Genomic DNA, 112,840 nt, shown 5'->3' with positions numbered 1-112,840 from the left:
CAGGTACTGGCTGTCGGTCACCACCCGCACCTGACAAGGCCGCTTGAGTGCCTTCAGGCCTTCCAAGAGGCCGGTGAGTTCCATGCGGTTGTTGGTGGTGCCCCCGGCGTGGCCGCACAGCTCGGTGGTGTGCTCACCGTACTTGAGTAAGGTGGCCCAGCCGCCGTGCCCGGCCTGGGTGTCGCAGGCTCCGTCACTGTAAAGCGTCACGGCGTTGCCGGCCACCGGAACGTTGGGCTGAATGCAGGCCTGGAGTGGCAATTGGTCGCGGACGGCTTGGGCCTGCTTGGCCGCCGCTTTTTGAACCGGAGAGCGGGCAGAAGAAAACTTGCGGGTCATCAGGGGCGTGAGTCTAGCAGGTGGGCGCAGGGGGAGCGGCAAAACAGCGGGTGGCGACACCATAAAGAGCAAGGGGCAGCAAAACAAAACTGTAAGCGGCGGCGGCAGATAAAGGAGGCGCTTGCCCCGCCCTGCTAGGCAGCACGCCGCTTCAGCTTTCATACTGTGGGGGATGAATCCCAAGCTAAAAACCCTATTCGAGCTGCTCAAAGACGCGGTGAGCGCTTTTAACCAAGACAACGCGCCGCGCCTGGCCGCCGCTCTGGCTTACTACGCCATTTCTTCGGTTGGGCCGATTTTGTTCCTGATCGTCACGGTGGCCGGGATCGTCTTTCAAGGCCAAGACCGCGCCGCCATTACCCAGCAGCTTACCGACGTGGTGCAAAATGCTCTGGGCAGCAGCGGCGACCCGGAAACGTCCAAGAATATCTCTCAGTTTGTGGGATCGTTCGTTAAGAATATCAGCGACCAATTTGACAATCCCAGTGCCAACACCCTGGCAATTTTCACCGGCCTCGCCACTTTATTTCTCACGTCCACCGGCTTGTTCTTGCAACTTCAAGGCGCACTCAATGCCTTGTGGGACGTCAAGCCCGCGCCGGGAATTCTTGGCATGATCCGCACCCGCTTGATCGGCTTTTTAATGGTGCTGGTGTTCGGGGCGTTGGTGGTGGTGTTCATTGCGGGCAACACCTACCTGACCGCCCTCACCAAGCAGATCGGCGACACGGTGGGGCAAGGAGCCAACTTTGCGCGGCTGGGCACCGGCTTGCTGGCGATGGTGTTTTTTACGCCGGTCTTTGCCGCCACTTTCAAATGGCTGCCTGCCGTGAATCTCAAGTGGCGGCAGGTCTGGACCGGCGGGGCCATCACGGCGGTGCTGTTCGTGCTGTCGCAGGCGGCGATTGGGGTGTATTTTGCCCGCGCCACCCCCGGCAGCGTTTACGGCGCGGCCAGCACCTTGTTCGTGGTGCTGCTGTGGATTTACTTTTCCAGCATGGTGATCTTTTTTGGCGCGGAAGTCACTTGGGTTTACAGCCAGCGCCCCGGCGAAAAAGAACAACTCGCGGGCGTACAGGGCAGGGCCAGCACCGCCAAAGCCGCCGCACTGGGCTTGCATGAGCGCCGCCCGATACATCCGCCGCACCACGCGCCGCGTCCGCCGCTGCCGCTCAGGCCGCCGCCGCTGGGCCGTGCAGCGGGCAGCGCGGCGCTGTCGGTGCTGGCCCTGCCTTCGGTGCTGGTGCTGGGGCTGCTGCGGCTTACCGGGCTGCTTGGGTCAGGCAGGGAACCGGTCAGAACTTTATCCACCCGTCAAAAAGCGCGGGCGCAGCAAGTCTGGAACCAGAACGGTCTCGAGAAAAACCCGCCCGCCGCTGACGAGCCAACTTCTTCTGGGCGCTAAATCCTGCCCGCTGAGCATTCAGCAAGCCTTTATCTGCCGCGCCCCGAGGGTTGCAGCGGTTTACTTTGGAGCATGACCCGGACTCCGCGCTCTAAGACTTCACTGACCACCCATTTGCTGCGCCGCTTCGGTTTGATCGAGCTGTCTTCTCAGCCCTCGCCCGCGTACCGGGGAGCGCTGCTGGGCCTGGCTGGCAGCTTGGTCGGCACGCTGGCGATGGGTCAATACTGGACGAAAATCGCTCCGCTGGTGCAGCCGCCCCAAGCCGGCGCGGACAAACAAAAGCCGCAACCCGACCAAAGCGTCATTTCGCCGCTGGGCCAGCAACACCAAAACGGCGAAAGCCCGACGGCGGCGCTGGGCCGCTTTGCTTACGAGCTGATTGCCCACAAAACCCCCAGCCGAGATGCCCGCGCTTCTCTGAGTGAAGCGGTGCATTGGGGGATGGGCGCGGGCAGCGGCGCACTCTACGGCGCACTGACCGCCCAGCGCGGCGCGAACCCCCTCAGTGGCAGCTTGTTCGGCGCGGCACTGTGGATCGCCGTAGACGAGACTTTGGTGCCGTTTCTCGGCTTGCAAGACGGCCCGGCCAGCAGCGATGTGCGCGGACATCTCAACCGCCTCGGCGCACATCTCAGTTACGGCGCAGCGCTGGGCTTGAGCATCTGGGCGCTCGGCAAAGTGCTGCCGGACTGAGCGGCAGACAAGCGGTGTGGCGCTGGCGACGCTTTACATTTACGGTGTGACGTCAACTTCGCTCTACACTGCGTGTGATGATTCGTTTGCTGCTGGCGGTACTGGGCCTTGTTCTCGCCGCGCTCCTGAGCTTGACGGCGCTGTGGTTGCTGGGCGAGTTGGTATCGGGACTCGGCCAAGTCCTGACCACCACCGCTTCGCTGCTGCTCGGTGTGCTGCGTTTCGCGCTGACGGCCGGCGTTTTGGGTGGGCTCGCTTATATTCTGACCAGTGCTTGGGGACGCCCGCACCGATAAGTGAGTAAAGAGTGAGATTTAACCCAAATAGAAATGAAGTTTTGCTAAGGTATCCTATTCCCATTCCGCCAACGCGCTTTCGACTTAGAACGTAGTGTTGGTTAGGATTGTTAAATTTACGTTTAGAGGTGAATAAGATGCATAGAAAGATGATCGTTTTGCTGTCGTGCGGCTTGATGGCTGCTTCTGCCGCGTCTGCGGGCGGAGCCGGAGCCAAGCCCACCACCAAACCCACCGCGATGCCCGCTGCCAAGTGCATGAGCATTGCCGATACAGTGGCCAACAACGCCCAGTTCAGCACCCTGCTGGTCGCGCTGCAAGCCGCAGGCTTGGTGGACACCCTCAAGAGCGGGCAGTACACGGTGTTTGCGCCCACCGACGCGGCGTTCAATAAACTCCCCAGCGACGTGCTGTCGGGCGTTCTCAATGACCCGGCGCTGCTCAAGTCGGTGCTGCTTTACCACGTGGTGCCGGGCAAGGTGAATGCCAAACAGGTCATGAACCTCAAGAGCATCAAAACCGCGCAGGGCGCTACCCTCAGCGTCCAGATGATGGGCAGCAAAGTGATGGTCAACGGCGCGAATGTGGTGCAGGCTGACGTGCCCGCTTGCAACGGCGTGATTCATGTGGTGGACACCGTGTTGCTGCCGCCGATGACGGCTATGAAGCCCGCCGCGCCAGCAGTGGCGGCGACTCCGGCCCCAGCGCCCGCAGCCACAGACGACACCATGACCAGCGATAACGGCATGGCAGACGACGCCGCGTCCACGGATACTGGAATGTCGGATGCTGCTGCTCCTGCAGATGCGATGCCCGCTGAGATGGCTCAGGCTCCCGCAGCCGCGACGCCCAGCTCTATCCCCGCCACGCCGCTGACCATGCCTATGCCTGTAGACAGCGGCGAGATGAGCGTGGACACCACCGTCGCCACGGATACGGCGGCTACTGACACTGCTGCTGCTGATACGGCGGCTGCCACCACTGAGACCGCTGCGGCGGATACGGCCACGGCTGATACAACTATGGCTGATACGACCACGGTCGACACGGCGGCGGACGCCACCATGTCCGACACCAGCATGGGCGACAACACCATTTATGATGTGATTGTCAATGACGACCGCTTCGGCACCCTGCGCTCCTTGCTGAGTGACGCAGACCTCACCGAAACGCTGATGGGCGGCACCTACACCTTGTTTGCGCCCACCGACGAGGCCTTTGCTAAAGTCGATCCCGATACCTTGGCCAAAATCGCCTCGGATCCGGAGCTCCTTAAGCAAGTCCTGCTCTACCACGTGGTTGCAGGCAACCTGACCGGCGAACAAGTGACCGGCTCCACTCAACTTGCCAGCGCTGAAGGCCAGAGCCTCAACGTGACCAAAGACGGCAACAACGTCAAGATCAACGACGCCACCGTTACGGCTGTGGATATGAAAGCTAGCAACGGCGTGGTGCATGTCATTGACAGTGTCCTGATTCCGCCTGACTTGAAACTTCCCTAAACTTGAATGCATTGAGCGGCGATACCTCTTCTAGGGTATCGCCGCTTTACTTATTCAAGTGACGAATGCGGAGGGGCAGTTTTACTCGTCAATCATTTTGGTGGTGTGACCAAGAAGTGGATGTCTTACGCTTGGCCAAATGAGATCAGTCTCTGAAGAGCCCTGAAACCTATGGCGTTTTAATTCCAGCCGGGTCGCTCTCTAGTTTTGGAGCTTAAACCATGAGCAAACTTGATGTCTGATTTTTTTCCGTTTTCCCTCCTTGTAATCGGAGCGCATCCAGATGACTGCGAATTTGGTGCCGGTGGACTTGCGGCGCTGTGCCGCCGAGCCGGACACCAAGTCACGTTCGTCTCCATGACCAACGGCGACGCTGGGCACCACCGTGAAGGCGGCGGCCCACTGGCGCAGCGACGACTTGCCGAAACGCGTGCCGTTGCCGAACTGATGCAGCTTGATTACCTTGTGCTCGATCATCACGACGGCGAACTCGAACCCAACCTTGCCAACCGTTGGGAGCTGGTGGACATCATCCGGCTCATTGCCCCCGACTTGATCTTGACCCACCGGCTGGGCGATTACCACCCCGACCACCGCGCTACGGCACAATTGGTCTTGGACGCCTCGTATTTGACCAAAGTTCCTAACATCCGGGCGCTTACACCCGCACTCCGGCAAAAACCGGTGATCGGCTACCTGTACGACGATTTTCAGCGGCCCATACCCTTTAAGCCGGATCTGGTCATCGACATCGGCTCAGTGATTGAGCAAAAACTTCAGATGCTGGACGCCCACGCTTCACAGGTCTACGAATGGTTGCCCTTCGCGTCGGGCCAAGTCGAGCCCGTCTTGCCAGATGCGGCGGCCCGGCAGTCCTGGCTTCAAAGCACCTATTTAGAGACCGATCAGCGCCTGGCTGAGCGCCTGAGACCGCAACTGGCGACCCGTTACGGTGAAGCTCACGCGGCTCGGGTGCGCTTTGCTGAAGCGTTTGAGATTTCAGAGTACGGTCAGCCCTGGTCAAAAGAGTTGGAGGCCAAGCTCGGCTCGGTGCTGCTACCGAGTGCTCCGCTGTACAAAGCGTCGTCTGACAGCCACAGTGACAGTATCTAGGGCAGAAATAGAAACGAGAAGACCTGTGCTAGCGCGGGCTTTTTTTCGTCGATATTGTCTTGGAGCCAGAGATCAGATTCGAACTGACGACCTACTGATTACGAATCGCCAGTCCATCTCTCATTTGCTTTCTGCTTCTCTTAGAGATATTCCCTCTAGGACGGTGTTTTTGGCTGTACTCGTGTCGATGTTTCCCACTGCTTTTCCTTCCTGTCTATTTGCTTATTACGCACGCTATAAGTTGTTCACAGGCCTATGCTCAGGCTGTGGATAGCTCTCATTTGATAGATGACACGCCATCTCTATAATCTGTTCTAGAAGACCAACAATCTTTTCACAAAGACTTCAACGAGCACAAATGCTGCCCAGATCATATGTACGACAGTGAATGGCTTGCGCTGTCTCATACTTGCGCCGATCAAAGACGTGCCCATCAACCCACTGATGAGGCTGTGGCCCAGCAAGTCATGATCTGTACCACTTGAATGCCATTCTACTATCGCTTTAATCAAGCAAGCTAAACCCAGTAACACGAATGGCAGACGCTTCATTCCCCGTGCGATAGGCCTGCTCATCCTTTTCTCCCATGCCTAACTTTTTGATTCTGGCACGATTACAATCTTCAGGCCCAGTTTTTTCAGGATCGTAGACCAGAGGCTGACGCCCCTCACCGGGCGGTTTTTGCTTGCTTTATCCTTGATCCATACCCCGCGCCTAGCTTATCAACACCATCATCGGCGAGATCATTGAAGACCTCGGCTGGTTCAACGCTGCCAGTCAGGCCCGCACCGCGCACGCTTACCATCTTCGTGCCTAAACACTCATTTTGAGAGATGACTCGCATTCTCGGTTCATCTGAGCGTTATAAAACTGGGGATGTCAAAATTTACAATTGGACTGGTTGGTGCTTCGCTCCTCCTTTCGGCCTGTGGTGGTGGCGGCGGTAGCCCTGGCGGTGGTGGAAATCCCGGCGGAGGCTCCGGCGGAGGTTCTGGGCCGAACGCAGGAGCGGGAACGACTATAACTCGCGCCCAGCTGGCTGGCTGTGCCAATTTGTCAGGCTCCAGTGATCCGGCAGCTTCCCGTTGTCTCGCTGGTACACTAGTTGGCAAGACGGCAGGCGGTGATGTGTGTAAATTGATTATCAAATCTGATAACAGTTATGATTACTCTACTGCAAAATTGAATTATTCATACAGTTACAATAATCAAGATAGAACCTATTTCGATAAAGACTCACAGTTTCCGCTGCTTATTTGGAGTGTGACTTCCAACGCAGAGAGTTACAGAAGTCTAGAATTTAAATATGGTTTTAACAGCACCTATGATATTCAGGTTGATGCTGAGAAAGATGGAGTAAAATCGACTTGTACGGCTACAATTTAGTTTTTACCTCAAACGGAATTAAGAAAATTCGCAATATATAAATAAAAATGTCAGAATCTTATAAAAGATTCTGGCGTTTGTCCTTATACTGCTACCCTGAGGCACGAATCATCTCCCACTCGGTGCCCGACAAATTTTGAGGGGGCATTGAAACTTATCGTCCAGTACAACAAAACAGAATGCGTCTCCATCTGCTGGTTCAATATGAAATCCGCTTGAATCATAAAGCTGCCTTCTTTGCGGAAGCCAGCCTAGAATATGCTATCGCTCTTAAGATGGACTGCATCGTCTATACAGATTTGCTTGTCGGCTTGAACTCCCGCTAATGACGAGAACCATTCAGAGCAACTATAAAGTTAGTACAACAAAAAAGGCCTCCGCCACTAGCATCAGCGAGGGCGGGGGCGTTGGTGTTGACTTACGTCAGGATGCTTGTTCCAGATTCAGCGCCAGCCGCCGCGAGAGCACCTCGTCTTCGGAGAGAGGCCACTCCTAACCATAAGCAGCGGCCACCGCCTGGTCGAGCCGTTCGTGGCCGCGGGCCAACTCCTGCGCGAACGGTTCGACCTCGGTGCCCAATATCTGCATCGGATACGCCAGTGGAGGCAGATCAAAGTCCCCCGCTCCATATTCGAAGGCCGTCAGTTCATCTGAGAACCAGACGCCCGGCTAGTGGTAAATCGGGAAGGTGAAGCTGCCACTGGCCGGGTCAGAGACGCCCACAGCCCACTTGACCAGCGGGTTCCATTGGTCGCCGTACTGCTGACCCACCGTCAGCACACTCTGGGAGAATTGATTCTTGTTCTTGCCCCGTTTGTACTTGACCGTCAGCAAGTTCTTGCCCGGCTTCAGAAACGGCGTCAAATCCGCGTTGCCGTTGGCGGTCAGCGTCGTGACGGCCTGACCGTTGAGTGTCACCTTAAATTCGGCGAGCTGGTTACTGTTGAACTTCGCGCTCACGCTGACTGGCCCCGCTTTGGGAGACGAATCAGGGGTCGCCACAAAGGCGTACTCGGTGCGGCCTGCCGTGGACCCCTTACCCACCTCTTGCTTGTAAAGGGTGCGCCATTTCCCGTTCTCGCCCGCACCGAGCGTCAGCTCGCTCTTACTGAACTGATTGGTGTTCTTGCCGGGGGTGGACTCGATGGTCAGGGTGTTCTTGCCCGCTTTGACCAGTGGCGTCAGATCCACGGTGCTGGAGTCGTTGTTGATCAGCGTGACCGTTCGCCCATTCAGGGAAAGGCGGAACAAGTTGGGCTGCGAGCTGTTGTAGGTCGTCTTGACCACGTACTGTGTGGCCTGGGCCGGGGCGCTGAGCAGCAGGCCAAGTGCCAGGGTTCTCAAGAAACGGGTCTGTAAAAACCGGTGTGATCTATGCATGCTCGGTGTCCTCCTTGGGCTGTACTGTTCTCCTGACCATGCACTACACGACTGAGAGGGGCGTGAATGTGCTGGGTTGACGTCAATCTGGCCAAGCGCACGGCGCAGGTCAGGGAAACAGTCAGTGACGCCGGAGGTAGCGGCAAGCTGAGAACTGGCACGCCCAAAACCCAGAACTCACGCCGCACCGTCCACATCTCGCCGGACGCTGTGAAGCTGTTGCAAGAGCAGTAAGCCCACCAAGCGCTGATGGCAAAGGTGATGGGGGAGAAGTGGCAACCCTCGGGCCAGGTGTTCACCAACATCCACGGCGGCACCCCAGTCCCCAACAACCTGCGCCGCGACATGGCCCGCATCTGCACCGCTGCTGGAATCCGTACACTGAGTATTCATGGCCTGCGCCACACCTACGCTTCGCTCAGCCTGCGCCATGGTGTTCCGGCTGAGGTGGTGAGCAAGCAGCTCGGCCACGCTACCGTCGCCTTCACGCTGAGTATTTACCGGACGGTCTACCAATCCGAGAAAGCGGCGTGGGCAGTCAACCTGAATGACTGGCTGGAATCTCCGGTTACGCACGCGTTATGCACATGACCCGATTTTGAGCGACTGTCTGGAGAGTCTAGAAACGAAAAACCCGCACTAGGCGGGCTTTTTTCTTGGAGCCAGAGGTCAGATTCGAACTGACGACCTACTGATTACGAATCAGTTGCTCTACCCCTGAGCTACACTGGCGGGCTGCCGAGATCAACGAGTGACACAGACAAGCTCAGGGAGTATAGAAGAAAGGGCCGACGAGTGTCAATTCCAGCGGAGCTGCGAGCGGGTTTGCCAGTACGCTTCGGCGGGTTCACGCAGCGTCTCCAGCGCTGAGAATTCGGCTTCGATTAGCTGCAATGCACTGAGGTTGCTTTCAAGCTGCGCCCGTGTACTCGCGCCGCTCAGCACCACCTCTGCCCAGGGACGCGCCAAAGCGGCGGCCAGTGCCAGCGCGTCAGGCGTAAAAGCTTGCTGCTCGGCGAGGTCGCGCAGTGCGGGCGGCGCTGGTGCGGCCAGCCTCCCGTTGGCCAGCGCTTCTTTGATCACCACCCGCCAGCCCGCCGCCTTGGCTTCGCTGAGGGCGTCTTCGGCAGAGCGCTCCAGCACGTTCCAAGTGGCCTGCACCGCGCCGAATGGCCCGCCCAGCGCCAAAGCGGCCCGCAAAGTCTGGGCTTGTTGCGGCCCACTGACCGATAAGCCCACCGTGACGCCCCGCTCACCGAGCTGCGCCAAACGGTCAAGCAAGGCTGCGTCCTTCAGGGCCGGACTGTCCGGCGTGACGCTGTGAATGAAGTACAAATCTGGCGGCCCGCCCAGCGCCGCCAGGGTTTCCGGCCACTGCTGCTCAAAAGTGGTGAGCGAATGGTCTTTGATTTCGTGCTGTGCGGCGTCCATGCGCCACTCGCCCACATAGCGGTAGCCCCATTTGGAGCCGATCAGCAACTCCCCGCGCCGATCCGGATGCGCCGCCAGCCACTCGCCCAAAAAGACCTCGGCCAGGCCATACGAGCGGGCCGCGTCGAAATACCGCAGGCCCGCTTCCCAGGCGGCGTCGAGCAGGGTGTGGGTGCGCCGCCGCAGATCGTCTACGCTGCGGCCCCCTGCAAAGTCAGCCGCGTGGCCCACGTTGATGTAAGCGGGCCTGCCCACTGCTGCCAAGCCATACCCGAGGACGGCGCTCACAGCCCTGCCCCGATCACTGCGTCTGCTTCAATTTCGACCAGATGCTGTGGGTCAATCAGCGCGGCGACCTGCACCATGCTGGCGGCGGGGCGAATAGCGCCGAATACTTCGCCGTGAACGCGCCCCACTTCCGCCCAGCGCGAAATGTCGGTGAGGTAAATGCGGGTTCGCACCACGTCACTTAAGCTTGCTCCGGCTTGTTCGAGGGCCGAGCGAATGATCTCCAAGATGACGCGGGTTTGGCCCGCCGGGTCGCCAAGATGCACCACTTGGCCGCCCACAGTGGCCGTCGTGCCCGCCACGCTGACGTGATGACCGACCCGCACCGCCCGTGAGTAGCCCACCACGTCTTCCCAGGGGGAAGTGCCCCGAATGTTTTGCCGCATGAAGGTAGTCTGGCGCAAAAAGAAGGGCAAGGCAAAAATGAGACTGAGCGCAGTGCCTAGCCACAGCAAAAGAGCGGAAGCCTTAGCCTCCGCCCTTCTTTAATCTGAACTTAAATGCTGACGCTGTGGTTAGCGGGGCGTAACGGTGCGGCCACCGCCTGCTGCGCTGCGTGCGCCAGTGATGGCCAGCAACAAGGTCAGGCCAGCGGCCAGCAGCCAGCCCCAACCGGCGGTGTTGGCGGCGCTGCGTGCGATCCGCTCGGTGGCGGCGGCGGTGGCAGCGGCCTGCTTCTCGGCGGCGGTGATGCCGTCATTGATTGAGGTCTGCACTTCGGCGGCCTGCGCTTGGCTCAGGCCCTGACGCTGCAAACGGGTCACGAACTGATCGCCGGTCAAGGCTTTTTTGATGGCGTCGGTGCGCTTGGTCACGAAGTCGCCGACGTTATTGACGCTGGTCAAGTCGCCCAGGTCGTTGGCGGCGCGGCTCACGATACCCGTGACCACGTTGCCAGCGGCGCTGACCTGCTGCTGGTTGAGGTCGGGGCTGGCCTGCGCGATCAGGTTTTCCACGTCCGACTGGCTGAAGTTGCCGATAATGTTTTGGCCCTGAGGTGTTTGGGCGGCTTGATTGGCGGCGTTGGTGGCGGAGCTGGCCAGTCCCGGCACAGCGCTGGCCAAGCTGCCGAGGGCGCTGGTCGCCGCGCCGGTGGCGGAGCTGAGCGCGTTGTAGCCGAGCAAGCTGCCCAGCAAGACCAACAAGCTGCCGGTGACCAGGCCGGTCAGGGTGGCGTCATCTTTGGTCATGGCGGCGATGCCGGGTGTGCCGTCAACGGTAGACGGAGCGCTGGCCCGCACGGCGACCAAGCCTGCTGCGTAAGCCGCGATCAGGACGCTGATGGCCAGCCAAATGACGGCGGCAATGCCCACGCCCGACAAGGTGATGCCGGTGACTGCGGTAATGGCTGTGCCGAGGGCGATGAGGGTCAGCTGAACCACCAAGCCCACCACCAAACCAGCAAAGATGCCGCGCCAGCTCAAACGATGCGAAAGAAAATCCCGATTGGTCATGTGTATCTCCTTAAAAATTCAGTCCAATTCATTCAAAAGAGAACTGAGGTTGAGTTGCCGAAATTTCGCTTCGCCTTTGTGAGATGAAAGGCATTTCATAAGACAACCGCCTGCCGGTGACGCGTTTGGCCGCCGTACAGTCAGACCAACCGTAACGGTTCTGACACACTTTGGAAACCCATCCAATACCAATCTTTCTTTCATCTTTGGAGACAAGAGTCCCTCCATTCAAGAAAAAATGAAGATGATTTTTTGCTGTACAACACCATATTTGAGTCGTTGGATGTTTGAGGAATCACCTCTTTTTCTGAGATTTTTTGGGAAATCATTCAACAGTTTCTTTAGGTCAAGTCAGCAACGTATGAAGACTCAAAGTAAGCTGTCTTGCAACGGCTTTGGTTCAGTAACGGCAATGCCCTGCGCAATCAGCGCTTGGCGCAGCATTGGGATATTTTTGAGGGCGTGGCCTTTTGTAGTGTTCTCAAAAAATACGTAGAGTTCGTCCACCTCGCCGTCCACAAAAGCGACTTTGGCGGCCCATTCGTCCATTTCAGCTTGGGTATAGCGGTAATCGTGGCGCTCAGCGGCGCTCTCCCCGCTCCACCAATTGCCGCTGTTGCGCCCGTGCAGCCGCAAGTAGGCCACGTCCGCCGTGACGTGCAGGCTCGGCTCCGGCACGCCCGCGACCGGCGGATAATCGGGGCTGACCCAGATCAAGCCAAATTCGCGCAGGCCCTCGCGCACCTCGGGTTTGTCCCAGCTCTGGTGGCGAAATTCCACGGCCAGCTCGTGTCCGGCAAAGCGCTCGGCCAGCGCCTGCAGGTATTTGCGGTTCTGCGGCGTGCGGTGAAAGCGGTAGGGAAACTGAGCCAGATACGGCCCCATGATGCCCGCTTCACGCAGCGGCTCGGGGCTTTGCAGCATCCGGTCAAAGTCGCTGTCTTGGGGCGTTTGGTCGTGGGTAAAAACCTTGTTGAGCTTGACGGCCATGCGGGTGCGGCCCGCCGAGCGCTTGGCCATGCCCTCGAAAGCCTTGAGGCCGGGAATGCCGTAAAAGCTGGAGTTGAGTTCTACGGCGTCGAAGTGCTGAGCATAAATACTCAGGAAATCGGTCTGCTTGGTGCCGGGTGGGTAGAGCAAGTCCTCGCCGATCCAATCTTCGTTGGTGTAGCCGCCAGTGCCGATATAAACTTTCATGCTTTCAGTCTGCGGCAGGTGGGCGGGCGGCGTGTGCCACACGGCTTGTGGAAAAAATAAGGAACGCCAATACGGTAGCAGCGCCCACCTAAATAAGTTGGTGGGCGCTGCTGTTGGTGCTGCTGCTTCGCGTTTAGCTGAACTTGCTCAAGTCCAAAATAAAGTCGTAGGCGCAGCTGCCCTGCTCGTTGCGGATCAACAAATCCACTTTGGCGTTGGCGTTCAGGCCCGCTTTGAGCGGCTCGAAGTAATACACCAACGTTCCGGCCTGCTTCCCGTCGGCTCCAGCTTTCCAGTCGTTGACGAAGCTGAAGCGAGTGGGCGCGAGCAGTTTGCCGTCCGGCCCTTTGAGACGTACCTGATAGGCGCTGCGCTGCTGCAAATCGCTCAGCCCCCTGACCGAGACGTCAATTCTGAGCTGACCGTCAGGCAGAGAGGGCGAAGAGCCTGGAGCGGGGGTGGCAGCGGGCGCAGGCAACTTGGCTCCGTAATCGTTGGTGCCGTCCGGCAAGACGCCCACTCCAAAGCTGCTCAGGGCGCTGGCGGAGGTCATGTTTTTGAAGTTATCACGGGCGTCCTGGGCCGCAAACAAGAGCTGGTCGGCCTGACCGCTGAGCGTCAAGCTGCCCACCCGGCTGCCCTGAGCAAAATCGGTGGGGTTGGCCAGCCAACTGCTCAGGCAAGTGTCGCCGCCGTCGTACACCTTGACGCTGCCGTCGGGCGCTTTGAATTTGCCGCCGTCCACGCTCAGGTCAAGGGTGTAAAAGGTGGGCACAGTGGCGCGGCGGCCATACGCGCTGTCGATCACGGTTTTGGCGCTTTGGTCTTCGAGCTTGGGCACCCAAGCCAGCGCGGGGCCAGAAGTGAGGGCGGTGAGCAGAACCAGACCGAGAGACGTTTTACGCATGGATTACCTCGTTGAGCTGTTGAGTCAAGTGGAGTTTTGGGGAAGAGTGTCTGAACTAACTATCTATTTAGTGCTTCAAAATGACGCAGAACTGACCTCAAGGGAGCGGGTTTGAGACTTGCGCTCTAGTCCTTGAGATAAGCCAAGCGGCACGCCTGACCCGCCGATCTGAAGGCCGCTGCGCCTGCCGCGTCGAGTACCGCGTCGGTGATGTAGCTGCTCTTCGGCGCGAACTTGGTGGCCTGCACCCTGACGGCCCGAATGCGGGTGACATTCTTAAATTGGCTGATCTGGCCCTCGGCAGTCAGGTAGGTGTGCAAGTTGCCTTCGTTGACGAGCTGTGAACTGACGCCTTTAATCAGCTCGGCGTCGGGCCAGAGTTGATTGCCGTTCTGGTCGAAGACAAAACTGGTCTGCGCCCGCTCAAAGCGTTTATCCAGGCCGCGCACGTCAACCGCAACGGTGCAGAGCAGGGCTTTGTTCTCATTGCCCGCGCCGTCGCCGCCTGCGCCGCTGGCCCGCCCGCCGCCGCTGGCGATGCCGTCGGTTTGGCCCGCTGAAGGCCCGCCGTAGGTATCGGGGTTGCCTCCAACTTGCCTGCCTTCGGCGTCACCGGCAGGCTGCGGAGCGCCGACCCGCCCGCCGCCGCCCGCTGGACGGCCTGCCACTTCACCGACAGCGGGGCTGCCACCTGCGCCGCTTCCGGTGCTGCCGCCTGCCGATTCGCGGGGCGCAGCAGGAGCGGCGGCGCTCACGCCATTGCTGCCAGGCGTGCCGCGTGCGGGCGCGGTGCTGTCCGCGCCGGGGGTGTTGGCCGCCGCAGCGCCGCTGCCGCCTGCTGGGGTTGCCGCTTCGCCGCTGGCGGCATTTTGCGCTCCCGAACTGCTGCCAACGCCAGGCCGGGCCGTGATCGGACTCGCGCCGCTCTGTGCTCCGCTGTTGCTGCCGCCGGTGGGCCGGGTGGCTTCGGGCGTGGCGGTGCTGCCTGCCGCATTACTGGCATTCCCACTCGGGCGCACGGCCGTCTCTGGGGCCGGACTGGCCGAGGCTTGGCCGCCGCTGCTTCCGCGTGCGGGCGCTGGCGCTTGGCTGGGCGTTTCGCTGGGCCGGGTGGCCACCGGACTGGTATTGCGGGCCGGCGCAGCGGGAATGTCGCTGGCAGAAATCTGCGGGCGCGGTGAGACGGGCGCGGCGGGAGCGGGCGCAGCCGTCGCTGCTCGGCCTGCCCTCGGCGCGGCCTGAGCAATCTCGTTGGTGGTGGGCGCATTGCTGGCGGCGCTCTCACTTCGGCGGGCGGGCGCTGCCGCTTGCGTGCCAGGGTCGCCCGCCGCGCCGCCGCCGCGTGCCGCTTCGGTTTGCTGGGTGGGGGCGGCGGCGTCCTCGCGTCTGGGCAGAGAAGTGATCGGGGCGGGATCGGGAGCGGGTGCAGCGGCGGCCGTCGGCGTGGGCGGCGCGGGCGCGTCGGGCGCTGCGGCGTTGGGCTGCACCTCGCGGCTGGTGGGCGCGACTGACGTGGGCGTTTCTACCTGCGCCGCCTGATTTTGAACAGGTGCGGGTGTGGGGCTGGGCGTTGGAGACGGCGTCGGCTGATCGCTCGGCGTGCGCGAAGGCTCGGTGAGAGTGGCCTGCGGCGTTGGCGTCTGCGCTGGCCTCGATTCCGGCGTCGGCTGGGTGGTGGGTACGTCGCTGGGCGGCGTCAGTGTCGCTTGTGGAGTGGGGGTCGCTTGCGGTGTAGGGGTGGCCTGCGGCGTGGGAGTAGGGGAGGGCGTCGGCGTCGGGTTGGTCGTTGGCGTCTGGGTGGGCGCGGTGCGGGCCGTCTCGGTGGGAACTTTGGGCTGCTCTTGTGGCTGCGTGGTGGGTGTGGGCGTCGTTTGCGCTGTTGGCGTTTTGGGCGCGGCCGTTTCCGGCGTGGCTGACTTCTGGGGCGTAGGTTTGGGCGGCGTGGCAACCGGAGGCTTAACCACTGGAGGCGTTACTGCGGTTGGTCTGGGCACGGGTACGACTGGTTTGGGCGGCTGCACCACCACGGGCTTGGGCGGCTCGGGTTTCAGCGTTTGGGTCTTGAGCGGCGTCTTGGGGGTGGGCTGAACCACCGTTTTGGGCGGCGTTTTGATTGTCGCGGGCGGCGTGACGGGTTGCGTGGGCGTCAGGACTTCGGGAGCCAGCGTCACCACTTCCAGCGGAGCGCGGCTCAAGTCCGGCGGAGTCAGCGAGCGGGTGGGGGCTGGGGGGCGCAGCGCCAAAATGCCCAGCAGCAAGGCCGCGTGAACAATGAGAGTGACGCCCAGCGCCCGCGCCCGGTCAGCGTTGTCAGGTGGCAACACTCGAACGGTCAAGGCCGACTCCTTTGGTGCAAAACTGGCGACGAAGTCCGGAAAAGTGCGGCAGTCTTCACGGCGCTTATTTGCTCCCGGTCTTGGTGCCGAGGGCCAGGCGCTCGCCGCCGGCTTTCTTGATCACGTCCATCACCTGCACCACGCCGCCGTAATTGCCTTTTTCATCGGCCCGCAGGCCTACTGTGCCGCCCGACACCTGAAGCAGGGGCTTTAACTGAGCGCCCAACTTGGTCAGGGTGGTTTCTTTGCCGTTGAGGTACAGCTTGCCGGATCGCTCCAAGCTGACCACCGGCAATTCGGGGGTTTGCTGCACCGTCTGCGAAGCGCGGGGCAAGTCCAGCGGCAAAGCGTTTTGGCGGGCATTCAGGTTGCTGGTCAAAAAGAAGAAAATCAGCAGCAGCAGCACAATGTCTACCATCGGCGCAAAATCAAAAGTCAGCGGCTGCTCTTCCCGGAAGCGGCGTCTCATAAGGCTTCCGGTGAGGGCTGGGCCTTCTGTGTTTTAGGAGTTGTTGCAGTGGCCGGAATCCGCTTCATGGAGTTTTGCTGCCCTCGAAGGTAAATTCCAGCGGAGCAATCGGCGCGGCTTGGGCGTTGGTCTGGGCCGCCGGACGGGCGGGAGCGGCCCGCACGGGCGCAGTGGGCACCACCACGCTCAACCAAGCCGGAAGTTCCTCGCGCACCCGCTCGGCCCCCGCCGCGATTCGGTCGGCGCGGGAGCGCAGGGCGTTGCGAGCCACGTACGCCACAATCGCCACGATCAGGCCGCCTGCCGTATTGATCAGCGCTTCGCTGATGCCGGTGGCGAGCTGCGAAGGCGTGGGCGCGGTGGTCTGCGAAAAGACGATAAACGAGCGCACCATTCCGATCACGGTGCCGAGTAGCCCGATCAGCGGCGCGATCTGGGCCACCGTGCCCAGCGCACTGATGCCCGCGTACAACCGGGCGTCTTCTTGCAAGATGGCTCCGTTCATGGCGGCCTGCGCGGCGTCAATGCCCCGGTCGGCTCTGGCGAGTCCAGCCCGCAGGACATTGGCGGTGGGGGTCTGCAAACCCGAATAATCAATTTCGGCCAGTGCCGCCGCTCCGCCCGACTCGGCAGTCACGGCCCGCGTGCGCTCGATCAGGGCCGCAGAAGCAGAATCCTGACCCAGTCTGGAGAGTTCTAAGACCCGCAGCGTCGTCAGGTAGATGGTGTAGATCGACAGCGCCAACAACACCCACAGCAGCGGCCCAGCGGCCTGAATCAGGGAAAGGACATTCACCCTTTACCTCTTAGCATAGCCGTCTATGGCAAGCGTGAAAAATGCCTCGGCCTTCTCATCTTGGAGCTTCCCGAATCCGCACTAAACCACTCGACTTTAGGGGTGCTGAGCCGTTAGAATGAGGCAGTAAGTAGGAATGATTCCTAAAAGCAGCCCCACATCCCAAGGAGAGTTATGACCGAAGATACCACCAGTCCGCACCAGAACGCCCCGCATCAAATCGAGATCCGCAACCTGCACGCTTGCGTCGGGGACTTGCAAATCCTCAAGGGCATCGACCTGATCGTTCCGCGCGGCGAGCTGCACGCCGTGATGGGGCCGAACGGCAACGGCAAGAGCACCCTCGCCAAAGTCATCGTCGGTGACCCCGAGTACACCGTCACTGAAGGCGAAATCCTGGTCGACGGCCAGAACATTCTGGAGATGGAACCCGACGAACGCGCCCGTCTCGGCCTCTTTTTGGCCTTCCAGTATCCGGTCGAAATTCCGGGCGTGACCATCGCCAATTTCTTGCGCCTCGCCATGCAGGCCCGCAAAGCCGAGGGCGAGGAAGTCAGCTTCAGCGAGTTTTACAACAAGTTGCTGGCCGCCCTCAAAACGCTGGAATGGGACGAGAGCATCGTGGAGCGCTACCTCAACGCGGGCTTTTCGGGCGGCGAGAAAAAGCGCAACGAAATTTTGCAGATGCTGATGCTCGACCCCACCTACATCATCATGGACGAAACCGACTCGGGCCTCGACGTGGACGCCCTCAAGATCGTGGCCAGAGGCGTCAACTCGATGCGCGGCGAAAATCTCGGCGGCCTGATCATTACCCACTACCAGCGCCTGCTCGATTACATCGTCCCCGACAAAGTCCACATCATCGTGAACGGCAAAGTGGTGCAGTCGGGCGGCCCCGAACTCGCCAAGAAGCTGGATTCGCAGGGCTACGAGTGGGTCAAGGAATTGGCCACAGCCTGAGCCGTTTCGCCTCGCTGCCCGCACCATCTATAAACTCTAAGGAGTTCAAATGACCATTAATCCCGCAGTCAATGACATCAACACCGACTATGAGTACGGTTGGAGCAATCCTGAGAAGTACGCCTTCAAAGCGCCCAAGGGTCTGAGCCGCGAAGTCGTCGAAATGATCAGCAAGACCAAAGACGAACCCCAGTGGATGCTGGACTTCCGCCTCAAAGCATTGGACATCTTCTACAGCAAGCCGATGCCGACTTGGGGCGCGGATTTGAGCGGCCTCAACCTCGATGAAATTTATTACTACATCAAACCCGAAGGCTTCAACAGCCGCTCGTGGGACGATGTACCCGAGGACGTGAAAAAGACCTTCGAGCGATTGGGCATTCCCGAAGCCGAGCGGGCTATGCTGGCCGGTGTGGGCGCACAGTACGAATCGGAAATGGTGTACCACAACCTCAAAGAAGAATGGGAAAAGTTAGGCGTGGTCTTTTTAAGCATTGAAGACGGCCTCAAAGAATACCCTGAGCTCTTCCGTGAGCATTTCGCCACCATTATTCCGCCGGAAGACAACAAGTTCGCGGCCATCAACTCTGCGGTTTGGAGTGGCGGCAGCTTTGTCTATGTCCCCAAAGGCGTCAAAGTGGACATCCCACTGCAAACCTACTTCCGCATCAATGCCGAGAGCAGCGGTCAGTTTGAGCGCACGCTGATTATCATTGATGAAGGCGCTCAGGCCCATTACATCGAGGGCTGCACTGCGCCTGCTTACAATGCCGACAGCTTCCACTCGGGCGTCATTGAAATCGTGGTCAAGGAAGGCGCACGCTTCCGCTACAGCACCATTCAAAACTGGTCGCACAACGTTTACAACCTTGTCACGCAGCGGGCCGCCGTGTACGGCAACGGCGTGATGGAGTGGGTCGACGGCAACCTCGGCAGCAAAGTCACCATGAAGTACCCGGCTTGCTACCTCCTGGAAGAAGGCGCACGCGGCGAGATCTTGAGCATTGCGATGGCGGGACGCGGCCAGCACCAAGATGCGGGCGGCAAGATCGTCCACTTTGCGCCCAACACCAGCGGCACGATTGTCAGCAAGTCGATCAGCAAAGATTCGGGCCGCTCTTCTTACCGTGGCTTGGTCAAGATTTATGAAGGCGCGAAGGGCAGCAAAACCAACGTGGAGTGCGACGCCCTCTTGCTCGACGAGGAAGCCCGCACCGACACCTATCCTTACATCGAGATTGAGGAAAAGGACGCCCGTGTGGGTCACGAAGCCACCGTCTCCAAAATCAATGACGAGCAGATTCTTTACCTGCAAAGTCGCGGCCTCAGCAAAGACCAGGCGGCGGGCCTCATCGTGCGCGGCTTTATTGAGCCGATTGCTAAGGAATTGCCACTTGAGTACGCCGTAGAGTTGAACCGGTTGATTGAATTGGAAATGGAAGGCAGCGTCGGATAATTGAAACCAGCACTGACCCTACTTGCCAAAATTATCTTTGGATTTGTTTTTCTAGTATGGTCGGTGCTTGCTATTACTTTTGATCCGAACATCTTGAAGCGCACTTTCTTTAGGCTTACCTATCAGGTCTATGCTCTTCAAGATATTGGCGAAAGTTACCCAAGACGTGAAGTGGCTTTGCAAGTCAAAGATACTGAGAATCCGAGTGCTGATGCCAGAAGGTGTATCGAAGCTTTTGAAATTTTCTCATTAGATGATGGACAGACGGCAACTTGCCGAGTCTTTGTCAATCGTGCTTCTTATGAGAGATTCAAAGCAGGAAATTCGACCCGTGATTTGGCGAGTGCCGTTCAAGGCGCTTATGGCTTGGCTAAAACTGCTGAAGTCTTCATGAACGAGGGCTTGATCTGTTCGTAGTTCGGTTTCTATCGTCAAATTAAATCGTCGGGACGGCGGCTGAGTTTCTAGGAATCTCGGACGGAGCTTCACCGAAAGAGAGAAGATAAAATTGAAACTCAACCACATCAACCTAGGCGTTACTGACGTTCCCGCCGCTGTCGAGATCTTTGAGCGTTTCTTTGGTCTTAAGCAGGCCGAAGGAATGCCCAGAAACGACAACATGACTTTCCTGCATGACGATGACGGCTCACTCATTTCTGTCTTCAAAAGCAAAGACGTGAGTTACCCTAAAGTCTTTCATATCGGTTTTTTGCAAGACACGCCGGAGCAAGTGCGGGCCGTTCACGCTCAACTCACAGCAGGCGGCCATCAGGTTCAAGCTCCTTACGAAAATCATGGGCGGCTGACGTTTTACTTCAATACTCCGGTTGGCTTTATTATTGAAGTCGAATCGTTCATGGGTTGATCTGATCCTTATCTTTAAGCTGTTCAAAAAATTAGACATTTTGACCGGACTCCCAATCTCGACACAGTGGACTGGCAAAAGGAGAACCCCACCGCATGACCAATTCCCCATTCTCTGACCAACTCGCTGCCCACACCGGCCCCGACTGGCTCAATGCCAAGCGCAAGGCCAGCTTCGACCTTTTCGACACGCTCGAAGTGCCTCACAGCGGCGTGGAAGCCTGGAAGTACACCCAAGTCACCATCGACTTCGCCAAGCTGCGCCCGCATCCCAAGCGCGACATGGTCGCCGATCTCTCGGCCTTGCCCGCCAGCGTGCGCGAACGCCTGAGCAGCACCGACGTGGGCGCATTCTTGGTGATGGACGGCCCCGACGTGGTGTACCGCACAGAGTTGCCCGCCGAGCTGAGCGCCAAAGGCGTGATCTTCACCGATCTCAAAACGGCGGTGGAGCAGTACCCCGACAAAGTTCAGCAGTACCTCTACAGTGTGGTTCCCGCCGAAGTGCCGGACGATACCACCATCGCCGCGCCCGGTACCACACCCAGCAAATCACCCGATCCCAGCGAGGGCAAGTTCAGCGCTCTGGCGGCGGCCCTGTGGACCAACGGCGCGTTCGTGTACGTGCCGCGTGGCGTAGAAGTCGAGCTTCCGCTCGGGTCGTTTCGCGTGATGAGCGAGGCCGGCACCTACACCGCCACCCGCACCCTGGTGGTGGCCGAAGAAAACGCCCAAGTGACATTCATTGACGAGCAAGACAGTGAAGACTTGCCCGGCACCTACGCCATCGGCGCGGTGGAACTGGTGGTCAAAGACGGCGCTCGCCTGCGCTACGTCAGCATTCAGAACTGGGGCAAGGGCGTCACCCACATTCAGCGCCAGCGCGGCGACGTGGGCCGTGATTCCACCCTCAACAGCCTCGTGGTCACGATGGGCGGCACCCTCAGCCGCACCGAAATGCAGAGCCACCTGCGCGGGCAAGGCTCAAGCAGCGAAATGCTGGCGCTCTACTTTGCCAACGAAGACCAGCATTTCGATCACTACACCCTCCAGCACCACGCCGCTCCCAACGCTTACTCCGATTTGCTCTACAAAGGCGTCAGCGACGATCAAAGCGTGGGCGTGTTCAGCGGCATGATCAAAGTGGACTTGGGCGCACAAAAAACCGACGCGTACCAAAAGCACCGCACCATGATGCTCAGCAGCGAAGCCCAAAACTTCAGCGTGCCGCAGCTGGAAATCAACGCCAACGATGTGCGCTGCTCGCACGGCTCGACCACCGGCCCAGTGGATCAGGAGCAGCTTTTCTTTTTGCGCTCACGCGGCATCAACAAAGAGCTGGCCGAAAAAATGCTGGTCACCGCTTTCTTGGAAGATGTGCTGGGGCGCGTGCCACTGCAAAGCGTCGTCAAGTACATCGAAGGCATCATTGCCAAAAAGGTCGGCGCAGCCTAAACTACAACTGAACGCTTGGACAGTCAGCCTCCGGTGTGGAGCTGGCTGTTTTTTTGCTTGTAGGTATCAGGGGAAAAGATGGACTGCTGATGGGTAAAACAAGATTAGAGGCATTTTCGGACGGCGTGCTGGCCATTATCATCACGATCATGGTGCTGGAACTCAAACCTCCGGAAGGCCACGAACTGAGCGATTTATTCAGGGACTGGCCCAAGTTTTTGGCTTATGTGGTGAGTTTTATTTACGTCGGCATCTACTGGAACAACCACCACCACATGCTGCACACCGTTAAGCGCATCAATGGTAATGTGATGTGGGCCAATCTCCATCTCCTGTTCTGGCTTTCGTTGCTGCCCTTCATGACTGCCTGGGCGGGAGAGACTCACTTTTCAGCCGTTCCAATGAGCATTTACGCTCTTGATTTGCTTATCTGTGGCCTTGCTTATGTCATTTTACAATACCGAATTATCAATGCTGACTCTAGCAATGGACTTTTGCTGAGAGCCATTGGCAACGACAGCAAAGGGAAAATTTCGACAGCGTTATATTTGATTGCCGTCGTAGTGCCTTTTTTTGGATTCTTCGGTACTGTTTTGTCAGGAATAATCATTATCGGGAATACTCTGCTGTGGGTCATTCCAGATCGCAGAATTGAACGGGTCCTCGCTGAGGAAGAAGCCAAGCCGATGACCTGAGAATTCACGAAAAAGGCCCTCAGAAGAGTTGACTTCTGAGGGCCTTTGCTTTGATCAGGTTTACTGCAAGCGCTTCATGATGTCTTGCAGGCTCTGCGAATCGGCCCAGTCCATTCCGGCCTGTACGTAAGTCATGGCCGTTTCCTTATCGCCGCGCTGTAGGGCGATGTAAGCCAGTTTGGCGGCGCTGAGCGAGGCCCACTGCTTTTCGGTGTCGCTCAGGTCATTGAGGTTTGACCAAGCGTTGTAGGCGTTGATCCACCACTGGGTCTTAGTGTAAAGCTGCGCCAAGTAAGCTCCGTACGCACGGTCGGTGCTCATGGTGGAAGCGATGTAAGCCTGATCTACCGCTCCTTTCCAAAGGGTACGGTCATAGAAGGCGGCGGGATAAGCCACGTCAGCCTGCACCGCGAGTTCGCTGGCGCGGTTGAAGTGGTCGCTGGCCGTCATGGTCATCGAATCCGACATGGCCGGATCAGCTGGAGCGGTGTCTTGTGCGCTGGCCAATCCTGCCAGAGCAAACGCTGTCAAAATGAGAATCTTTTTCATATCAACACGCATCTTAAGACGCTAATGTGCAGGACGTCTACGACTTAACCCGCTCTTGAGCCTTGCTTTAAGAGAATGTAAAGGAGAATCCATTTTGCCGCTCGCTTCATTTGCCCAACGTTCACTGTTTTTCTCGCTTCTGTGCGCCTCTTTCTCAGCAGGCTTTGCTCAAACACCTTCCGCAGGCGCAGCTCCCTCCATCACCTGGTCAAAGAACATTAAGGCCCTCGGTGCTCTAAGCGTGGCCGACAACGGCGACGTCGTGCTGATCGGCTCAGACGCCAAGTTGCACCGCTTAGACAGCACTGGGCAAGAAAAATGGGCCTTCGCTCTAGGCGACATTGGCCGCGCCGCGCCGGTCATTACTCCGTCCGGCGTCACGCTGGCGGTGGCCTACGACGATAACCTGTACGCCATCGATGCCAGCGGCAAGAAGCTCTGGAATGTGCGTTTTGACGGTGATCTGTATGCCTCACCCGCGCTGAGGGCCGACGGAAGCATCGTGGTGGCCAGCAGCGGCGGCACGGTTTATGCCCTGAACAGCCAGGGCGGACAGCTTTGGAAATACAAAGTCGGCTCTCCCATTTACAGCAGCCCCATCGTCGCTGTAGATGGCAGCATCTACTTTGGTACGCAGGGCAATCAGGTGGTGGCGCTGACCACAGATGGACAACTCAAATGGCGCTTCCGCACCGGCAGCACCGTATTTGGCAGCCCCGCTCTGGACGCGGCGGGCAATCTCTATTTCGGTTCTGGCGACAAGAAAATCTACAGCTTGACCCCCGGTGGCGAGTTGCGTTGGACGCGGGCCACCGCTTCGTTTGTCAATGCCAGCCCGATCATTACTTCAAAAGGTTTGGTGGTGGTGGGCAGTTACGACGGTAATGTTTACGCCCTGAACGAGGCCGGACAAGACGTCTGGGTGTATCCGGCAGGCGCGGCCGTCGCAGCCCCAGCCGCCGAGTTGGTGGGCGGCGCGGTGGTCGTCGGCGATATGAGCGGCACCTTGCACGCCATTGGCGAGGGCGGCAAAGCGATGTGGACGCTCAAAACCGGTGAGCGGATCGACACCAGCGTGAATGTCAGCTCGGCGGGGACGCTGTATTTTTCTACGGCCAGTGGCAAGCTCGACGCCATCGCCAATCAGCCGCCCCTCGCGGACGGCCCGTGGACGTACTACCGCAGTGTGGCGGCTGGCTATGGCCGCCCTCCAAGCAGCACCGAAGCCGCCGCGCTGACGGCCCTCAAGCGCCCCGCTGCCCAAAAAGCGCTGGCTCTGATCGCCCAGCAAGCGCTGATTGCCCAACAGCCTGTGAATCAGCAGCCTGCGCCCAAGCCGCCAGTCGCGCCGCAGCCAGCCCCGAAGCCTGCCGCCCCGTCAACCGCAGCCCCGCCAATCGCCCCTTCACCAATCACGGCCAAGCCGCAGCCCTCTCCCGCTCCAGTGGCTTCAAAACCAACCCTACCCGTCCCCACTGCTCCGCCCGCCGCCAAGCCTGTGGTGGCCGCTCCGCCTGCTACTCCGGCCCCGGTAGTGCCTGCTCCGAAGCCGCCAGCGCCTACAGCTGATCCTGCCGCGCTTGCTCTTTCCGCTGGAGCCAAAGCACGCGCCGACCGAGGTCAAATCGTGTTGCCGCTGCCGGAAGTCGTGGGAGCGCTCGGCGCTCAAATCCAAGTCCAAACGCCGCGCAGCGTCACTGTGCAGCTCGGCCCAGACAGCAGCACGTTGCCGGTGCGAATGCTGGGCAGCGGAGAGACCCGTGGGGCGTGGGTGGCCCTGAGTGATTTAGAGCGCCTGCGTGTGGGCGATCAGGTGGGCCTGAACTCCTATATCAAAGGGGTTTATCGTTTGCAACTTGGAAGCAGATCAGCGCTCAGCTTCAAATTAAATCTCGCCAAACTGCTGCCTTTTGCGCCCGCCAAAGAATTTCCAGACGTGGTGGAGCGCCCCGCCAAACCATAAAGAGCAGGCGCTGAACGTCAGCTTCAAGACACACTCAGCGCTCAGCAGCTTTTAGAGTGAAGGCATGAAAGCCATTTGGAACGGTCAAGTCATCGCCGAGAGTGATGACACGGTAGTGGTAGAAGGCAATCAGTATTTCCCGCTCAGCAGCGTTAAAGCAGACTTTCTGACGCCCAGCGAAACCCACAGCGTTTGCCCCTGGAAAGGTACTGCGAGCTACTACGGCTTGTCAGTGGATGGCAAAAGCAACCCCGACGCCGCTTGGTACTACCCTCAGCCCAAAGACGCCGCCAAACAAATCAAAGACCATGTGGCGTTTTGGAAGGGAGTGGAAGTTCGGGCTTAGCACTTTCATTTCCGCTAGCAAAAAACCGTGAGGAGCCTCAAGTCTTGGCTCCTCACGGTTTTTTGGTTGAGTGGGCTTAGGGCTTGGTGGGCGTGCTGGTGGAGTCAGGAGCGGGGGTTGTGGTCGCAGGCGTCTTGGCCGGCTCAGTACCGCTCGCGGTGGGCGGCGTGGTCACAGGTGTGGTCGTGACAGGTGGTGTGGCGGGTGTAGCAGGCTTAGGTGCAGCCGCCGCGATCCGCTTTTCTTGGGCGGCCAGCACGGCGCTGAGCTTGTTGTCCACCTTGATGTCTTTCATCTGGGCTTTGATGTACGCTTGCCCCGCTTCGGCCCGCTTCTGGGCCAGCAGTTGCGAGCGAATCACCGCGTCCACTTCTTTGAGCGGCTTGATGTTGGCCCGCACCAGATCGGTGACGTAGGCCACGCTGTACGTCTTGCCATTCTCGATCACGTCGCTGACGCTGCCTTCACCGGCGGGACGCAAGCTGGAGGTGTCGAACACGGCTTTGGACAAAGCGGGATTCAGCGCCGCGTCGCCCGCCGTGACGCTGCCGCGCTCCGAGACGGTGCCTCCGGCTTTGCTGGCCGCCTGCACAAAGTTCTTGCCGTCAAAACTCTGGCGGAAGGCCAGCGCTTTGGCGCGGTCAGTAAACACCGCTTCGCTGAGCGTGGCACTGGCCTTGGTGGTGTACTTGGCGACGTTTTGTTGGTAGTCCTTGATCACGTCTTGGTCGGTAACCGAGGCATCTTTGGAGCCGTAAAGGGCAAGTTGCTGAGCCAGATTGGCGCGGCTGCCCACCAAGTCCAGCTTCTTGTCGGCCACGATGGTCGGCGCGGCGTACTGCTCGATGAGTTGCTCGGCAATACCGGGCTTGAGAAACTGGTTGACCATGCTGCCCGCTTGATCGGCAGGAACTTGTTGCAGCAGCGAAGCGAACTGCTGGTTGCCGACGACGCCGCTCAGCACGTCCGAATAGGGGATGTCTTGGCCGCCCACGGTCGCGACGGTGGGGTTGTTGATCTTCCACGCGGGCAACAGGTAATCGATCTTGGCGCTTTTGCGCAGGCCGTCAAACCACTTTTCGGCGGCGGCGGTCTGAAGGAGCCGGTTGACCTGATCGGTGATCTGTTTTTTGACGCTCTCGTAGGACTTGGCGGCGGCAGGCACGAACTCCTCCACCTTGACGATATAAAACTTGCCGCCCGAGGAAATCACGTCAGTCAGGCCGCCGCCGGTCAGGGCAAAAGCCGCTGCGCTGACTTCTGGCGGCAGGGCCACCTGAGTCACTGCTGCGGGTTTGTCTCCCGTCACCGGGCCGAGTGCGCCGCCACGGTCTTTGAATTCGGTGCTGTTTTCACGGGCCAAAGTTGCAAAATCCGAGCCGCCCTTGAGTTGGGCCAGCAGAGCAGTGGCTTTGGCTTTGTCGGCCACCACAATTTCGCGCCCGATGATGCGGGCCTCGTCTCGGAATTGATCTTTGTTGAGGCTGTAAAACTGCTTGATCTGGGCCTCGGTGGCTTTGGGAGCCGCGTCCGCGATTGATTTCTGCTTTTTCTGAATCGCCAATCCCGACTGCACTTCCTCACGGTAAGAAGCGTCGGTAAAGCCGATTTGGGCGAGGCGGTCAACCCAAGCTTTGTTGTCGGTGAGATTGTTGCCTTTGCGGACTTTGTCGACCTGCTCATTGACATCGGCGCGGCTGATGTTCTCGCCGCTGCTGGCGGCCTTGAGCAGCGCGTTCTCGATTCGGCTTTCCACCGCCACCGTCTTGAGGTCTTCGCCCAAAATGCCTTCGGTGGTGGCGCTCAGCACTGGGTTGCTGCGCTGAAGCGCCTGAATTTCTTCCACCGTCACGGTCTGGCCGTTCACGGTGATGGCGGGCGTGCCGCTCGACTGCTTGCCAAACAAACTGCCGACGTTAGGGGTGAACTGATAAACCAGCCCCACCACCAGTAAGACGGCCAAAAACCCCAGCAGGACGCTGGTGAGTACCTTTTTGTTCACTTGATTCCTCCTTGTGGTCATGCTAAGTTACTTGAGCTTTGCTGCTTCTCGGCGGCTTAGAGCCACTTCTGCACCCGTAGCTCAGTTGGATAGAGTGTTGGCCTCCGAAGCCAAAGGTCATAGGTTCAAGTCCTATCGGGTGCACCACCCAAAGCCGCGCCAGTTTCTTGCTGGAGCGGCTTTTTTTGATGGTACTCGGCCAACCTTTTTGGTTTGGAGAGGCGCTTTTTTCCGGCACACGGGCGCAAGTCTAGCACGTGCTTTTGGGGCTGCATGACGCTCAGGTGAGCAGCATGGGAAGGGGCGGTGGGAGCTGAGATTTGGACATCTGTAGGGCATTTGTTTCAACTCGAAACTGTTCAATAGACGCTAGGACGATCATCTGCGCCGCAGACCACTCTCCAATATTCCGCAAAATATTTTCATTCGGTAACTTTTGAGCCGCCGAACTTACCATCTGCATAGCACAGATATGCTTTACTACTGCCCATGACTTCACCTGCTGCTTCTGGATTGCCTGCCACGGAACAACTTTCGGTCGCCATCGTCGGCGGCTCCGGCTACGCGGGCGGCGAGTTTTTGCGCCTTGCCCTGTCGCATCCTCACCTTAAGGTCACGCAGGTCACGTCCGAGCGCAACGCCGGAATGCCGGTGCCGTTGGTGCATCCCAATTTGCGCTCGCTGACCAACCTCAAGTTCCGCAAACTGGCCGACTTAGAGGCCGCCGACGTGATTGTGCTGGCCCTGCCGCACAACTCGGCGGCCAAGCAGATCGAGACCTTTGAAGCGCTGGGCCAAGTCATCATTGATCTGTCGGCGGATTTCCGGATCAAAGACCCCGAACTGTACGCCCAGTACTACGGCGAAGCCCACCCCGCGCCCCAAAAACTGAGCGAGTGGGTCTACGGCAACCCCGAACTCCACCGAGGGGACTTGAAGGGAGCCACCCGCATCGCCTGTGCGGGCTGCTTTGCCACCTCAGTGATTTTGGGCCTCTATCCGCTGCTCAAGCTCGGCACGGTGCTGCCCAAAGACATCATCGCCACCGGGCTGGTCGGCTCGAGCGCGGCGGGCGCGAGCAGCAGCGACGCCTCGCACCACCCCGAACGCGAGGGCAGTTTGCGGGTCTATAAGCCGGTCGGTCATCGCCACACTGCCGAGGCGATTCAGGAGTTGCCCGGCAGGTTTCCCCTGCACCTGACCGCCATCAGCACGCCCCGTGTGCGCGGCATTCTGACCACCATCCAAACGTGGCTGCCCGACGGCTACTCCGAGCGCGACGTGTGGGGCGCTTACCGTGAGATCTACGCCGAGGAGCCGTTTATCCGCATCGTCAAGATGCAAAAAGGCATTCACCGCTACCCCGATCCCAAGTTGCTCGACGGCACCAACTTTTGCGACATCGGCTTTGAACTCGACGTGGACACGGGGCGGGTGGTGCTGATGTCGGCGATTGACAACTTGGTCAAAGGCACGGCGGGCCACGCCATTCAGTCGCTCAACATCGCACGCGGCTGGGACGAGCGGGCCGGACTCGGTTTCGCGGGGCTGCATCCGGCGTAAAGCGGGCTGATACGGATTCAGGCGCACGGTTGCACAGCAAGGATTGATGAAGCTTCACCCGCTTATTCTCAAAGGGAATGAGCCAAAAGGCGGACGTTTATTGTTCGGCGTACCCGTATGCTAAACGCATGACGCGCCGCCCGCTGCTCAAGCTTTTGCACAAACCTCGCCCTCCTTTGACGCTTTCCAGCGTGGCTTTGGGCGTGCTGCTTTGTCTGCCCGCCCAAGCGGCCACGCCGGTTCGCAGCCAGCCCAGCAGCCCGCTGATCAAAGTCTCGCTATCTCAACCTGCACCCGCTCCAACTGCCCCCAAGTCTGCTGTTCCCAACCCTGCTCCTTCCGGCCCCGTCACCAGTTCCGGTATTCCCATGTTGATTCCCAAGGTTATTTCCCGTTTCCCACACGATCCCGATGCGTTTACCGAAGGCTTTGAGCTGGTGGGAAGTACCCTTTTCGAGAGCACCGGTTTGGTGGGTCAGAGCAGCATTCGCCGCACCAACTTGCAGAGCGGCGAGGTGTTGCAAAGCCGAGTGCCGCCGAGCAGCAAAGTCTTCTCCGAAGGGCTGACGGTGATGGGTGAAGTGGCGTATCAACTGACTTGGCAAGACGGCTTGGTGTACCTCTACGACGCGCAGAACCTCAGAAGCCTCGGCCAGTTGCGCTATCGGGGCGAGGGCTGGGGACTGACCAACGACGGCAAATCGCTGATCATGAGTGACGGCTCGGATACCCTCTACTGGCGCGACCCGCTGAGCTTTGCCGTGACCAAAAAGCTCAGAGTCACAGCGGCGGGAGCAGGCATCGACAAGCTCAATGAACTGGAATATCTGGACGGCTTTGTCTATGCCAATATCTGGCTCAGCAACAAAATTGCCCGCATCGACCCGCTGAGCGGCAAAGTCACCGCTTGGATCGATGTCAGCAATCTGGCGCGTGAAGCGCAGGCCGCCGCTGCGAAAAGTGGCCGAGAGCTTGGCTTTGACGACGTGCCCAACGGTATTGCCCACAACGCTGCAAAAGGCACTTTGCTTCTGACCGGCAAGCGCTGGCCGCTGGTCTTTGAAGTCAAGCTGCCGTAAAGCGCAGAGCCGCTCAATCAGTGGGAGATAAGAAAGGTGGGGGAGGAGCGTTAAATTGCTCCTCCCCCGCCTTTGAACTTCTTCGACGTTACTGCACGTTCAAGGTGATGGTGCTGATCGGAGTGCTGGTCAAGTCTTTACCGGAGCGCACCACGTAAGTGATTTCGCCTTTGCCGGGGTTGCTGCTGTAACTCCAGCCGCACGAACCGCTGACGGGCAAGGCTTTGGTGCCCACCACCCGCTCGCCGCGTTTGACGGCCACCGTGTAGCCCGCGCCGGAGCCTTGCCCGCCAAACCGGAACGGCGAGGAGACACTCTGACCGTCGGTAAGAGACAGAGTGAACGCCTGAGTGCAGGCTGCAGCGTCGCCCGTGGCCGCGCCGACGGTGACGTCCGTGGTGGCCTGACCGCCTTCGCTGCTCACCTGGTACTTGTGCTCGCCCGCTGCGGGTGAAGGCACGTTCAGTGTCCAAGTGCCGTCACTGCCCACCGTGGCTGCGCCGATGTTTGCGCCGTCCTCGAGAACCGTGACGGTTTGGCCCGCCACGCCACTGCCGGTCAGATCAAACGCGCCCGCCACCTTGCCGCTCGGCGCATTGATGGTGGGTGGTGTGGCCGCCGCATCATTGGCGGGCGGGGTGGTTGAAGTCGCTGTGTCGGTGGCGGCATTAGGATCGGTGCTGGCACTGGCCGCCGTGTCCGTTTGGGCTGTTCCCGTTTGCGGTTGATCGGTGGTTGCTGAAGTGGCTGCAGCGCTGCTCTCCGCCGCCGACCCGTTGCCCGCGCCCGCCGTGATCCGGAGTTGAGCGGTGTCGCTTCCGCTGCTGACTTCGTAGGTGTGTTCACCGCTGGTGGGCGCAGCGATCTCGGCGCTCCAGTTGCCGTCTTGGCCCACCGAAGCGGTGCTGATTTCGCTGCCCGCTTCTTTGATGCTCACCGTTTGACCGGCTTTGCCCACGCCGCGCATGCTAAAGCTGGCGGCGGGCACGGCAGTATCGGCCTGCGGCTCAATCACGTTAAAGGCGTTGGTCGCTGCCATGTCGGTGCTTGTAGATGCGCCCGTCTCCATGCTCGCTTTGCGGTTCTGATTGGCCAAGAAGTAGCCACCCACCAGCAACAAGGCGGCCAGTGGAATTGCCCACAACCAACCCGCACCGCGCCGCCTTTCCTCATTGGGGGCCGCAATGGGCTGGGCTGCTTGAGTGGGCTTCACCGCGCTGAAGCCACCGATCAGCGTGGCGAGGCCCACTGGAAGGAGTGCGCCGAGCTGAGGCCGCAGCGACAGCAGCAGCGCTCCCAAGCCCGCCGCGCCCAGCGAATTGCTGCGGGCATGCTCGAGCAGCAGCTTGAGCAGCAGCGGCAAGCTGAGGTGACTCAGACGCGTCACCGCGCCGCTGGGTACATTCAAGTTGCTGGCGACTTGCCTGTTGATGGTGTCGGCGTTGCTGCCCAGCAAAACGGGAGCGGCCGAAACACCTACTTTTTCGAGGTCATCCAAGCTGCCGGGGCGCTCCAGCAATGTATCGATGGCCCCGCCGGGCACGCTGGTGGCCAAATCGAGCAGTTGCTGTCCGCCCGCCGAAAGCTGCGCGTGGGTACTCAGGGCGTCGAGTTGCAGCGGCCAGAGGGCGTTCAGGGCGTTCCCCGCTTGCTCCGGGGTAAGGCCCGCGTGGGCGGCGAGTTGCCGGGCAGTCGAAGCGCCGAGGTGGCTGCGTAAAAATTCAAGGAGATCCATTTTTCCTCCAAAGGGAAAGCGGGGGGCTTAAGCCGGAAGACAGCAGTGGTGCGGCTGCCTCCAAAAGAGCGTGGTAGAGAAAATCAGGGAGTGGCGACTTGGAGGCCGAGACCCAGAGCCAACTGGAGAGGCCTTAAGTCCGTTTGATTGTTTCACGGGCCTGCCGAGGCCGCTTACATCATGACGTTAAAAAACGCACATTTTTGAAACAGTCTGTTCAAGTCGAGTTGAAGTCGAAAACGCCCGCCCTCGGTGGACGAACGTCCGTCCCGAAAGGATTAAGCTGGGCAAGATGACTCAGGGGAGAGCCGAGACTCAAGCGCCCCGCCGCGTGCTGCTGACAAGTGTGGCGGGCCAAAGTGGCACCATACTTCGGCTGGGGCTGCGCGGCCCTGACGAGGTGCTGCGCCTGACCGATAGGGCTGAGATGGAGGCGGCACAGTGCAGCGAGGAAGCACAGTGTGGCAAAGAAGGGATGCCCACTGACTTGACCAATCCTGCCGACCTCAGCCGAGTGATGGACAGGATGGACGCCGTGATTCATCTGAGGGGTATTCCTGACGAGCACACTGACGAGCGGATTTGCGCCGCGCACCGAGCGGGCGTTCGGCGTGTGGCGTTTTGGAGTTTGTCGCAGTTCGCATCTGCTCTTTGTTGCCGCAGCCGCTCGAAGCCCAGCACCTTGCCACTTGGCTCTCGCTGCGCCGGATACCCACTCTTTGACAGTGGAGGGCATCAGTGCCAACACCCAAAGCTGGCTGAAGCTGGACGGCTGGGACGTGCTGAGCCACCAACCGCAGGACAACGCCAAAGATTACGCCGCCGAGGTTCGGGGTATTCAACTTCCCCAGCAGAGCAACGCCGAGCGTTTTCAAGGCGGGGTTTCACGCGGCTGGAACACCGAAGCCGTGTTCAGACAGCGCCTTGATGCGCTTCTTCTCACCCCGCTTCCTGACCACCCACCGCTCCCTCTCAATCGCCATTTGACCTACCGTTCGGTCAGCAAAAAGGAGTAAACTCAAGTCTATGACCGCTTCTCAAGGTGCGCCGGACGCCCCCGCTTTCAGTGTGGGCCGCGCCAAACTGATTTTGTTCCTGACGATCTTTGTGGCAATGTTGGGCCTGTCGGTTCTGTTTCCGATTTTCGGGCCGCTTTCACGGCAACTGGGTCTGAGCGAATCGCAAACCGGCTGGTTTTCCACCGCCTACAGCTTGATGCAGTTTGTCTTCAGCCCAATCTGGGGTGCCCGCTCCGAGCGGATAGGCCGTAAACCTGTACTGGTGATGGGCCTGATCGGCTTCTCGCTGAGCTTCGGGCTGTTTGCCCTCGTCGCCGATCTGGGTCTGCGCGGCGTCATCACCGGTACACTTTTGTTCGTGCTGCTGGTCGGTGCCCGCTTTCTCGGCGGCATCTTGTCGAGCGCTACCCTGCCCACCGCGCAGGCGATGATGGCCGATTTGACCGACAGAGGCAACCGCGCCGCCGCGATGGGCTTGATCGGGGCCGCGTTTGGTCTGGGCGTCATCTTTGGCCCCGGCCTCGGCGGTTTGCTGGCCAACTTCGGTTTGACCGTGCCGGTGTATTTCAGCGCCGGACTCGGCCTCGTCACCGCTGTGCTGGCCCGCTTGACCCTGCGCGAAACCCGCGTCCCCAATACTGCCGCGCCCGCTTCCGGCAACCGCTGGGCGTTGGCGCAGGGCCCCGTCGTGGTGTTTTTGGTGATCAGCGCTCTGTTTACGCTGGCCTCGGTGGGCATGGAGCAGACCATCAGCTTTTATGTACAGGACAATCTGAAGTTGACGGTGGCCCAAACGCCTCAGGTCGTCGGCGGAATGCTGGCCCTCTTCGGCCTGATCTCGGCGGCGGTGCAGGGCGGCGCGATTCGGCCCCTCAGCAAAAAACTCTCGCCGACCATGCTGATTCCGGCGGGCCTAGTGGTGATGGGCGCGGGTATGTTTGCCCTCAGCGCGGCGGGCGCGTTTTGGACGATGGCCGGTTCGCTGGCTCTGATCGGCATCGGCAGCGCCATTCTCGGGCCCAGCCTCTCGGCGGCGCTCTCGCTGAGCGTGAATGAAAATCAGCAGGGCCAGATCGCGGGCCTCAACTCCTCGGCGCTGGCACTGGGCCGCATGACGGGGCCGCTGATCGGCACGGGGCTGTATCAGAGTGTCAGCCACCACGCGCCCTACATCCTGAGCGGCGGAGTGCTGGTGGTGCTGCTGGGCGTGGTATTGGTGGTGCGGCCCCAAGTCAGGATGCCCGCGCCGGGATAAATCGGTTCGGGCCGAGTCAACCCAGCCGCGTCAGGACTCTGATCTCAGCTCCAAAGACGAACTCGCCCACCTCGCCTTCAGGCATCAGAGGGGCGAGTTTTTCATTGAGCCACACCTGCACTTGCTCCGGAGTTTCGCGCTCCGCATCGGTGGCGGCGATGGTGTTGCTCTGGGTCAGAAAATAGGCGATCAATTGTTCCCGGTTTAGTTCCACAAGGTGGGTAAAACGCTCACTGTGCAGCGAAAACCCTGCCTGTCTTGCCTCAGCTTCATCAAAGGGGCGGCGGTCACGCTCGGCGCTGGGATACCGCTCCAAATACGTCTGCCACACACCCGCGAATTCTGCTTTGCCCACCAACTCGCCTGCAAACCAACTGTTGCAGATCGCCAGCACCCCGTCTGGCTTGAGCACCCGCCGCGCCTCATGCAAGAAAGCGCCTCGCTCAAACCAGTGGAAAGCCATGAAGACCGTCATCGCGTCGGCGCAGTGATCTGGCAGCGGCAGCGCTTCAGCGGGGGAGAGGGCGTAAGTCACACGGGGATGCGGGCGGGCGCGTGAAAGCATCTCCGGCGAGATGTCGTAAGCCCGCACCTCAATCACCAAGTCGGCCAGCGCCACGCTGCACTGTCCGCTGCCGCAGGCCACGTCCACGCCGAGCGCCGTTCCTGTCAAAAAGGGCTTGACCCGTTCCAACACCAGAGGTTGAACGTCAGGCCGTCCGGCGGCGTAGCGGGCGGCTCCATCGGCGCTGAGAAAAGGATTGGGCATAGCTGACTTTACAGGGCTGCCGAGTACGCTGCCCCCCATCCGCTTTAAGGTGAGTTGTGCGGCGGCAGCGCCACGATCGCCAGCCAGAAGGTTTCAAATGTCCTGACCACTTCAAAAAATTCGCCCACGCTGACCGGCTTGGGAATGTAAGCGTTGACGTGCAGATCGTAACTGCGCCACACGTCGGCCTCGGCCCGCGAGGTGGTCAGCATGATGGTGGGAATGCGGCGCAACTCGGGGTCGGCCTTCAGCACCGCCAGCAGCTCAAGGCCGTTCATGCGCGGCATGTTCACGTCCAGCAAAATCACATCCGGCATCGGGGCGGTTTGGTAATTGCCCTGCTGGCGCAAAAATTCCAGCGCTTCCACGCCGTCGCGGGCCACGTGCAACCGGTTGGCGATGCGGGCTTCTTCAAACGCTTCTTCAGTCAGCATTACATCGGCGGGATTGTCTTCGACCAGTAAAATTTCAATGGTTCTCATGAATGTCCTTCGGGGAAAAAGGTGTGGGAGACGGGCCGAGCGTTGGTACAAGCGGCTTGGATTCGGTCAGGAGTGGGCTCACAGCCGCCGGAGCATTCTGCTGATACGGTAATGTAAACGAAAAAGTGCTGCCCTGCCCCACACTACTTTCGATGCTGAGTTGCCCGCCGTGCCGCTCCACCACATTTTTGACCACCGCCAGCCCGATGCCGCTGCCCTCGAACACCCCGATGCCGTGCAGCCGCTGAAACACCCCGAAGATCCGCTCGAAGTAAGCTGGATCGATGCCGATACCGTTGTCGGCCACCGAAAACTTCCAGGCTTCCGGCAGCGCTTCGGCAGAAACGTGTACACGCGGAGGCCGCGCCGGATCGTGAAATTTGAGGGCGTTGCCGATCAAGTTCTGAAAGACGTGGCGCAGCAGTTCGGGATTGCCCCAGGCCTGCGGCAAAGTGCCGACTTCGATGCTGGCGTCGGTGCGCTCGATCAGGTGCTGAAAATCCTTGACGATGCTGGCGACCAGCGGCTGAACTCCAAACAGCTCGGCGGCCTTGGCGTGCTGGCGTACCCTCGAATACAGCAGCAAATCCTGAATCAGCCCTTTGAGGCGGTGGGTGGCGCTGAGGGTAAAAGCAATGTACTGGTCGGCCCGCTGATCGAGTTGGCCGCTGTAGCGTTTGGCCAGCAGCTCGGTATAGCTGCCGATGGTTCGCAGCGGCTCTTGCAGGTCGTGGCTGGCGACGTAGGCGAACTGCTCCAGCTCACGGTTGCTGCGCTCAAGGTCGCGGTTGGTGCGCTCCAGCACGCTTTGGGCCGCCTTGAGGCCTTCCTCGCGCTGCTCCACGGCGTCGGCCATCCGGTAAAACTGACTGCGCAGCGCCTGCACTTCCCGCACTGGCACGTCCAGCAGCATTTCGCCGTAGTGGCCCTGAGCGATGCGCTCGGCCCCGGTGTTGAGCGTTTGCAGACCCCGCGTCAGGGTGCGTGCCGAGCGCTGGGCCGCAAAGAAAACCAGCAGCAGGGCGCTGAGCAGACCGATGATGGTAACGCTGCGGGTCAGGCGCAGGGTCATCAAACTGCTGCTGGCCGCCGCTTCGCGCCTCAGCATCTCGTTATGCTCCAGCACGGCCAGCACGTCCCGCACCGTATCAATCAGCTCCTTGCCGTCTGCTTTCCCGATCAGTGCCGCCGCCTGCGCCGCTGAATTGGGCCGCACCAAGATTTCCGGCTCGGCCACCCGCGTAGTCCAGCGCTCCACCAAAGTGCCGACGCGGCTGAGGTTGAGCCGCTGCTGATCGCTGACGCTGAGGGTTTGGAGTTGCTTCAAGCGGATTTTCACGCTGGCGCTGCCCCGGCGGTAAGGCTCCAGATACTGCGTGTCGCCCACGATGACGTAGCCGCGAATGCCGGTTTCCATATCGATGATGTCGCGGGCCAGCAAGTTGATCAGGTTGAGCCGCACCTGCGCGGCGTTGAGCTGCTGGATTTGCAGCGCGTTGCGGTCAATGCCCCAAATCACCGCCCCCGTGACGGCCAGCAGCAGCAGCAGCGGCCCCAGAAGAGGCAGCAGCAGAAACTGGGTCAGGCTTTGGGTACTGAGGAGAACTGGGCGCAGGCGCATTCAGAATGCAGTGTAGGGCAAGTGGAAAGCAAAACGAAAAAGCCCAGCCGTGACGCGTGACTGGGCCTTTCCTTTACACCCTTTACCCGGTCAACCGCTCCGCCCTGCGCCGCAGCAGAGCGGCCACCACTTGCCGCACCAAGCTGACGGTAAGGCCGATGCCTGCGGCGATAAACGCCAGTTTCTGAAATTCGGGATTGGCGGGGAACTTGATGGTGGCGTCGACCGAGGGCGCGAGCTTGGCGGCGGCCAGAATCGGCAGGGCAAACAGCGCCGCTGCGAACGGCAGCAGGAACGGCCCCCCGGCGTGTTTGATGACCAGGCAGGCCAGTAGCGCAGTGGCGATCAGCGGGAAGATCGTCCACCACTGCTCCGGCACGCTGGCCACCGGCAAAAACGGCCAGAAGGCCAGCGAAATGGCCCCCAGCGGTAAAATACCCAGCACAATGGCGCTGTAGCCAAACCAATTGCCCGCTTCGTCGGCAATCAGGGTCAGCACGATCCACGCCACCAGCTTGGTTTGCCAGTCGAGCGGCAAGGTCATCACATAAGCCAGTGCGCCGAGGCTGACCAGCCCTAACACCCACATCACTGCCACGAATTGCCGGTGGCGGGTCAGGGGGCTGACAATGCGCCGGGGCCGCGCCGCCGCGCTCACGCTGTTCTCCTGCGGGCCGAGACGAGCAGTTCAGCGTCTTCATCGTCAAGGAGATCGTCATCGAGTGGGTCGGTCAGCGCTTCACCCTCGGCCAACTCGTCGGCCAGACTGCTGGCCGCTTTCTTGCCCTTTTTGGAAGTGGCCTTGGGCTTGGCTTTGGAAGGTTTTTTCTTGACGGCACCCAACGCCTCCGCCTCCAACTCGCCCGCGTCCACGAAGCCCGCTGGATCGAGGTCGGGGCACTCGCTTTCGCTGAGCGGTTCGGGCACCACGTCCACCATCGGTTCGGCTTTGGTGTTGGCTGCTGGACTTGTCAACTTGCTCGGAATAATGCCCGGCACCCTCCGCAAAAACTCGCCCGTGTAGCTTGTCGGGTGCGCGGCGACCTGCTCCGGCGTACCCGTGGCGACAATCTGACCGCCGCGCACGCCGCCTTCCGGCCCCAGGTCTACGATCCAATCGGCACACTTCATCACGTCCAGATTATGCTCGATCACGATGAGGGTGTTGCCGCCTTCCACGAGGCGCTCCAGCACTTCCATCAGCTTGCGGACGTCCTCGAAGTGCAGGCCGGTGGTGGGTTCGTCGAGAATGTAAATGGTCTTGCCAGTGGCCCGCTTGCTGAGTTCGGACGCCAGCTTGATGCGCTGCGCCTCGCCGCCCGATAAGGTGGTGCTGGGCTGGCCGATCTTCATATAGCCCAGTCCCACGTCGCACAACAGCTGCATCTTGCGCTCGATGTTGGGAATCGGCTCGAAGAAGCTGTAGGCGTCCTCCACGGTCATGTTCAGCACGTCGGCGATGGTCTTGCCGTTGTACTTGACTTCCAGTGTTTCGCGGTTGTACCTTGCGCCCTTGCAGACCTCGCACGGCACGTAAATGTCCGGCAAAAAGTTCATCTCGATCTTCATGACGCCGTCGCCCTTGCAGTGTTCGCAGCGCCCACCCTTGACGTTGAATGAAAATCTTCCGGCTAGGTAGCCGCGCCTGCGGGCTTCCGGGGTGCGGGTAAACAGGTCGCGGACTTCGGTGAAGACGCCAGTGTAGGTGGCCGGATTGCTGCGCGGGGTGCGGCCAATCGGACTCTGATCAATCTCGATAACTTTATCGAGGTAATCGATACCGGTGATGGCGTCGGCCTTGCCGGGGGTGGTTTTGGCTCCATTCAGATCACGGGCGAGCGTGGCGTGCAGGATGTCGTGAATCAGGGTGCTTTTGCCCGAACCGCTCGGCCCCGTCACCACCGTCATGGTGCCCAGCGGCACGTCCAGCGTCACGTTCTGAAGGTTGTGTTCGCGTGCCCCAATCACCTTCAGGCGCTTGCCGTTGCCGCGCCGCCGCTTGGTCGGCACCTCGATTTTGAGTTCGCCGCGCAGGTACTTGCCGGTGAGGCTATCGGGGTTGGCCTTGATTTCTTCTGGCGTGCCTACCGCCACCACCTCGCCGCCGTGGACGCCCGCGCCCGGCCCCATGTCCACCACGTAGTCGGAGGCCATCATGGTGTCCTCGTCGTGTTCGACGACCAGCAGGGTGTTCCCAAGGTCGCGCAGCCGCTTGAGGGTCTCGATCAGCCGCCCGTTGTCTTTAGGATGCAGACCGATGCTGGGTTCGTCGAGCACGTACAGCACGCCGGTCAGGCCGCTTCCCACCTGAGTGGCCAGCCGGATGCGCTGCGCCTCGCCGCCCGATAAGGTGTTGGCTGTTCTGTCGAGGCTCAGGTAATCCAGCCCCACGTCCACCAGAAAGGTCAGGCGGGTGCGGATGGCCCGCAAGACGGGGGCGGCCACCGCCGTGCCAAAGGTATTGAGGCCGTACTCGTAATGGCGGGGACGGGCAACTTTGGCTGCGCCGCCGTCGTGCTGGCCGAGGTAAGGCTTGATCACGTCGTGGTTGACCTCGCCCGCTTGCAACTCCTTGAAAAACTGATCGGCGTCCAGCACGCTCATGCCGCTGGCCTGCGAGATGTTGAGGCCGCCGACACGCACTGCCAGAATTTCAGGTTTGTAACGGGTGCCGCCGCAGGTCGGGCAGGGTTGCAGCTCCATCATCTCTTCGAGCTTTTCGCGCATGAATTCGGACTCGGTTTCGGAGTAGCGGCGATCTAGGTTGACCAGCACGCCCTCAAACTCGGTCATGAAGCGCATGGTTTCCTTGCCGCCGCGCCGGTAGACCACCTCGAACGGCTCGCCGGGGCCTTGCAGCACGGCGTCTTGGGCCGATTTGGGAAGGTCGCGCCAGGGGGTCTTGAGTTCAAAGCCGAGATGCTCAGACAAGGCTTTGAGTTTGTCCCAGTAATACACGCCGCCGCCAGTGCCTTTCTTGCTCCACGGCAAAATCGCGCCCTCGGCGATGCTGAGCTTGTCGTCGATCACTAAGTCCGGCGAGAACTCGCGTTTGCTGCCCAGCCCGGCACAGTCGGGGCAAGCTCCGTAGGGGTTGTTGAAGCTGAATGACCTCGGTTCCAACTCTTCAAGCACGCTGCCGTGTTCGGGGCAGGCGAACTTCTCGGAATAGAGTTCTTCCTCGCCGGAATCGGGAAACAGCACACGTAGTAGGCCCTCGCCGCGCCGAAGACCCAGTTCCACGCTTTCGGCCAGTCGGCTCCGATCAGCTTCGCGCACGGTCAGGCGGTCAATCACCACGTCCACGTCATGCTTCTCGAACTTTTCGAGCTTGAGTTTCTCGGCCTCGTCGAGTTCGTACAGCACCCCGTCCACCCGCACACGGGCGTAGCCTTCGCGGCGGACATCGGCAAACAGTTTGCGGTACTCGCCCTTGCGCCCCCGCACCAGCGGAGCCAGCAAAATGGCCCGCTGATCGGTGAAGCCCAGCATCAACTTATCGGTGATCTCGCTGGGACTCTGGCGCTCAATTTTGCGCCCGCAGACCGGGCAATACGGCGTGCCGACGCGGGCATACAGCAGTCTCAGGTAATCGTGAATCTCGGTGACGGTGCCCACCGTGCTGCGCGGGTTGTGTGAGGTGGTCTTCTGATCAATCGAGATGGCCGGTGACAATCCCTCGATGCTCTCCACGTCCGGCTTTTCCATCAGGCCCAGAAATTGGCGGGCGTAGGCCGAGAGCGACTCGACGTAGCGGCGCTGGCCCTCGGCGTAGATGGTGTCGAAGGCCAGCGTGCTCTTGCCGCTGCCCGACACGCCGGTGATCACGATGAACTTATCGCGGGGCAACTCCACGGTGACATTTTTGAGGTTGTGTTCTCTTGCGCCGCGCACAATCAGGTTTTGCAAAACGGGAACCTTCCTTTTGAAGCGGCCTTCCCGCACCTTGCCGGGTCGCCGCGTGCTTGTTGATGAATATATGTTGAGGGCAGAAGTGAAGGGGCCGCTTCTGGGTAAACGTCATATTCTACACCGTCAGGGGGGGTAAGCGTATGGGTGGAGAGGTACGGTGAGCCGGGGAAGTGAGCGGCCATCCATGTGACGCAAGCTCACCAGCTGGAGGCCCATTGCTACAGGGTTTGATCAGCCCACAGCACTTGTTCGGCGTGCCAAGCGTTGAAGGCCAGATAAGCTGGATTGGTCAGGTTGGCCCAGCCCGCAGCCGAGAGGCCGGTGGCTGGGAAGGAGTCATTCTTGTCAAAGAAGCCACGGCGTGAGCTGAGGTAGACGACGCGCTTCTGCCAGCACAGGGCGACAAATTCAAGATCCGGCTCCACCACGAAGAAGTCGGCGAACTGAGATGGCAAAACGTCTGCCAAGGCATGCCAGTTGATCCGCTGCAAGTCCAAGTATTCCGGAACAAAACGTCTGGGCCGGTACTTGGATTCGTAACCGAGACTGGGGCCGTTAAACTCCGTTGTCATATCGATCATGCTCCGGTCTGTCAACCCTTCATAAGTTCCAGCTACAGCAAGGAAATGGCGAGTGCCGAGTAGATTCCTTGATTGAACGATCTGGTTGAAGTGATGAACAGTTCCGCCGAGAAGGAGGCCATCAAAACTATATTGGGCGCTTCCAAGTCTTTCCCCTTTGATCTCCAGCACTTGGGCAATATCTTTTGTCAGGCCGCCAAAGGATTCGATTTGGAGGCTGTCACGTAAAGAACCCTCGTCTGCCCAGCGCGACCAGAGGAAAAACTGAGAGCTGAACCATTCGCTCTCGATTAGAAGCTCGCGGTCTGCGTAGCTCTTTCCACAGCTGTGCTGGATTCTTATGCAGCGCTTCTTTGAGTCATATTCGACATAGATGCGAACCCAGTAAGACGCAAATTGATCGTAAGCTTTAATCATTCCACGGTAAATTCGGCCTCGATCTTTCTGTCTGATATGTCGCCCATCGGTTCTGTAAATTTCGTAGTAGGCCGTAATAATGTTAGACACTGAAAGTGTTTCCTCTTCAGCTCATTTTTACTCAAGCCGTCTCAGGGTCAAGCGGGCGTCGGGCGAGAGGTTGGCTGAGTGAAACGGCTTCATTTTGAAGTCCTTAGGGAACAGCTCGAAGCGGCCATGCGTGACCGTGGTTGCCAGCATGGTCGCCAGAAGCGCCTCGGCCATGCCCGCGCCCAAACAGGTGTGCGCTCCGGCACCGTAAGGCTGGAAGGCTCCTTTTTGTTTATGCTCGTGGCGCGGTTCCAAAAAGCGGTCAATGTCGAAGCGGTCTGGCTCGGCAAAGAGTTCCGGGTTGCGCTGGGCGGCGAAGAGGGCCATCAGCAGTTTCTCGCCTTTCTTGATGGGGAAGCCCTGAATCTCGAAATCCTGTTTGGCGGTGTGCGGCAGATTGTTGGCGATGGGATGAAGCCGCATCACTTCCAGCACCACCGCGTGCAGCACCTTCAGTTCGCGCAGTCGGGCGGCAGGCAGCCCAGCTTCGACGAGTGGATGCGCCTCGGCCTGGACCCGTGCCAAGATCTCGGGTCGGCGGTACAGTTCATAGAGGCACAGCGAAAAAACGCTGACCACCGTGTCCAGACCGGCCATATAAGGAATCAGCATCATAAACAGCAGTTCGTCGCGGTTGAGCAAATCGGGGCGCTCGGTCATCAGGCCGCGCAGATCGGCGACGTAGGTTGATGACAGAGCGGGCAAACCCTCCGGCGTATCCGCTTGATCGAGAATGTCTTGCGCGATGGCGCGGGCGCTCTGCTGGGCCTTCAAATAAGCGGGGCGGCGCAGGGACGAGGGCCGGGCCGAGCCGACAATATGCACCGCCAGTTGGGCGTGCCAGTAGGTGATGAAATCGTTTAGGTGGGGGCCGGGGCGGCGTCCCAGCGTCAGGGTGCCGATGCAGTCGGCGACCAGCCGCTGCGCGAACGGAACGACTTTGAGGTGCCCACTGACCCGAGTCTGGTCGAGCGCTTGGTGGGTCAGCTCCATGATCAGTGGCAGTTGTTCCAGCACTCTGCTCTTGGCAAAGCCGTTTCTGGCCGCTGCCCGGTACTTGAGGTGGTCGGCCCCCTCCAGCATGGTCAGGACTTGCCTGCCACCAAATTCGCGGATCATGCCTTCCCAGGTGTCCCAAGCGTCCATCTCGCCGGTATTGTTGGTCATCGTCTCGGCGGCAGTGGGGCCGCCCACCACGATCAGCGACTGGCCCAAAATCTTCACCCGGTAACATGGCCCCAGACGGCGGTACTGGCGGGCCAGAAAGGTTTCGGTGTCGCGCACCATCGGGATGAGGCTGCCGAGGAGGGGAAGACCGGGAGCGACGGGCAGGGTTTTGGTGGTCATGACATTCTCCAGAAGAGTAGCTTGGGGCCGGGCTTTAGCTTAAGCCAGGAGGCAAGCAGATGCTGGAGCCTCAGCGCTGGAGCAGAGTTGCAGCGGACGGCCAGCGCTAAACTGAACGAATGCTTGCCCGCTGGCAAACCGCTCCGCTGCATACCCGCGTGTCACGCCTCTTTCCAGTGGGTGTGATCGTCTTGGTGCTGGTGATGCACAGGGCATTGCCCCTCCCCGATTCGCCATTTCCGCTGGCTTACGCGGCCTTGTTCGACGCGACCGTCACGGCCTCCGCGCTGGTGTGGTGGCTGACGCCCAAAGCCTCGCGCCGCCCCAAGAAACTCCTGATGGTCGCCGCTCAGGGTGTGGCCCTTTGCGGCCTGACGTTTCCAGCACTGCGGCATCTGTTGTGGCTTGAACTGGGTGGGCTGGGGCTGGCGGGTTGGCAAGCTTATATGGGCTGGCGTCAGCCGTTGCCTGCCGACTTTGCCGAGCGTGACGACTTAGAGCGGGCCTACCTGTGGTGGGAGCGCCTCAGCTTGCGGCCCCGTTTGTTCAGGATGGTCGTGTTTGAAGTGATACTGCTGAGCCACCTCGTCCGGCGGCCCCGCTTTGCCGCTGGGCGGCAGTTCGGCACCCGTAAAGATGCGACAACTGGCGGAATGCTCGGCATGTTGCTGTTTCTGAATTTGGTGGAAGGCTGGCTGTCCCATCTGCTGCTCTCGAGCTGGAATTTGACTGCGGCTTGGCTATGGACAAATCTGAACATCATGGGCGCAGTGTGGCTGCTCGCCTATGGGCGGGCTTTGGCGCTGCGGCCCGTGACTCTCGGCCAGCGGCGGCTCTACCTGCGCTCCGGCCTACACTGGACGCCGAGTGTGCCGCGCTCGGAGGTGGTGGAAGCGAGTTTGCTCATCGCTCAAGACAGTGAAGCCTTCAACTTGGCAATAGACAACCCGCCGAATGTACGCCTGACCTTCCGCCGCCCGCTTACCTTGCTGGGGCTTTACGGTAGTGAGCGCCAAGTATCGGCAGTCAAACTCCATTTAGATGATCCGAGAATCTTCTTAACTTGCCTTACCGAGGGTGATGAACAGAAATAAAATAGAAGTGCCACTCTTTCTTATAATAATTCCTTGTCTAACTTACTTAGATTAGGGTGGTCGGCATTTTTTACTGCTTCAAACATTTCTCGGTGATGGCGGTGCAGGGTGCGGTAAAATTCTCCGGCCTGCCGCATTTGTGTATGGTCAACTAATAGTATCTTTAGCTCTATGGAGTGGCAATCTCATTGTATGGCCTCGTACCGACTAGGGCCGGACGGTTCTTTAAGCTAGCAGCAGGTCAGAGAAAATGGGCATTAAAAGCTCAAATAGGCACTGGTGTCTGCGCTTTTAAAGAGTACAGACTTCAGAGTCGATACTTGTTCTGTACCTTGAAAGGAGTCGGTTATGTTTAAGAAAACCCTGCTTTTGACGACAGCCTTGGTTCTCGCTCCCTCTGCGTTCGCTGCTGGTGAAACCCCCACCTTACCCAACAACAGCATCGCTGGAATCGTGGTGAGCAATCCCGACTTCAGCACGTTGCTGGCAGCCGTAGAAGCCGCTGGTTTGGTGGATACGCTGAACGGCTACGGCCCCTTCACGGTGTTTGCGCCGACCAACGCGGCCTTTGCCAAGGTGCCAGCCGATCAGCTCAAAGCGCTGCTGAACGATCCGGCCAAACTCAAGGCCGTACTGCTCTACCACGTCGTGTCGGGAAGAGTCATGGCGGCAGACGTGGTCACCATGACCAGCGCCAAGAGCTTGCAAGGCTCTCCGCTGAATATCATGGTCAATGGCAGCACCGTGATGGTCAATGACGCCACCGTCACCGCGACCGATATTTCGGCGACCAACGGTGTGATTCATGTGATTGATACTGTATTGCTGCCGCCCAACTGAGGCAGGCTGCAACAAGCGAATTTTAGAGAAGAAAAGCGCCGCTCCTATGAAAGGGGCGGCGCTTTGGTCATGTCACTTCAGCTTAAATACTGATTTCGGCGAAGCGGGCATTCTCGCGGATAAATTCCTTGCGCGGCCCCACGTCCGTTCCCATCAAAGCTTCAAAGACTTCGTTGGCAATAATCAGATCTTCGATGCTGACGCGCTTGAGTACCCGGCCTTCGGGATTCATGGTGGTGTCCCAAAGTTGGTCGGCGTTCATCTCGCCCAGGCCCTTAAAGCGCTGAATCTCGTACTTCTTGCCTTCTTTGTTGGCAGCGGCCACGTGCTTTTTCAGCTCGTCTTCGGCATACAGATAAGTGCCTTTGTTGCCGCTGGTCTGACGGCCAACCACGATGCGGTAAAGCGGCGGCTGGGCAATGTAAAGGTGGCCCTGCTCCACGATAGGGCGCATATACCGGAAGAAAAAGGTCAGCAGCAGCGTGGTGATGTGTCCGCCGTCCATGTCGGCGTCAGTCATGATAATGACTTTGTGGTACCGCAAGTTGGAGAGGTCGAAGTGAACGTTGTCGCCGGTTCCCTCCACGCCCGCGCCAATGGCCCCGATCAGTGAGCGAATTTCAGCGTTCTTGAGGATTTTATTAAGTTCGGCTTTCTCGACATTGAGAATCTTGCCCCTGAGCGGCAAAATCGCCTGGAAGCGGCGTTCGCGTCCGCCTTTAGCGCTGCCGCCTGCCGAGTTGCCTTCCACAATAAACAGCTCGCTCTCGGCGGGGTCCTGCGAGGAGCAGTCGGCTAGTTTGCCCGGCAGATCATCATTTTCCAGCGGATTGCTGCGGCGGATGATGTCGCGTGCCTTGCGGGCCGCTTCACGCGCACGTGCGGCTTCGGCGGCCTTCTCGACGATGGTTTTGCCGATCTTGGGGTTCTCCTCCAAGAATTCGGCGAACTTGTCGCCCACCACCGCGTTGACGGCGGTCTGCGCCTCGCTGTTGAGCAGCTTGACTTTGGCTTGCGACTCGAACTGCGGCTCTTCCACCTTCACTGAGACCACGCAGTAGATGCCTTCCAAGAGGTCGTCTCCGCCGGGGATGGGGTTTCCGGCCTTGATCATGTTCTTGTCGCGGGCGTACTTGTTCAGGATGCGGGTGTAAGCGGTTTTGAAGCCGGTCAGCGGCGTGCCGCCGTCGCGGGTGCGGATCATGTTGGCGTAGGTCAAGATGTTGTCGCTGGAGTAGGTGTTTGCGTGAATGAACGCCACTTCCACGTCCACGCCGCTGTGGCGTCCGCGCATCACGATGGGCTGGTCGTACAGCAGCTTGGTGTCATCGATCACCAGAGCGCGGGCAAAGTTGGCGATACCGCCCTTCTCGTGGAAAGTTTCTTCCTTGATCTGGTCGCCGTGAAGCTCAATGCGCTCGTCGCGCAGCACGATCTTGAGGCCGGTCAGGTACGCCAGCTCCCGCAGACGACCCCGGATGCGGTCGTAGTTGAAGCTGTTGTCGAACTCGTTGAACACCTCGGCGTCCGGCAAGAAGCTGACTTTGGTGGCCCAGCGCACGTCGGCTGGGGTGTCGCCCAGCACTTCCAGCGGCGTGACCACATCGCCCTTTTCAAAGCGGATGTGGTGGAGCTGGCCGTGCTTGTTGACGGTCACGTCGAGGTAGGTACTCAGGGCGTTGACCACGCTGCTGCCGACGCCGTGGAGGCCGCCTGACACCTTGTAAGCACCCTGGCCAAACTTGCCGCCCGCGTGCAGTTCGGTGAAAATCACTTCGATGGCGCTGCGGCCCTCGGACTTCATGATGTCCACCGGAATGCCGCGCCCGTTGTCGGTGACGGTGGCCGCGCCGCCTGCGTGCATGATGATATGCACTTCATCGGCAAAGCCCGCCAGACCCTCGTCGATGGCGTTGTCGATGATCTCGGTCATCAGTTGGTGGTAGCCGTCAACGCCGGTGCCGCCCTGCACGTACATGCCGGGGCGTTTGCGAACCGCTTCTAGGCCTTTGAGGACGCTGATCTGGCTGGCGTCATATTCTTGGAAGGGTTGTTGCTGAAACTGCTCAGGCTCTTGGACTTGTTCGGGAGACAGCGCCACTTCGGGCAAATCAGATGAGGTCATGAAACTCCTTTATGTTGTGGGCGTAGCTTGGCCGGGGTCGAACGCGCCTGTGATTTCTTGCGACAGGACACGCTTCTTGTTACTCCTCAGTGTAGCATTTCATGGCAGATCGGTCAAGGAAATTACGCTATGAGCGGAAGCGGCTCGGTGTGTTTCATATCGCCGTTTTTGCCGCTTGGGCGCGGGTTTTCAGCGTCTTCTTGCTTTTGACCGCCGCCCGACCCGTTACCCTAAGCAAATGGACTTGCTGCGTGCTTTTCACGATTGGACTTTTAACACGCCTTACGCCAAGCTGGCTCCCAATCCCTTCACGCTGATTTGCCTGATCCTGATGATCTGGAGCGTGGTTCCGGCAATTCGGGGCGTGGTGGACGCGGGCTTTGTATGGGTGACTCGCCTGAGTTGGGCCGTCTTCTTACTCTACGGAGCCAGCGGCATCGCACTGGCAATCGCCGGTCTCAAAGTGCCGAGCGCGGTGCTGGAGGCGGGCAAAACCGTCACCAAGTACGGCTTCTTGCCCGATCCCAAGCGCAACCTGGAGCATTCCATGTACGCCATTTTCGCAGTGGCGAGCTTGTATTTTATCGAAGTGCTGATCGCGGGCAAAATCATCGAGCGCCGAAGAGGCTTGTATTTTTTGCCGGTGGTGACGCTCTTTTTGTGGGGCTGCGCCTACATGGTCGGGCGGGTGGCGGTCTTTCCGGGCGAGTGAGGCGGGGCCCTACGCTTCCAGCCCGCTTTCGTCCACCGCTTCGCCCACGCTCAGGACTTTCAAGACTTCTTTCAGAGCGGAGCTGTCCTCGGCGCTGATGCCGTGCCGTTCGGCCAGGTAAGCTGCGACCCACGCGCCGAAGTACCAGAGGGCCAGCGTGCCCGCGTAGCCACTCGACTCTTCTGGAAACGGAACTTGCAGCACTTCATCAATTCGCGTCTCCAGCACTTCACGGGCCAGCAGCAGCTCCGGCGTTTCGTCACCCAGAATGACGGCCACCTTGCTGTCACCCTTTTCGTGCTGGGCTTCAAACGCGCCGGTCACCACGTACAGCGGCTCCTCGGCAATAGCGATGCTCAGCGTTTTGCCGACGCGGGCCAGCAGATGCTGCCAGATGTGGGTCAGTGCGGCGTCTTCGGGAGCGGCCAGCAGCAGCGGCGTGCGTTGCCACAGCGTCCAAGCCAAATCGCGGGCGGGGTTGCCTTCGTCCACGTCGGGAGCGCACTTGACGGCCAGAGCGCCGAGCAGCTTGTCGGCGGCTTGGGCGTCTTCGGCGTGTCCGGTGGCGTAAGCGGCGAACTGGGCCAGATGGTAGGTCGCGCCGATACCGCTGGGAGCCAGAAAAGTCAAATCGCGGTTGGACGCGCCGATTTGCTGAACGCCCGCCCGCACCACCGCCGCGCCGCTGACTTCGCTGAGTCCGGCGTAGTCGCGGGCGATCTGGGCGGCGTCGGCACTTTCCAGCACGATCTGGGTGCCTTCTTTGGTGAGTTTGCGCTCAACCAGAGTGTCCAGCACGGCGGCGCTCAGCGCTCCCGCACCCACCCCCACGATACCGTAAGGCGCGGTGAGGGCGCGGGTCGGCCCCTGATAAGAAGAAGGCAAGCTCAGCAGGTCGTCAATCAAAGAGGTCTTGGGCAACATGGCCCTACGTTGCCACGCCCAGCCGCTAAAGGCAAAGCACGCGGGCACACTCCAGCAGATATGAGAGCGGGGAGCGCTTCCTCTACCCGCCAAACGAACAGTAAAGTCTGAGAATGTCTTTGCCCCATCCTCTCAATGTGAGCGCGTGAATCCCTACTTGATGCTGATCTTCGCCATCGTGCTGGAAGTTATCGGCACCTCTGCGCTCAGGGCCAGCGCGGGGTTTTCCAAGCTGCTGCCGAGTCTGGTGGTGGCGCTCGGCTACGGCGGCGCGTTTTACCTGATCAGCAAAGTGCTGACCGCCTTGCCGCTGGGCCTGACCTACGCCATCTGGTCAGGTGTGGGCACGGCGCTGACCGCCTTGATCGGCTGGTTTTACTTCCGTGACGCTTTCAGTTCGCTGGCCCTGCTCGGCATCGCCCTGATTATCGCGGGCGTGGTGGTGCTGAACCTGGGCGGCGCGGCACACGGCAAGTAAAGCGCTCAGCCTCTAAACTACCCGCATGACCTTTATCGTGATTTCCGGCTTATCGGGCAGCGGCAAAAGCACGGCGCTCAAAACGCTGGAAGACGCCGATTATTTTGCCACCGACAACTTGCCGCCGGAGCTGTGGGGAGCGCTGGGCGACCTCGCGGCGGCCCGCAGCATTGACCGGGTGGCCGTGACCACCGACGCCCGAACCCGCGATTTTCTGGCGGCTTTAGACAGCAGCTTGTTGCGCCTTAAGCAGCGTCGCCGTGACGTGCGGGTGCTGTTTTTGGAAGCCGACGCCGAGGTGCTGCTCAAGCGCTACAACCTGACCCGACGCGAACACCCGCTGGGTGATCCGAGTTTGATGCTGGACTTCCGGCGCGAACGTGACCTGCTCGCGCCGCTGCGGGCCGTTTCCGATACGGTGATTGACACCACCACCTTCAGCGCCGCCGATCTCAACAAACGGCTGCTCGACTGGCTCAATATCACCAGCAGCTTTGATTTGCGCTTGTTTACCTTCGGCTTCAAACACGCCCCGCCCCGCGACGTGGATCTGGTGCTGGATATGCGGACGCTGCCCAATCCGTTTTACTCGCCGGAACTGCGCGAGAAAACGGGTTTAGACGCTGATGTGGCCGCCTACGTGTTTCAAGACGGAGCCAGCGAAGCCTTTTATCAGCACACCCTCACTTTTTTGCGCGACGTGGCGGAGCGTGCCCGCACTGGAGGGCGGCACAGTTATAATGTCGCCATCGGCTGCACGGGAGGCCAGCACCGCAGCGTGGCGGTGGCGGCCCGCCTGGAGCGTGACCTTACCGATTTGGGCGCACGCATCATCGACCACCGCGACATGCCGACTCAGGGAGGCTAAGGATGTCTTGGCTGCCATTTCAGGTTGTTGCGTCTTGTGCAGAGCGGCTTGTCGATCAGGGCAGCGCCGATGATGGTGCTTGGCCGTACCTAGCGGGCCTGCCCACGAAGAGCGCTTCATCTCTACTCTCTTCCTCACTCGCTCCGCTCGGTAAAGCTTTACGAGGAGATGCTTAGCGGTGCAAAAGTCGCAAAAGCCCTCAGCGCCCTTGCCTGGCTTGACCTCAAAGACCAATACCTTTAATTCGCCCCAATCTGCCCGCTGGGGCCGGGCGCTGAGCAACTTCAAGTCGGCCAACCACATGCGCCGCGCCAAGCGCTGGCTGACGCCGGGCATGGGCATCAAGCGTTGGTTTGCGCTGTTCGCCGCCTGCACCTTCATTGGCGCGTTGGGCTTTTTGCACTTCACTTGGACAGGGCCGCTGCATTTCGTGGCGACCCGCTGGATTTTGTGGCTCAATAATTTTACTGAGCCCGAAGTGCTGCCGCTGTGGGTCGTCGGCAGCGTGGTGATGGCGCTTTCACTGGCCGGCGCATTCACCGCCATTACCATGCTCAACCGCTCGCTGCTTCGCTCAGTGGGCACTGATCCCGGCGAAGCGGTCAACGTGATCTACTCGCGCACCACGCTGGCACGCGGCCCCAGAGTGGTGGCGGTGGGCGGCGGCACTGGCCTGTCCAACGTGTTGTCGGGGCTCAAGGCCTACTCGTCTAACCTCACGGCGGTGGTCACGGTTTCCGATGACGGCGGCAGCAGCGGCCGGTTGCGCGAGGCGCTGGATATGATCGCTCCCGGCGATTTGACCGACTGCTACGCTGCGCTCTCCGATAGCCCGGTGCTCGCCCGGTTGCTGCTGCACCGCTTTGCGCGGGGAGAAGGCATCGAAGGCCACACCTTCGGCAATTTGCTGCTGGCGACCTTGTCCGAGGAGCAGGGCGGGCTGGGCGGCGCGATGCAAGAAATCCACGAAGTGCTCAATGTGCGCGGCGCAGTGTATCCGGCGACCACTCAGCCCGCCACGCTGATCGCCCGCCTCAAAAACGGTCAGGAAGTGCGCGGTGAAAGTCATCTGGCCGACTGGGGTGGGGGAGACGGCAGTGCCGTCAGCGCGGGGGCGGTGGGCATCGAGGAAGTGCGCCTCGAGCCGCCGAACTTGCCGACCCTCAGCGCCGTCACGCAGGCGATTGAGGGCGCTGAGCTGATCGTGTTGGGGCCGGGGAGTTTGTTTACTTCCATCATTCCGGCGTTGCTGGTGCCGGGCATTCAAGCGGCCATCTGCGCTTCATCTGCGCCGCTGGTGTACGTGGCCAGCATCATGACCGAACCCGGTGAAACCGATGACCTGACCTTAGATGATCACCTGCGGATGATCGAGCGTCATCTGGGCCGCTTTCCCGATTTGGTGGTGGTCAACAACGAAGCGGTGCCCAGCACCGTGCAGGCCCGTTACCGCGAAACTGGAGCCGTCTTGATAGCGCCGCACAGCCAAGACCCCCGCATCAGGTCAAGTCTGCGCCACAGCCCGATGCTGCTTTCTGGTCACGCCCATCACGATCCGCACAAGCTGGCGCTGGTGTTGGTGGGCCTCCTCAGCAACGGACATTCCCGTTGGCACAGCTTTCAATCGAGGAGTAAGCAGGGGTGAGGGTTTTTGTTCAAGGCGACCGCACTCCAGCGGCCTTGCCACCGCCCGTTCGCAGCACCTTTTAAACAACCACTAAACAACCACAACCCACATCCAAGCTCCCGTACAAATGCGCTAACGTGCGGTCATGACATCTTCTCCCAGCCACGACGCCGAATACACCCGCAAGGTGGCGCTGGGCATTCTCAGCACGTTGCAGCACAAGGGCCTGATCAGCGCCGCTGAAGTGGACGCTATTTTGCGGGCTGCCATGCCTAGGCCGCCTGCGCCCTCGGCTCCTTTGGAAGTGACGCCCGCTTCTCCGCCGCCCAAGTCAGACCCGACCCGCGTGCGCCGTGAGCCGTTGCCGCCCCCGGTCTTTGACATCGAGCTTTAATCCTGACGATAAGCCGCTTGGCCCTGCTGAGCGGCCTTTTTCTTGGAGCTGTGGATGCCTTTTCTGGTTTGGATGAGAAGCTGATAAGGTTGACTCCATGAGACAGGTGACCTTGCATTGTGGCGAACGTGTAATACAGTGCATCCCAAATGACACTGCTTTCCTTCACTTTGTTTCTCCCGCTGCCCCTGGATACCCCTCATGTCTAATACCCTGATCATCGTCGAAAGCCCCGCCAAAGCCAAAACCATTGCCAAATACCTCGGCAAGGGCTATACCGTCGAGTCGTCCATCGGCCATATCCGCGACCTTCCCAAAAGCGCCGCCGAGATTCCCGAAAAGTACAAGGGTCAGGCTTGGGCGCGGCTGGGCCTTGATATCGAAGACGATTTTAGACCGCTTTATATCGTCTCGCCGGACAAGCGGGCGCACGTGGCCTACCTGCGCAAACTCGCCCAGCAAGCCGACGAAGTGATTCTGGCCACCGACGATGACCGCGAGGGCGAGAGCATCGCTTGGCACCTCTACCAGGAACTGAAGCCCAAAGGCGTCGTCAAGCGGATGGTCTTTCACGAGATCACCAAAGCCGCCATTGAAGCCGCCATTGCCAACCCGCGTCAGATTGACAGCAACCTCGTGGAAGCCCAAGAAACCCGCCGCGCTCTCGACCGCCTTTACGGTTACGAAGTCAGCCCAGTGCTGTGGCGCAAAGTCGCTCCTAAACTCTCGGCGGGGCGGGTGCAGAGCGTGGCGACCCGGATGCTGGTCGAGCGTGAGCGCGAGCGGATGCGTTTTGTGGAAAGCCAGTGGTGGGACATCGAAGTCGGCTGCGTCACTGCCGACGGCGAAGGCTTTCCGGCGCGGCTCCTCGAAGTCGGAGGCGTCCGGCTGGCTCAGGGGCGCGACTTTGACCCGCTCACCGGCAAACTCAAGCCCGACGCCCAAGTGCTGCGGCTGGACGAAGAGACGGCCCGCGCCCTGGCCAATTCGCTCAAGGAACAGGCCCTCAAAGTCCTGAGCGCCGAGGAAAAGCCGTTCAGCCAAAAGCCCTATGCGCCGTTTATCACCTCCACGCTTCAGCAAGAAGGCAGCCGCAAACTCGGTTTTGGCGCTCAGCGCACCATGCGGGCGGCCCAGAAGCTCTATGAGGGCGGCTATATCACCTACATGCGAACCGACAGCACCACCCTCAGCGGCGAGGCGATCAGCGCCGCCCGCGCTCAGGTCAAAGCGCTTTACGGCGACGCCTACCTCCCGGCGCAGCCGCGCAGCTACACCAAAAAAGCCAAGAACGCCCAGGAAGCCCACGAAGCGATTCGCCCCGCCGGAACAGCTTTTCGCACCCCCGACAGCCTTAAAACCGAACTCGGCAGCGATGAATGGAAGATGTATGACCTGATCTGGAAACGCACGGTGGCCTCGCAGATGGCTGACGCACGCGGACGCCGGATGCAGGTGCGCCTGGGCGGTCAGACGCAGGGTGGTCAGGCGCAAGATGCCCGTGAAGTGCTGCTGAGCGCTTCGGGCCGCTCGATTGATTTCCCCGGCTTCCTGCGGGCTTACGTGGAAGGCCGCGACGACCCACAAGCGGCGCTCGAAGACCGCGAAACGATTTTGCCGCCGCTCAAAGAAGGCCAGCAAGTCACTGCCGCCGACCCGGTGCCGTCGGGCCACCAAACCCAGCCGCCAGCCCGTTACACCGAGGCCAGCTTGGTGCAGTCCTTGGAAGGCGCGGGCATTGGGCGGCCCAGCACTTACGCCAGCATCATCGGCACCATTCAAGACCGGGGTTACGCCGCTAAGAAGGGGCAAGCGCTGGTGCCGACTTGGACGGCTTTCGCCACCTCCGCTCTCTTGGAGCACCATTTCGGCACGCTGGTCGACTACGACTTCACCGCCAAGATGGAAGAAGACCTCGACGATATCGCGGGCGGGCGGCAGCAGCGCGGGCCTTATCTGCGCTCGTTCTTTTTGGGTGAAGGCGGCGGCATGGGGCTGCGCCCGCTGATCGAAACGCAGATGGAAACCATCGACCCGCGCAGCATTGCCACCATCGCCGTGCCGAAGCTGGAGGGCAGCGGCATCGAGGTTCGGGTGGGCAAGTACGGCCCTTATCTGACGCGGGGCGAAACCAAAGCCAACATCCCCGAAGACCTAACCCCCGACGACCTCGATATGGCCAAAGCCGAAGAACTGCTCAGCCGTCCCAGCGGAGATAGGATCATCGGGGAAGACCCCGGCACCGGGCTGGCGGTGGTCGCCAAAGCCGGACGCTTCGGGCCTTACGTGCAAATTGGCGAGGAAAACCCGCCGGTTCGCACCGCCAGCCTCTTTCCCAGCGATGATCTGGCGACCCTCGGCTTGGACCGTGCGCTGAAACTCCTCTCGCTGCCGCGCATGGTCGGCGTCTCGGAAGGCGAGGAAATCTGGGCGCACAACGGCAAGTTCGGCCCCTACCTCAAGCGCGGCAACGACTCGCGCAGCTTGGCGATTCCCGAGCAGCTTTTTACCACCTCGATGATCGAGGCTGAGGCGCTGTTCATGCAGCCGCGCTTTAAAGGCGGGCGCGGCGCGTCGGCGGCTCCGCTGGCCAGCTTCGAATTCCCTGACCGAGCGCCGATTACCCTCAAAAGTGGGCGCTTCGGGCCGTATCTGACTGATGGCGAACGCAACGCCACCTTGCGTAAGGGCGAGGATCAAAGCAGTCTCAACGCTGTGGACGCCCGCAACATCTTGGAAGAGCGCGGCAAAGAGCCGAAGAAAAAAGAAGCCAAGGGTAGGCGCACGGCGACCAAAGCATCTGGTAAGGCGGCGGCCAAGCCTGCGACCAAGAAAGCGGCCCCCAAGAAGCCAGCCGCTAAAAAACCCGCCGCCAGCAAAACAGCTGCCAGTGCTGCGGCCAAACCCAAATCTCAACCGATGACGTGGGCGCAACTTAGGCCCCACCTCAGCGTGCTGAGCGACCAAGAACGCGCCCTCGTGACGGCCACCCGTGAGCGCGGCGAGAAGGTGGAGGCGGTGGCTCCTGAGCTGGGGTTGGACGTGAAAAAGGCCAAGGGAATGGCCCTGCAAGCCAGCAAAAAACTCAACCAAGCCGCGCGGGAAAGCGGAGCGCCCACCGGACACTGAAGCGGTGCCGAGTCTGCCGCCTCACGCGCCCGCCGCGCTCAATGTGCTGCGGCTGGCCAAAGTCACGCCGGACATTGCCGTGTGGTTGCCTGCGACCAACTTGCGGGCGCTGCATTTGACCCGGCCCACCCTCGGCGCGGCGGGCGGAGCGGTGATCTGCTCGGAAGGCGAGCTGCTGATCGACTTTGAGAGCGGCGCTTTTTTGCATCTGCGGCAGGGCGAAGCTTGCGCTCTGCCCAGTGCCCACCGCCTGCTGCCGGCACGAGGCTCCTGCACGGTGCTCTTGGTCGCTCAAGGCACTTAGAGCATTTGTCAAAAAAGAAGCTCTTTTTTGACCGAGCGGGCAGGCCCCATACGGGTGCCGCTCTGCTTAAGAACCAACGGGAGTGGAATAGAGAGATCATTTGGGAGGATGGATGGCTGAGCGTGCTTTTTGCTCAGGCATCTATTCGGACAAATGATCTAAGGAGAGTCTCGCGGCGCTCCAAGCCTTTTTTTGAGCCTTCATTTTAAGCTCAACCTGTCAATTGATACGGTTGCGGCCGCATTTGGTGTGGCCTAATGACACGCAGATGACGTATTTGGCAGATTCCAGCGGGCTTTTTACCGCCAGCGAAGTGGAGGCGCAACTCGGCGTACCCGCGACCACTTTGCGTCAGTGGGAGCGCCGGTATGGCCTGCCGAATCCTGAGCGCAACTCCAGCGGTTACCGGCTCTACAGCAAGCGGGACGTGGCACTGATCGACTTTATTCGTCAGCGCATCGAAGAGGGCGTGCCTGCCAGCCGCGCCGCTGAGTTGGCCAGAGGGCAATTCGGCTTGTCGACCGACGCGCCGCAGCAGACCTCATCTTATTCGCCAGCTCACCAGTCCACGCGGCCCGTTACTGGGCAGGCGGGTACTGAGCCGATCAGCACTGCGGCATCAGGAACTCAGCTGGCCGACGCTGGCCCCGCCGCTGTCCAAAACTTGACGGCGGCCCTGCTGCGGGCCGATTTGAGCCGCGCTGAGGGACTGCTCGCGCAGGCGCAGGCCCAGCTCGGCACCGAGGGCCTGCTGATGAATCTGATTCAACCGGCGCTGCTGGACATCGGTGAGCGCTGGGAGCGCGGCGAGATCACGGTGGCCCACGAGCATCAAGCCAGCGCTTTTCTCAGAACGCACATCACCAACTTGCTGAATGCGGCGGGTCACAGCCGCTTCGGGCCGAGCGTGGTGGCCGCTTGCGGGCCGCGTGAGCAGCACGAGTTGGGCCTGCTGATGCTGTGTGTAATGCTGCGGCGCATGGGCGTGCAGGTGCATTATTTGGGAGCCAACACCCCGCTGGCCGATTTGGGCGTTTATGCCCGCAGCGTCGGAGCGCGGGCCATCTTGCTGAGCATCAACACCCACGAAGCGCTGCATGAAGCTCTCGAGCAGCGCCACGACCTGAACTCCGGCCAACAAGGGCAGGCCAGCGAGATTCCGGTGTTCGTGGGCGGTCACATCATCAATGTCCAGCCCAGCGCCGCCGCTACGTTGGGACGCTGGGCGGGCAGCGACGGTCTGCAAGCCGCCCAAATGATCGTCGCCACCTTGGAGAGCCGCTGATGATAGAGCCAAGCAGCCGTAGCGGAGCGGGCAAAGTGGGACTGCGTTATGCCAGAAGCAGTTACATCTTCCGACAATATGATCCGGTGATGGGCCTTTACCGCGTCGAAACAGGGCTCATTCGGCTGGGCCAAGTCACCTCGCGGGGCCGCCTCCTGACCCTGCGCTTGGTGCAACCCGGCGATTATTTTGGCGAAGACGCTTTGCACGCCGCTGCCTACGGCCACCACGCCGAGGCCCTGACCAACTCGGCAGTGGTGGGTATTGATCCGGCGCAGCTGTCCGAGACGGCGCTGCTCGACTTGGCCCGCAGTTTAGGCAGTCAGTTGGGGCGGGTGCTGGATCACGAAGTCAATTTGCAGTCCGGCGACCTCAAGTCGCGGGTGGTGCGCTACCTTCTGCACCTCGCCGACACGCCGCTGGGCTCGGAAGACCCCGAAAACCGCTTGTATGTGCGGGCCACCCACGAACTGCTGGCCGAGGGCAGCGGCAGTACCCGCGAATCGGTCAGTAAAGCGATTACCGAGCTGCGGGCAGCGGGCCTGATCGCCACCGGCTACCGCCACATCACGCTGACGGATTTGGCGGGCCTGAGGGCGCTGCTGGCGGGTGCTCTGCAGCCTCAGCTCAAAGGCTGACAGTGCCGAAGGTAAATGAACGCCCCAATGTAAAGGAAGCGCAGAGTAGCTAGCCTAAAGTAAAAGAACGCCGAGGAGACTTCACTGTGATTCAACCTGATTTCGTTCAGTCTAATAAAACGCAGCGCATCTTGGTGACGGGAGCCACCGGCTTTGTCGGCAAAGCGGTGGTCACAGAGCTGCTCAGAAGGGGCTACACGGTGTTTGCTGGGTCGCGTGAGGGCAAAGGGCTGCCCGGCGCGGCGGGGGTCAAAGCCGATGTGACCAGCCGCGAGGGAATGCTGGCGGCAGTCGGTGACGTGCAGCCCAGCGCGGTGATTCATTTGGTGGGGATCATCGCCGAAAAAGGCGACCAGACGTTTGGCAAGGTGCATGTGGAAGGCACCCGAAACGTCCTCGCTGCCCTGCCTGCCGGAGCGCGGTATGTGCACATGAGCGCTCTGGGCGCAGACCCCGCCAGCAAAAGTGGCTACAGCTCCACCAAGGGTCAGGCCGAGCAACTGGTCAGAACCAGCGGCGCGGCCTATACCATCTTCGAGCCGTCGCTCATCTTCGGCCCCGGCGACGACTTTTTCGGGCGCGTTCTGAAGAACCTGGTGTCTCAGGCACCGATTGTGCCGCAGATTGGCGATGGGCATTTTCCTTTCCGCCCTGTCAGCATTCAGGACGTGGCCGCCGCTTTCGCGGGCGCATTAGAACGGCCCGAAACGCTGGGGCAAACCTACCAACTCACCGGCCCGGTGCAGTACAGCTTCCGCGAACTGCTGCAACTCGAATTGAGGGCGCTGGGCAAAAGAAAACCGGTGGTGCCGGTGCCACTGCCGCTGATGAATCTGGCGGTGCCGCTGATGAACATGCTGCCCAACCCGCCGATCACCAAAGACCAGTATGCCATGCTACTGGAAGGCAGCACCGCCGACCCCGAACCGGCCCGCCGCGCTTTTGATTTGCCGATGCTGAATTTGGAAGAAGAATTGCCCAAGTTGCTGGGGAAGTCGGCTGTGGACAGCGGGAAAGCGGAGAAATCCAGCGCCTGAAGGTAGAGCGTGAGCCTCGGAGCTGCGCGGGAGCTTTGCCAACAACTGAACATCAAAGATGAACCCGTTTTTTTGGCGGCGGGCGTGACTTGCCGGGTTTACCGGGTTGGCGAAGCGGCGCTGCGGATAGGAAAGGGCCGTTTCACGGTGGACGCCGAACTGCGCCGCAGCTTGCTGGCCTCCGGCGTTCCCGTTGCCGCGCCTTTGGCGTTGGGCGGGGGCTGGAGCCTTGACACGTTACTTGAGGGCAAGTCTGCGCTGCGCCTCAGTGAAGCCCAAGCCGAGCAGATCGGCGCAGCGGTATCGGTTTTGCATTCGTTTCCAGTGTCGGGCTGGGGTCTTCTGTGCGATCAGTCGGGGCCATTCGTGGGCCAAGTGGCGACCCTGCTGAGCGGCGTTCAAACCCGCCTGCAAGACGCATGGCCGTTTGGAAGCACACCCCTCGAATGCCATCCGCTGATCCGCTTTGCTCCCGACCTGCTGGCGTGCCTGCGCCCATTGGAAGCTCAGATTCTGGCGCTGGCCGACCTCGCGCCCGTCATCAATCACAGCGACCTTCACCGCGAACAGTTTTTGTTTGAAGACGGGCAGCTCACCGGCTGGCTTGATTTTGGAGACGCTGTGGCGGGGCCGCTGGGCTGGGACGCGGCCTCGTTCGCTTATTTTTGGGGATGGAAGCGGCTTCCCGCGTTTCTGGCAGGCTACAGCTCATCTGCGCTCATCCAGTCTCGGCTAGAAGCGCAGGCCCGCTTGATGGCCGTACCGCTGGCATTTCATAGGGCCAGCCGCCTAACCTTCCAACCTCAGCGTTTGGTGCGGGCAATGGCCTTCGTGCGCTCAGCGCTGGGCGATTAGAGTCAGGCGGTCAGCGGCCGTACACCAACTTTCTGACCAGCCATTCCAGCGGCCCACTTTGAAAGCGCCTCAGGTAGAGATTAGACAGTCCGACTTGCAAAAGGCCCAGTCCCAGTGCCAGCAGTAAAGCAGGCAGTGCTCCCCACTGGCGGTAGAGGCCCACGCCATACGGATAAAACAAACTGGTCATGATCAGCGACTGGGCAATGTAATTGCTCATGGCCAACCTACCGGACGCGCCAAAGGCTGTGAGCCAGCCGAGTTTGCCCGAAGCGCTCAGCAAACCCAGTCCACCGATGTAGGCTAGGGCCAGCGCCAAGCCGCCCGTCAAGCGCACCAAAATGCCCCAGTAGTCGGCGCTGTAACTGGTCTGTGTATTCAAATAGGCCAGTAGAGCGCTCAGCGGCAAGCCCACCACCGCGCCGCCAAGGAGCATCAGCCGCAGCGTGGAGCGGTGCTGCTCCGGCCACCACAGCACGCCGCTGCGGTACAGCGCTCCGCCGAAGCAAAAGAGTGCCAGCAACCAAAACCCGTCGAAGCTGACCACCGAGACGATGCTGGGCAGCGCTTCGTGGCCGCGCTCCTGCACGATCTGAGCGTAGGTTTGCCCCGCCTGCACGGTGTCGGGAATGCTCCGCAGACCATTCGGGACGCTGAGGGCCTGTAAGGTGAAGGGAAGTGCCCAGAGGCCGCCAGAGAACGCGCCCACCCACACCAGCAATTTGGGCCGCGCCGTTTCCAGCAAAATCAGGGCCACGCCCACCAAAGCGTAATTGGCAATGATATCGCCGTGCCACACCAAGACGTAATGCAGCGCCCCGACGGCCAGCAGCACCGCCAAGCGCCTCAGCAGCAAGACGCGTCCGCCGCGTTCCAAAAAAGTAAAGGCCCCCGCGCCGAACAGCATGGCAAACACGCTGATGAATTTGCCATTGAAGAACAAATCAATCACGACTTGGGCGGCCCGGTCTGCGCCGCTTTGCTGCCACTCGGCGTAGCCTGCAAAGTCTTGGGCATTGACGCACAAAATGCCCAGCAGCGCCAGGCCGCGCAGCACGTCCGGCAGCGGAGCGCGGGCGCTCGGGCGAGTGGCGGCGGGCGGGTCAGGCGAAAGCATGGCTCAGCCTACGGGAAAGCGGGGCGGGGCAGAGCAAGTGAAAAAGCGGAGAAAAAGTTCAATCACAGGCCGACAGCAAGTTGGGCCGCGTTTCTAAACCGCGCCGGGTTCTGAAATTTTGCCAGCGCAGCAGTTCGCTGACCTGAGCGCTGATGATTTCCTCGGCTTGAGGCAAGACTCCTCGCCGCCAAGCCAAGTTGCGGCTGACCACGCCCTCCAAATCGTCCAGATTGTAGAGGTGGGCTCCTTTGACCGTGTCTATGTCGGGATTGAGAATGCGCGGCACGCTGATATCAATCAGCATCATCGGACGCTCTGGGCGGCCCTCTAGGGAATTTTCTACCCCAGACGCGCCCAGCACGTAATGCGGCGCGGCGCTGCTGGCGATCACCACGTCGGCTTCTGGCAAAGCCTGATGCAAGTAGTCGGCGGCGCAGACACGGCCCCCCAACTTGTCGGCCAGTTGGCGGGCGCGGGCCTCGGTGCGGTTGACCACGATGATGTCGGATACGCCCGCCGCTTTGAGGTGGATCAGGGTCAGCTCGGCTGTTTCGCCCGCGCCAAGAATCAGAGCAGTGCGGCCCGCCAGGTTGCCCAGCCGCTGTTTGGCGAGGTCAACGGCGGCGCTCGACACGCTCACCACGTTATCGGCCAGCCCAGTTTCAAAGCGCACTTTCTTGCCCGCGCTCAGCGCTCCCTGCGCAGCTTTGTTGAGTAGCGCCGCCGTGTCGCCCGCCTCGGAAGCGGCTTGCCACGCCCGCTTGACTTGCCCCTGAATTTGGGTTTCGCCAATCACCAAGCTGTCCAGGCCCGCTGCAACCCGGTAGAGGTGCAGGGCGGCGGCCTCGCCCTCATAAAGGTAGAGATGCTCACGCAAAAAGTGGCCCCACGCGCCCTCGAAAGCGGATAAAGGATCGCCGTCGATGCCCGCAAGGTAAACTTCAGTGCGGTTGCAGGTGGAAAGCAGCATCACTTCTTGGGCGTGCAGACGCAGGTGGGCCAGCAAAGCTTCCCGCTCATCCTCGCGCACGGCGGCCCGCTCGCGAACTTCAATCGGCGCGGTGGTGTGGTTGAGGCCCACGACAGCCAAATCCAGTTTTGGAAGGCTCAGCACACTGCTCACAGGCCCACCGCCGTGCGAATCTGGGCGCGGAGATCACGGATGGCCACCTGCTTGGCCTCGCCATTCAGCAGCAAAGCCGCGTCACGCTGGCTTGTCCAAGTGGGAATGGGCAACTCGGCAGGCAAACACAGCGCCACCTTTTCGCGCAGGGCTTGGGCCAGCATCGGCAGTTCGGCTCCGGTGCTGATACTGACGCTGACGCCGCCGCGCTCCAGCACCGCCGGAAAGCGCAGATTGCCCGCCTCGGCCCGTCCCACGTGGTTGATGAGCAAACCTGCGGCTTTGGCCAAACGGGTCACTTCATCGTTCACGTCGGCATTGTCTGTGCAGGCCACCACCAAACGCACCCCAGTCAGATCGCCTGGCTCAAAGGGGCGCTGGATGATTTCAATGTTGAGGGCGGCCAGTTGCGGCAGAAGTTCAGGAGCGACAACGCGTACCGTTAGGCCAGCCGTCAGCAGCGTAGCGGCGCGGCGCAGGGCCACTGTTCCGCCGCCGACCAGCAGCGCTGTTTCACCTTCAAGATCAAGCATAGCGGCCAAATTCACTGGGGCAGTATAAGCCTGGGCGCAGGGCGCAACGTCCCCGACCGAACGGTAAGAAACCCGCGCTGCAACGCAATTTTTGCTGATCTGAAACGCAGCTTCCCTAGATGCCTTCAAAGAAATCGCTGTCCACTTTTTTGATCTGGTAAGTGGTGCGGGTGATCACGCCCACGCCGTACTGAATCATCAACTCGGCCAGCGTTTCGCCGTCAATCAAGATGATGTTGCCGATCTGGCGGGCGGTGTCGTTGGCGCTGGGACTGAACCCTGCGGTGGTGATCAGCACGCCTTTCGAGGCTTTGTGATAAGTCAGGCTGCCGGAAAAGTTGCGAACTTCCTGACTGCCCACATTACTGGCCCACTGCTTGGCCTGAATGTAGACCTTGTCCAAGCCGAGCGGGTCTTGCTTGACCACGCCGTCAATACCGTTGTCACCGCTGCGGCCCAGCGCCTGACCCGCGTCGCGCACGCTGCCGCCGTAGCCCATCGCCACGAGAAGCTGCACCACCAGAATTTCAAACTGTTGCGGCGTTAGGGCGCGGACTTGGCTGAGGAGTTCGTCGGCAAGGGCGGCGCTGAGTTCGGTGTAGAGTTGGTCAAGCTGTTCTTCGGGGGAGACGTCAATGGGTTCAACTGCGCTCAAACTTGGCCCGGCTTGAGTGTCCTGCTTCCCGCGTCCGGCGACTTTGAAAGCTTGAAACTCTGGATAGACCTTCAGGTCATTTTGGATGATGCGGCCTGAGACACGTTCCAGTAACTCACGGCCACGCGCCGTAATTTGCACATTGCCGCGCCCCACCGTTTGCACCACCTGCGCTTTGCTGAGGTAGGTTTTGGCCCAGCCAACACGATTGGCGAACGTGGTTTGCCTGCCACTCGGCAGGAGTTCTTCAAGCTCCCTCTGGGTCAACTGGAAATGCGCCACCAACTTCGCGGTCACCGCTTGCATGGTCTGAACTTGGCCGTCTTGCAGGGCTTCTAGCAGGGGACGCATCAGGGTTTGATAATCGGGAACGGCCATATACTACTTTACTCCAAACCAAAAAGCCGCCCACCCCAATCGGCAGACGGCCCCATACTTATTTCATGTCTAGCGACCCAAACGACCAGAAGAATGGGGTAGGAGTGGAGGAGGATTTGGAACGTCAAGAGCGTATCGCCGCTTATCAGCAATGCGCTCAGGATTTCGCTTTAGACGCGGCTGAACAGCACTTGGCTCAGGAATGGCTGGAATATCCGGTGAAAGAGGAATGACTGGCTGTACCAAAAATCAGGAGAGCAGCCAGCTTTTTTGTAGACCGAGCGGGATTTTAATCTCAGGTGAAAGTTCATCCCAATGTTCTGCCAACAGATCAACCAATTGCCTGCCATTGATAAGATTGACCCGTTTGAATTTTGCATCTTGGGCGGCTTCACGCGCACTCTTGGAATAATCAGAGGTCGTGATGAATGCGCCTTGTGAACTGTTTGGAATACTGCCCCTAAAGCTGATGATGACGCTGCCGTTAATTTTGGCCCCAGCATACCGTTTGGCTTGAACTTTTAAATCAATTTGTGCCAAACCTCCCATATCAAGCACGCCTTCAGCATCCACTCCGCCGTCCCCACTTTTACCTTTGTGCTGGGCATCAAACCCCATAGCTCTAAGTAAGTCTGCGACCAAAAGCTCAAAAAACTCGGCGTCTTGTTCTAAAATTCGCTCTATAACAACTTCGTGCATCAATAGCGACCTCGCTTCAACGGGATTAATCAGTTCAGGTTTTCCCATAAGCTCAAAAATCTCGCCTGACTTAGCGCCAGATTTTGAAATTTCAAAAAGAGTCAAAAGCGCACGCATCGTATTTTTGAGGGGGACGGAAAAATCAGAGCGCCGAAGCGATTCTTTGTTCCACTTTACGTTTCGGCGGTGCGGGAATGGGCAACCGTCATTCGCTATTGCAAATGTGTAAGTTTCGTCCAGCACGATCCCCCAGTTGATCCACTCTGTTTCAGCCGTAGGCGTTAAAATGTAATCGCCAGCCTTAATATCAAACATGAATCGGGAAATTTGACCAACCTGATTTCCTATCTGCATAGGCGTAACCCCGTCAGGGCTGAGCGTTTCATATAAGTTCTTAAGCTCATTTTTGTCGTGGACTTGGCTCAAATTAGTATTTGGCAGCCAGCCAATAGCCACATACCCGCCCTTTTTGAAATCATCTGCGTATTTGCCGACTTCAGCACGGACAACAAAAATACGGGGTGCAGTAGGCATTGAATTTTCAGTCATGCGTTGAGTGTAATCCAAACCAAAAAGCCGCCCACCCTGCGGCAGACGGCCCCATTCAATCTCTAACGCTCAGTCCGTATACGCTCCCACTGCCGCGCTGCTCACCAATTTGGCGTACTTGGCCAGCACTCCGCGCTTGTATCTCGGCTCGGGCTGCACCCATGCTTGGCGGCGGCGCTCGATCTCGGCTTCGTCTACGTGCAACGTCAGCTCGCAGGTTTCAGCGTTCAGTTCGATGGTGTCGCCTTCCTGCACCAGCGCTATCGGCCCGCCCACATACGCTTCCGGCGCGACATGGCCGACGACCAGCCCAAACGTGCCACCTGAAAACCTGCCGTCGGTAATGAGCCCCACGCTGTCGCCGAGGCCCTTGCCAATGATGGCCGAAGTGGGCGAGAGCATTTCCCGCATCCCCGGCCCGCCTTTCGGCCCTTCGTAGCGAATCACCAGCACGTCACCGGGGTTGATCTGATCCGACATGATGGCGTGCATCGATTCTTCTTCCGATTCGAACACGCGGGCCGGGCCAGTAATTTTGATGGATTTCAGGCCGCTGATTTTGGCCACCGACCCTTCCGGCGCGAGGTTGCCGCGCAAAATGGCGAGGTGCCCCTGTGCGTACAGCGGTTGATCGTAAGGCCGAATGACATCTTGACCGGCGTCAGGGGTGTCCTGCTCATCGGCCAAGTTCTCGGCGATGGTCTTGCCCGTCACGGTCAGGCACTCGCCGTGCAGGAGGCCGACCTTCAGCAGCATTTTCATGACGCGGGGAATGCCACCGACTTCGTGCAAATCGGTGGCGACATATTTCCCACTGGGCTTGAGATCGCAGAAGACTGGCGTGGCTTCACGGATGCGCTCGAAGTCTTCCAGGGTCAAATCGACGTCGCAGGCGTGGGCAATCGCCATCAGGTGCAGCACGGCGTTGGTCGAGCCGCCGACGGCCATGATCACCGTGATGGCATTTTCAAAAGCCTGCTTGGTCAGGATGTCCAGCGGGCGGACATTGTGCTCAATGAGTTTGAGTAGGGCGCGGGCGCTGTCGGCGCTGGAGGTGGCCTTCTCGGCGTCCACCGCGCTCATGGTGCTGCTGAACGGCAAACTCATGCCCATCGCTTCGAAGGCGCTGCTCATGGTATTGGCGGTGTACATGCCGCCGCAAGAGCCGTTGCCTGGACAAGCGCGACGCTCGATTTCGTTGAAGTCTTCGCGGCTCATTTTGCCTGCGCCTAGTGCGCCCACTGCTTCAAACACGCTGACGATGGTGAGGTCTTTTCCGGCGTAATGGCCGGGTTTGGTGGTGCCGCCATACACAAAAATAGCCGGAATGTTCAAACGGGCAATCCCGATCATCGCTCCCGGCATATTTTTGTCGCAGCCGCCCACCACGATCACGCCGTCATGTGACTGGCCCCGCGAGACGGTTTCGATACTGTCGGCGATCACTTCACGGCTTACCAAGCTGCACTTCATTCCTTCGGTGCCCATGCTGATGCCGTCAGACACCGTGATGGTGCCGTAGACTTGCGGCATCCCACCGCCTTCACGAATGGCGTCGGTGATGTGGCCAGCCAGCTCGCCGAGGCCGTTGTTGCAGGGCGTGATGTTGCTCTGGGCGTGCGCCACCCCAATAATCGGCTTTTCAAAGTCGCCGTCTTGAAATCCCACCGCCCGCATCATGGCGCGGTTGGGGGCGCGTTCGTCGCCTTGAGTGACGTGGTAGGAATTCCAGTTGAGCTTGGCCTTTTGAGTGGTATCGGTCATCACTCAGTTTAACCTTTCTGGCTGCCCAACTCTAAGTTAGCTCCACTTCGCTGGCGTCCGATAATGTCAATTTGAGGGTACGCGGAATACGCCGCCCCCCCCTGACGATGGCCCGCAACCCAATCAAGCAGTCTTGCAAGCGGATCTCCACATTTTCGATTCTGACAAACGACTCGATGACGCTGTGCTCGATCTCGGCGTTGCGAATGACGCTACCCTGTCCAATGCTGGTAAACGGGCCCACATAAGCGTCTTCAATGATGACGTCTTCACCAAGCAACACTGGGCCGACAATCTTGCTGTTGATGATTCTGGTGGAAGCTGGAACCTGCACCCGTCCACTGATCCGGGAATTGATCACTTCGCCTTCGACGTGGGCCTCGATACGCTCCAGCAGCAAGCGGTTGGCGTCAAGCAGATCAACTGGTTTGCCGGTATCTTTCCACCACCCTTGCACCCGCCGACCCAGCACGGTGTCGCCTTCAGTAATTAAGCGCTGAATGGCGTCAGTGATCTCGTACTCGCCGCGTGCAGAAGGTGGCAAACCGTCAAGTGCCTCAAAGATTCGGCTGGAGAAAAAGTAAGCGCCTGCCACCGCTAAGTTGCTGACGAGCGTTTTGGGTTTCTCAATCAGTTCGACGATGCGCTGACCTTCTAGCCGAGCAACTCCAAAAGCGCTGGGGTCGGCCACTTCGACTAGTGCGATGAGGGCGGCGGGACGTTCACGCTCAAATTGTTGAGCAAAACTGCGGATACCGAATTCAAATAAATTGTCACCCAAGTAAACGCATACGTCCTCGCCAGCGGCCCATTCCCGCGCCATTGCAACGGCGTGGCCCAGCCCGAGCTGCTGGTGTTGATCGATCAAGGCAATACGTACTCCACTCACGGCACTGAGCGTGTACTCGATTTCAGTACGCGTCAGATCGGAGACAATGATGGCAATATCATCGATTCCGGCTGCTTGAAGCGTCTCAATAGCGTGGATGATGATCGGTTTTCCCGCGACTCTGAGAACAGGTTTAGGTCGTGTGAAGGTCAGGGGCCTGAGGCGGGTGCCCAAACCAGCGGCGGGAATAATGCCTTTCATGTGAGATACAGTTTAGCGCATGAGGGTGTTCTAAGCGCCCTTACCCTCTGAATAACTCCTTTAACAAAAGAGGTGCAACCAGATGGACAAAAATACTTCAGTCAGCGTGTATGACTTCAGTTAACTCCGTGTGAACCTGATCAAGAAATGAGAATTTGACTCCTGCCCTCTCCGACTCATGAGTGCTCTACTCTTGAGAGCATGATAAGGTGTGACCGATTGTGTGGTACCTCAAGGGAGTTAATGTCCGATGAAGATTCACTCGTTTCTTATGAAAAACTCTGACCAGCTTAATCTGTTTGCTCAGCCACTTGGTTTGGTTTCGCAGTGACCATTGAAGATAGCGCCCTGCCTCTTTTCATTCCAGTTGTCTTGGCTGGGGGCAGTGGTGAGCGTTTTTGGCCATTGTCACGTAAAAGTAAGCCGAAGCAGTTTTTGACTCTGGATGATACAGGCCGCAGCTTGCTGCAAGCGACTGTTGACCGCCTGAGTATTGTCAGTGGCAGCGCCGATTCGGTGATGGTGGTCACTGGGAATGAATACCGAAGCCAAGTTCTCGATCAGTTGCCAGAAATGCCGGTTGAGAACTTGATCGTCGAGCCGCTGGCACGCGATACGGCACCCGCCGTGTTGTACGCGGCACTGAGAATTGCCCGTGACCAGCCTGATGCCGTAATGGGCGTTTTTCCAGCAGATCACCGCATTACAGATGTTGACACTTACCTTAAAGTCATCGAGCGGGCTATCTTAATCGCACGGCAGACTGAACAACTGGTCACGATTGGTATTACTCCGACTTTTCCAGCGACTGGCTACGGCTATATCCAGCAGGGCGCAGCTTTGAGAGGAGGGGCCCAAGATACGACTGGAGAAAACATATTCGCGGCGTATCATGTTAGCCGCTTTGCCGAAAAGCCGACCCAGGAAACGGCGCAGCAATTTTTGGATGAAGGTGGCTACAGCTGGAATAGCGGAATGTTTATTTGGACGGTGAAAGCGATCTTGCAAGCTTTTGAAAAGCATCAGCCTGAAATGTACCAGCAACTGAGTCAAGCCGTCGAGAAGCGTACTGTGAAGCAGGTTTTTCCAGAACTGGAAAAGATCAGCATTGACTACGCCATTCTTGAAAAGTCCGGCCATGTCGCCGTTATACCTGCCGAATTCGGCTGGGACGATTTGGGTGATTGGAACGCCTTGGAGCGTCTTCTTAAAGCCGAGGGTGAGAATGTCTCGGTGGGGCGACACGTCGGTCTCGACACGGGCGGCGCGATCTTGTACACGACCAACGGAGACGATTTGATCGTTACCATCGGTCTAGAAGACGTCGTGATCGTGCGAACCAGCGAAGTGACCTTGGTGGTTCGTAAAGACCGCACCCAAGATATTAAAAAAGTGGTACGACAGCTTAAAGCCCATCCCGAATTGGAGCGTTTTGCGTGAGTGATCAATATAGAGAAAACCCACCCCTCGATAATGTTGAGAACGAAATTGAGCTCGGTGTCCTGTGGCGCGGTATTCGCCGCCGCTTGCCGATTATTCTTGTGCTGGTGATGCTTGCCGGACTGATCACCTATCTCTGGTCACGGAGTCAACCCCTCGTCTACGAGGCCTCGTCGAGCGTAATTACTGTTCGTCCCAGTGACGGTGTGGTGGGCGCGACTCTGGTTCCGGCTCCGCTCCTGCCGATCGGGGCACTGGACGAGGCTCTGCGGGGTTCGACGGTAATTGGCAGTGTGGTCAACGCCTTGAAGGGCAGTCAGCTTGCAGCGCCACTCAAAAATGAACTGGTTAAAGATTTACAGTTTGAATTGCAGAGCGGCAAGATTTCGACTGTTGGCTTGACTTCTCAACTTGATCAAGGCGGGAACGGCGTTTATACCGTCACCGGTCAGGCCCCCACCTCCGCAGCTGCGCGGGTGCTGACCAACTTGACTACCCAGGCTCTGCTCAACTGGGATGAAAACCGGGCGCTGCTATCGGTGCAACAGGCTCTCAAAGTACAGCGTTCCCAGCTGGCCGAAATTGATCAGCAATTGAACGGTGCAAGCGTGCCTGAGCTGGAAAGGCAGACCCTTATCACGACCCGCGCACTTACACAGCGAAACTTGGCGCAGACTAGTATCCTAGCGCAGGCTACCACTGGCTCTCTCTCACTGGTTTCACCTGCCATTGAGCCGCTTAACCCCGTTGCGCCTAAACCCACACGCAATGCGGTATTGGCCGGACTCCTGACTTTGCTTTTGGGGCTGGGTGTCGCTGCGCTGCTTACTGTCACAGACCGGACCATTCGGAGCGAAGACGATCTTCTGGCCTTCGGTTTACCCACTCTGGGAATGATTCCTCGCCTTCGCAAGCGTGACATCGTATTGATGGGTATTGTCCGGGCCGCTAGGCAGGCCGGACTCTATGAAGCGATCGGCTTCTTGCGGGTCAATCTGCTTTCGAGTGTCAACAATCAGCCGGGGAAGCGCATTATGCTGTCGTCAACTGCACCAGGAGAAGGCAAAAGCAGTCTGACCGCGACGCTTGCTGATGGAATGGCTTCGTCGGGTCAACGCGTTCTGATCATTGACGCCGATCTCAGACGTGGAACCCAGCAAGACGTTTGGGATAAATATCAGCGCCAACATGAGTGGCAACAGTTGGTAGGCGAAGGTGGAGCACGTAATTTGCAAGAGGCTTTACGCGATCCGGAAAATGTGCAGGTCATTGAGGCCGAGCCGAATGTTTACTTGCTTCCGGCTGGTCCTGGCTTACACGACAGCCTGACATTGCTCAACCGTGACGATCTGGGCGATATTTTTAAACGCTGGGGTGAAACATACGGTATTGTCTTGATTGACAGTCCCCCTTTATTGGCGATTGCTGATAGTTTAGTGCTGGGACGTCATGTTGACGGTGTTGTGCTGATTACTGAGGCTGGACAAACCACGCTGCAGGCAGTCAAACAGGTAATGCGCCGCACTAAAGAGGCGAAAGTGCCAATGATGGGCTTCGTGCTGAATAAAGTGACTCAATCGAATCGTGATGGTTACGGTTATGGACAAAACTATAGCTATACGACTCGCAATTCCGAGGGGAGCTGAAGATGGGTCTGCATACGCCGAATGCGCCAGCTGTTCGGACAGCCAATCGCGGCGTTCTACTGGCTCAACGTGGTGTATCTCAGGGTCTGGTGCTGGTGATCAGCGATTTACTTAGTGGATTGGTGAGTTTTGGTTTTGCCAATCTTCTCCTGACTGAATTGGGCGAAGCGAGTGTTCAGATGGGAGCTGTAGTGATCTGGTTGGGGGTCTGGCTCTGCTGGCGTTTCTATCAGGGCCTCTATCCAGGGTATGGCAAATCGCCCCAGACAGAATTGCGGCTTCATACGGTCAGCACCGTTCAGGTGTTGCTTGTTCAGCTGGCGGCAGCGCTGGCTTTTGACCGGCTGGCCATTGGTGTGGGTGGAGTAGTGGTGGCATGGCTGCTGATTCTGCTGCTGGCTTTGCCAGTTCGTTACGGGGTGCGCTCACTCCTTATTCGGGCAGGGAACTTTGGACGGCCTGTCAGCATCATCGGCGCTGGTCAAACGGCCAGCCTGACCATCGCCCATTTGCAAGCCAATCCGGCTTATGGGCTTATCCCGCTGGCAGCTTATGACGATAATCCGTTTTTACAGGAAACCCTATTGCATGGTGTTCCTGTCCGGGGGTCGATCGAGCAGGCTTTGATTGACCCTCTCACCGAGCAGGCTCTAATCTCGATTCCCAGCGCTCGTGCCGAAACGCAGCAGAAGTTAGTCAACAATGTTTACGCTGCGTTTCCTGTAACCTGGGTCATTCCAGACCTATTTGGTATACCCAATCAGGCACTCTTACCACACAATATTGGGAGTATCGCTACTCTGGAGGTTCGCAATAATCTGCGGAGTCGGCGTTCCAGGATGGTGAAACGGACGATGGACTTGCTGGCCTCGGTGATGGGCACACTCGTTATTGCCCCGATCTTTCTTGTGATTGCCATTGCAATTAAAGTAGACAGTCCTGGCCCCGCTGTTTACCGCGCCCGGCGTCTGGGACGTGATGGTAAGCTTTTTGATTGTTTCAAATTTCGCAGTATGCACCGAGATGCGGAAGCCAAGTTGCAAGAAGTTCTGGCTACTGATCCTGAGTTGAAAGCTGAATTTGAAGCCACTCACAAGCTGAAAGATGATCCGAGGGTGACACGGGTAGGAAACTTTCTGAGGAAGACCAGCTTGGACGAATTCCCTCAGCTCTTCAATGTCATTGTGGGTGAGATGAGTTTAGTCGGGCCACGCCCTATTGTAGAGGCAGAGGTCGTCAAGTATGGGAAAACATACACTGCATATAAGCAGGTGCGCCCAGGTATGACTGGCTACTGGCAGGCCAATGGCCGTAGCGATACCAGTTACGACGAGCGTGTAGGGATGGATAACTTCTACGTTACGAACTGGACTCCCTGGTTGGATTTGGTGATACTGTTGCAAACAGTTCGAGTGGTCTTGGTGGGGAAGGGCGCGTACTGATTCGTGTGGAACAAAGCTTGGTCTTATCTTTCATTGTATGGTGCACATGGGCTTAAGGTTTTCTCTTTTATCCTTCTGATACCTCATTTCACTTCTATTTTTCCTAAAGACTCTTGGGGACAAATTCTGACTGTTCAGGCTTTGGCTCTGTGGTTTCAGATTGTTGTGGAGTACGGTTTCAATTTATCGGCTACCCGTAGTATGTCCAGGGTTAGAGACGATTTGCAGGCTCTGGCACGTCTTGTTTCCGGTGTAGCAGGGGCTAAAATCTTTCTCTCTGGCCTTGTAGTCATTCTGGCATTCGGGTCTGCCACCAGCCTGACCAATTTGCATGGTTTGGGAAAGCTGATTGCTTGGTCTACAGTTTTCGCTATAGCTCAGGGCTTTAACCCAGTCTGGTATTTTCTAGCACGTGGTCGATTTGGCCAGTATGCAACTATCGATTTTGTCAGTCGCTTGATCTACCTTATTCTTTGCTATTATCTGATTACTCGACCTTCACAGGGCGCACTTATCTTCATCTTTGGTGTTCTGACGGCTTGTTTTTCTAATTTTGCGGGTTATCTATTGATCGCAAGACAAACTCCTTTGCGCTTTCCCACTGTTCAAGATTCGCGACTAGCCCTACGAGAAGGCTTCAGCATGTTTCTTTTTGTGGGCGTTACCAGTATTTATACCACTCTGAACATTGTTATTTTGGGATTCTCTCAAACCACCGGGACAGTAGCCGCTTACGGTACGTCAGACCGTATCGTTCGTGCCGCTGGAGGGTTGCTAGAGCCGTTGAATCGCGTGATATACGCCAAACTCTCACATCTTTACCATCACGATTTTCCAGCTGCACTGGCCTTTTTGCGCAAAGCCGCCGTTATCCTGATCTTGGCTGGCCTAGCCATTTTTGGGATTGGAGAATGGTTGACTCCCTATATAGTGCAGATTCTCGCTCCCACGTATACGGACGCAGTGGGTTATTTAAGGCTGCTGCTCCTTTTCATCCCTTTGCTTGCGATAAACAACATCGTCGGTTTACATATCATGCTTCCTTTAGGGATGGATCGCGCTTTCAATGGTGTATTTTTGGTCGTAAGTATGATCAGTGTAGCTGCAATGCTGGTTCTGACGCCCATTTACGGCTCTGTTGGAATGGGTGTTATCACTATTCTGACTGAGGCTCTGGCCTGCATTGGCATGATTTACATGGTATGGCGGAGTCGAAAGCTATTGCAAACTCATTTAGGAGGTTCTTACAGTGCGCAGAGCAATTCAGATATACAGGCGTGATGGTCCTTTACCTGTTCTTGAAGTAGCGTTTGACCGTTTACGCTCCCTGATTGTTAGGAAACAACGTGGATTTCAGAATGGTTTTTTGCTTGGGGCTGGTACAAGCTGGTTAACTGGGCCTTATGTTGAGGTGGGTCATAATTTACGTGTTGGCAAACGGTGTCGTATTGAAACTATCAGCGAACACAACGGGCTGAGCTACTTTCCCAGATTGACTTTTGGAAACAATGTTAGTCTCAATGACGATGTGCATATTGCATGTGTCAGCCGGGTGGAGATTGGGAACAATGTTCTTATGGCAAGCAAGATTTACATCAGTGACCATAATCACGGCTCATACTCCGGGGAGCATCAGGATTCACCAGTGCTTGCGCCAGGAGAACGCCACTTGGGCTATGCGCCGGTGGTTATCGAGGATAATGTGTGGCTTGGTGAACTGGTAAGTGTGTTGCCCGGAGTTACCATTGGCGAGGGGAGCATCATCGGGGCTAACAGCGTCGTTTCTCGTAATATTCCACCCTATTGCATCGCTGTCGGGACACCTGCGTGTGTGATCAAGCGTTACGACTTTAAATTTGCTCAATGGATACATGAATCCAGTGCAGTAGCGAAGCATTCAGGAGAAGTAATATAATGTCTCAGCCATTTCTATCTGTATGCATCCCTGCTTATAATCGTGCCCAATTCCTAGGGCCATTGCTTGATTCGATTCTTAGTCAGAATTATGGAGATTATGAAATCGTGATTTGTGAAGATTTAAGTCCGCAAAGAGAAGCAATAGCGCAAGTCGTTAGAACATATAAAGCTAGAACTGATAAAATTAGATACATCGAAAATGTTAGAAATTTGGGATACGATGCCAATTTTAGAGAGCTTCTTACACAAGCCTGTGGGGAATATTGTTTCTTTATGGGAAATGATGATTTGATGGCTGATGGTGCTCTTTCTAAGGTCTCAGAAGTCTTGCACAAGCACTCAAATATTGGCTTAATTTTGAGATCTTACGACTGGTTCATTGATGACTATAGAAAGCCAGAGCAAACTATTCAATATTTTGCCAGTGACAGAATTTTTCCTCCAGGTGAAGAGACTATTGCCACTGCATATCGGCGGTGTGGTGTTTTGTCCGGCTATGTGATCCACAGAGAGTCTGCGATGAATGCTGCAACTGAGGAATTTGATGGATTTCTCTTTTACCAGATGTACCTAGCGGCGTCCGTATTGGTAGAAAAGGGCGCGTACTACGTCAGGGATGTGTTAACTCATTCCCGTTCTACAGAAACACCTGATTTTGGCAATAGTGCCATGGAGAAGGGAATATTTACGCCAGGGACATATACTCCTGAGGCGCGGATTCATATGATTACGGGCATGCTCACGATTGCCCGGACAGTGGATAAAAAAAGCGGATTGAGATTTGCCAATGCAATTGAAAGAGATATCGCAAACTATGTTTACCCATATATTAGTGATCAATTAAACCTTCCACTACCTAAGTATTTGAATTTTCTCAAGAAGCTGAAGAATCTAGGTCTGGGAAAGCATAAGATGTTTTACGCCCACGCTGTTACTGCTTATATTTTAAAGCAAAATAATTATAACAAAATGACAACATTTGTGCGAAATAAATTAGGAAAATCACCCCAGATTGGAAAGGTATATGCAGGTATTGAAGCGAAATAGTTTTCCTACATTGGATCTGAGGGAATTTTATGCAGAAGAGTAGGAAAATCACCAGAAATTACAGCGATCCCACATTTATATTTTCGCCTCAGCCCTTTGCTGTCGCGATCTTCATATTTAGCCTGCTTTGTACTCTAATACCAGTCAGTTTATATGAAAAGGCCGTTTTTGAAAGAGATTATATGTTTCTTAACTTCAGAATGTACGCATATATCTCATTATGCACACTGATGTTTATAATATCTTCGTACTCCGCTTTCTACATCCTAACTGCAATCAGCAAAAACCCGAAAATATCTTGGATCAGAAGCATATCAACGCCAAAAGGATCATATATACTCACGCTGATATACCTCATTACGATAGTCAACATTCTACTTATAGGAATTAGAATCTGGTTTGCCGCGACAAGTATAGGCCTTAGCGCAATTTTTTCCTCCTTAACGGGAGGTGGTGGTGGTCAGTTGCGTGATAATATCATTAATTCTGTGGCTTCTGGAAAGATAGGTTGGACAAGTGATATGAGTCTAGCATTAACAGTTTCTATTTGGTGGATTGCTTGCCAAGTAGATGAAAATTATCGCAAGAAAACGCTATTTATTGCGATAGTTAATGTAATTCTATTTTCATTCATGAGTTTATTGAGTCTATCGAGAGACACTTTATTGACTGCTATACTGATTTTGCTAATAATACAGTTGTCGAACTATAAAATACATAACCTCAGAAGCCGTTTGAGAGTTCTGTTGGCAATCTTGAGTGGTATTGTTTTATTTACGATCGTATTTGTCTTTATTGGTAATTCAAGAGCCAGTGGTGGAAATGATACTTATTTGAGTCAGTTTATCGGCTATTTTCCATCAAGCTATAATAGGTTGGCTGCATTAATCGAAGGAAAACTTCAATTTCCTAGTAGCGGGATCGGCTATTATTCAACACAAGGGTTATGGGACTTCCCTGTCCTCTCAAACATCTTCAATTTTTATTCCATAGGCAGAGAAATGGGTCTTGATCTACCCTTAAGCAACCTTGACAATTGGAGTCAACAATTTACGGCAGTTAGCTCGTCTGGCTTGAATCGATCGTTTATATGGTTAACAACATATGGCTTCGCCTTCGCAGATTTTAGATGGTTCGGCATTTTTTATTTTTTATTTTCAGGATGTTTTATAGGGATAGCATATTATTATTTTAGAAATAGAAGTCTAATAGGAGGGATTATGTATCCATATCTTTTAACGACTGTGATTAAGTGGTGGTCTATATCATATTTCTCAACTAGAACCACATCAATTTTTGTGATAGTTGCGGTATTGATATGGTTTCTATCTTTTATTTTGCATGCATCTTTGTTAAGAAAAAATGAAAGCTCATCTCTTATTGTCTCTGGAACTGGTCAGTGAGTGTATTTTTTGACGCCCGTTGGATTGGTGAGCATGGCATTGGCCGGTTCGCGCAGGAAGTTCGTCATCATATGCCGCAAAACACTATTGATCTGTCAGGCACTGATCCAGTGTCATGGCGCGGCCTGCTAAATCTGGAACGTCAGGTCACATCCTATAAAATTCAGAGCAGATCGGATATCTTTTTCTCACCGGGTTACACACCGCCCGTCAGTTGGCGCGGCCCAATGGTGTTCACCATTCATGATCTGATTCATATAGATGTTCAGGAAGAGTCTTCCCTATTTAAGACTTTGTATTACAACGCTGTGGTGCGTCCTTCCATGTCGCGTGCTCAGAGGGTATTAACTGTTTCCGAATACTCCAGGCAGCGGCTGCTGGAGTGGAGTGGTGTGTCTCCGGAGCAGGTGGTGGTGGTAGGCAATGGTGTAGACGCCACCTTCTCGCCTGAGGGAGCGGTGCATAGGCCAGGCTACCCGTATATTCTGTACGTCCGCAACACCAAGCCGCACAAGAATGTGGCGGAGCTGCTTCGAGCCTTCGCACTGATGAATATGTCTGATGTCCGGTTGTTGCTTAGCGGGGTCGCCGACGATGACACCCGGCATGAGGCGCTGCGGCTTGGGATTTTGGAGCGAATAGTATTTACTGGACGGATTCCAGAGGCCGACCTCCCTGCGTACTATCGGGGCGCGGCAGTGGTCACCATGCCCTCTCTGTATGAAGGATTCGGCCTGCCACCGCTAGAAGGCATGGCCTGCGGTGTGCCTGTGGTGGTGTCTGACAGCACCTCGCTGCCGGAAGTGGTGGGAGACGCGGGTCTGCTTATTGATCCGCGCAGTGCCGAGAGCGTTGCAGATGGACTGACGCGGGCGCTCAGTGATACAGCGCTGCGCCAGCAGATGCGTGAAAGGGGCCTAGAACGCGCAAAGCTTTTCAAATGGGACGATGTGGCCGACCGGGTACGGCGAGTGTTGGGGGAACAGTACACATGACAAGAGCGGCACTTATTCAGGACTGGCTGGCAGGCGGATTCGTGGGTAGCGAGAAGGTGCTGGCCGAGATGCTGGCGGTGCTCCCCGGCAGTCCCATCTACACGCTGGTACACAAGCCGGAAGATTTTTTGGGTACACCTTTGGAAAACGCGACGGTGCATACCAGTGCCATTCAGAACTGGCCTAGGGGTGTGAGCAGCTACCGTAACTATTTGCCCTTCATGCCATACCAGATCGAGCAGTTTGACCTGACCGCTTACGACACCATCGTGTCGAGTAGCCATGCGGTCTCCAAGGGTGTACTGGTAGGGGCGGGGCAACTGCACGTCAGCTACATTCACTCGCCTATCCGCTATGCTTGGGATCTGTATCAGCAGTATCTACGCGAGGCCAACCTGACGAGCGGCGTGAAAGCTACGTTGGTTAAGATCGTGCTGCATTACATTCGAATATGGGATCACTCTACAGCCAATAGAGTGGATGTTTTTTTGGCCAACAGTCATTACGTGGCTCAACGAATTTGGAGAACTTATCGTCGTCCTGCTAGAGTCCTTTATCCGCCTGTAGACGTTGACCGCTTTGATCACACCCGGCCCCGTGAAGAATTTTATCTGACGATGAGCCGCTTCGTGCCGTATAAGAAACTTGATTTGATCGTGGAAACGTTTACCAAACTAGGTAAACCGCTCGTCGTTATTGGCGGTGGGCCGGACTTCGAGAAAGTAAAAGCGCTGGCAGGGCCGAACATAAAGTTGTTAGGTCGTTTAGATGACAAAGAAGTTGCCGATTTAATGAGCCGCTGCAAAGCTTTTGTCTTCGCTGCCGATGAGGATTTTGGCATTATCCCTGTAGAAGCGCAGGCAGCGGGCGCACCCGTCATTGCTTACGGCAAAGGTGGAAATTTGGAGACAGTCGTCGCTGATCAAACAGGTGTTTTCTTTGGTCAGCAAAATATAGAGAGTTTGACCCGTGCTATTGGCATTTTTGAAGAGCGAATAGCCCAGTTTGATTCGGCAACCATCCGTAAACATGCCGAACAGTTCCGTCCTGAGCGTTTCAGAGCCCAGTTTGCAGCAATTTTGAAGGCAGCTGAAAATGCTAAGCAAAGTGGAAATGATCCTGAGAAAGCTGTCCTTACGCTACAGTTGGATGACTTATGACTCAAGAATCTATAATACGTTCCGTTCCCACCAGCCTACTCGTCACTGGCGGCTGCGGCTTTATCGGCAGCAACTTTGTTCGTTACTGGATGCAGCAGCATCCCGAAAGTAAAGTCGTGGTCTATGACAAGCTAACTTACGCTGGGCGCAAAGAAAATTTGCAGGACTTATGGGACTCTCCCAATCTCAGCCTCGTGGTGGGCGATATTGGCGATATAGACGCTGTGCGGCGTGCTTGCCAAGACAACGCTATAGACTTGATCGTCAATTTTGCTGCCGAAACCCACGTGGATCAAAGTATTCTGGGGCCGCTGGTCTTTACCGATACCAACGTGCGCGGCACCCACGTACTGCTGGAAGTTGCCCGCGAACTCGGCATACGGCTGCATCACATCAGCACCGATGAAGTGTACGGGCACATCAAAGACGATCACCAGAGTGTGGAAACGGACGAACTTTCTCCGCGCAGCCCTTACGCGGCCAGTAAAGCTGCCGCCGATCAATTGGTGCAGGCTTACGCCATCACTTATGGTATCCCTGTGACCATCACACGCGGAGCCAACAACGTGGGGCCCTATCAATACCCTGAAAAGGCCGTACCGTTATTTAGCACCAACGCCATACTGGGTGAACCCATTCCGGTCTACGGCGACGGCCTGCAAATGCGCGATTACGCCCACGTCTACGATCACTGTACTGGCATTGAAATGGTGCTGTTGAAGGGGATTATCGGCGAAGTTTACAATGTTGGTACTGGGCGCGAGATGACCAATTTAGAAATGGTAGACATTGTGCTGGAGACACTCGGCAAAGAGCATACGTCGGTCAAACACGTCACAGACCGTCCTGGACATGACCGCCGTTACAGCATGAACGTGGATAAACTCAAGGCGTTAGGTTGGCAGCCCAAATACGACCCCAAGCAAGCAGTCGCTGAAGCGGCCAAGTGGTACGCCGAGAATCAGGCATGGTGGGAGCCGATTCGATCTGGTGAGTTCCGTGAGTACTACAACAAACAGTACGCTGAGCGTTTGGCTGGAGCGGGTCAGTGACAGTAGCGACTGCAAGCCGCAGAGGCATCATTTTGGCAGGCGGCAGCGGAACGCGCCTTTATCCAGCGACGCTGGCGGTCAGCAAGCAGCTCCTCCCCATTTACGATAAGCCGATGATCTATTATCCGCTGACCACCTTGATGCTCGGCGGCATCCGTGAGATTTTGATTATCTCGACGCCTGAAGATACCCCGCGTTTCAAACAGCTTCTCGGTGACGGCTCGCAGTGGGGCATTCAACTTGAATACGCCGTGCAACCGAAGCCGGAGGGTCTGGCCCAAGCTTTTCTGATCGGCGAAGACTTCGTGCAGGGCCATGAAAGCGCCTTAATTCTTGGCGACAACATTTTTTACGGCAATGATCTCTCGGACTTGATGGATGCGGCTAACCAAAAAACGGAGGGAGCCACTGTCTTCGCGTATCAAGTCAGCGACCCGGAGCGGTACGGCGTCGTTGACTTTGATGGGCAAGGTCGGGCGATTTCCTTGGAAGAAAAGCCGGCCAAGCCCAAATCGGATTTTGCGGTGACGGGCCTCTACTTTTACGACCAAAACATTGTCGAGATTGTGAAAGGGATCAAGCCTTCAGCGCGGGGCGAGCTGGAAATCACCGATGTCAACATTCATTACCTTGAAGCGGGCTTGCTTGATGTTCAGTTGATGCGCCGGGGCTTTGCTTGGCTGGACACGGGCACGCACGAGAGTTTGCTGGAAGCCAGCAGTTTTATTCAGACCATCGAGCACCGGCAGGGCTTAAAGGTGGCCGCGCCTGAAGAAATCGCTTGGCGCAATCACTGGATCAGCACTGAAATGCTGATTGAGCAAGCCCAAAAGCTCGCCAAAAACAAATACGGCCAATACTTGCTCAAACTCAGTACCGAACACCGGAGCCAGTTATGACCGACTCAGACCACAAAATCAAATTGGCAACCCAATATGCAGAGGCGCTTAAATTTGAATCGTATCCCGCCGCGCCGCAGATTGAGGGCGTTTGGTTTCATGCCCTTAAAAAGAATCGCAGTGAGAATGGGGCATTCATGGAATATCTGCGCTTAGGCGATGAGGGGGTTCAGGGGTTACCGGGCCAACTCACGCCGCGTCAGATCAGTATGTCGTGGGCTGCGCCGGGGCGCATCAACGCTTTTCACATTCACGTCAAAGAAGAGCAAAATGAAATTTGGTGCGTGGTCGGCGGACAGCTGATGATCTGGTTGGTGGACTGCCGTGAGAACAGCCCGACTGCTGGTGTGAAGCGCAAATTGGTCTTCAGCGGCGAACAGCCGATGATGGTCTACATTCCCAGTGGCGTCGCGCACGGCTATCAAGCCAGCGATCAGGGCGCGACGCTCATCTATGCGATGGACGCCCAATTCAACTTGGCCGACCCCAACGAAGGCCGCTTGCCGTGGAATTTTTTCGGTGACGATTTGTGGGCCGAGGACATGGGGTGAGGAGTGGCGTGGTCAATCGCGTCCGTTCACGACGACAAGTCAAAATCCTGATCACTGGCGGCAGTGGGCGGCTTGGAACAGAGCTGCGTGACCTCATTCCTGACTCGGTTGCGCCGAGCAGCGCCGAACTCAACTTGACCGACGCACACAGTGTGCTGGAAGCGGTTCGCCGTGAACAGCCGGACATCATCGTCCATACGGCGGCCTATACCAATGTGGGCGGCGCGGAGAAAGAGCGGGCCAAGTGCTGGGCGGTGAATGTGGAAGGAACGCGTCATATCGCTCAGGCGGCCAATCAAGTCGGTGCAAAGCTGGTTCATATCAGCACCGACTATGTGTTCGACGGTCAAACCGGGAATTACAGTGAAAGTGACACGCCGGGACCAGTCGTCAATTACTACTCGTTGACCAAGTTGGTGGCCGAGGAAGCCGCCCGCGCTGCTGGGTCACACCTCATCATTCGCACTAGTTTCCGCCCCCGCAAGTTCGCTTATCCGGTGGCTTTTAGCGACGTGTTCACTGGCCAAGATTATGTGGACATTATCGCCCCGGAGATCGCCTTAGCCGTTCGGCATGCTCTGGAAATCTCAGATGAGGTGCTTCATATCGCCACCGAACGCAAAAGTGTTTATGAGCTGGCCCGCCGCCGAAAGCCGGATGTGCGCGAGGGAACGCGTGCTGAAGCGGGTGTGACCTTGCCCGGAGACGTGAGCCTGAATACGGAGCGGTGGGAGAAAGTGAAAGCAATGTTGATTTCCGATGCCCAGTCCTAAACAGAAAACCATCGATTTGAAAACTGGAGCACCTGCTGGATGGCAATTGATCGGTTTCTCCGGGGTGAAGTCCGATGGTGTGAATCCTTTCCGAACGCCGCAACTCAGCAGCGAAATAAAATTCGATACGGCAGGGTCACGCTACATTCGTTTCCAATATCAGCTTTACTCGCCAGATCAAGCTGTCAAAGCTCATGTCACACTTGATGACCAAGATTTAGGCTATTTCGATTTTCCAGCAGGCCAGTTCAAGACTGTTTATCCGGCAGCCTTAGTCAAGGCAGGAAAACATAGTTTGCGTTTCAAGCAAAGTTGCCCCTTGGCTTGCCCGATCAATCAGTATCACGCTGAAGTAAAGCTGATTACACTTCCAGATGTTCGGATCAACCTCGGCCTCCAAGCCCAGCGATGGAGTCCAGATGCATTAGATTCCACATTCTCTGTGAACGGATTCTCTGGCCTTCAATTCGATGGCGTTAACTATTTTAGAGAACTCAATACCCTTGACTCTGCTCTATTTTCCTTACCATTTGGTTATTTGGCAACTAATTTCCATACCCAAACTATCTCAAATAATGGTTCTTACCGCCTGAGCTGGGCCTCAGCAGATGGCAATGTTTTTCGGGCAAGACTATCCCTTCAAAAAGCTTATTTGCCGAAGGGCCATTTCGTAGATCAAGATCTGCCACTTATTCAGAAAGAAGGTCTTTCTCAACTTCGAGTGCAGACGATTTGTGAAGGGGGCGGCAGCAGTTGTTTACCTATCCGGTTCTACTGGACAGAACTTACAACTCTGCCAAGTTCTCGTGGTTTAATCACTCTCACTCCGCCGAAGCTTCTGGCATTCAGCTTGCTTTTCTTGGTTCTACTGGGGATTTTCGCCTTATTGTTGCGCCCTCTAAACGCCAAACACTAATCCCCAGCGTCACCCACCACAGCTCTGCGAAGTGCGGGCTGGGTACGGCGATCACCACGTCTACGAAATTCATGGCGGTGTAGCCAAACAGCGCGGCGATCAGCAGCGGGTCGCGGCTTTTGGCAGCGGCCCACAGCCCATAACCGTACACCAGCAGTAAGCCGCTCAGGCCAATCACGCCCGTCTCCATCAACCACTGGAGCCAAGCGTTGTGGGCAATCAGCCACATGCCGCTGAAACTGCTGAGCCATTCGGGGCACTGAATTTGATTGGCGGTCAAAATGGGGTTGAGTTGGCAACCGCCCTTGAACAAGTAGGTCAAGTAAGGCCCGCCCTGATAAGCGCCCACGCCGCCGATGGGGGAGGTCTGCCAAGCGGCGTAAGCGTCGTCCCAGACAAAATTGCGTCCGCTGGTTTGATCGTCGAGTAGGCGCAGAATCGGCGTGATCTTGAGTTTTAAGGTGTTGACCGCGAAGATAGCGGCGGCCACGACGCCCAGCGGAATGAGCACCCAGCGGCGTATTCCCCGCCCTCTGGCAAGGAGCAAGGCTGCCACGCTGCCGACCACCAAAGCCAGCGTCGGCCCCCTGCTACCAGCTGCCAGCAGGGTGGCAATGGCCAGCAGCCCTGCCGCAACACGCCACCAAATCGCCCCGCCGCGCCAGAACATGATGAGCCATAGAGCAATGACGGCCAGCAAACCCAGCGACACGGTGTAATAGTACGGATGACTCAGCCGGGCCATGATGCCCGCCATTCCCTGCGTATAAAGGCTGTAGCCCCAAGCCGTCAGGAAAATGACCACCTCTCCCCACAGCAGTGGGCGCAGATGGCGGCTGTCTTGCAGATAGACCCCCGCCGCGATCATGGCTAAGATTTCGAGGGTTCGGATGCCGGCGAAGCTGAGCGAGAGCAGTGGGTTGGGCGTAAAAAGGGCCGCAACAATTTGCGAGGCAGCAAAGTAAAACAAGATCCAGCGGGCAAAGAGTGGCAGCCGCCGTAGCGAGCCCAGCGCTGCAAAGGCCACCAAGTAAAAGAACGGCACCACCGGAACAGCGGCGATCAGCCAAGGCAGCCAGCGCGGCGGGGAAATGGCCGTGCTGGAGGGAGCAGGCCCGGAAGGCGTGGACGAATGAGCGTGCAAAGACACGCCTGACAGTATTTCACGAAGTCGGGGAAGGGAAGTGGTGAGGCATGAGCTCCGCAAACAAAAAAAGCTCCGCCCTGCACGTGGCAAAGAGCGGAAGCAAAGGTGGTGACCCCAACGGGATTCGAACCCGTATCGCTACCTTGAAAGGGTAGTGTCCTAACCGTTAGACGATGGGGCCACACCTGTCGGATCTAAAAACGCACCTTTGGGAATCGTTTTTTTCGCCGCCCTTTCAAGGGGTGCTTTTCAGCACGGAAGGAATGATAGTGGGGAAAGTCGGTTCTGTCAACTGCGGCGGTTGTGCTTGCAGACTTAGGGAGCGAGCTTTGGCCAGCATCAGCGCGATTTGCTAGGCTATGAACGCGAGATCTGCTGCCGTGCCACTTAGGGTTTTTTTGCGGCGGCAGTGGGTCACCCAAAACAGCACTGGAGAAACAGCTATGCCCATCAAATTTGGAACCGACGGTTGGCGTGACATCATCGCCGAGGATTTTACCTACGCCAATCTGCGAACGGTGGCGCAGGCCCACGCTCAGGTGCTCAGGGCGGCGGGCGGCAGCTCGGTGGTGGTGGGCTTTGATCCGCGTTTTGGAGGCCGTGACTTTGCCCGGGTGGTGGCCGAAACGCTGTCCCAGCAGGGCTTAGGGGTCTGGCTGGCGAGTGAGTATCTGCCCACACCTGCCCTTTCGTTCGCGGCGCTGCATTTGGGCGCGGCGGGCGGCGTCATGATTACTGCTTCTCACAACCCGCCGCAGTACAGCGGCTACAAGCTCAAGGGGTCTTACGGCGGCAGCGCCACGCCCGCGATGGTGGCCGAAGTGGAAGCTGCCCTCGCGCGGTCTGAGCCGTACAACGGGCCAGTCGGTGACATTCAGCCCCTGGACATCCGTGAAGCGTATTTCGGGCAGCTTGACCGTCAGCTCGATTTGAGCGCTCTCCGCGCTTACCGGGGCGTGGTGTATCACGACGCGATGGGCGGCGCGGCGGCGGGCTGGCTGGGCGCTTACATGCGGAGCCGGCAGTTTGGCTTTGAGTTGCGTGAGGTGCGCGGCGAGCCGGATCCACTATTCGGCGGGGTCAATCCCGAGCCGATTCCGCAGAATTTAACGGCGCTGATGGACACCCTCAGCCACGAGACGGGCCAAACGTTTGCCGTCATCACCGACGGGGACGCCGACCGGGTGGGAGCGGTCACGGCGGGCGGGCAGTTTTTCAACAGCCACCAGATCTTCGCGGTGTTCATCCAGCACCTCTACGGGCGCGGTCTGCGGGGACGGGTGGTTAAAACGGTGTCGGGTAGCCGGATAATCGAGTTGCTAACCCACAAGCTGGGCCTTGAACTTCTGGAAACGCCAGTGGGATTCAAGTACATCACCGACGCCTTTTTGGAAGGGCAAGCCGACGAAACAAAAGCCGTAATGATCGGCGGCGAGGAGTCCGGCGGCTTGTCGTCACGCGGCCACATTCCTGAGCGTGACGGCCTGCTCAACAGCCTCCTGCTGATCGAAGCGGTGGCCATGAGTGGTAAGAGCCTCGGCGAGCTGTTCGCCGACCTCGAAGCGGACGTCGGCTTCAAGCACGTATATGACCGCAACGACCTGCATTTGAGCAGCACCTTCGACAAAGCTCAGTTGCTCAGCCGGGCAGCGGCGTACCGCGAAGTGGCGGGCCACGCCGTGGAGAGCGTCAACACCCGCGACGGCGTGAAGCTCACTCTGTCGGGCGGCGCTTCGGCGATGTTCCGGCCTTCCGGCACCGAGCCGGTGGTGCGCGTTTATGTGGAAGCCCAGAGCGCTGGCGACGTGAAAGCCATTTTGGACGAAGCCACGCGGCGGGTGCAGGCGCTGGATAACGGCTGAGCGTTGTGAAATTGACTTGATGGCGCGGCGCATGTTCGCTTTATCGAGCGTTCAAAGCGGGCGCGACTGGCTCCCACCAAGAACTTTTCTTCCCGGTGTGATTGCCGCAGGAAGGTTCTAGCACTCGCCAAACCGAAGTGGGCCGCCTTCAATTTGAGGCGGCCCACTTCAGTTTGTGCGTCAGACTTTTGGCGGAACGGGAGGGATTCGAACCCTCGATAAGCTTGCACCTATACACGCTTTCCAGGCGTGCTCCTTCAACCACTCGGACACCGTTCCAGCGCCAAGCAAGTTAGCGCTTTACGGGGTGAAGATGCAAGTCCCTGCCTGGCCCGCGCTAGGTGTAAGGGTCTTGGAGGTAGCGGCGCAGCACGTCCAAAGGAGCGAACGTATGGGCCTTGAGGGCGCTCAGCACGGCGTGGGCCCCGCTCCATGCGGCGGTGTACTGCTTGGGCAGGATGTGGCCCAGCCGCAGGGCTTCGTCCAGTTCGTCTTCGTCCAGCACTTCGGTTTTGGTGACATGCCACTGGCCGCCCGGCTGCACCTCCACTATCCCTACCACGTCCAAATAGAGATCGTCTATCCACGGTAGGCCCTCGGTACCAACGCCGCTCGCCTCGCCGATATCGATGTAGAGCTGCCGAATATGCCCCGTTTCGTCGAGTTGGAGGGTCAGGGCGTGCTTGGCCGCCGTAGGCGCGTAATGCACCCAGCGGTAGCCGGTGTCCAGAATCCGCAGGGTGCGGTTCTCAAACGGCACCAGCAGCGGGCTGTGGACTTCACCTGCCCGGTAGTCGACGATCACGCCGCTCGGCACCACCAAAGTGGTTTGCTCGCCGCCGCCCACCACCCGCTGCCAATTGCGGCGGTCAAAGACTTTGCGTTTCAGCATGCTGGCGTTTCGCGGGCGGCCGAAAGCGCTCCGAGCGCCTGAATCATCAGCGGGCCTTCACTGGCCTGCACGCGGGCACGCAGGCTCGCCACCGTGTCGTCCGGCAGCACCGCCACCCGCGACTGCGCCACGATGGGGCCTTCGTCTATGCCCGCCTCCACCTGATGTACGGTTGCGCCGCTGACGCGCTCGCCCGCTGCCAGCACCGCTGCGTGAACCAGGTCGCCGTACATCCCGCGCCCGCCGTACTTGGGCAGCAAGCTGGGATGCACGTTGAGGACGCGCTCCTTATACGCGCTGAGCGTGAGCGGGCCGAGTTCGCGCATGTAGCCGCTCAGAATGACGGTGTCGACTTGGTGAGCGCGGAGAGATTTTAAGATGGCCGCGTCCAACTCGGCGGCGTCAGGATAAGCCGCACCGCTGAGGTGAAGGCGGGGCAGGTTGATCTCGGCGGCCCACCGCATCACCGCCGACGCGCTGTTGTTGCTGATGAGCAGGGCAGGTGTGGCGTCCAGCTCACCCGCCGCGCAGGCCGCCACCACCGCCCGCGCCGTGCTGCCCCCGTGCGAGGAGAGAAAGCCGATCTTCACGGGGTTTTCCGAGCAGACAGGCCCCGCTCCTTGGCTTTTGCCGCTCCCTTACTCAACCTGCGCCAGCTCCTGAAGCAAGTAAGCGCTGGTCAAAATGCCGTTGTGGTAATCCTTCACCGCAAAGCTCTCGTTGGGGCTGTGCGGAGCGTCTTCGTTGAGGCCAAAGTCGACCAAGACCACCGGAGCCTTAAGAATTTCTCTGAAGGCCGCCACAATCGGAATCGAGCCGCCGCCGCGCGTGAAGGCGGGCGCTTTGCCGTAGACCTGCTGGAGCGCTTTGCCCGCCGCCCGCACGTAAGGGTTGTCAAGGTCGATTTTGACGGGTTGGCCGCCGTGCAGCGCCCGCACTTCCACCTTGACGCCGGCGGGGGCAATCTTCGGAACGTAGTCTTGAATGAGTTTGGTGATGTTTTCAGTGTCTTGACCAGGCACCAGCCGCATGCTGATTTTGGCTCCGGCCTTGGCAGCGATCACGGTTTTGCTGCCCTCGCCCTGATAGCCGCCCCAAATGCCGTTGACATCCAGTGTCGGGCGTGCCCAGATTCTTTCCAAAGTGGTGTAGCCCGCTTCGCCGGGAAGTCCTGCGGCGTCGATGCTGACGGCAAACTCGGCGTCGCTGTGCGGCAAGCTGGCCCACAGGTCGCGTTCTTCTTGGGTGATTTCGTCAATGCCATCATAAAAGCCCGGAATGGTGATGCGGCCCTGCTCGTCTTTGAGCTTGCTGATGATTTCGGCCAGGGCGTTGATCGGGTTGGGCGCAACGCCGCCGTAGCTGCCGCTGTGGAGGTCGCGGTTTGCGCCCTGCACCAGCACTTCCACGTAACTCAGCCCGCGTAGGCCGTAGGTCACGGTCGGCACGTCCGGCGCGAAGCGCGATCCGTCAGAAATCACGATCACGTCGCACTTGAGCTGCTCGGCGTACTGCTGCAAGTACGGCTCCAAATTCTTGCTGCCGACTTCTTCTTCGCCTTCCAGCAAAAATTTGACGTTGAGGGGCAGCTCGCCTGAGGCCAGCAGTAACTCCACGCCGCGAATGTGGGCGTAGGCTTGGCCCTTATCGTCGGTGGAGCCGCGTGCGTAGATGCGGCCATTTCGCACGGTGGGTTCAAACGGGGGCGTCAACCATTCTTCAATCGGGGCTTCGGGCTGCACGTCGTAGTGGCCGTAAATCAGCACGGTAGGCTTGCCCGGATCGCTCAGGCGCTCGGCGTAGACCACCGGATGCCCGTCTGTGGCTTCCACACGGGCCGTGAAGCCTAGGGTGGCGAGCTTGGCCTGCAAGTACTCGGCGGCCCGCTGCATATCGCCTACGTGGCTGGGATCGGCGCTGACGCTGGGGATACGCAGCAGCTCGAAGAGTTCGTTGTTGGCACTGGTTTGCTCCGCTTCGGAAAGCACAAAAGTTGGATTCATGACTGCGATTCTACGCCGCAGCGAGGGCTGAGGTCAGCTCCCGCCCTGAAGTTTGGCATTGACGTTGCCGCGCCGGTAGTTGCCGGTGGCGCGGGCGAGAAGCTGTTGCTGAGCGTCGATGTCTTCAGCGGCGCTGAGCGCTTGGAGCAGTTTTTCGGCCCGCTGACCGCCCAACACCGTCACGACATTCAGGCCGCGCGAAATCCGCAGCCGCCCGTCTTTGGTGGCCTGAAAGGTAAACGGATCGTCGCTGAGGCCCATTGGCTCAACTCTAGCTTAGAGCGCGGCCCAGCTTGTACCTTCTGGCTATGCGTCCCGATCTCACGCCTTACCTCGGCCAAATCGTGCGGGTGGTGGTTGACCGGCCCCTCGGCAGTCGCCACCCGCGCTGGCCCAGTCTCATTTACCCGGTCAACTCCGGCGAACTTCCCCAGACGCTCAGCGGCGACGGGCTGCCCATAGACGCTTACTTGCTGGGCTGGACAACCCCACTGGCCGAAGCACAGGGCGTGGTGGTGGCTGTCGTGGTGCGCCAGAACGACACCGAAGACAAACTGATCGTGGCCCGCTCCGGCACGGTTTGGACAGACGCGGAGCTGCTGGCAGCCGTGGAGTTCCAAGAGCGCTTTTTTGTCTCTAAGCTGGTTAGACTGCCCTCATGACTGTAACGACCTTCATCACCGGAGCCAGCGGCGACATCGGCTCGGCGTTGGCCCAGACTTGCCGCGACCACCGCCTAATCTTGCAAGGCCGTGACGAAGCCAAACTGAGCGCTCTGTGCGCCGAATTGCCCGATGCCCGCCCGCTGCTGCTCGATCTGGCGCGGCCTGAGAGGTTTGCGGCGGCGCTCGCAGACTTGCCCCCGCTGACCAACTTGATTCACAACGCCGGAACGGTGGAACTCGGCCCAGTTGCCGAGCAAGACCACAGCATTTGGAGCAACACCTTTGCCGTCAACGTGGTGGCTCCCGCCGAGCTGACCCGTTTGCTGCTCCCCAATTTGCGTCAGACGCGCGGCTGCGTGGTTTTTATCAACTCCGGCGCGGGCCTGAGTGCCGGCGCGGGCTGGGGCAGTTACGCCGCCAGCAAGTTCGCGCTGCGAGCGCTGGCTGACGCCCTGCGGGCCGAGGAGAGCGGGGCGGGCGTGCGGGTCACCAGCATTTATCCGGGCCGCACCGCCAGCGCCATGCAGCAAAAAGTGCGGCGGCAAGAAGGCGAACCCTACGACCCTGAAACGTTCATCCAGCCGCAGACGCTGGCCCAGACGGTGCGCTTCGTGCTGGACGCGCCCAGAGACATTCTGCTGAGCGACGTCACGGCCCGCTCTACCGGAGGAGCCTAATCTTCAGGGCCGTCATTTTTGATCTGGACGGCACGCTGCATGACCGCTCAGCCACTCTTGCCGAGTACCTGCCGGGCCACGTGGAGCGCTTTGACTTGCCGAGCGGGTACGCTGAGCGCTTCACCGAGCTGGACGATTTTGGCTACTGCCCCAAGCCGGAGGTGTTCGCGGCGCTGGTGGCCGAGTATCAGCTTTCGCACGATCCTGCTGCCCTCTTGGCCGACTTCAGAGAACACAAGCCGCTCGCCGTCAAGCTGATGGTGGGCGCTCACGAAGTCTTGGCCGAACTGCGGCGGCGTGGCCTCAAGATTGGGGTGCTGACCAATGGCCGCACTGCCATGCAGCACACCGTGATGGAGCGTCTCGGTTTGCTGCCGCTCGTCGACGACCTGATCATCAGTGGGGCCGCCGGAATCGCCAAGCCCGACCCGCGCATTTATGAGCTGGCCCTTGAGCGGCTGGGCGTCCCGGCAGGCAAGACGTTGTTCGTCGGAGACTCGCCGCGCAACGACATTGCTGGGCCGCAGGCGGCGGGAATGCGGGCCGCGTATCTGCCTACCAGTCACCCGCTGCCCTCAGGTACCGTGCCGGACTTTGTCCTGAGACGCCTGGCCGATGTGCTGGCGCTGATAGACCCATCAATTTGGAAACTGAAAACCGCTCACCTCGATTTGAAGTGAGCGGTTTGAAATAAAGGAGGGAGTTTAGGGTGCGGTAGGCGTAGTGGTGGGCGCAGCGTCTGTCGGGGCAGCGTCATCCGTCGGCGCGGGGGCGGCGGGCAAGCGGTCAGCGTAAGTCGTCACCTTGAGGCGGTTGACTTGGGCGTCCAAATACTTCTGGGCGGCTTCACCGGCCAATTGGTCGCGGATTTGGCTGTCCACTTCGCTCAGTGGCGCGGTTCCGGCGTCGGTGCGCTTGGTCACGACCAACACGTGATACCCAAACTGTGACTTGACCAGCTGCACCTGATTGAGCGGCCCCTCGAAGCTGGCCTTGTCGAATTCCGGTACGGTATCGCCCGGTGCAAGGCAGCCGAGGTCGCCGCCCTGCACGGCGCTGCCGGGGTCTTTGGACTGGGCCGCCGCGAGTTTGGCGAAGTCGCCGCCTGCCGCGAGGTCTTTGACGATCTGCTGCGCTTCGGCTTCGGTGGGTACCAAAATGTGCTTGACGCAGGCCTCGGCTTTGCGGGTGAAGCTGGCTTTGTTGAGGCTGTAAAATCCGGCCACCAACGAATCGCTGAACTTAAAGCGCGTCTGAATGCTCTTGAGATAAGCCGCCACGATCTGCTGCTCTTGCAGCGACTGACGGTAATCGGCTTCGTCGGCAAAGCCGCTGCCCTGAAGCGCGGTATCAAATTCCTCTTTGCTGGGAAACTGGCCTTGGTCGGTGTTGAGTTGGGTATCGATGGCCGCGTCGTCACTTTTGAATCCGGCTTTCTTGGCAAGTTGCAAGGTAGCCTGCTGACGGGAAAAGGTGGTCAAAAACTGCGGCTTGAACTGATTGAACGAGCTTTCCATATCGCTGCTGTAGGGCATGCCCTGCGAGTTGGCGCTGCGGGCCACCGCCATGCGGAACGAGCGGTCAAAGTCGGCCATGGTGTAGTCGGTGCCGCCCACCGTCGCCACTACGGTGGTGGGGTCGGTTGCCGGCATGGCTGGCGCGGTGGTAGCGGGCGCGGCAGCAGGTGCGGGCGTTGCGGGCAGAGTAGGCGCAGGCGTGGTGGCCTGAGCCGCCGCCAGCGAGGTGAGAGCCAGCAGTGCAGTCAACAGATATTTTTTCACTTGCTCACTTTAGCGTTCCAAAGACCACTTTGCTTTGAGCCAGCCTCCATTCTTCAGCGGCTTTGCCGGGTGCTGTTTTGGGCCGTCTGATTTGATCCGGCAAAGTCACCCCTACCGCTTGCCTGCTACAATCCTGACCGTGCCTTTAGAGTTACTTCCCACCCAAGACGCCCGCGCTTACGACGAAGTGGTGGCCCGCCTGCCTGTCACCAGCGCCTTGCAAGGCTGGGGCTACGGTGAGGCCCGCCGCGAACTCGGCCAGGTGCCGACGCGCTACTTCATCCAAGATCAGGGGCAAATTGTCGGAGCGCTTCAACTGATCCGCAAGCGGTTGGTGCCGGGTTTCGATTTGCTCTACGCGCCGCGCGGCCCGGTGCTGAGCAGTATGGCCCAGCTTCCCGACCTCGCGCCTGCCCTGCGCAAACTGGCGCGGCCCACCGACACCCTCATCAAAATCGAGCCGCCGTTTGCCCGCACCCCCGAATTGATTCCCGAACAGATTGGCCCTTGGCGGCGCACCGAAGCTGAGCAGCCCGAACACACCATTACCGTTAATCTGATGCGCCCGCCTGCTGAGCTGCTCAGCAACTTGCACAGCATGGCGCGGCGCAATGTCAAGACCGCTCAGAAATTTGGGGTGGAAGTGGTGTCGGGCGGCGAGGAGTTGTTCGAGGAGTTCTGGACGATCTTTACCGCCACCAACGAACGTGCCCAGCTCGGCGCGTTTCCCAAACCGTACTACCTGACCATGTTGCGCTCGGGGGCCAGTGGCGGCGGTGACGCTTACATCGTGCTGGCACGGCACGATGGGCGGGCGCTGGCGGGGGGCTTTTTCCTGGCGATGGGCGCGATCACCAATTACTTGTTCGGCGGCAGCATCAAAGATGACCGGCCTGCTGAGGGCAGCGGCGCTGAGGGCGCTGAGCGCAAAGACGCCAAAGCCCCCACTGCCTTTTACTGGGGCGCGATGCAAGACGCCCAGCAGCGCGGCTACCGCAGCTTTGATTTCTGGGGCATTCCGCGTAAGCTCGATGAAGGTAAGCACAGCTTCGGGGTCTACCGCATGAAAGAAAACTTCGGCGGCGAAAAAGTCTGGTTTCCCGGCTACGAACTGCCGCTCAGCCCGCTGGCTCCGTTGATCGTGCGCGGCCTGCGCTGGCGCAAAACCCAAAACAACCTCCGCAAACGCGGCAGCGCCGAGGACGTGTTGTAATGGCCCCAGTGCAAGGCGAGAGCGCTCTGGCGCTGATCGGCTACTCTGCCGCTGCTGCCCGCGCCCTGCGTGAATTCGGCTTGGTGACGCTCGGTGTGCCTGCCGCGCCTTTGCCGGAAGTGCTGAGCGCCTGCGAAGCGCTGGGCTTTGCCGGAGCGCTGCTGCATCCCAGCTTGCAGGCCCAAGCCGCCGAGCAAGTCCAGCTTGACCCCGATGCCCGCCGCGCCGGACTGACCGACGCGCTGGCCTTTACCGGCGGGCCGCGCGGCACCTACGCCGCTCCCGAAGCGCTGCTGAGCGCCGTGCAGGAAAGCAGTTACGCCGCTAGAGGAGCGCACGCCGTCCTGATCGGCTCGGCTGCCGATTTACGCTTGGGACTGGGGCTGGCCCGTATGGGCTTCAAGGCCATCACGGTGGTTGCCGACTCGCACCGCGAAGCCGAAGCGATGTCGCGTGATCTGCCAGCGGGTCTGGCGGCTTTCGCTCTGACCCGCCAAGACGCCGCCCTGCGCGGCCTCGCTGAAAAGGCCGACTTCTTGGTCATCACGGGCGGCACTTTGCCGAGCCATCTGGTACAGCCTTACCACACCGTCCTTGACTTGAGCGGCAAAGCGGGCCGCGAAGTGCAGCGGGTGGGAGCCACCTTACTCAGCCTTCCGGACTTTCCAGCCCGCGTGCTGGCGCGGCAGCTTGAACATGCCACCGGTCAGCGCTTCCGGCCTGACCTGCTGGCTGAAGTGGCGGCAACGCTGGTGGCTGAAGCGTAGAACACCGCTCTGCTAGCCCCTTTCATCATTTGTCTGGTTTTTTACAAACCTGACTCAAGATGAGCTGTACAATAAAAAACCTAAATGAATCTCATCGTGGTGTTGTTGAGCCTCTGGCTTGCTCTGAACCTCGCTCTATTGGCTATTGCGGGGGCCGCCGCTTTTTTACGTCGTGACGAACCCTTACGGATGCGGGCCTAGCCTTGTTTGTCTGCCCACCACCAAAAGCCGCGCCTTTCTCATCTAAGAAGGTGCGGTTTTTGGTGAGTTCACCAGGTTTTATTCGTAAGTCACTTCCAGCAAGGTAAATTTGGCACTGCCCTTGGGAAGCGGCACCGTCACCGTGTCGCCTGGGCGGCAACCAGTCAGGGCTTGCCCAATCGGCGACTGATCGCTGATGCGCCCCTTGAGGACATCCACTTCATACGTGCCGACAATCTCAAAGCTGCGTTCAGTGCCGCGCTCGTCCTTGACTTTGATTTTTGCGCCGAGCCCCACGCCGTTTTGGGCGTTTTCTTCAATAATCTGGGCACGTTCCAACTGGTCTTCCAATTCGATAATCCGCGACTCGTTTTCAGACTGCTGCATTCTGGCTTCGTCGTAAGCGGCACTTTCGCGCAAGTCGCCGTCGGCAAGAGCGCTGCCCATGTACTCGCTGATCTGTTCGCGGCGGGTGGTCTTGAGGTGGTTGAGGGTTTCGGCAAGCTTGTCGTGCCCGCGCTTGGTCATGGGAATCTTGGCTCTGGTCATAAGAACTTCCAGTATAGCGGCCCCACTCTGTTGGGCGCAGGCGTGAGGCGAAGGTCGAAATTGGAGGGCCAACTGGAAAACTTGCTCGACTGCTTGGGCCGGAAATATTCTGCTCGCGCGAATTGGCACGGCGATGGCTAACGCTACCGCATTCAACTGCGCTACGTCTTTTCCTTACTTTTGCTCCCAGCCCTGCGTTGTGTTTTAAATTTCTCTCTCCGCGTGGGGAGAATCAATTTTAGGCTTCTAGACCTTCTTGCACGCCGTCGAGGATGTTGGAGAGCCGCGCCCGCGTGAAGGGCCGTTTGCCTTCCAGCAGGTGGCCGTCATGGGCGTGAAGGTGCCAGTGCTTGCTGCCGCCCATGACCCTCAGCGATACCCCGCCCAGATCCACGTGCCTTGGGCTGACTGCTGCCAAGAACAGCGCTTGTCCAGTTCCCAGTTGCGCAGTGCCCGATGACGATTGATCCTGCGGCGAGTGCATGTCGGGCCGGTTGAGGCTGACACTCATGATGGTAGTGGGCAGATCGTAGGGCCGCTCCATGCGGTAGATGTAATCGGGGAAGTCGGCGACTTTGCTTAGCGTCAGGCCGCGCGGGGCCGCTTCTTGTTCCAGCCACGACAGCAAAGTGAGCCACGAAGAGTAGAGCGCGTCTTTGGAGGCGGTATTTGAGTTGGACATCTTGAGGTGTAGTGTAGCGTGCGGCGGCGGTGGGGGAGCAGAACGAAAAAACCGCCCACGATGGGCGGCAGATGAAATGTTGAGGGCTTAGAGTTTATCCCCAGTTACAGCAGTCACGGTGCAGTTAACGTACACCGGAATGGAAGGCAGCAAAGCCGAGTTGCTGTTGGTGCTGGCGGTCTGACCATTGCCGTTGATGGTCAGCTTGGCATAGAAGCCGCTGCCACTGTTGGCACCGCCAGCGCGGTTGCTCGCCGTGACCGTCTTGATGTTAACGTTGGCGTTCGGCTTGACCACAATCGCCTGAGGCAGAAGGCCGTCGGACGAGTTCGCTGTGAAGATGGTTTTGAAGTCATTGCCGCCGATGCTTTGTAAATTGCTGCCCTGAACGGTTGCGCTGTAGTTGGCGTCATAGGTGCTGCCCGTATTACCCAACAAATTGATTCCCACGCTGGAGACAGTGCCCGAAGCGGTGTAATAGACGCCCACGTTGGTAATGGTGGTGGTGCTGCCATCTTGATTGATGGTGTTGTCGCAGGCCACGTACTTGCCATTTGCGTCTCTGTACTCAGTTTTCAAGTCGTTAAATTTGACCGTGCCGGAGCCGGTGCTGGCGCTTCCGCAGGCGGCGAGGAGGAGGGGTAATGCGAGGGCGGGCAAGAGCATTTTGGCGTTGAGTTTCATGGTGTTCTCCTTGAAAAGTTGAGCTTGAGAGAGGCGGAGTGCCGAAAAGTTTACGAGCAGTTGACAACTGGAATGGCTGTCACGCTTTCGACGACGTTGCTGACGTTTCCATTTTGATCTTCGCCAATGGCCTGAACGTAGGTGTAACCCTTCACGTAAGTGGTATTGATCGGCGTGGGGACGATGCTTTGGGCGCTCAGGCCGCTGCTGACTTTAAGCGGAGCGACGCCCGACCCAATAGTAATGGTGGCCAGTCCATTGCCCGAATAATCGGGAGAGCTGTAGCGGTCACCAAAAATACGTTGTTTGGTGGTTTGGCCGTATTTCACGCCCGTAAACTGAATCCCGATGCGCTGTAAGCCCCCTGTCCAACTGACGCCGACTTGCAGTTGCGTATTTCGGTCGTCGCAAATAACGTTCGTTCCCGCCGCCAACGTCCGCCCATTTTGATCCACTGTGCTGCTGGCCAGCGTGTATTCGCTGTTGTATGAAGTAACGGCGTTCAAAGTCACCGAACTGCCGCCCCCATTGGGCGCTGGGGTCACGGTGACGCTACAAGCCGAGAGCAGCGTAGCCGCGCCGATCAGTCCCAAAAGTCCCTTATTGATCTGCTTCATCTCCCTCACTTTGCCGCTTCAAGCTGACTTGAACGTGATAGCGCCTTAAGCAGACATGAAGCAGGCATGAAATGAACTTGAGATTAACCCCGTCTGGCACGGCGAAGGCGAGGCGGCTTACCAAAGGGCGGCGCGGCGGGCGCTCAAATGGCGGTATGCTTGGCAAATTTTTCAAGAAACCCGCCGATGATATGAACGGGCGTGTGCCCCCCGGCCAAAGCCTGACCAGCCGGTTCCCCGTGCTGACCTACGGCCCCGCGCCGCGCTACAAGCTGGAAGACGCCACCCTTAAAATATCCGGCTTGGCCGAGGCGAGGGAGTTCTCATGGCCGCAGCTGCGTGCCCTGCCGCAAACCACCCTGACCTATGACATCCACTGCGTCACCCACTGGAGCAAACTCGACACCACCTGGACAGGCATCCGCGTAACCGACATCATGCCGCTGCTGAGCCTGAAGCCGGAAGCCAGTCACGTGATGATTCATTCGGTGGGCGGCTACACCACCAACCTGAGCCTAGACGACTTCGTGCGTCCTGAAAACTTGCTGGCCTACCGCTTTGACGACAAGCCGCTGGAAACCGAGCACGGCGGCCCGCTGAGATTGGTGGTGCCGCACCTGTATTTCTGGAAGAGTGCCAAATGGATCAGCGGCCTGGAATTTATCAGCGCCGACGCCCCCGGCTTTTGGGAGCGCAACGGCTATCACATGCGCGGAGATCCCTTCAAAGATGAGCGCTACAGCGACGACTGAGCCGGAGCACGGGCCTAAGCCGTCCGGCGCGGGCCACCTGGTGCCCGACTTGCTCGCGCACGGCCTCAAGCTGGTTCTGATCGGCACCGCGCCCAGCCGCATCAGCGCCGCAGCAGGTGCTTACTACGCCAATCCACAAAACAAGTTCTGGCGGGTGCTGTTTGAAGTGGGCCTGACGCCGCACCTCTTTAAGCCGCAGGAGTTTCCGGCTTTGCTGGCGCTTGGCATCGGCCTGACCGACGTGGCCAAAAAGCACAGCGGCGTGGACGCCAGCTTGCCCTCAGAGGCGTGGGAACCCACCGAGTTGCGTGCCCGGATTGCCTACTACAGCCCCCAAGTGGTGGCCTTTACCAGCAAGCGCGGAGCCAGTCAGGTGCTGGGCCTGCCCACAGGCAAGCTGCCGTATGGCCCGCGAGCCGAGCGACTGGAGGGAGCTGAAGTCTGGGTGCTGCCGAGTACCAGCCCGCTGGGCCACACTTATTTTCAGCTTGAACCTTGGCAGGCTTTGGCCGAGCAGCTCAAGAAAGGTGCAGGAAGCGGGAACTCTCCTCAGGTTGGGGGCGTACTCTGAACATGGATTTGAGTGGTTCTCGGCAGCTCGGCAAATTTTCTTCTCTCACTTCTCAGCGGAGCGTTTACATGTCACTTTCTCCTTCACCGCGCCCAACTTCAGACGATCAGCAGTGGCCCGACCAGCAGTGGCTCAGCGGCGGCAAGCCCACTTCAATTGCTGGCCAAGCCGCTTACCTAGCAGGCCGCGCCGGAGACACGCTGGGATTGATCGTGGTGGGGGCGCTGAGCCTCGGACTGATTGCCGTGCTGCTGATCTGCTTAATTCTTGCTGGCATCAAAGGCAGCTTGGTGGCCACGCTGTTGATGCTTCTGGCCATTGCGGGCGTGGTGCTGGCCTTTGGCAAGTTTCGGCGGCAAACCCGGCAAGCGGCGGTGCTGCGGAGTGGCGGCGCGGCATTGCCCCGCAGTGATGTGGGCACCGAATTTGCCACCTTGGAAGCCGAGCGCATTCAAAAGCTGGCTCACCTGACCCTCAAAGCGGGCGCAAGCCTGAGTGCGCCGCTACGCCAAAAGCTCAACGCTTCGGCCACCGCCATCCGCGACGCGCTGCGGGCCACGGCGGCTGGCGGGGTGCTGACCCGCGAGGCCCATGACGCCCGCCAAGCGGCCGACGATGATTTGCCCACCGCGCTCTCGGCTTACCAAGACCTGCGGGTGACGGGTTCGGGCCTGGCTTACGGCGAAGTGCTGCTCTCCGAGCAACTGACCCTGATCGAGCGCCGGATGCGGTCTATCAGCGACGCGCAGGCCCAGCAGCACACCCGCAAGCTGGAAGCTGGACGTCGTTACCTCAGCGTCAAGTACGGCGAGGCTGACGACTTGCAGCCGGCCGAGATGCGGGTGAGTGGGCAAAAGGTCAAGGGCGAAGCTGAGCGCTAGATGTGAGAAACTTGGCCCTTGTCGATCAGCGGCGGGCCTTACACTAAGCGCATGAGTCCATCCAACCCAGAACTGTCCCAACCTCCCTTGCGCGTGGTGGTGGCCACCAGCAACCTCGGCAAAGTCGTTGAATTTGAAGAAGCACTTTCCGGCCTCGGCTGGCAGCTTGAGCCGTTGGGCGATTACAGCTTGCCCGAAGAAACCGGCAGCACCTACGCTGAAAACGCCATGATCAAGGCGGCTGCTGCTTCTCTGCATACTGGGCTGCCCGCGCTGGCCGACGATTCGGGGCTGGAAGTGGCCGCTCTGGGCGGTGAACCGGGCCTGTACAGCGCCCGTTTCGGTAACCGCAAAGACGACCATGAACGCAATTTGTATTTGCTGGAGCGCACCCGCAACGTCCAAGACCGCCGCGCCAAATTCATCAGCGTGCTGGTGCTGGCTTACCCGGATGGCCACATCGAGGAGTACCGGGGAGAAGTGGACGGCCAACTTTTGGAAGGCCCGCGTGGGGTAGGTGGCTTCGGCTACGACCCGCTGTTTGGGCTGCCGGATGGACGCAGCATGGCGCAGCTCAGCTTGGAAGAAAAACGCGCCGTGGGCCATAGAGGCAAGGCCTTTGACGCCCTCAAAAAAGCCCACGCCCACGGCCTGCCGCCGCGTCCGACTGGCAGCAAGGTCAACTGAGTGACGCACTCACGACTGCCGCGCCCCGAGTTGCCTGAGGTGGTGGCTCTCATCCGTGAGCGCAGGAGCGAGTGGCAGGACTTGGGCGTTGAGCGGGTGCGGGTTTTTGGCTCGGTGGCGCGGCAAGAAGCTGGGGCCGAGTCGGATGTGGACGTGCTGCTTGACCTCGAAGCGGGCGCAGGACTCCTGACGCTGGCCCGCGCCCGCGACTTTTTTGAACACCTGCTGGGTTACCGCACCGACGCCGTGACCGAAGCGGCCCTCAAGCCCCCCCTGAGCCGCGAAGTCCTACTGGACGCGGTGGACGCCCTCGATCCCAAGCTGCATCCGCCGAGACGGGGCCACAAGCGCTGGAAGTGGCGCGTCTACGAACTGCTCAGCGACATAGACGCCCTGCGGGAGTACACGGCGGCCCACACCTTTGAGAGCTTCAGCGCCGATTCGCTGACCCGCGACGCCGTGCTGCTGCGGCTGCTGCGCATAGGGGAGGCCACCAAATACTTACCGCAGCGCCTGCAAGACACCCACCCAGAGATTCCTTGGGCCACTTTGCGCGACGTGAGAAATTTGGTGGCCCACGATTATTTCGGCCTCGACATTTCGTTGGTGTGGGTCAGTGTGACGCGGGAAATGCAGTCGCTGCGCCCCCTGTTTCAGGCGCTGGCGCAGGAACCGGAAGACGGGAGCTCAGCGGGCGCGGCGCAGCACCACAAGCCCAGCTAAAGGCCGCCGCCCATTCTTTCTGAGGATATGGGCGCTAGCATGCGCTTATGTTGCCGCTTCTCAAGCAAGTACTCGATAATTTCAACTTTGACATTGATGCGGACAAGTCCCGTGAGGAAAACGCCGAAGGCGTGATTCGAAACGCTGCGCTGCTGGCAGGCGCGGTGGCCGTCGAGCCGTTGCCGTTCGCCGATTTGCTGCTGATTACCCCGCTGCAAATCAAGATGGTGCTGCACGTGGGCAAGGTCTACGGCTTCGAGATCACCGCCGAGCGTGCCCGCGAGATTATTCAGGAACTCGGCGTCACGGTGGCCTACGGGATGGTGGCCCGTCAGGTGATGCGCAGCCTCGCCAAGCTGGCCCTGCCGATTGTGGGCGGCCTGATCACCGCGCCCGCCGTCTACGGCTGGACATACGCGCTGGGGCGACTCTCCGAGCAGTATTTCGAGCAAAAGCGCCTTGGCCTGCCGTTTGACAAAGATCAGCGCACTCAGGTGGTGCAGGAAGCCAAAAAGACGACCAAAAATATTTTGCCGAGTGCCAGCGATTTTACCGATCTGGCCTCCGAGCTGCGCCGCCGGGCCGAGGAACGCAGCAAAAATGCGGCTGGCCCACACAAAGCCAAGCCAGCAGACAAAACGGTGGACGCTGCCCCGGTGGATTTGACCAAAGACGCCGTGAAAGCTGAACAGCCCAAGGCAGAGCAAACCAAGTTGAATTGAGCGCCCTCTTTTACTCCACCCGCTCCAGCACATAAAACGCCCGCTCGCCTTCCCGCGCCAGATCAGTGACGGCGTAGCCCGAGGCGAGGTAATGCCCCAGCACGTCTCGCAGCGCCAGCCGCCACGCCAGCGTCAGGGGAGAGGGAAGCTCAAAAGCGTTCAGCGGCACTTCGGCCAGCAACTTGGGCGCGTCGGCGCTGAGATCGGGTGCACCGGGCGTCTGGCCCTGCGCTTCCAGTACCCGGACGCCTTGCGGCTTCGGCGGGGGCCGCTCCGAATGCTCCGCGCTGACATCCCACTCCATCATCAAGCGGTCGGCGGGCAGGTCCTCGGCCACGTACCACTCGGGGTGATACGAGACGGCCCTCGCGCCCAACTTGCCCAAATTGAAGCGGGCGTTGCGGGCCACCAGCGGGTCGAACGTCCACGTCACTTTGGTCAGGCCCATCTCGCGCACACGGCGGGCTTGGTGGTGCTTGAGTGCTACCGCCGCGCCGTGTCCGCGCCAGTCGGGTCGCAGCGCCAGCAGGTGCGAGTGGTGCCAGATGCGCCCGCCCTGATAAGCCGGAAAGCCGTAGACGAAACCGAAGGCCGGCCCGCACTCCTCACCCGTCTCGTCCACCGGAAAAGCTGCTGCCACCACTCCGCCGAGATGGGCGTGAATGCGGAAGATATTGCGGGGATGCACGGCGGTTTCGGAGTATCCCCAGGCTGCCCGCTGAAGGTCTTCCAGCACCACCATCTCCCGCGCGGTGTGAAGGTTGCGGATGGTGAAAGCTGGCCGAGTAATCGGCTCCTTCAAAGACCGAACTCCTCGTGGTAATCGGCCCGCTCTTCCACGAAGTCGCGGTTGAGAGTCACCCCGATGCCCGCGCCTGCCGGGACTGGCATCAGACCGTTCTCGGCTTCCAGCGGTTCATTAATGGTGTCGGCGGCGTAGTAACGGCTGGCACTGGCGGTGTCGCCGGGTTTGGTGAAGTTGGGCAGCGTGGACAGGTGAATGTTGTGCGCCCGCCCAATCCCGCTTTCCAGCATCCCACCGCACCAGACCGGCACGCCGAAGCTCTGGGCCACGTCATGCACCCGCCGCGCTTCGCTGTGGCCACCGACCCGCCCCACCTTCAGATTGATGACCCGTCCCGCATCAGTCGTGAGGGCTTTGCGAGTATCGGCGGCGCTGGCGATGCTCTCGTCGAGGCAAATCGGCGTCTTGAGGCGCGACTGCAAGGTGGCGTGGTCGTGGAGATCGTCCCAGGCCAGCGGCTGCTCGATGTAGTCGAGCTTAAACTCGTCGAGCGCTTGCAACTGGGCGCTGTCGGCCAGCGTGTAAGCGCTGTTGGCGTCCACGGTCAAGTGCAAGTCGGGGAACGCCTCACGCACCGCCCGCACCGGCTCCACGTCCCAGCCTGGCTTGATTTTGAGCTTGATGCGGCGGTAGCCCTGCGCGTTGTGCTTGGCCACGCTGTCTACGGTGGCCGCCGCGTCGGCCTGAATGCCCAGCGACACGCCGACTTCCACCGCCGTCTTGTTGCCGCCCAGCAGTTGCCACAGCGGAGTTTCGAGTTGCCGCGCCCACAAGTCCCAGGCGGCCATTTCCAGCATGGCTTTGGCCATCCGGTTGCCGCGCCAAGCTGAAAGTGCCGCGCCCACCGCTTCGGGGTTGGCAAAGGAGCGGCCCAGCACGGCGGGCAAAGCGCCCTGGGTCAGAAAATTGAGTGCGCCCACGGTGGTTTCTTCGCGGTACATCGGCAAAGGTTCGCTGACGCCCTCAGAGAGTCCGGTCAGCCCGCCGCCGTGCAAGACCAGCAGGGGCACCTGCTTTTCGGTTTGCACCCCGAAACTGGTTTCGAAGCGGAATTTGAGCGGTAACCTCAGCAGATAAATCTCGGCGCGTTCGATGATGAGCATTCCCAAAGCATAAGCCAAATAAAGTTGCCCCCAGCGCCGCGTGAAGGCGGGACTGGGGGCAAGCTCAAAAAACGGATGGAGCGCCGCTCTTACTCGCTCTGCTTGGTTTCCTTGACTTCCGCCTTGGAAACTTCACGCGGATTGACATTCTTCAGCACTTTTTCGACGGCGGCCACCACTTGATCGATCTGCTCTTTGCTGATCGTCACGGGCGGCAAAAAGCGGATCACCAGCGGCGTGGCGGCCAAGGTCAGCACGCCTTCATCATGCTCGAGCGCGGCGATGTAAGGCCCGCTTTTTTCCTTGAGTTCCATGCCAATCATCAGGCCCATGCCGCGCACTTCACGGATTTTGCTGGAGTCAATGGCCCGCAGCTTGTCCATGAAATACTCGCCCTTCTCGCGGGCCTGCTCGACCATGCCTTCGTTTTTCATGGCGCGAATGGCGGCGACTCCGGCGGCCATCGCCAGCGGGTTGCCGCCGAAGGTGGTGCCGTGTCCGCCGGAAGGCATTTTGTCGGCCACTGCGCCGGTCATGGCAAACGCGCCAATCGGTACGCCGCCCGCCATCGCTTTGGCCAGCGTCATCCCGTCGGGCACCACTTGGCACTGGCTGTCCACTTTGCAGCCGCAGCGAATACCATCGGCGTTCTGACATTCCTGAGCGCAGAAGTGCTCGACGGCAAACATTTTCCCGGTGCGGCAAAAGCCGGTCTGAATCTCGTCGAGAATGAGCAGCGCTCCTTTCTCACGGGTCAGTTCACGGGCGGCCCGCAGGAACTCTATGTTGCTCGGCCTCACCCCGCCTTCGCCCTGCACGGGTTCCATGATGACGGCGGCCACGTCTTCGGTGATGGCAGCCCGCAGTTCGTCGATGTTGCCGTAGGTGACAAAGGAAACGTGCTCGTTGTCCACCGCCGCGCCGAACGGCTCACGGTATTTGGGTTCCCAGGTAAAGGCCAGCGCGCCCAGCGTGCGGCCCGCGAAGCCGCGCTTCATGCTCACAAAGCGGGTGCGCCCGGTGGCGGTGATGGCAAACTTTTTGGCCGCTTCCACCGCTTCGGTGCCGGAGTTGCAAAGGAAAATGCGGTCTAGACCCTTGGGCAGCACGCTGACGAGTTCTTGCAAAAATTCGGCGCGTTTGTCGTTGGGAATGCTCTGGGGCATCACCATCAGCTTGCCGGCCTGCTCCTGAATGGCCCGCACCACGTCGGGGTGGCTGTGGCCGATGTTGGCGACGCCGTAGCCCGCCACGCAGTCGATGTAGCTGCGCCCCGACTCGTCCCAAACGGTTGCGCCCTCAGCGCGAACCATCACCACTTGGTGCTTGTTATAGACGCCGCTGTCATAGCGTGTTTCGGTATCCAGCCATTTGCTTTCGGTCGCAGTCATTGTGGGCCTCCCTGCGCCTCGCGGCGCGTTGGAATGAGTTTACGGGTTCAGAGGGAGCTTGCCCACCCCCTTGACAGGAAGTGTGCGGAGCAAGTCTCTTTGCCTCTCAGCTCACAGGTGAATCGCCATTTTGCCCACGCCCATCGCCGCTTCCTTGAGCGCTTCGCTCAGTGTCGGGTGGGCGTGAACGGTGCGGCCCAAGTCCTCGGCGCTGCCGCCGAACTCCATCAAGGTAACGGCTTCGGCAATCAGCTCGGAGACGTTGGGGCCGACCATGTGAACGCCCAATACCTTGTCGGTGCTGGCGTCGGCCACCACTTTGACAAAGCCGCGAGGATCGCCGTGACCGAGTGCCCGCCCGTTGGCGCTGAAGGGAAATTGGCCGGTTTTGACTGCGATGCCCTTGTCTTTGGCGGCCTGCTCGGTGAGGCCCGCCCAAGCGATTTCCGGCGAGGTGTAAATTACCCAGGGGATCACGTCATAGTTGACGTGCCCGGCCTGCCCGGCGATGATCTCGGCCACCGCCACGCCCTCGTCCTCGGCTTTGTGGGCCAGCATCGCCCCGCCCACCACGTCGCCGATGGCGTAGACGCTTGGCAAGTTGGTGTGGTAATGCTCGTCAATTTTGACGAAGCCGCGCTCATCGAGCTCCAGGCCCACCTGCGCCGCGCCCAGCCCCTCGGTGTTCGGCACCCGCCCGATGCTGACGATCAATTTGTCGAATTCGGCGGTGACACTCTGCTCTTTTTCGGTGTAAGTCACGCTGACCGAGCCGCCGTTGTCCCTGACTTCGGTGATGTTGACGCTGAAATGGAAATCCAGGCCCTGCTTCTGGAACTGCTTGAGCGCTTCTCTGCTCACGGCGGCGTCGGCGGGCAGTAAGAATCCGGGCAAGGCCTCTAGCACTGTGACCTGAGCGCCGAGCCGTCTCCAGACGCTGCCCAACTCCACGCCGATGACGCCCGCCCCGATCACGCCGAGGCGCTTGGGAACTTCACCAAACTCCAGCGCTCCGCTGTTTTCCACGATGTTGCCGCCAAACGGCGCGAGCGGCAGGGCGCGGGGGTTGCTTCCCGTCGCCACGATCACATTTTTGGCTTTGACTTCGGTGCCTGCTGCGTCAACAATCCAACCGCCCTCGTCTTGACGCAGCAGTTTGCCGTACCCGTGATAGCTCTTGATTTTGTTTTTCTTGAACAAATACGCCACGCCGCCGGTCAGTTTGTCGACCACACTGTTTTTGCGGCCCAGCATCTTGGCCACGTCTATTTTCGCGCCTTCGACCGTGATGCCGTGCTCTTGAACGTCGTGCGAGATCATCTCGAATTTTTCCGAGCTGTCGAGCAGCGCTTTGCTGGGAATGCAGCCGATGTTGAGGCAAGTGCCGCCCAGCGAGGGTTTGCCGTCGCGGGTAAAGGCGTCCACGCAGGCCACACTGAAACCGAGTTGTGCGGCGCGAATAGCTGCCACGTAGCCGCCGGGGCCGCCGCCGATCACCAAAACGTCGTAAGTATCCATATCGTTTCAGTCTACCGTGTGGGGCGGGGGTCAAAAGGAACTCGCTGAGAGACGCCCGCACAGCGCCTATGCTCACCGCCGGTCAGGTGCTCAGCCGATCAGCGCCACGATCAAGGTGACCAGCAGCACGGCCAGGCCCATCCCGACGCTGCTGGCCACGCCGGTCTGCTCGCCTTCCTCGCGGGCGCGGGCGGTGCCGATGCCGTGCGCCACGCTGCCCAGTGCCAGTCCACGTGCCAATGGGCGGCGCACCCCAATGAAGGTCAAAAACGGCGGCAACACCACCGCGCCGATCAGGCCCGAGAGTACCGCCAACGTCGCGGCCAGTTCGGGCGGCGCGTGGGTGTAGTTGGCCAGCACCACCGCCACCGCACTGGTCGCGGGGGCGGTCAGCAGGGCTTGTTGGGCCTCGGGAGCGAGGTGCAGCCAGCGCGGTAAAAAGAGGTCGATAGCAACGGCGACCAGCGTTCCGCTCAGGCTGCCGACGATCAGCGGTAAGCCCCGGCGTGCCAAGAGGGCGCGTTGGCGGTACAGCGGCACGGCCAGCGCCACCACTGCCGGAGACAGCAGCAGTGAAATCGGCTGCACCTGCGCTTTGTATTCGGCGTAAGGAATGCGGGTCAGCAGCAGTGCGGCGGCCACCAGCAGCGTGGCGATCAAGGTGGGATTGACCAGAGGGTGATGGGTGCGGCGCTGCGCCCACAAGCCCAGCACAAAAGTCAGCAAGGTCAGCGCCAGCCAGAGCATTTGGCCCTCCTCAGCTTCGTCAGCAGGGTCAAAATCAACAGGGTCACAGCCGCCCGTTTCATTGGTCTTCTCCCAGCCAGCGTGAAGTCAGCAGACCGGTGACGCCCGCGCCGCACAGTAGGCCCGTCAGCATCACCAGCAGCCACCAACCCCACGCCGCGCCCGCGCTGAGATAATTCACGAAGCCCACCGTCGCCGGAACGAACAGCAGGCCCAGTATGCCCAGCAAATCGTCGGCCGCCGCTTCCAGCCAGCTCAGGCGCACCGCTCCTACGCTGAGGGCCAGCCACAGCAGCACTAAGCCCAGCACCGATCCGGGCACCGGCAAGTGCAGCAACTTTCCTGCGCCTTCGCCCAGCGCCGTAAAACCCATCAGGATGCCCAGGCCCAGCAGCCAAGCGGCCAGCGGTGGGGGCTGCCCTGAACGAGCGGTTGCAGGCGTCTTCAAGCTCCGGTTTGGGCGCTCAGGCGCACCAGCATGCCGCGCACCACCTGCTTGGCGTGCTGGGCCACCAGCGGCATGAAAGCGCGGTAATCCACGTTGGCGTCGTGGTCGGCGGTGTCGCTGACCGAGCGGATCACCACGAAGGGCACGCCATGTTTGGCGCAGACCTGAGCCACCGCCGCGCCTTCCATCTCGGCGCAGGCCGCTCCAAAGGTTTCCCACAGCCACAGCACTTTTTCGCGGGAAGCCACGAATTGGTCGCCGCTGGCGATCCGGCCTTCTACCACCCGCACGCCTTCGAGTTCGCGGGCAGATTCGAGGGCGGCGCTGCGAAGCGCTTCGTCGGCGTTCCAGCTCAGCGCTTCACCCGGCACCACGCCCAGTTCGTAGCCCAGCGCAGTCACGTCGACATCGTGCTGGAGGCAATCGGTACTCACCACGATGTCGCCCACCCGCAGTTCGGGGTGAACGCCGCCCGCCACGCCGGTAAAAATGACTTGTGTGGCTCCCGCAGCAATGAGCGCCGCCGTCGTCATGGCCGCGTTGACTTTGCCGATGCCGCCTTCGGTGACGATAACCTGCTGGCCGTCCAGAATGCCCGAATGCAGCGTCACGCCGGGTGAGATCTGCTGGCTGTGGTCGCGGAGTTCGCTGATCAGCAGCGAAACTTCTTCTTGCATGGCCCCAATAATTCCGATCATGTCGGCAGTCTAGCGGGCCGGATAGAGGGCGGGGTGTTGGCTGAAGGGGTTTCGCAGCCCAGAGCTACCGTGAAGTCAGCGCCAAGTTAAGCGGCATATCAGCTTGGTAGAATTGGAGAATGTCCGCCTCATTTCAAAAACAGCAGGGCTTGGCTTTAAAGCATTTGTCACCACAGCTCTGTGGATATCGCAGGAATACGTTTGTAGAGCTTGGCGTTACGAACAACACCTGACTTTGGCATGACGCTTTATTAACGGCACGGGATTAGACTCATTGGTATGACACGGCGCGAGTATATGTTGGCTTGTTTCTCAAAGAGTTTGCGCAGGCGTCTGTGGATGATCGTTTTGCCCACCCTCGCTCTGGGTCTGCTGTTGGTGCTGCTTCAGGTGCCGTGGAGGTGGAGCGCTGGCCTCGAGGTGCTGACCCTGCTGGGGCTGATCGCGGGCATTGTCCACTCTTCTTACCGGCGGCACCGTAGCGAATTTGATGATGATGGGCCGCGCCGCACCGACCGTTCCTCAACCTAGCCGGTCAGGTGAGCGGTGACGTTCCTCGCCTTCTGGGGCGTGTGACCATGCTGAGCTATGCATGTGTGGATAGAGCCGCAACAGAGCCCCAAACCAAATTCAAAGCCACCTGCATCCGCTTCGGCGGCCATGCAGATGGCTTTTTTGTTCAGTGGTTTTAGTCGCTCAGGTAATCTTCCGGCTCGATCCCTTCCAGCACCAAGCTGATTTGCTCGCCGATCTCGGCCCGCAGTTCCCCGGCTTCTGTCTTGTCCGGCTTCCAGTTCACAAAGCGGATTTCGGCTTGGCGCGAGACGGCCACTTTCATCTCGAAGTCCGGATACTTGTCGCCTGCCCAGATCTCCAGACCTTCTTGCAAAAACGCGGCCAGCTTCTCGCCTTCCCACTCGCGGGTTCGGGACTCCGTTTTGCTGGTTTTGACCTTGATGGGAGCGGGCGGAACAAAACGGATCAGCACATTTCTGGACATGGCGTAAGAGTAGCAGGCCCGTCGCGGCAAATCAGGAGAGAACCGCTGTTGACCCGGCTGTTATTTCAAGCTTTCGGCACTGACGGTTTGAATCTTTGCCATCTTGGCCTGATACATCTCGTCGTACTTCATGATCAGCAAGCGCGAGGTCGATCGCTCGCCCTGCGCGTCAAAGGACAAAGCTCCCGTGATGGTGATGCAATCCTTCTTGTCGCCTGAAAAGCAGGCGGGCAACTCCACTTTCCGCAGGGCCGCACTCATTTGAGGCCGGGTGACTGTTGCTCCCGACTTGGCTTTGCTTTCGAGGGCGGAGAGCAGCGCGTTGGTGGCGTCATAAGCGTAGACCGCCACGCCACTGGGTAGGGCTTTATAATCGGCCCGGTACTGCGCAGTAAAATCCACGGAGTTGGAAAAGGTGTTGACGGGGCCAAAGACGGTGGTGTAAATCACGCCGACCGCTGCTTTGCCTGCCCGCTGCAAAAAGCTGGGTGAATCTAGGCCGTCGCCGCCCATAAAGTCGGCCTGCACGCCTGCATTGCGCAGGCCCTGAATGAGCTGCCCGCCGGTGTCGTCGGTGCCGCCGAAATAAACGATGGTGGCGTTGCTGGCTTTGACCTGCTTGATCACGCTCGCAATCTGAGCCGGAGTTGAAGCCCCTGCATACGCGGCCACCGCGACGTTGCGGGTCTTGAGATTGCCAATCAGGCTTTTGGTCAGCCCGTTCCCGTAGGCGGTGTTGTCGGAGATGACAAACACGGACTTGGCTCCCAACGTATCGGCGATGTAGGCGGCGGCGGCCACGCTCTGCGCCCGGTCAGGAGCCACCACGCGGCTGAAGTTGCTCCAGCGGTGGCTGGTCAGGGCGTCGTTGGTACTCGATGGAGTCACGACTGCCAGTTTGTCTGCGGCAAAGCTTTGCCCCAGCACATTGGACACACTGGAATTGAGCGCTCCGACCACACCGATAATGGCTTTGTCCGCTAAGACGCTCTGGGCGATCTGTTCACCTTTGGTGGCCGAGGCTTCGTCGTCAAACGACACCAGACTGACATCGATGCCTGCCGCCTTGAGTTCGGCGGCGCGGTTTTTGAACGCGAGTTCAGCGCCGCGTTTGACTTCGCTGCCGATGGCGGTGAGACTGCCGCTCAGTGGGCTGATGGTGGCGATCTTGTAGCTGGCTGCCTGGGCAGTGCTGAGAGCAAGAAGTAGGAAGAAGGTCGCGGCCGGAGCCAGACGTGAAGTTAAGGTCATGCCCGAAGATAGTTAGACCCAGATAACGATGTTCTTACAGACCGCTTATCTCTCACCAAATGCGGCAAAGGTTGTTATTCCTTGAACGAGGGCGGGAAGGCTGGGTTCTGGGTGGAATCGAGCATCCAAACGATAAAAATAAAAAAAGGCCGTACTAGACGGCCCTTTCGACTGGTGGAGGCACACGGATTTGAACCGTGGACATCCTGCTTGCAAAGCAGGCGCTCTCCCGCTGAGCTATGCCCCCAGCGCAAAGCAGCCTAGCATCCGCTTTGCGCTTTGTCTAGCTTTGGCTGCCAGAGCGTAAGTATTATGCTGAAGATCAGATGCTGCGCCGCCCTAAATCTTCTGCCCTCCACTGGCCTACTTTTCCGCCGGCTGCCGTGCTGGTCGGCGGCGCGGCCCGCGACTTGCTGCGCGGCGCAGTGCCAAAGGACTACGACTGGGCCGCGCCCGATCCGGCAGCAGCGGCCCGCTTCATTGCCGCAAGCTTATTCGTTGAAAACTCAATCGCCGCAAATTCAGCCACTACAAACCCAGCCACCACAAATCCAGTCGCTGCAAAGCGCGGCGCGGTCTTTGCCCTCGATGAGCAGCGCCAATACTGGCGGGCTGTCGTTGACGGCGTGCAGCACGACTTCGTGCCGCTGCCTGCCGATCTGGAAAGCGAGCTGTTGCGGCGCGATTTCACCGTCAATGCGCTGGCGATTCACGAGAATGGGCAAATCAGCGATCCCACAGGTGGGCTGCGAGATCTTAAGCGGCGCAGCTTGAAGATGGTCAGCGAGCAGAACCTGCGCGAAGACCCTTTGCGGCTGCTGCGGGCGGCGCGGCTGGCCACCACGCTGGGGTTTGCTCTAGAGGCGCAGACCAAAGCCGCCGTGCAGCGCCTCGCCCGAGACCCGGCCCTGCCACTGCCCGCCGCCGAGCGGATCGGTGCCGAACTCAACGCCCTGATGCTCAGCGCTGAGGCCGCTGCCGGGGTGCTGCTGTTGCGTGAACTCGGCTTGCTGGAACTCTACCTGCCGGAGCTGCTGGAGGGCGCGGGCCTCACACAGGGCGGCTTTCACCACCTCGACGTGCTCGATCACAACATTGAAGCGCTCCACCAACTTCTCACCCGTTTCCCCAGCGCTGATTTGGCGCTGCGCTGGGCCACCCTGCTTCACGACATCGGCAAGCCGCGCACCAAAGGCACTCATCCAGAAACCGGGCGAAGCACTTACTACGGCCACGCCGAGCTGGGCGCGAATCTGGCAGCACACCGCTTGGAGCGCCTCAAGCAGCCCCGCGCCCTTGTCGAGCGGGTCAGGGCGATGATTCACGCGCACATGGTTCACCTGCCTGCCAATGAGCGCGAGGCGAGGCGCTTCGTTCACCGCCGCCGCGACGTGCTGCCCGATTTGCTTTGGCTGATGCTGGCTGACCGTGAAGCTTCACGCGGGCCGCAGAGTACGCCCGCCACCCGCTACGCTTATCAAGTCGGCTTTGAGCGCATACTGGCCGCCCTCGAAGAGCAGCCGCCCGCCCCCGCGGCGCTGCTGACCGGGCGCGAAATCATGAAGCTGCTGAACTTGGAAGCGGGGCCAGCTGTGGGCCGGGCTGTGCGGGCGCTGGCCGAAGCCGCCGCGCTGGGCGATGTAGCAACGCCGGATGAAGCGCGGGCCTTTTTGCTGGCTCATCTAGCCGCCTGTGCGCCCGCCGACGTTCCAAACGGGTAAACTCACCTCCGTGAGTATCCGCACGCCCGACTGGGTCAAAGACGCCGTGTTTTACCAAATCTTCCCCGACCGCTTTGCCCGCAGTGGCCGCCAAAACCTGAATCTGCACCTGCAAGACTGGGGTGCGCCGCCCACCTTGCACGATTACATGGGCGGCGATTTGTGGGGCGTCATCGAGCGCCTCGACCACATCCAGAGCCTGGGCATCAACGCCCTGTATTTTTGTCCGGTCTTTCAATCGGCCAGCAACCACCGCTACCACACCCACGATTACTTCAAAGTCGACCCGATGCTGGGCGGCGACGAGGCGCTTCGTAGCTTGATCGACGCCGCTCACGCACGCGGCATGAAAGTGGTGCTGGACGGCGTGTTCAACCACGCTTCACGCGGATTTTTCCAGTTCAACGATCTGCTTGAGCAGGGGGAGCACAGCGCTTACCGGGACTGGTTTCACGTCAGTGCTTGGCCGCTGTTTCCCTATGAGCATCAGCACCCCGCCAACTATGAAGCGTGGTGGGGCAACCGGGCACTGCCCAAATTCAACACCGATGACCGCTCGGTGCGCGAGTTTTTGTGGAGCGTGGCCGAATACTGGATGCGCTGGGGCATCGATGGCTGGCGCTTGGACGTGCCCAACGAAATCAACGACGACTCGTTTTGGCAAGAATTTCGCCGCCGGGTCAAGGCGATCAACCCCGAAGCCTACATCGTGGGCGAAATCTGGGGCGACGCCCAGCGCTGGCTCGGCGGCGACCAGTTCGACGCGGTGATGAACTACAACTTTACCCGCCCCTGTTTGGCGTATTTCGGTGCTCAGACGCTCGACAACGCCATGAACGAGGCGTCCGGCACCGGGTACGTGTCCCCGATGGACGCCGCTGCCTTTGCGGGCCGGATGAGCGAAGTCACCCGGATGTACGACCCGGAAGTGGTGCAGGCCCAGCTCAATTTGCTCGACAGCCACGACACCGCGAGGTTTCTGAGCGTGGTCAGCGGTGACGTGAGCGCCCTGACGCTGGCGACCACCTTTCAGATGACGTATGTGGGCGCTCCCTCGGTGTACTACGGCGACGAGATCGGCCTGGCGGGCGGCCCTGACCCGGATTGCCGCCGCGCTTTTCCCTGGTCGGAGCCGCAGACCTGGAACCGCGAGATCATGCACCATCTTCAGATGCTGACAGCGGCCCGCCACCACAGTAAAGCCCTTCGGCGCGGCTCTTTTGACGTGCTGCACGCAGAGGGCGACTTGCTGGCTTACCGGCGTGAGTGCGGCGGCGAGTACGCTTATGTGCTGCTCAACACCGGCCAGCAGGCCAGCGATATGGCGCTCGACAACCTCGCACCGGGTCAGTACCGCGACGCGCTGAGCGGGCGCAGCTACGGCGTGGGCCAGCAGCAGCGTTTCAGTGTGCCGGGGCGCGGGGCATTGGTGTTGGTGCAGGGGCTGTAGGAAGCGAAGTTTGGG

Annotated in this window: 112 protein-coding genes and 5 tRNA genes (1 of these 117 running past the window's edge); 64 read left to right on the top strand and 53 right to left on the bottom strand. The window is 59.1% G+C overall.

All coding sequences use genetic code 11. From position 1 onward, the window contains the following. Nucleotides 1–339, bottom strand: the 5' portion of a protein-coding gene (gene rnhA, locus EHF33_RS04720; RefSeq protein WP_124868334.1) for a ribonuclease HI. 225 nt of this gene lie to the left of the window's left edge; the window shows 339 of its 564 coding nt (coding positions 1–339); it begins with the start codon at nt 337–339; its stop codon lies beyond the left edge, outside the window. A gap of 172 nt (nt 340–511) precedes the next feature. Here rnhA and EHF33_RS04715 point away from each other — a divergent pair, with 172 nt between their 5' ends. The 6 genes from EHF33_RS04715 (at nt 512) to EHF33_RS04690 (ending at nt 6,737) form a co-directional block, all read left to right on the top strand. Continuing rightward, complete coding sequence (locus EHF33_RS04715; RefSeq protein WP_124868333.1) at nt 512–1,744, top strand: YihY/virulence factor BrkB family protein; 1,233 nt, start codon at nt 512–514, stop codon at nt 1,742–1,744. 72 nt (nt 1,745–1,816) lie between these two features. Then, nucleotides 1,817–2,440: a DUF1440 domain-containing protein gene (locus tag EHF33_RS04710; protein ID WP_241191261.1), complete on the top strand. Its 624-nt coding sequence runs from the start codon at nt 1,817–1,819 to the stop codon at nt 2,438–2,440. 77 nt (nt 2,441–2,517) lie between these two features. Next, on the top strand, nt 2,518–2,736 hold the full coding sequence (locus EHF33_RS04705) for a hypothetical protein (RefSeq protein ID WP_124868331.1): 219 nt from the start codon (nt 2,518–2,520) through the stop codon (nt 2,734–2,736). Nucleotides 2,737–2,873: 137 nt separating this feature from the next. Continuing rightward, entirely contained in the window at nt 2,874–4,238 is a 1,365-nt protein-coding gene (locus tag EHF33_RS04700) for a fasciclin domain-containing protein (protein ID WP_124868329.1), read from the top strand. Nucleotides 4,239–4,472: 234 nt separating this feature from the next. After that, nucleotides 4,473–5,351 carry a PIG-L deacetylase family protein gene (locus tag EHF33_RS04695; protein ID WP_124868327.1) on the top strand — a complete coding sequence of 293 codons (879 nt, stop codon included), beginning with the start codon at nt 4,473–4,475 and terminating at the stop codon, nt 5,349–5,351. An 876-nt stretch (nt 5,352–6,227) separates the two neighbouring features. Beyond that, entirely contained in the window at nt 6,228–6,737 is a 510-nt protein-coding gene (locus EHF33_RS04690; RefSeq protein WP_124868325.1) for a hypothetical protein, read from the top strand. Nucleotides 6,738–7,406: 669 nt separating this feature from the next. On the opposite strand, the gene EHF33_RS04685 is transcribed toward EHF33_RS04690, so the two are convergent. Next, the gene (locus EHF33_RS04685; protein WP_124868323.1) at nt 7,407–8,117 is read right to left on the bottom strand and encodes a hypothetical protein; all 711 of its coding nucleotides are present in this window, start codon (nt 8,115–8,117) and stop codon (nt 7,407–7,409) included. A 66-nt stretch (nt 8,118–8,183) separates the two neighbouring features. On the opposite strand from EHF33_RS04685, the gene EHF33_RS21040 reads away from it, so the two are divergent. Further along, the gene (locus EHF33_RS21040; protein ID WP_164473408.1) at nt 8,184–8,351 is read left to right on the top strand and encodes a site-specific integrase; all 168 of its coding nucleotides are present in this window, start codon (nt 8,184–8,186) and stop codon (nt 8,349–8,351) included. Nucleotides 8,352–8,366: 15 nt separating this feature from the next. Further along, on the top strand, nt 8,367–8,708 hold the full coding sequence (locus EHF33_RS04680) for a tyrosine-type recombinase/integrase (RefSeq protein WP_124868321.1): 342 nt from the start codon (nt 8,367–8,369) through the stop codon (nt 8,706–8,708). A 66-nt stretch (nt 8,709–8,774) separates the two neighbouring features. Here the strand turns inward: EHF33_RS04680 and EHF33_RS04675 are convergent. From EHF33_RS04675 to EHF33_RS04635, 9 genes are all read right to left on the bottom strand, one after another. Continuing rightward, nucleotides 8,775–8,849: transfer RNA gene (locus tag EHF33_RS04675), tRNA-Thr, on the bottom strand. 66 nt (nt 8,850–8,915) lie between these two features. After that, on the bottom strand, nt 8,916–9,836 hold the full coding sequence (locus EHF33_RS04670) for an aldo/keto reductase (protein WP_124868319.1): 921 nt from the start codon (nt 9,834–9,836) through the stop codon (nt 8,916–8,918). Continuing rightward, entirely contained in the window at nt 9,833–10,222 is a 390-nt protein-coding gene (locus tag EHF33_RS04665; RefSeq protein ID WP_124868317.1) for a RidA family protein, read from the bottom strand. Before EHF33_RS04665 ends, EHF33_RS04670 begins: the two co-directional genes overlap by 4 nt. Nucleotides 10,223–10,351: 129 nt before the next feature. Further along, nucleotides 10,352–11,290, bottom strand: coding sequence for a hypothetical protein (locus EHF33_RS04660; protein ID WP_124868315.1), 939 nt, complete (start codon nt 11,288–11,290; stop codon nt 10,352–10,354). Nucleotides 11,291–11,659: 369 nt separating this feature from the next. Then, nucleotides 11,660–12,487: a DUF72 domain-containing protein gene (locus EHF33_RS04655; RefSeq protein WP_124868313.1), complete on the bottom strand. Its 828-nt coding sequence runs from the start codon at nt 12,485–12,487 to the stop codon at nt 11,660–11,662. A gap of 133 nt (nt 12,488–12,620) precedes the next feature. After that, nucleotides 12,621–13,394 carry a hypothetical protein gene (locus tag EHF33_RS04650; RefSeq protein WP_124868311.1) on the bottom strand — a complete coding sequence of 258 codons (774 nt, stop codon included), beginning with the start codon at nt 13,392–13,394 and terminating at the stop codon, nt 12,621–12,623. 125 nt (nt 13,395–13,519) lie between these two features. Then, complete coding sequence (locus EHF33_RS04645) at nt 13,520–15,730, bottom strand: hypothetical protein (RefSeq protein WP_124868309.1); 2,211 nt, start codon at nt 15,728–15,730, stop codon at nt 13,520–13,522. A 64-nt stretch (nt 15,731–15,794) separates the two neighbouring features. Next, nucleotides 15,795–16,199 carry an ExbD/TolR family protein gene (locus EHF33_RS04640; protein ID WP_124868307.1) on the bottom strand — a complete coding sequence of 135 codons (405 nt, stop codon included), beginning with the start codon at nt 16,197–16,199 and terminating at the stop codon, nt 15,795–15,797. 64 nt (nt 16,200–16,263) lie between these two features. Then, the gene (locus tag EHF33_RS04635) at nt 16,264–16,995 is read right to left on the bottom strand and encodes a MotA/TolQ/ExbB proton channel family protein (RefSeq protein WP_124868305.1); all 732 of its coding nucleotides are present in this window, start codon (nt 16,993–16,995) and stop codon (nt 16,264–16,266) included. A 174-nt stretch (nt 16,996–17,169) separates the two neighbouring features. On the opposite strand from EHF33_RS04635, the gene sufC reads away from it, so the two are divergent. From sufC to EHF33_RS04605, 6 genes are all read left to right on the top strand, one after another. Then, nucleotides 17,170–17,958 carry a Fe-S cluster assembly ATPase SufC gene (gene sufC, locus EHF33_RS04630; protein ID WP_124868303.1) on the top strand — a complete coding sequence of 263 codons (789 nt, stop codon included), beginning with the start codon at nt 17,170–17,172 and terminating at the stop codon, nt 17,956–17,958. A 49-nt stretch (nt 17,959–18,007) separates the two neighbouring features. Then, nucleotides 18,008–19,414, top strand: coding sequence for a Fe-S cluster assembly protein SufB (gene sufB / locus EHF33_RS04625; RefSeq protein WP_124868301.1), 1,407 nt, complete (start codon nt 18,008–18,010; stop codon nt 19,412–19,414). Beyond that, nucleotides 19,415–19,831, top strand: a complete 417-nt coding sequence (locus EHF33_RS04620) for a hypothetical protein (RefSeq protein WP_124868299.1) — start codon at nt 19,415–19,417, stop codon at nt 19,829–19,831. A 91-nt stretch (nt 19,832–19,922) separates the two neighbouring features. Beyond that, complete coding sequence (locus tag EHF33_RS04615; protein ID WP_124868297.1) at nt 19,923–20,279, top strand: VOC family protein; 357 nt, start codon at nt 19,923–19,925, stop codon at nt 20,277–20,279. A gap of 95 nt (nt 20,280–20,374) precedes the next feature. Continuing rightward, nucleotides 20,375–21,733: a Fe-S cluster assembly protein SufD gene (sufD, locus tag EHF33_RS04610; RefSeq protein WP_124868295.1), complete on the top strand. Its 1,359-nt coding sequence runs from the start codon at nt 20,375–20,377 to the stop codon at nt 21,731–21,733. Between the two features lie 35 nt (nt 21,734–21,768). Next, entirely contained in the window at nt 21,769–22,428 is a 660-nt protein-coding gene (locus EHF33_RS04605) for a TMEM175 family protein (RefSeq protein WP_241191260.1), read from the top strand. 60 nt (nt 22,429–22,488) lie between these two features. Here EHF33_RS04605 and EHF33_RS04600 read toward each other — a convergent pair whose 3' ends face one another. Further along, nucleotides 22,489–22,977, bottom strand: a complete 489-nt coding sequence (locus EHF33_RS04600) for a hypothetical protein (protein ID WP_143720335.1) — start codon at nt 22,975–22,977, stop codon at nt 22,489–22,491. Between the two features lie 241 nt (nt 22,978–23,218). Here EHF33_RS04600 and EHF33_RS04595 point away from each other — a divergent pair, with 241 nt between their 5' ends. Together EHF33_RS04595 and EHF33_RS04590 are read left to right on the top strand one after the other, a co-directional pair. After that, nucleotides 23,219–24,940 (top strand): outer membrane protein assembly factor BamB family protein, encoded by a 1,722-nt coding sequence (locus tag EHF33_RS04595; protein WP_164473407.1) that lies wholly within the window; start codon nt 23,219–23,221, stop codon nt 24,938–24,940. A 64-nt stretch (nt 24,941–25,004) separates the two neighbouring features. Then, the gene (locus tag EHF33_RS04590; RefSeq protein WP_124868289.1) at nt 25,005–25,286 is read left to right on the top strand and encodes a DUF427 domain-containing protein; all 282 of its coding nucleotides are present in this window, start codon (nt 25,005–25,007) and stop codon (nt 25,284–25,286) included. Nucleotides 25,287–25,362: 76 nt separating this feature from the next. Here the strand turns inward: EHF33_RS04590 and EHF33_RS04585 are convergent, their stop codons facing one another. Then, nucleotides 25,363–27,288, bottom strand: a complete 1,926-nt coding sequence (locus EHF33_RS04585; protein WP_124868287.1) for a peptidyl-prolyl cis-trans isomerase — start codon at nt 27,286–27,288, stop codon at nt 25,363–25,365. A 70-nt stretch (nt 27,289–27,358) separates the two neighbouring features. On the opposite strand from EHF33_RS04585, the gene EHF33_RS04580 reads away from it, so the two are divergent. The 3 genes from EHF33_RS04580 to EHF33_RS04570 all read left to right on the top strand — a co-directional run bounded on the left by EHF33_RS04580 (nt 27,359) and on the right by EHF33_RS04570 (nt 29,930). Then, nucleotides 27,359–27,435, top strand: a tRNA-Arg gene (locus EHF33_RS04580). Between the two features lie 342 nt (nt 27,436–27,777). Next, on the top strand, nt 27,778–28,851 hold the full coding sequence (gene argC / locus EHF33_RS04575) for an N-acetyl-gamma-glutamyl-phosphate reductase (RefSeq protein ID WP_124868285.1): 1,074 nt from the start codon (nt 27,778–27,780) through the stop codon (nt 28,849–28,851). A gap of 128 nt (nt 28,852–28,979) precedes the next feature. After that, nucleotides 28,980–29,930, top strand: coding sequence for a glutaminyl-peptide cyclotransferase (locus EHF33_RS04570; protein ID WP_124868283.1), 951 nt, complete (start codon nt 28,980–28,982; stop codon nt 29,928–29,930). An 88-nt stretch (nt 29,931–30,018) separates the two neighbouring features. On the opposite strand, the gene EHF33_RS04565 is transcribed toward EHF33_RS04570, so the two are convergent. Both EHF33_RS04565 and EHF33_RS04560 read right to left on the bottom strand, forming a co-directional pair. Continuing rightward, the gene (locus EHF33_RS04565) at nt 30,019–31,665 is read right to left on the bottom strand and encodes a DUF937 domain-containing protein (RefSeq protein ID WP_124868281.1); all 1,647 of its coding nucleotides are present in this window, start codon (nt 31,663–31,665) and stop codon (nt 30,019–30,021) included. 217 nt (nt 31,666–31,882) lie between these two features. Further along, nucleotides 31,883–32,209, bottom strand: a complete 327-nt coding sequence (locus EHF33_RS04560) for a hypothetical protein (RefSeq protein ID WP_124868279.1) — start codon at nt 32,207–32,209, stop codon at nt 31,883–31,885. Between the two features lie 145 nt (nt 32,210–32,354). Here EHF33_RS04560 and EHF33_RS04555 point away from each other — a divergent pair, with 145 nt between their 5' ends. Together EHF33_RS04555 and EHF33_RS04550 are read left to right on the top strand one after the other, a co-directional pair. Beyond that, entirely contained in the window at nt 32,355–32,681 is a 327-nt protein-coding gene (locus EHF33_RS04555; protein WP_124868277.1) for a hypothetical protein, read from the top strand. Nucleotides 32,682–32,691: 10 nt separating this feature from the next. Then, nucleotides 32,692–33,939 (top strand): MFS transporter, encoded by a 1,248-nt coding sequence (locus EHF33_RS04550; RefSeq protein ID WP_124868275.1) that lies wholly within the window; start codon nt 32,692–32,694, stop codon nt 33,937–33,939. Nucleotides 33,940–33,955: 16 nt separating this feature from the next. Here the strand turns inward: EHF33_RS04550 and EHF33_RS04545 are convergent, their stop codons facing one another. From EHF33_RS04545 to EHF33_RS04515, 7 genes are all read right to left on the bottom strand, one after another. Continuing rightward, a complete protein-coding gene (locus EHF33_RS04545; RefSeq protein WP_164473406.1) occupies nt 33,956–34,708 on the bottom strand; it encodes a class I SAM-dependent methyltransferase in 753 nt (250 codons plus the stop codon). Nucleotides 34,709–34,752: 44 nt separating this feature from the next. After that, nucleotides 34,753–35,190, bottom strand: a complete 438-nt coding sequence (locus EHF33_RS04540) for a response regulator (RefSeq protein ID WP_124868271.1) — start codon at nt 35,188–35,190, stop codon at nt 34,753–34,755. After that, the gene (locus EHF33_RS04535) at nt 35,177–36,811 is read right to left on the bottom strand and encodes a sensor histidine kinase (protein WP_124868269.1); all 1,635 of its coding nucleotides are present in this window, start codon (nt 36,809–36,811) and stop codon (nt 35,177–35,179) included. Before EHF33_RS04535 ends, EHF33_RS04540 begins: the two co-directional genes overlap by 14 nt. 82 nt (nt 36,812–36,893) lie before the next feature. After that, entirely contained in the window at nt 36,894–37,469 is a 576-nt protein-coding gene (locus tag EHF33_RS04530; RefSeq protein WP_124868267.1) for a hypothetical protein, read from the bottom strand. Then, nucleotides 37,466–40,720 carry an excinuclease ABC subunit UvrA gene (uvrA, locus tag EHF33_RS04525; RefSeq protein ID WP_241191259.1) on the bottom strand — a complete coding sequence of 1,085 codons (3,255 nt, stop codon included), beginning with the start codon at nt 40,718–40,720 and terminating at the stop codon, nt 37,466–37,468. Before uvrA ends, EHF33_RS04530 begins: the two co-directional genes overlap by 4 nt. A gap of 221 nt (nt 40,721–40,941) precedes the next feature. Next, nucleotides 40,942–41,811, bottom strand: a complete 870-nt coding sequence (locus tag EHF33_RS04520) for a hypothetical protein (RefSeq protein ID WP_124868265.1) — start codon at nt 41,809–41,811, stop codon at nt 40,942–40,944. Nucleotides 41,812–41,838: 27 nt separating this feature from the next. After that, entirely contained in the window at nt 41,839–43,158 is a 1,320-nt protein-coding gene (locus EHF33_RS04515; protein WP_124868263.1) for a cytochrome P450, read from the bottom strand. A gap of 119 nt (nt 43,159–43,277) precedes the next feature. Here EHF33_RS04515 and EHF33_RS04510 point away from each other — a divergent pair, with 119 nt between their 5' ends. After that, nucleotides 43,278–44,252, top strand: a complete 975-nt coding sequence (locus tag EHF33_RS04510; RefSeq protein WP_164473405.1) for a hypothetical protein — start codon at nt 43,278–43,280, stop codon at nt 44,250–44,252. A gap of 348 nt (nt 44,253–44,600) precedes the next feature. Then, entirely contained in the window at nt 44,601–45,092 is a 492-nt protein-coding gene (locus EHF33_RS04505) for a fasciclin domain-containing protein (RefSeq protein ID WP_124868261.1), read from the top strand. An 82-nt stretch (nt 45,093–45,174) separates the two neighbouring features. On the opposite strand, the gene EHF33_RS04500 is transcribed toward EHF33_RS04505, so the two are convergent. Next, the gene (locus EHF33_RS04500; RefSeq protein ID WP_124868259.1) at nt 45,175–47,217 is read right to left on the bottom strand and encodes a DNA gyrase subunit B; all 2,043 of its coding nucleotides are present in this window, start codon (nt 47,215–47,217) and stop codon (nt 45,175–45,177) included. 238 nt (nt 47,218–47,455) lie between these two features. Between EHF33_RS04500 and EHF33_RS04495 the strand changes: the two genes are divergently transcribed. Continuing rightward, entirely contained in the window at nt 47,456–47,929 is a 474-nt protein-coding gene (locus tag EHF33_RS04495; RefSeq protein WP_124868257.1) for a hypothetical protein, read from the top strand. A 9-nt stretch (nt 47,930–47,938) separates the two neighbouring features. Here the strand turns inward: EHF33_RS04495 and EHF33_RS04490 are convergent, their stop codons facing one another. Further along, nucleotides 47,939–48,853, bottom strand: a complete 915-nt coding sequence (locus EHF33_RS04490) for an SIS domain-containing protein (protein WP_124868255.1) — start codon at nt 48,851–48,853, stop codon at nt 47,939–47,941. A gap of 145 nt (nt 48,854–48,998) precedes the next feature. Here EHF33_RS04490 and EHF33_RS04485 point away from each other — a divergent pair, with 145 nt between their 5' ends. From EHF33_RS04485 to EHF33_RS04440, 10 genes are all read left to right on the top strand, one after another. After that, nucleotides 48,999–49,331: a DMT family transporter gene (locus EHF33_RS04485; RefSeq protein ID WP_124868253.1), complete on the top strand. Its 333-nt coding sequence runs from the start codon at nt 48,999–49,001 to the stop codon at nt 49,329–49,331. A gap of 25 nt (nt 49,332–49,356) precedes the next feature. Further along, the gene (gene rapZ / locus EHF33_RS04480; protein ID WP_124868251.1) at nt 49,357–50,199 is read left to right on the top strand and encodes an RNase adapter RapZ; all 843 of its coding nucleotides are present in this window, start codon (nt 49,357–49,359) and stop codon (nt 50,197–50,199) included. Nucleotides 50,200–50,416: 217 nt separating this feature from the next. Beyond that, nucleotides 50,417–51,844, top strand: coding sequence for a gluconeogenesis factor YvcK family protein (locus EHF33_RS04475; protein WP_338135031.1), 1,428 nt, complete (start codon nt 50,417–50,419; stop codon nt 51,842–51,844). A 127-nt stretch (nt 51,845–51,971) separates the two neighbouring features. After that, complete coding sequence (locus EHF33_RS04470) at nt 51,972–52,220, top strand: hypothetical protein (RefSeq protein ID WP_124868249.1); 249 nt, start codon at nt 51,972–51,974, stop codon at nt 52,218–52,220. 201 nt (nt 52,221–52,421) lie between these two features. Next, nucleotides 52,422–55,349 carry a type I DNA topoisomerase gene (gene topA / locus EHF33_RS04465; protein WP_124868247.1) on the top strand — a complete coding sequence of 976 codons (2,928 nt, stop codon included), beginning with the start codon at nt 52,422–52,424 and terminating at the stop codon, nt 55,347–55,349. A gap of 4 nt (nt 55,350–55,353) precedes the next feature. Beyond that, nucleotides 55,354–55,653, top strand: a complete 300-nt coding sequence (locus EHF33_RS04460) for a hypothetical protein (protein ID WP_124868245.1) — start codon at nt 55,354–55,356, stop codon at nt 55,651–55,653. A 268-nt stretch (nt 55,654–55,921) separates the two neighbouring features. Continuing rightward, entirely contained in the window at nt 55,922–56,938 is a 1,017-nt protein-coding gene (locus EHF33_RS04455) for a MerR family transcriptional regulator (protein ID WP_124868243.1), read from the top strand. Further along, nucleotides 56,938–57,576: a helix-turn-helix domain-containing protein gene (locus EHF33_RS04450; protein WP_124868241.1), complete on the top strand. Its 639-nt coding sequence runs from the start codon at nt 56,938–56,940 to the stop codon at nt 57,574–57,576. The genes EHF33_RS04455 and EHF33_RS04450 overlap by 1 nt, the downstream gene beginning before the upstream one ends. An 86-nt stretch (nt 57,577–57,662) precedes the next feature. Next, the gene (locus EHF33_RS04445; RefSeq protein ID WP_241191258.1) at nt 57,663–58,613 is read left to right on the top strand and encodes a complex I NDUFA9 subunit family protein; all 951 of its coding nucleotides are present in this window, start codon (nt 57,663–57,665) and stop codon (nt 58,611–58,613) included. A gap of 9 nt (nt 58,614–58,622) precedes the next feature. Next, nucleotides 58,623–59,468: a phosphotransferase gene (locus EHF33_RS04440; protein WP_124868239.1), complete on the top strand. Its 846-nt coding sequence runs from the start codon at nt 58,623–58,625 to the stop codon at nt 59,466–59,468. 10 nt (nt 59,469–59,478) lie between these two features. On the opposite strand, the gene EHF33_RS04435 is transcribed toward EHF33_RS04440, so the two are convergent. The 4 genes from EHF33_RS04435 to EHF33_RS04420 form a co-directional block, all read right to left on the bottom strand. Further along, entirely contained in the window at nt 59,479–60,585 is a 1,107-nt protein-coding gene (locus EHF33_RS04435; RefSeq protein ID WP_124868237.1) for a DUF418 domain-containing protein, read from the bottom strand. A gap of 58 nt (nt 60,586–60,643) precedes the next feature. Beyond that, nucleotides 60,644–61,696 (bottom strand): glutamyl-tRNA reductase, encoded by a 1,053-nt coding sequence (hemA, locus tag EHF33_RS04430; RefSeq protein ID WP_124872828.1) that lies wholly within the window; start codon nt 61,694–61,696, stop codon nt 60,644–60,646. 8 nt (nt 61,697–61,704) lie between these two features. Next, nucleotides 61,705–62,256 carry a precorrin-2 dehydrogenase/sirohydrochlorin ferrochelatase family protein gene (locus EHF33_RS04425; protein WP_241191257.1) on the bottom strand — a complete coding sequence of 184 codons (552 nt, stop codon included), beginning with the start codon at nt 62,254–62,256 and terminating at the stop codon, nt 61,705–61,707. 100 nt (nt 62,257–62,356) lie between these two features. Continuing rightward, the gene (locus EHF33_RS04420; protein ID WP_124868235.1) at nt 62,357–63,274 is read right to left on the bottom strand and encodes a restriction endonuclease; all 918 of its coding nucleotides are present in this window, start codon (nt 63,272–63,274) and stop codon (nt 62,357–62,359) included. Nucleotides 63,275–63,339: 65 nt separating this feature from the next. Between EHF33_RS04420 and EHF33_RS21035 the strand changes: the two genes are divergently transcribed. After that, nucleotides 63,340–63,507 carry a hypothetical protein gene (locus EHF33_RS21035; protein WP_164473404.1) on the top strand — a complete coding sequence of 56 codons (168 nt, stop codon included), beginning with the start codon at nt 63,340–63,342 and terminating at the stop codon, nt 63,505–63,507. Between the two features lie 16 nt (nt 63,508–63,523). Here the strand turns inward: EHF33_RS21035 and EHF33_RS04415 are convergent, their stop codons facing one another. From EHF33_RS04415 to EHF33_RS04405, 3 genes are all read right to left on the bottom strand, one after another. Continuing rightward, nucleotides 63,524–64,522 carry a restriction endonuclease gene (locus tag EHF33_RS04415; protein ID WP_124868233.1) on the bottom strand — a complete coding sequence of 333 codons (999 nt, stop codon included), beginning with the start codon at nt 64,520–64,522 and terminating at the stop codon, nt 63,524–63,526. A gap of 69 nt (nt 64,523–64,591) precedes the next feature. Then, nucleotides 64,592–66,286 (bottom strand): dihydroxy-acid dehydratase, encoded by a 1,695-nt coding sequence (ilvD, locus tag EHF33_RS04410; RefSeq protein ID WP_124868231.1) that lies wholly within the window; start codon nt 66,284–66,286, stop codon nt 64,592–64,594. A gap of 31 nt (nt 66,287–66,317) precedes the next feature. Further along, nucleotides 66,318–67,376, bottom strand: a complete 1,059-nt coding sequence (locus tag EHF33_RS04405; protein ID WP_124868229.1) for a glucose-1-phosphate thymidylyltransferase — start codon at nt 67,374–67,376, stop codon at nt 66,318–66,320. Nucleotides 67,377–67,703: 327 nt separating this feature from the next. Between EHF33_RS04405 and EHF33_RS04400 the strand changes: the two genes are divergently transcribed. The 14 genes from EHF33_RS04400 (at nt 67,704) to EHF33_RS04335 (ending at nt 82,617) form a co-directional block, all read left to right on the top strand. Further along, the gene (locus EHF33_RS04400; RefSeq protein WP_241191256.1) at nt 67,704–68,816 is read left to right on the top strand and encodes a mannose-1-phosphate guanylyltransferase; all 1,113 of its coding nucleotides are present in this window, start codon (nt 67,704–67,706) and stop codon (nt 68,814–68,816) included. Then, nucleotides 68,813–70,462, top strand: a complete 1,650-nt coding sequence (locus EHF33_RS04395; RefSeq protein ID WP_241191255.1) for a polysaccharide biosynthesis tyrosine autokinase — start codon at nt 68,813–68,815, stop codon at nt 70,460–70,462. The genes EHF33_RS04400 and EHF33_RS04395 overlap by 4 nt, the downstream gene beginning before the upstream one ends. 2 nt (nt 70,463–70,464) lie before the next feature. After that, nucleotides 70,465–71,904, top strand: a complete 1,440-nt coding sequence (wbaP, locus tag EHF33_RS04390; protein ID WP_124868227.1) for an undecaprenyl-phosphate galactose phosphotransferase WbaP — start codon at nt 70,465–70,467, stop codon at nt 71,902–71,904. A gap of 3 nt (nt 71,905–71,907) precedes the next feature. Further along, entirely contained in the window at nt 71,908–73,185 is a 1,278-nt protein-coding gene (locus EHF33_RS04385; protein WP_124868225.1) for an oligosaccharide flippase family protein, read from the top strand. After that, nucleotides 73,154–73,819, top strand: a complete 666-nt coding sequence (locus EHF33_RS04380; RefSeq protein ID WP_206431604.1) for a DapH/DapD/GlmU-related protein — start codon at nt 73,154–73,156, stop codon at nt 73,817–73,819. Before EHF33_RS04385 ends, EHF33_RS04380 begins: the two co-directional genes overlap by 32 nt. Next, a complete protein-coding gene (locus tag EHF33_RS04375; protein ID WP_124868223.1) occupies nt 73,819–74,868 on the top strand; it encodes a glycosyltransferase family 2 protein in 1,050 nt (349 codons plus the stop codon). Before EHF33_RS04380 ends, EHF33_RS04375 begins: the two co-directional genes overlap by 1 nt. A 464-nt stretch (nt 74,869–75,332) precedes the next feature. Beyond that, the gene (locus EHF33_RS04370; protein WP_124868221.1) at nt 75,333–76,271 is read left to right on the top strand and encodes an oligosaccharide repeat unit polymerase; all 939 of its coding nucleotides are present in this window, start codon (nt 75,333–75,335) and stop codon (nt 76,269–76,271) included. Next, entirely contained in the window at nt 76,268–77,266 is a 999-nt protein-coding gene (locus tag EHF33_RS04365; RefSeq protein WP_241191254.1) for a glycosyltransferase family 4 protein, read from the top strand. Before EHF33_RS04370 ends, EHF33_RS04365 begins: the two co-directional genes overlap by 4 nt. Next, on the top strand, nt 77,263–78,426 hold the full coding sequence (locus EHF33_RS04360; RefSeq protein ID WP_124868219.1) for a glycosyltransferase: 1,164 nt from the start codon (nt 77,263–77,265) through the stop codon (nt 78,424–78,426). The genes EHF33_RS04365 and EHF33_RS04360 overlap by 4 nt, the downstream gene beginning before the upstream one ends. Beyond that, nucleotides 78,423–79,478 (top strand): dTDP-glucose 4,6-dehydratase, encoded by a 1,056-nt coding sequence (gene rfbB / locus EHF33_RS04355; protein WP_124868217.1) that lies wholly within the window; start codon nt 78,423–78,425, stop codon nt 79,476–79,478. Before EHF33_RS04360 ends, rfbB begins: the two co-directional genes overlap by 4 nt. Further along, a complete protein-coding gene (gene rfbA / locus EHF33_RS04350; RefSeq protein WP_124868215.1) occupies nt 79,475–80,377 on the top strand; it encodes a glucose-1-phosphate thymidylyltransferase RfbA in 903 nt (300 codons plus the stop codon). Before rfbB ends, rfbA begins: the two co-directional genes overlap by 4 nt. Next, nucleotides 80,374–80,928: a dTDP-4-dehydrorhamnose 3,5-epimerase family protein gene (locus EHF33_RS04345; RefSeq protein ID WP_124868213.1), complete on the top strand. Its 555-nt coding sequence runs from the start codon at nt 80,374–80,376 to the stop codon at nt 80,926–80,928. The genes rfbA and EHF33_RS04345 overlap by 4 nt, the downstream gene beginning before the upstream one ends. A gap of 8 nt (nt 80,929–80,936) precedes the next feature. Then, complete coding sequence (locus tag EHF33_RS04340) at nt 80,937–81,701, top strand: SDR family oxidoreductase (RefSeq protein ID WP_124868211.1); 765 nt, start codon at nt 80,937–80,939, stop codon at nt 81,699–81,701. Further along, nucleotides 81,688–82,617 (top strand): hypothetical protein, encoded by a 930-nt coding sequence (locus tag EHF33_RS04335; RefSeq protein ID WP_124868209.1) that lies wholly within the window; start codon nt 81,688–81,690, stop codon nt 82,615–82,617. Before EHF33_RS04340 ends, EHF33_RS04335 begins: the two co-directional genes overlap by 14 nt. Here the strand turns inward: EHF33_RS04335 and EHF33_RS04330 are convergent. Beyond that, nucleotides 82,547–83,767 carry an O-antigen ligase family protein gene (locus EHF33_RS04330; RefSeq protein WP_241191253.1) on the bottom strand — a complete coding sequence of 407 codons (1,221 nt, stop codon included), beginning with the start codon at nt 83,765–83,767 and terminating at the stop codon, nt 82,547–82,549. The two genes, EHF33_RS04335 and EHF33_RS04330, sit on opposite strands and share 71 nt — an antisense overlap. Before the next feature lie 103 nt (nt 83,768–83,870). Next, nucleotides 83,871–83,945, bottom strand: a tRNA-Glu gene (locus EHF33_RS04325). Nucleotides 83,946–84,207: 262 nt separating this feature from the next. On the opposite strand from EHF33_RS04325, the gene EHF33_RS04320 reads away from it, so the two are divergent. Then, nucleotides 84,208–85,626, top strand: a complete 1,419-nt coding sequence (locus EHF33_RS04320) for a phosphoglucomutase/phosphomannomutase family protein (protein WP_124868207.1) — start codon at nt 84,208–84,210, stop codon at nt 85,624–85,626. A 189-nt stretch (nt 85,627–85,815) separates the two neighbouring features. Here EHF33_RS04320 and EHF33_RS04315 read toward each other — a convergent pair. The 5 genes from EHF33_RS04315 to EHF33_RS04295 form a co-directional block, all read right to left on the bottom strand. Beyond that, nucleotides 85,816–85,905: transfer RNA gene (locus EHF33_RS04315), tRNA-Ser, on the bottom strand. 58 nt (nt 85,906–85,963) lie between these two features. Then, complete coding sequence (locus EHF33_RS04310; RefSeq protein ID WP_241191252.1) at nt 85,964–86,518, bottom strand: ribonuclease FAU-1 family protein; 555 nt, start codon at nt 86,516–86,518, stop codon at nt 85,964–85,966. Further along, the gene (purN, locus tag EHF33_RS04305) at nt 86,512–87,108 is read right to left on the bottom strand and encodes a phosphoribosylglycinamide formyltransferase (RefSeq protein WP_124868205.1); all 597 of its coding nucleotides are present in this window, start codon (nt 87,106–87,108) and stop codon (nt 86,512–86,514) included. The genes EHF33_RS04310 and purN overlap by 7 nt, the downstream gene beginning before the upstream one ends. Before the next feature lie 48 nt (nt 87,109–87,156). Then, nucleotides 87,157–88,521 carry a dipeptidase gene (locus EHF33_RS04300; protein ID WP_124868203.1) on the bottom strand — a complete coding sequence of 455 codons (1,365 nt, stop codon included), beginning with the start codon at nt 88,519–88,521 and terminating at the stop codon, nt 87,157–87,159. A 33-nt stretch (nt 88,522–88,554) separates the two neighbouring features. Further along, nucleotides 88,555–88,782 carry a hypothetical protein gene (locus EHF33_RS04295; RefSeq protein WP_124868201.1) on the bottom strand — a complete coding sequence of 76 codons (228 nt, stop codon included), beginning with the start codon at nt 88,780–88,782 and terminating at the stop codon, nt 88,555–88,557. A 47-nt stretch (nt 88,783–88,829) separates the two neighbouring features. Between EHF33_RS04295 and EHF33_RS04290 the strand changes: the two genes are divergently transcribed. The 3 genes from EHF33_RS04290 to EHF33_RS04280 are packed head-to-tail and all read left to right on the top strand — an operon-like array spanning nt 88,830 to nt 90,543. Beyond that, entirely contained in the window at nt 88,830–89,183 is a 354-nt protein-coding gene (locus EHF33_RS04290) for an inorganic pyrophosphatase (protein WP_124868199.1), read from the top strand. Further along, nucleotides 89,180–89,863, top strand: a complete 684-nt coding sequence (locus EHF33_RS04285) for an SDR family oxidoreductase (protein ID WP_124868197.1) — start codon at nt 89,180–89,182, stop codon at nt 89,861–89,863. Before EHF33_RS04290 ends, EHF33_RS04285 begins: the two co-directional genes overlap by 4 nt. Next, nucleotides 89,863–90,543 carry an HAD family hydrolase gene (locus EHF33_RS04280; protein ID WP_124868195.1) on the top strand — a complete coding sequence of 227 codons (681 nt, stop codon included), beginning with the start codon at nt 89,863–89,865 and terminating at the stop codon, nt 90,541–90,543. Before EHF33_RS04285 ends, EHF33_RS04280 begins: the two co-directional genes overlap by 1 nt. Nucleotides 90,544–90,567: 24 nt before the next feature. On the opposite strand, the gene EHF33_RS04275 is transcribed toward EHF33_RS04280, so the two are convergent. Continuing rightward, complete coding sequence (locus tag EHF33_RS04275) at nt 90,568–91,644, bottom strand: peptidylprolyl isomerase (protein WP_124868193.1); 1,077 nt, start codon at nt 91,642–91,644, stop codon at nt 90,568–90,570. 139 nt (nt 91,645–91,783) lie between these two features. On the opposite strand from EHF33_RS04275, the gene EHF33_RS04270 reads away from it, so the two are divergent. After that, nucleotides 91,784–92,857, top strand: a complete 1,074-nt coding sequence (locus EHF33_RS04270) for a lipid II:glycine glycyltransferase FemX (protein ID WP_124868191.1) — start codon at nt 91,784–91,786, stop codon at nt 92,855–92,857. Beyond that, the gene (locus EHF33_RS04265) at nt 92,857–93,624 is read left to right on the top strand and encodes a shikimate dehydrogenase (RefSeq protein ID WP_124868189.1); all 768 of its coding nucleotides are present in this window, start codon (nt 92,857–92,859) and stop codon (nt 93,622–93,624) included. Before EHF33_RS04270 ends, EHF33_RS04265 begins: the two co-directional genes overlap by 1 nt. A 279-nt stretch (nt 93,625–93,903) precedes the next feature. Here EHF33_RS04265 and EHF33_RS04260 read toward each other — a convergent pair whose 3' ends face one another. From EHF33_RS04260 to EHF33_RS04245, 4 genes are all read right to left on the bottom strand, one after another. After that, entirely contained in the window at nt 93,904–94,374 is a 471-nt protein-coding gene (locus EHF33_RS04260) for a transcription elongation factor GreA (RefSeq protein ID WP_124868187.1), read from the bottom strand. A gap of 238 nt (nt 94,375–94,612) precedes the next feature. Next, nucleotides 94,613–95,056, bottom strand: a complete 444-nt coding sequence (locus EHF33_RS04255) for an NADH-quinone oxidoreductase subunit 15 (protein ID WP_124868185.1) — start codon at nt 95,054–95,056, stop codon at nt 94,613–94,615. A gap of 87 nt (nt 95,057–95,143) precedes the next feature. Further along, a complete protein-coding gene (locus tag EHF33_RS04250; protein ID WP_124868183.1) occupies nt 95,144–95,740 on the bottom strand; it encodes a hypothetical protein in 597 nt (198 codons plus the stop codon). Between the two features lie 50 nt (nt 95,741–95,790). Then, a complete protein-coding gene (locus tag EHF33_RS04245; RefSeq protein ID WP_124868181.1) occupies nt 95,791–96,357 on the bottom strand; it encodes a hypothetical protein in 567 nt (188 codons plus the stop codon). Nucleotides 96,358–96,512: 155 nt separating this feature from the next. On the opposite strand from EHF33_RS04245, the gene EHF33_RS04240 reads away from it, so the two are divergent. From EHF33_RS04240 to EHF33_RS04215, 6 genes are all read left to right on the top strand, one after another. Beyond that, nucleotides 96,513–97,109: a sulfite oxidase-like oxidoreductase gene (locus EHF33_RS04240; protein ID WP_124868179.1), complete on the top strand. Its 597-nt coding sequence runs from the start codon at nt 96,513–96,515 to the stop codon at nt 97,107–97,109. Then, entirely contained in the window at nt 97,087–97,680 is a 594-nt protein-coding gene (locus EHF33_RS04235) for a mismatch-specific DNA-glycosylase (RefSeq protein WP_124868177.1), read from the top strand. Before EHF33_RS04240 ends, EHF33_RS04235 begins: the two co-directional genes overlap by 23 nt. A 68-nt stretch (nt 97,681–97,748) precedes the next feature. Beyond that, complete coding sequence (locus tag EHF33_RS04230; RefSeq protein ID WP_124868175.1) at nt 97,749–98,561, top strand: hypothetical protein; 813 nt, start codon at nt 97,749–97,751, stop codon at nt 98,559–98,561. Between the two features lie 51 nt (nt 98,562–98,612). Next, nucleotides 98,613–99,248: an RdgB/HAM1 family non-canonical purine NTP pyrophosphatase gene (gene rdgB, locus EHF33_RS04225; RefSeq protein WP_124868173.1), complete on the top strand. Its 636-nt coding sequence runs from the start codon at nt 98,613–98,615 to the stop codon at nt 99,246–99,248. Then, nucleotides 99,249–99,971: a HepT-like ribonuclease domain-containing protein gene (locus EHF33_RS04220; RefSeq protein WP_124868171.1), complete on the top strand. Its 723-nt coding sequence runs from the start codon at nt 99,249–99,251 to the stop codon at nt 99,969–99,971. Between the two features lie 47 nt (nt 99,972–100,018). After that, the gene (locus tag EHF33_RS04215) at nt 100,019–100,693 is read left to right on the top strand and encodes a YcjF family protein (protein WP_124868169.1); all 675 of its coding nucleotides are present in this window, start codon (nt 100,019–100,021) and stop codon (nt 100,691–100,693) included. Nucleotides 100,694–100,703: 10 nt separating this feature from the next. On the opposite strand, the gene EHF33_RS04210 is transcribed toward EHF33_RS04215, so the two are convergent. The 7 genes from EHF33_RS04210 to EHF33_RS04180 all read right to left on the bottom strand — a co-directional run bounded on the left by EHF33_RS04210 (nt 100,704) and on the right by EHF33_RS04180 (nt 107,403). Continuing rightward, nucleotides 100,704–101,495 carry an acyl-CoA acyltransferase gene (locus EHF33_RS04210; RefSeq protein ID WP_241191251.1) on the bottom strand — a complete coding sequence of 264 codons (792 nt, stop codon included), beginning with the start codon at nt 101,493–101,495 and terminating at the stop codon, nt 100,704–100,706. Further along, nucleotides 101,492–102,601 carry an o-succinylbenzoate synthase gene (menC, locus tag EHF33_RS04205; protein ID WP_124868167.1) on the bottom strand — a complete coding sequence of 370 codons (1,110 nt, stop codon included), beginning with the start codon at nt 102,599–102,601 and terminating at the stop codon, nt 101,492–101,494. Before menC ends, EHF33_RS04210 begins: the two co-directional genes overlap by 4 nt. An 89-nt stretch (nt 102,602–102,690) precedes the next feature. Beyond that, nucleotides 102,691–103,992 (bottom strand): aspartate aminotransferase family protein, encoded by a 1,302-nt coding sequence (locus EHF33_RS04200; RefSeq protein ID WP_124868166.1) that lies wholly within the window; start codon nt 103,990–103,992, stop codon nt 102,691–102,693. A gap of 111 nt (nt 103,993–104,103) precedes the next feature. After that, entirely contained in the window at nt 104,104–105,510 is a 1,407-nt protein-coding gene (gene lpdA / locus EHF33_RS04195) for a dihydrolipoyl dehydrogenase (protein ID WP_124868164.1), read from the bottom strand. Between the two features lie 90 nt (nt 105,511–105,600). Then, nucleotides 105,601–106,257, bottom strand: a complete 657-nt coding sequence (locus EHF33_RS04190; protein ID WP_124868162.1) for an LrgB family protein — start codon at nt 106,255–106,257, stop codon at nt 105,601–105,603. A gap of 58 nt (nt 106,258–106,315) precedes the next feature. Continuing rightward, complete coding sequence (locus tag EHF33_RS04185; RefSeq protein ID WP_241191250.1) at nt 106,316–106,705, bottom strand: CidA/LrgA family protein; 390 nt, start codon at nt 106,703–106,705, stop codon at nt 106,316–106,318. Beyond that, the gene (locus EHF33_RS04180) at nt 106,702–107,403 is read right to left on the bottom strand and encodes a 5'-methylthioadenosine/adenosylhomocysteine nucleosidase (RefSeq protein ID WP_124868160.1); all 702 of its coding nucleotides are present in this window, start codon (nt 107,401–107,403) and stop codon (nt 106,702–106,704) included. Before EHF33_RS04180 ends, EHF33_RS04185 begins: the two co-directional genes overlap by 4 nt. A 339-nt stretch (nt 107,404–107,742) precedes the next feature. Between EHF33_RS04180 and EHF33_RS04175 the strand changes: the two genes are divergently transcribed. Continuing rightward, nucleotides 107,743–107,934: a hypothetical protein gene (locus tag EHF33_RS04175; protein ID WP_124868158.1), complete on the top strand. Its 192-nt coding sequence runs from the start codon at nt 107,743–107,745 to the stop codon at nt 107,932–107,934. 157 nt (nt 107,935–108,091) lie between these two features. Here the strand turns inward: EHF33_RS04175 and EHF33_RS04170 are convergent, their stop codons facing one another. From EHF33_RS04170 to EHF33_RS04160, 3 genes are all read right to left on the bottom strand, one after another. Further along, on the bottom strand, nt 108,092–108,403 hold the full coding sequence (locus EHF33_RS04170) for a hypothetical protein (RefSeq protein ID WP_124868156.1): 312 nt from the start codon (nt 108,401–108,403) through the stop codon (nt 108,092–108,094). A gap of 60 nt (nt 108,404–108,463) precedes the next feature. Further along, on the bottom strand, nt 108,464–109,654 hold the full coding sequence (locus EHF33_RS04165) for a branched-chain amino acid ABC transporter substrate-binding protein (RefSeq protein ID WP_124868154.1): 1,191 nt from the start codon (nt 109,652–109,654) through the stop codon (nt 108,464–108,466). A gap of 172 nt (nt 109,655–109,826) precedes the next feature. Further along, nucleotides 109,827–109,901: transfer RNA gene (locus tag EHF33_RS04160), tRNA-Ala, on the bottom strand. A 79-nt stretch (nt 109,902–109,980) separates the two neighbouring features. Here EHF33_RS04160 and EHF33_RS04155 point away from each other — a divergent pair. Further along, nucleotides 109,981–111,375: an HDIG domain-containing metalloprotein gene (locus EHF33_RS04155; protein WP_124868152.1), complete on the top strand. Its 1,395-nt coding sequence runs from the start codon at nt 109,981–109,983 to the stop codon at nt 111,373–111,375. A gap of 10 nt (nt 111,376–111,385) precedes the next feature. Then, nucleotides 111,386–112,825, top strand: a complete 1,440-nt coding sequence (locus tag EHF33_RS04150) for a glycoside hydrolase family 13 protein (RefSeq protein ID WP_164473403.1) — start codon at nt 111,386–111,388, stop codon at nt 112,823–112,825. Nucleotides 112,826–112,840 lie beyond the last annotated feature (15 nt).

The sequence above is a fragment of the Deinococcus psychrotolerans genome (assembly GCF_003860465.1).
Lineage (GTDB): Bacteria > Deinococcota > Deinococci > Deinococcales > Deinococcaceae > Deinococcus > Deinococcus psychrotolerans.
The sequence above is the reverse complement of the archived record's forward strand: the minus strand, read 5'-3'. Positions and strand labels throughout refer to the sequence as shown.

Excerpts from the sequence above, each read along its gene's own strand:
- EHF33_RS04715 (WP_124868333.1), top strand. The coding sequence starts at position 512 with ATGAATCCCAAGCTAAAAACCCTATTCGAGCTGCTCAAAGACGCGGTG.
- EHF33_RS04710 (WP_241191261.1), top strand. The coding sequence starts at position 1,817 with ATGACCCGGACTCCGCGCTCTAAGACTTCACTGACCACCCATTTGCTG.
- EHF33_RS04705 (WP_124868331.1), top strand. The coding sequence starts at position 2,518 with ATGATTCGTTTGCTGCTGGCGGTACTGGGCCTTGTTCTCGCCGCGCTC.
- EHF33_RS04700 (WP_124868329.1), top strand. The coding sequence starts at position 2,874 with ATGCATAGAAAGATGATCGTTTTGCTGTCGTGCGGCTTGATGGCTGCT.
- EHF33_RS04695 (WP_124868327.1), top strand. The coding sequence starts at position 4,473 with ATGTCTGATTTTTTTCCGTTTTCCCTCCTTGTAATCGGAGCGCATCCA.
- EHF33_RS04690 (WP_124868325.1), top strand. The coding sequence starts at position 6,228 with ATGTCAAAATTTACAATTGGACTGGTTGGTGCTTCGCTCCTCCTTTCG.
- EHF33_RS04685 (WP_124868323.1), bottom strand. The coding sequence starts at position 8,117 with ATGCATAGATCACACCGGTTTTTACAGACCCGTTTCTTGAGAACCCTG.
- EHF33_RS21040 (WP_164473408.1), top strand. The coding sequence starts at position 8,184 with ATGTGCTGGGTTGACGTCAATCTGGCCAAGCGCACGGCGCAGGTCAGG.
- EHF33_RS04680 (WP_124868321.1), top strand. The coding sequence starts at position 8,367 with ATGGCAAAGGTGATGGGGGAGAAGTGGCAACCCTCGGGCCAGGTGTTC.
- EHF33_RS04665 (WP_124868317.1), bottom strand. The coding sequence starts at position 10,222 with ATGCGGCAAAACATTCGGGGCACTTCCCCCTGGGAAGACGTGGTGGGC.
- EHF33_RS04660 (WP_124868315.1), bottom strand. The coding sequence starts at position 11,290 with ATGACCAATCGGGATTTTCTTTCGCATCGTTTGAGCTGGCGCGGCATC.
- EHF33_RS04655 (WP_124868313.1), bottom strand. The coding sequence starts at position 12,487 with ATGAAAGTTTATATCGGCACTGGCGGCTACACCAACGAAGATTGGATC.
- EHF33_RS04650 (WP_124868311.1), bottom strand. The coding sequence starts at position 13,394 with ATGCGTAAAACGTCTCTCGGTCTGGTTCTGCTCACCGCCCTCACTTCT.
- EHF33_RS04640 (WP_124868307.1), bottom strand. The coding sequence starts at position 16,199 with ATGAGACGCCGCTTCCGGGAAGAGCAGCCGCTGACTTTTGATTTTGCG.
- sufC (WP_124868303.1), top strand. The coding sequence starts at position 17,170 with ATGACCGAAGATACCACCAGTCCGCACCAGAACGCCCCGCATCAAATC.
- sufB (WP_124868301.1), top strand. The coding sequence starts at position 18,008 with ATGACCATTAATCCCGCAGTCAATGACATCAACACCGACTATGAGTAC.
- sufD (WP_124868295.1), top strand. The coding sequence starts at position 20,375 with ATGACCAATTCCCCATTCTCTGACCAACTCGCTGCCCACACCGGCCCC.
- EHF33_RS04600 (WP_143720335.1), bottom strand. The coding sequence starts at position 22,977 with ATGAAAAAGATTCTCATTTTGACAGCGTTTGCTCTGGCAGGATTGGCC.
- EHF33_RS04590 (WP_124868289.1), top strand. The coding sequence starts at position 25,005 with ATGAAAGCCATTTGGAACGGTCAAGTCATCGCCGAGAGTGATGACACG.
- argC (WP_124868285.1), top strand. The coding sequence starts at position 27,778 with ATGACTTCACCTGCTGCTTCTGGATTGCCTGCCACGGAACAACTTTCG.
- EHF33_RS04570 (WP_124868283.1), top strand. The coding sequence starts at position 28,980 with ATGACGCGCCGCCCGCTGCTCAAGCTTTTGCACAAACCTCGCCCTCCT.
- EHF33_RS04565 (WP_124868281.1), bottom strand. The coding sequence starts at position 31,665 with ATGGATCTCCTTGAATTTTTACGCAGCCACCTCGGCGCTTCGACTGCC.
- EHF33_RS04560 (WP_124868279.1), bottom strand. The coding sequence starts at position 32,209 with ATGAATCACGGCGTCCATCCTGTCCATCACTCGGCTGAGGTCGGCAGG.
- EHF33_RS04550 (WP_124868275.1), top strand. The coding sequence starts at position 32,692 with ATGACCGCTTCTCAAGGTGCGCCGGACGCCCCCGCTTTCAGTGTGGGC.
- EHF33_RS04545 (WP_164473406.1), bottom strand. The coding sequence starts at position 34,708 with ATGCCCAATCCTTTTCTCAGCGCCGATGGAGCCGCCCGCTACGCCGCC.
- EHF33_RS04540 (WP_124868271.1), bottom strand. The coding sequence starts at position 35,190 with ATGAGAACCATTGAAATTTTACTGGTCGAAGACAATCCCGCCGATGTA.
- EHF33_RS04535 (WP_124868269.1), bottom strand. The coding sequence starts at position 36,811 with ATGCGCCTGCGCCCAGTTCTCCTCAGTACCCAAAGCCTGACCCAGTTT.
- EHF33_RS04515 (WP_124868263.1), bottom strand. The coding sequence starts at position 43,158 with ATGACCACCAAAACCCTGCCCGTCGCTCCCGGTCTTCCCCTCCTCGGC.
- EHF33_RS04510 (WP_164473405.1), top strand. The coding sequence starts at position 43,278 with ATGCTTGCCCGCTGGCAAACCGCTCCGCTGCATACCCGCGTGTCACGC.
- EHF33_RS04505 (WP_124868261.1), top strand. The coding sequence starts at position 44,601 with ATGTTTAAGAAAACCCTGCTTTTGACGACAGCCTTGGTTCTCGCTCCC.
- EHF33_RS04500 (WP_124868259.1), bottom strand. The coding sequence starts at position 47,217 with ATGACCTCATCTGATTTGCCCGAAGTGGCGCTGTCTCCCGAACAAGTC.
- EHF33_RS04495 (WP_124868257.1), top strand. The coding sequence starts at position 47,456 with ATGGACTTGCTGCGTGCTTTTCACGATTGGACTTTTAACACGCCTTAC.
- EHF33_RS04490 (WP_124868255.1), bottom strand. The coding sequence starts at position 48,853 with ATGTTGCCCAAGACCTCTTTGATTGACGACCTGCTGAGCTTGCCTTCT.
- rapZ (WP_124868251.1), top strand. The coding sequence starts at position 49,357 with ATGACCTTTATCGTGATTTCCGGCTTATCGGGCAGCGGCAAAAGCACG.
- EHF33_RS04470 (WP_124868249.1), top strand. The coding sequence starts at position 51,972 with ATGACATCTTCTCCCAGCCACGACGCCGAATACACCCGCAAGGTGGCG.
- topA (WP_124868247.1), top strand. The coding sequence starts at position 52,422 with ATGTCTAATACCCTGATCATCGTCGAAAGCCCCGCCAAAGCCAAAACC.
- EHF33_RS04455 (WP_124868243.1), top strand. The coding sequence starts at position 55,922 with ATGACGTATTTGGCAGATTCCAGCGGGCTTTTTACCGCCAGCGAAGTG.
- EHF33_RS04450 (WP_124868241.1), top strand. The coding sequence starts at position 56,938 with ATGATAGAGCCAAGCAGCCGTAGCGGAGCGGGCAAAGTGGGACTGCGT.
- EHF33_RS04435 (WP_124868237.1), bottom strand. The coding sequence starts at position 60,585 with ATGCTTTCGCCTGACCCGCCCGCCGCCACTCGCCCGAGCGCCCGCGCT.
- EHF33_RS04420 (WP_124868235.1), bottom strand. The coding sequence starts at position 63,274 with ATGGCCGTTCCCGATTATCAAACCCTGATGCGTCCCCTGCTAGAAGCC.
- EHF33_RS21035 (WP_164473404.1), top strand. The coding sequence starts at position 63,340 with ATGTCTAGCGACCCAAACGACCAGAAGAATGGGGTAGGAGTGGAGGAG.
- EHF33_RS04415 (WP_124868233.1), bottom strand. The coding sequence starts at position 64,522 with ATGACTGAAAATTCAATGCCTACTGCACCCCGTATTTTTGTTGTCCGT.
- ilvD (WP_124868231.1), bottom strand. The coding sequence starts at position 66,286 with ATGACCGATACCACTCAAAAGGCCAAGCTCAACTGGAATTCCTACCAC.
- EHF33_RS04405 (WP_124868229.1), bottom strand. The coding sequence starts at position 67,376 with ATGAAAGGCATTATTCCCGCCGCTGGTTTGGGCACCCGCCTCAGGCCC.
- wbaP (WP_124868227.1), top strand. The coding sequence starts at position 70,465 with ATGGGTCTGCATACGCCGAATGCGCCAGCTGTTCGGACAGCCAATCGC.
- EHF33_RS04375 (WP_124868223.1), top strand. The coding sequence starts at position 73,819 with ATGTCTCAGCCATTTCTATCTGTATGCATCCCTGCTTATAATCGTGCC.
- EHF33_RS04360 (WP_124868219.1), top strand. The coding sequence starts at position 77,263 with ATGACAAGAGCGGCACTTATTCAGGACTGGCTGGCAGGCGGATTCGTG.
- rfbB (WP_124868217.1), top strand. The coding sequence starts at position 78,423 with ATGACTCAAGAATCTATAATACGTTCCGTTCCCACCAGCCTACTCGTC.
- EHF33_RS04345 (WP_124868213.1), top strand. The coding sequence starts at position 80,374 with ATGACCGACTCAGACCACAAAATCAAATTGGCAACCCAATATGCAGAG.
- EHF33_RS04335 (WP_124868209.1), top strand. The coding sequence starts at position 81,688 with ATGCCCAGTCCTAAACAGAAAACCATCGATTTGAAAACTGGAGCACCT.
- EHF33_RS04320 (WP_124868207.1), top strand. The coding sequence starts at position 84,208 with ATGCCCATCAAATTTGGAACCGACGGTTGGCGTGACATCATCGCCGAG.
- EHF33_RS04310 (WP_241191252.1), bottom strand. The coding sequence starts at position 86,518 with ATGCTGAAACGCAAAGTCTTTGACCGCCGCAATTGGCAGCGGGTGGTG.
- EHF33_RS04300 (WP_124868203.1), bottom strand. The coding sequence starts at position 88,521 with ATGAATCCAACTTTTGTGCTTTCCGAAGCGGAGCAAACCAGTGCCAAC.
- EHF33_RS04295 (WP_124868201.1), bottom strand. The coding sequence starts at position 88,782 with ATGGGCCTCAGCGACGATCCGTTTACCTTTCAGGCCACCAAAGACGGG.
- EHF33_RS04290 (WP_124868199.1), top strand. The coding sequence starts at position 88,830 with ATGCGTCCCGATCTCACGCCTTACCTCGGCCAAATCGTGCGGGTGGTG.
- EHF33_RS04285 (WP_124868197.1), top strand. The coding sequence starts at position 89,180 with ATGACTGTAACGACCTTCATCACCGGAGCCAGCGGCGACATCGGCTCG.
- EHF33_RS04265 (WP_124868189.1), top strand. The coding sequence starts at position 92,857 with ATGGCCCCAGTGCAAGGCGAGAGCGCTCTGGCGCTGATCGGCTACTCT.
- EHF33_RS04260 (WP_124868187.1), bottom strand. The coding sequence starts at position 94,374 with ATGACCAGAGCCAAGATTCCCATGACCAAGCGCGGGCACGACAAGCTT.
- EHF33_RS04255 (WP_124868185.1), bottom strand. The coding sequence starts at position 95,056 with ATGTCCAACTCAAATACCGCCTCCAAAGACGCGCTCTACTCTTCGTGG.
- EHF33_RS04250 (WP_124868183.1), bottom strand. The coding sequence starts at position 95,740 with ATGAAACTCAACGCCAAAATGCTCTTGCCCGCCCTCGCATTACCCCTC.
- EHF33_RS04245 (WP_124868181.1), bottom strand. The coding sequence starts at position 96,357 with ATGAAGCAGATCAATAAGGGACTTTTGGGACTGATCGGCGCGGCTACG.
- EHF33_RS04240 (WP_124868179.1), top strand. The coding sequence starts at position 96,513 with ATGCTTGGCAAATTTTTCAAGAAACCCGCCGATGATATGAACGGGCGT.
- EHF33_RS04235 (WP_124868177.1), top strand. The coding sequence starts at position 97,087 with ATGAGCGCTACAGCGACGACTGAGCCGGAGCACGGGCCTAAGCCGTCC.
- EHF33_RS04230 (WP_124868175.1), top strand. The coding sequence starts at position 97,749 with ATGTCACTTTCTCCTTCACCGCGCCCAACTTCAGACGATCAGCAGTGG.
- rdgB (WP_124868173.1), top strand. The coding sequence starts at position 98,613 with ATGAGTCCATCCAACCCAGAACTGTCCCAACCTCCCTTGCGCGTGGTG.
- EHF33_RS04215 (WP_124868169.1), top strand. The coding sequence starts at position 100,019 with ATGTTGCCGCTTCTCAAGCAAGTACTCGATAATTTCAACTTTGACATT.
- menC (WP_124868167.1), bottom strand. The coding sequence starts at position 102,601 with ATGCTCATCATCGAACGCGCCGAGATTTATCTGCTGAGGTTACCGCTC.
- EHF33_RS04200 (WP_124868166.1), bottom strand. The coding sequence starts at position 103,992 with ATGACTGCGACCGAAAGCAAATGGCTGGATACCGAAACACGCTATGAC.
- lpdA (WP_124868164.1), bottom strand. The coding sequence starts at position 105,510 with ATGGATACTTACGACGTTTTGGTGATCGGCGGCGGCCCCGGCGGCTAC.
- EHF33_RS04190 (WP_124868162.1), bottom strand. The coding sequence starts at position 106,257 with ATGCTCTGGCTGGCGCTGACCTTGCTGACTTTTGTGCTGGGCTTGTGG.
- EHF33_RS04180 (WP_124868160.1), bottom strand. The coding sequence starts at position 107,403 with ATGATCGGAATTATTGGGGCCATGCAAGAAGAAGTTTCGCTGCTGATC.
- EHF33_RS04175 (WP_124868158.1), top strand. The coding sequence starts at position 107,743 with ATGATCGTTTTGCCCACCCTCGCTCTGGGTCTGCTGTTGGTGCTGCTT.
- EHF33_RS04170 (WP_124868156.1), bottom strand. The coding sequence starts at position 108,403 with ATGTCCAGAAATGTGCTGATCCGTTTTGTTCCGCCCGCTCCCATCAAG.
- EHF33_RS04165 (WP_124868154.1), bottom strand. The coding sequence starts at position 109,654 with ATGACCTTAACTTCACGTCTGGCTCCGGCCGCGACCTTCTTCCTACTT.
- EHF33_RS04155 (WP_124868152.1), top strand. The coding sequence starts at position 109,981 with ATGCTGCGCCGCCCTAAATCTTCTGCCCTCCACTGGCCTACTTTTCCG.